General features: G+C 73.0%; 100 protein-coding genes and 1 pseudogene (2 of these 101 cut by a window edge). 48 read left to right on the forward strand and 53 right to left on the reverse strand.

Annotated features, from left to right (window positions below):
- The 3 genes in view from BMY61_RS05535 to BMY61_RS05545 are tightly spaced (at most 3 nt apart) and all read right to left on the reverse strand, a layout consistent with a single transcriptional unit that may run on beyond the window.
- Positions 1-1,045, reverse strand: partial view of a PEP/pyruvate-binding domain-containing protein gene (locus BMY61_RS05535; protein ID WP_042443741.1) — the 5' portion only. 1,691 nt of this gene lie to the left of the window's left edge; only the first 1,045 of its 2,736 coding nucleotides appear in the window; the start codon lies at positions 1,043-1,045; its stop codon lies beyond the left edge, outside the window.
- Positions 1,046-1,048: 3 nt separating this feature from the next.
- Positions 1,049-1,690: a methyltransferase family protein gene (locus tag BMY61_RS05540; RefSeq protein WP_042443744.1), complete on the reverse strand. Its 642-nt coding sequence runs from the start codon at positions 1,688-1,690 to the stop codon at positions 1,049-1,051.
- Positions 1,687-2,541, reverse strand: a complete 855-nt coding sequence (locus BMY61_RS05545) for an AfsA-related hotdog domain-containing protein (protein WP_201777530.1) — start codon at positions 2,539-2,541, stop codon at positions 1,687-1,689. Before BMY61_RS05545 ends, BMY61_RS05540 begins: the two co-directional genes overlap by 4 nt.
- Positions 2,542-2,982: 441 nt before the next feature.
- Here BMY61_RS05545 and BMY61_RS05550 point away from each other — a divergent pair, with 441 nt between their 5' ends.
- Positions 2,983-3,825: an NAD(P)H-binding protein gene (locus BMY61_RS05550; RefSeq protein WP_042443747.1), complete on the forward strand. Its 843-nt coding sequence runs from the start codon at positions 2,983-2,985 to the stop codon at positions 3,823-3,825.
- Between the two features lie 268 nt (positions 3,826-4,093).
- On the opposite strand, the gene BMY61_RS05555 is transcribed toward BMY61_RS05550, so the two are convergent.
- Entirely contained in the window at positions 4,094-5,470 is a 1,377-nt protein-coding gene (locus BMY61_RS05555; RefSeq protein WP_236655891.1) for a helix-turn-helix domain-containing protein, read from the reverse strand.
- Between the two features lie 540 nt (positions 5,471-6,010).
- Between BMY61_RS05555 and BMY61_RS05560 the strand changes: the two genes are divergently transcribed.
- Both BMY61_RS05560 and BMY61_RS05565 read left to right on the forward strand, forming a co-directional pair.
- Entirely contained in the window at positions 6,011-8,641 is a 2,631-nt protein-coding gene (locus BMY61_RS05560; RefSeq protein WP_042443749.1) for a SpoIIE family protein phosphatase, read from the forward strand.
- Positions 8,642-8,676: 35 nt separating this feature from the next.
- Positions 8,677-9,294: a GNAT family N-acetyltransferase gene (locus BMY61_RS05565; protein ID WP_236655892.1), complete on the forward strand. Its 618-nt coding sequence runs from the start codon at positions 8,677-8,679 to the stop codon at positions 9,292-9,294.
- Positions 9,295-9,391: 97 nt separating this feature from the next.
- On the opposite strand, the gene BMY61_RS05570 is transcribed toward BMY61_RS05565, so the two are convergent.
- The 9 genes from BMY61_RS05570 to BMY61_RS05610 all read right to left on the reverse strand — a co-directional run bounded on the left by BMY61_RS05570 (position 9,392) and on the right by BMY61_RS05610 (position 17,417).
- Positions 9,392-9,952 (reverse strand): hypothetical protein, encoded by a 561-nt coding sequence (locus BMY61_RS05570; RefSeq protein WP_042443751.1) that lies wholly within the window; start codon positions 9,950-9,952, stop codon positions 9,392-9,394.
- Positions 9,953-10,037: 85 nt separating this feature from the next.
- A complete protein-coding gene (locus BMY61_RS05575; RefSeq protein ID WP_042443753.1) occupies positions 10,038-10,277 on the reverse strand; it encodes a hypothetical protein in 240 nt (79 codons plus the stop codon).
- A gap of 167 nt (positions 10,278-10,444) precedes the next feature.
- Positions 10,445-10,636, reverse strand: coding sequence for a YegP family protein (locus BMY61_RS05580; protein ID WP_042443755.1), 192 nt, complete (start codon positions 10,634-10,636; stop codon positions 10,445-10,447).
- Positions 10,637-10,760: 124 nt separating this feature from the next.
- The gene (locus BMY61_RS05585) at positions 10,761-11,933 is read right to left on the reverse strand and encodes an acyl-CoA dehydrogenase family protein (RefSeq protein WP_042443757.1); all 1,173 of its coding nucleotides are present in this window, start codon (positions 11,931-11,933) and stop codon (positions 10,761-10,763) included.
- 73 nt (positions 11,934-12,006) lie between these two features.
- Positions 12,007-13,179: an acyl-CoA dehydrogenase family protein gene (locus tag BMY61_RS05590; protein WP_042443760.1), complete on the reverse strand. Its 1,173-nt coding sequence runs from the start codon at positions 13,177-13,179 to the stop codon at positions 12,007-12,009.
- A gap of 55 nt (positions 13,180-13,234) precedes the next feature.
- A complete protein-coding gene (locus BMY61_RS05595; protein ID WP_042443762.1) occupies positions 13,235-15,316 on the reverse strand; it encodes an acetate--CoA ligase family protein in 2,082 nt (693 codons plus the stop codon).
- Positions 15,317-15,319: 3 nt separating this feature from the next.
- Positions 15,320-15,511, reverse strand: coding sequence for a ferredoxin (locus tag BMY61_RS05600; RefSeq protein ID WP_042443764.1), 192 nt, complete (start codon positions 15,509-15,511; stop codon positions 15,320-15,322).
- A 53-nt stretch (positions 15,512-15,564) separates the two neighbouring features.
- The gene (locus BMY61_RS05605) at positions 15,565-16,905 is read right to left on the reverse strand and encodes an NADH-ubiquinone oxidoreductase-F iron-sulfur binding region domain-containing protein (RefSeq protein WP_063773192.1); all 1,341 of its coding nucleotides are present in this window, start codon (positions 16,903-16,905) and stop codon (positions 15,565-15,567) included.
- Positions 16,902-17,417 (reverse strand): hypothetical protein, encoded by a 516-nt coding sequence (locus tag BMY61_RS05610; RefSeq protein ID WP_042443766.1) that lies wholly within the window; start codon positions 17,415-17,417, stop codon positions 16,902-16,904. The genes BMY61_RS05605 and BMY61_RS05610 overlap by 4 nt, the downstream gene beginning before the upstream one ends.
- Before the next feature lie 286 nt (positions 17,418-17,703).
- On the opposite strand from BMY61_RS05610, the gene BMY61_RS05615 reads away from it, so the two are divergent.
- From BMY61_RS05615 to BMY61_RS05650, 8 genes are all read left to right on the forward strand, one after another.
- Positions 17,704-18,924 carry an aromatic ring-hydroxylating oxygenase subunit alpha gene (locus BMY61_RS05615; RefSeq protein ID WP_042443768.1) on the forward strand — a complete coding sequence of 407 codons (1,221 nt, stop codon included), beginning with the start codon at positions 17,704-17,706 and terminating at the stop codon, positions 18,922-18,924.
- The gene (locus tag BMY61_RS05620) at positions 18,921-19,601 is read left to right on the forward strand and encodes a TetR/AcrR family transcriptional regulator (RefSeq protein WP_042443771.1); all 681 of its coding nucleotides are present in this window, start codon (positions 18,921-18,923) and stop codon (positions 19,599-19,601) included. Before BMY61_RS05615 ends, BMY61_RS05620 begins: the two co-directional genes overlap by 4 nt.
- A gap of 227 nt (positions 19,602-19,828) precedes the next feature.
- Positions 19,829-20,956, forward strand: coding sequence for a polyamine ABC transporter substrate-binding protein (locus BMY61_RS05625; protein WP_042443773.1), 1,128 nt, complete (start codon positions 19,829-19,831; stop codon positions 20,954-20,956).
- 1 nt (position 20,957) lies between these two features.
- Entirely contained in the window at positions 20,958-21,893 is a 936-nt protein-coding gene (locus BMY61_RS05630) for an ABC transporter permease (RefSeq protein ID WP_042443775.1), read from the forward strand.
- Positions 21,890-22,741 (forward strand): ABC transporter permease, encoded by an 852-nt coding sequence (locus tag BMY61_RS05635; RefSeq protein ID WP_063773193.1) that lies wholly within the window; start codon positions 21,890-21,892, stop codon positions 22,739-22,741. Before BMY61_RS05630 ends, BMY61_RS05635 begins: the two co-directional genes overlap by 4 nt.
- Before the next feature lie 5 nt (positions 22,742-22,746).
- A complete protein-coding gene (locus BMY61_RS05640) occupies positions 22,747-23,850 on the forward strand; it encodes an ABC transporter ATP-binding protein (protein WP_042443779.1) in 1,104 nt (367 codons plus the stop codon).
- Between the two features lie 30 nt (positions 23,851-23,880).
- Positions 23,881-25,194, forward strand: coding sequence for a flavin monoamine oxidase family protein (locus BMY61_RS05645; protein ID WP_042443781.1), 1,314 nt, complete (start codon positions 23,881-23,883; stop codon positions 25,192-25,194).
- Positions 25,187-26,620 carry an aminobutyraldehyde dehydrogenase gene (locus tag BMY61_RS05650; RefSeq protein WP_082014790.1) on the forward strand — a complete coding sequence of 478 codons (1,434 nt, stop codon included), beginning with the start codon at positions 25,187-25,189 and terminating at the stop codon, positions 26,618-26,620. The genes BMY61_RS05645 and BMY61_RS05650 overlap by 8 nt, the downstream gene beginning before the upstream one ends.
- 84 nt (positions 26,621-26,704) lie before the next feature.
- Here the strand turns inward: BMY61_RS05650 and purB are convergent, their stop codons facing one another.
- Complete coding sequence (purB, locus tag BMY61_RS05655; RefSeq protein WP_042443784.1) at positions 26,705-28,135, reverse strand: adenylosuccinate lyase; 1,431 nt, start codon at positions 28,133-28,135, stop codon at positions 26,705-26,707.
- Positions 28,136-28,262: 127 nt separating this feature from the next.
- On the opposite strand from purB, the gene BMY61_RS05660 reads away from it, so the two are divergent.
- Entirely contained in the window at positions 28,263-29,798 is a 1,536-nt protein-coding gene (locus tag BMY61_RS05660; RefSeq protein ID WP_042443787.1) for a hypothetical protein, read from the forward strand.
- Positions 29,799-29,844: 46 nt separating this feature from the next.
- On the opposite strand, the gene BMY61_RS05665 is transcribed toward BMY61_RS05660, so the two are convergent.
- From BMY61_RS05665 to BMY61_RS05685, 5 genes are all read right to left on the reverse strand, one after another.
- A complete protein-coding gene (locus BMY61_RS05665) occupies positions 29,845-30,624 on the reverse strand; it encodes a TetR/AcrR family transcriptional regulator (protein WP_042443788.1) in 780 nt (259 codons plus the stop codon).
- 49 nt (positions 30,625-30,673) lie between these two features.
- The gene (locus tag BMY61_RS05670; protein WP_143094190.1) at positions 30,674-32,224 is read right to left on the reverse strand and encodes an MFS transporter; all 1,551 of its coding nucleotides are present in this window, start codon (positions 32,222-32,224) and stop codon (positions 30,674-30,676) included.
- A 114-nt stretch (positions 32,225-32,338) separates the two neighbouring features.
- A complete protein-coding gene (locus BMY61_RS05675; protein ID WP_082014792.1) occupies positions 32,339-33,427 on the reverse strand; it encodes a DUF2332 domain-containing protein in 1,089 nt (362 codons plus the stop codon).
- Positions 33,428-33,498: 71 nt separating this feature from the next.
- The gene (locus BMY61_RS05680) at positions 33,499-33,897 is read right to left on the reverse strand and encodes a DUF3037 domain-containing protein (protein ID WP_042443978.1); all 399 of its coding nucleotides are present in this window, start codon (positions 33,895-33,897) and stop codon (positions 33,499-33,501) included.
- Positions 33,894-34,643, reverse strand: coding sequence for a HipA family kinase (locus tag BMY61_RS05685; RefSeq protein ID WP_042443790.1), 750 nt, complete (start codon positions 34,641-34,643; stop codon positions 33,894-33,896). The genes BMY61_RS05680 and BMY61_RS05685 overlap by 4 nt, the downstream gene beginning before the upstream one ends.
- Positions 34,644-34,960: 317 nt before the next feature.
- On the opposite strand from BMY61_RS05685, the gene BMY61_RS05690 reads away from it, so the two are divergent.
- From BMY61_RS05690 to BMY61_RS05700, 3 genes are all read left to right on the forward strand, one after another.
- Positions 34,961-36,322 carry an NAD(P)/FAD-dependent oxidoreductase gene (locus BMY61_RS05690; protein WP_042443979.1) on the forward strand — a complete coding sequence of 454 codons (1,362 nt, stop codon included), beginning with the start codon at positions 34,961-34,963 and terminating at the stop codon, positions 36,320-36,322.
- A 176-nt stretch (positions 36,323-36,498) separates the two neighbouring features.
- A complete protein-coding gene (locus BMY61_RS05695; RefSeq protein ID WP_082014793.1) occupies positions 36,499-37,983 on the forward strand; it encodes a glycoside hydrolase family 47 protein in 1,485 nt (494 codons plus the stop codon).
- A gap of 84 nt (positions 37,984-38,067) precedes the next feature.
- On the forward strand, positions 38,068-38,463 hold the full coding sequence (locus BMY61_RS05700; RefSeq protein ID WP_042443792.1) for a VOC family protein: 396 nt from the start codon (positions 38,068-38,070) through the stop codon (positions 38,461-38,463).
- A gap of 37 nt (positions 38,464-38,500) precedes the next feature.
- On the opposite strand, the gene BMY61_RS05705 is transcribed toward BMY61_RS05700, so the two are convergent.
- Both BMY61_RS05705 and BMY61_RS05710 read right to left on the reverse strand, forming a co-directional pair.
- Positions 38,501-39,202 carry a hypothetical protein gene (locus tag BMY61_RS05705; protein WP_425314666.1) on the reverse strand — a complete coding sequence of 234 codons (702 nt, stop codon included), beginning with the start codon at positions 39,200-39,202 and terminating at the stop codon, positions 38,501-38,503.
- Between the two features lie 136 nt (positions 39,203-39,338).
- Entirely contained in the window at positions 39,339-39,815 is a 477-nt protein-coding gene (locus BMY61_RS05710) for a hypothetical protein (protein ID WP_425314667.1), read from the reverse strand.
- Between the two features lie 359 nt (positions 39,816-40,174).
- On the opposite strand from BMY61_RS05710, the gene pflB reads away from it, so the two are divergent.
- Entirely contained in the window at positions 40,175-42,445 is a 2,271-nt protein-coding gene (gene pflB / locus BMY61_RS05715; protein ID WP_042443796.1) for a formate C-acetyltransferase, read from the forward strand.
- A 23-nt stretch (positions 42,446-42,468) separates the two neighbouring features.
- Positions 42,469-43,275 carry a pyruvate formate-lyase-activating protein gene (pflA, locus tag BMY61_RS05720; protein ID WP_082014794.1) on the forward strand — a complete coding sequence of 269 codons (807 nt, stop codon included), beginning with the start codon at positions 42,469-42,471 and terminating at the stop codon, positions 43,273-43,275.
- Between the two features lie 177 nt (positions 43,276-43,452).
- Here pflA and BMY61_RS05725 read toward each other — a convergent pair whose 3' ends face one another.
- On the reverse strand, positions 43,453-43,965 hold the full coding sequence (locus tag BMY61_RS05725; RefSeq protein ID WP_042443798.1) for a tetratricopeptide repeat protein: 513 nt from the start codon (positions 43,963-43,965) through the stop codon (positions 43,453-43,455).
- Positions 43,966-44,150: 185 nt separating this feature from the next.
- On the opposite strand from BMY61_RS05725, the gene BMY61_RS43970 reads away from it, so the two are divergent.
- Together BMY61_RS43970 and BMY61_RS05735 are read left to right on the forward strand one after the other, a co-directional pair.
- The gene (locus BMY61_RS43970) at positions 44,151-45,383 is read left to right on the forward strand and encodes an SGNH/GDSL hydrolase family protein (RefSeq protein ID WP_052438412.1); all 1,233 of its coding nucleotides are present in this window, start codon (positions 44,151-44,153) and stop codon (positions 45,381-45,383) included.
- A 193-nt stretch (positions 45,384-45,576) separates the two neighbouring features.
- Positions 45,577-46,038 carry a hypothetical protein gene (locus tag BMY61_RS05735; RefSeq protein ID WP_042443800.1) on the forward strand — a complete coding sequence of 154 codons (462 nt, stop codon included), beginning with the start codon at positions 45,577-45,579 and terminating at the stop codon, positions 46,036-46,038.
- On the opposite strand, the gene BMY61_RS05740 is transcribed toward BMY61_RS05735, so the two are convergent.
- Both BMY61_RS05740 and BMY61_RS05745 read right to left on the reverse strand, forming a co-directional pair.
- Positions 46,023-47,084: a zinc-dependent alcohol dehydrogenase family protein gene (locus BMY61_RS05740; protein WP_082014795.1), complete on the reverse strand. Its 1,062-nt coding sequence runs from the start codon at positions 47,082-47,084 to the stop codon at positions 46,023-46,025. The two genes, BMY61_RS05735 and BMY61_RS05740, sit on opposite strands and share 16 nt — an antisense overlap.
- Positions 47,081-47,527 (reverse strand): hypothetical protein, encoded by a 447-nt coding sequence (locus BMY61_RS05745; protein WP_042443802.1) that lies wholly within the window; start codon positions 47,525-47,527, stop codon positions 47,081-47,083. The genes BMY61_RS05740 and BMY61_RS05745 overlap by 4 nt, the downstream gene beginning before the upstream one ends.
- 85 nt (positions 47,528-47,612) lie before the next feature.
- On the opposite strand from BMY61_RS05745, the gene BMY61_RS05750 reads away from it, so the two are divergent.
- The 5 genes from BMY61_RS05750 to BMY61_RS05770 all read left to right on the forward strand — a co-directional run bounded on the left by BMY61_RS05750 (position 47,613) and on the right by BMY61_RS05770 (position 51,125).
- Positions 47,613-48,416 carry a helix-turn-helix domain-containing protein gene (locus tag BMY61_RS05750; RefSeq protein ID WP_042443804.1) on the forward strand — a complete coding sequence of 268 codons (804 nt, stop codon included), beginning with the start codon at positions 47,613-47,615 and terminating at the stop codon, positions 48,414-48,416.
- 88 nt (positions 48,417-48,504) lie between these two features.
- Positions 48,505-49,077, forward strand: a complete 573-nt coding sequence (locus BMY61_RS05755) for a winged helix-turn-helix domain-containing protein (protein ID WP_042443806.1) — start codon at positions 48,505-48,507, stop codon at positions 49,075-49,077.
- Positions 49,074-50,030 carry an MFS transporter gene (locus tag BMY61_RS05760; protein ID WP_052438413.1) on the forward strand — a complete coding sequence of 319 codons (957 nt, stop codon included), beginning with the start codon at positions 49,074-49,076 and terminating at the stop codon, positions 50,028-50,030. The genes BMY61_RS05755 and BMY61_RS05760 overlap by 4 nt, the downstream gene beginning before the upstream one ends.
- Positions 50,030-50,329 carry a hypothetical protein gene (locus tag BMY61_RS05765; protein ID WP_052438414.1) on the forward strand — a complete coding sequence of 100 codons (300 nt, stop codon included), beginning with the start codon at positions 50,030-50,032 and terminating at the stop codon, positions 50,327-50,329. The genes BMY61_RS05760 and BMY61_RS05765 overlap by 1 nt, the downstream gene beginning before the upstream one ends.
- Before the next feature lie 91 nt (positions 50,330-50,420).
- Positions 50,421-51,125, forward strand: a complete 705-nt coding sequence (locus tag BMY61_RS05770; protein ID WP_042443808.1) for a lysophospholipid acyltransferase family protein — start codon at positions 50,421-50,423, stop codon at positions 51,123-51,125.
- Here the strand turns inward: BMY61_RS05770 and BMY61_RS05775 are convergent.
- On the reverse strand, positions 51,109-51,363 hold the full coding sequence (locus tag BMY61_RS05775) for a hypothetical protein (RefSeq protein ID WP_143094179.1): 255 nt from the start codon (positions 51,361-51,363) through the stop codon (positions 51,109-51,111). The two genes, BMY61_RS05770 and BMY61_RS05775, sit on opposite strands and share 17 nt — an antisense overlap.
- 210 nt (positions 51,364-51,573) lie before the next feature.
- Here BMY61_RS05775 and BMY61_RS05780 point away from each other — a divergent pair, with 210 nt between their 5' ends.
- The 6 genes from BMY61_RS05780 to BMY61_RS05805 are packed head-to-tail and all read left to right on the forward strand — an operon-like array spanning position 51,574 to position 57,968.
- Entirely contained in the window at positions 51,574-52,521 is a 948-nt protein-coding gene (locus BMY61_RS05780; protein ID WP_042443812.1) for an STM4015 family protein, read from the forward strand.
- A gap of 19 nt (positions 52,522-52,540) precedes the next feature.
- Positions 52,541-53,515 carry an STM4015 family protein gene (locus BMY61_RS05785; RefSeq protein ID WP_042443814.1) on the forward strand — a complete coding sequence of 325 codons (975 nt, stop codon included), beginning with the start codon at positions 52,541-52,543 and terminating at the stop codon, positions 53,513-53,515.
- A gap of 5 nt (positions 53,516-53,520) precedes the next feature.
- Complete coding sequence (locus tag BMY61_RS05790; protein ID WP_439646581.1) at positions 53,521-54,714, forward strand: STM4014 family protein; 1,194 nt, start codon at positions 53,521-53,523, stop codon at positions 54,712-54,714.
- Positions 54,715-54,773: 59 nt separating this feature from the next.
- Positions 54,774-55,607 carry an STM4013/SEN3800 family hydrolase gene (locus BMY61_RS05795; RefSeq protein WP_042443821.1) on the forward strand — a complete coding sequence of 278 codons (834 nt, stop codon included), beginning with the start codon at positions 54,774-54,776 and terminating at the stop codon, positions 55,605-55,607.
- Positions 55,608-55,660: 53 nt separating this feature from the next.
- Complete coding sequence (locus tag BMY61_RS05800) at positions 55,661-57,049, forward strand: STM4012 family radical SAM protein (RefSeq protein WP_082014813.1); 1,389 nt, start codon at positions 55,661-55,663, stop codon at positions 57,047-57,049.
- A 7-nt stretch (positions 57,050-57,056) separates the two neighbouring features.
- On the forward strand, positions 57,057-57,968 hold the full coding sequence (locus BMY61_RS05805; protein ID WP_236655893.1) for an STM4011 family radical SAM protein: 912 nt from the start codon (positions 57,057-57,059) through the stop codon (positions 57,966-57,968).
- A 55-nt stretch (positions 57,969-58,023) separates the two neighbouring features.
- Here BMY61_RS05805 and BMY61_RS05810 read toward each other — a convergent pair whose 3' ends face one another.
- The 7 genes from BMY61_RS05810 to BMY61_RS05840 all read right to left on the reverse strand — a co-directional run bounded on the left by BMY61_RS05810 (position 58,024) and on the right by BMY61_RS05840 (position 67,337).
- The gene (locus BMY61_RS05810) at positions 58,024-60,105 is read right to left on the reverse strand and encodes a dipeptide ABC transporter ATP-binding protein (RefSeq protein WP_042443824.1); all 2,082 of its coding nucleotides are present in this window, start codon (positions 60,103-60,105) and stop codon (positions 58,024-58,026) included.
- A 48-nt stretch (positions 60,106-60,153) separates the two neighbouring features.
- Positions 60,154-61,083, reverse strand: a complete 930-nt coding sequence (locus BMY61_RS05815; protein WP_042443827.1) for an ABC transporter permease — start codon at positions 61,081-61,083, stop codon at positions 60,154-60,156.
- On the reverse strand, positions 61,070-62,023 hold the full coding sequence (locus tag BMY61_RS05820) for an ABC transporter permease (RefSeq protein WP_042443830.1): 954 nt from the start codon (positions 62,021-62,023) through the stop codon (positions 61,070-61,072). Before BMY61_RS05820 ends, BMY61_RS05815 begins: the two co-directional genes overlap by 14 nt.
- Positions 62,024-62,063: 40 nt before the next feature.
- Positions 62,064-63,872, reverse strand: a complete 1,809-nt coding sequence (locus BMY61_RS05825) for a peptide ABC transporter substrate-binding protein (RefSeq protein WP_042443833.1) — start codon at positions 63,870-63,872, stop codon at positions 62,064-62,066.
- Between the two features lie 270 nt (positions 63,873-64,142).
- Positions 64,143-64,997 carry a class I SAM-dependent methyltransferase gene (locus tag BMY61_RS05830; RefSeq protein ID WP_042443834.1) on the reverse strand — a complete coding sequence of 285 codons (855 nt, stop codon included), beginning with the start codon at positions 64,995-64,997 and terminating at the stop codon, positions 64,143-64,145.
- A gap of 88 nt (positions 64,998-65,085) precedes the next feature.
- Positions 65,086-65,661 (reverse strand): helix-turn-helix domain-containing protein, encoded by a 576-nt coding sequence (locus tag BMY61_RS05835; RefSeq protein ID WP_052438438.1) that lies wholly within the window; start codon positions 65,659-65,661, stop codon positions 65,086-65,088.
- 47 nt (positions 65,662-65,708) lie between these two features.
- Positions 65,709-67,337: a sulfatase family protein gene (locus BMY61_RS05840; protein ID WP_052438415.1), complete on the reverse strand. Its 1,629-nt coding sequence runs from the start codon at positions 67,335-67,337 to the stop codon at positions 65,709-65,711.
- Between the two features lie 106 nt (positions 67,338-67,443).
- Here BMY61_RS05840 and BMY61_RS05845 point away from each other — a divergent pair, with 106 nt between their 5' ends.
- Together BMY61_RS05845 and BMY61_RS05850 are read left to right on the forward strand one after the other, a co-directional pair.
- The gene (locus BMY61_RS05845) at positions 67,444-68,238 is read left to right on the forward strand and encodes a methyltransferase (RefSeq protein ID WP_042443838.1); all 795 of its coding nucleotides are present in this window, start codon (positions 67,444-67,446) and stop codon (positions 68,236-68,238) included.
- Positions 68,239-68,333: 95 nt separating this feature from the next.
- Positions 68,334-71,882 carry a molybdopterin-dependent oxidoreductase gene (locus tag BMY61_RS05850; RefSeq protein WP_042443839.1) on the forward strand — a complete coding sequence of 1,183 codons (3,549 nt, stop codon included), beginning with the start codon at positions 68,334-68,336 and terminating at the stop codon, positions 71,880-71,882.
- Positions 71,883-71,918: 36 nt separating this feature from the next.
- Here the strand turns inward: BMY61_RS05850 and BMY61_RS05855 are convergent, their stop codons facing one another.
- Entirely contained in the window at positions 71,919-72,455 is a 537-nt protein-coding gene (locus BMY61_RS05855) for a hypothetical protein (protein ID WP_063773195.1), read from the reverse strand.
- Positions 72,456-72,704: 249 nt separating this feature from the next.
- On the opposite strand from BMY61_RS05855, the gene BMY61_RS45965 reads away from it, so the two are divergent.
- On the forward strand, positions 72,705-74,879 hold the full coding sequence (locus BMY61_RS45965; protein ID WP_063773196.1) for an NEW3 domain-containing protein: 2,175 nt from the start codon (positions 72,705-72,707) through the stop codon (positions 74,877-74,879).
- 16 nt (positions 74,880-74,895) lie between these two features.
- Here the strand turns inward: BMY61_RS45965 and BMY61_RS05865 are convergent, their stop codons facing one another.
- The gene (locus BMY61_RS05865; protein ID WP_042443840.1) at positions 74,896-75,915 is read right to left on the reverse strand and encodes a 1-aminocyclopropane-1-carboxylate deaminase/D-cysteine desulfhydrase; all 1,020 of its coding nucleotides are present in this window, start codon (positions 75,913-75,915) and stop codon (positions 74,896-74,898) included.
- Between the two features lie 140 nt (positions 75,916-76,055).
- Here BMY61_RS05865 and BMY61_RS05870 point away from each other — a divergent pair, with 140 nt between their 5' ends.
- Positions 76,056-77,891, forward strand: a complete 1,836-nt coding sequence (locus tag BMY61_RS05870; protein ID WP_042443843.1) for a glycoside hydrolase family 15 protein — start codon at positions 76,056-76,058, stop codon at positions 77,889-77,891.
- A gap of 20 nt (positions 77,892-77,911) precedes the next feature.
- On the opposite strand, the gene BMY61_RS05875 is transcribed toward BMY61_RS05870, so the two are convergent.
- Both BMY61_RS05875 and BMY61_RS05880 read right to left on the reverse strand, forming a co-directional pair.
- Positions 77,912-78,937 carry a Gfo/Idh/MocA family protein gene (locus tag BMY61_RS05875; RefSeq protein WP_201777531.1) on the reverse strand — a complete coding sequence of 342 codons (1,026 nt, stop codon included), beginning with the start codon at positions 78,935-78,937 and terminating at the stop codon, positions 77,912-77,914.
- 33 nt (positions 78,938-78,970) lie between these two features.
- Positions 78,971-80,188 (reverse strand): PucR family transcriptional regulator, encoded by a 1,218-nt coding sequence (locus BMY61_RS05880; RefSeq protein ID WP_042443848.1) that lies wholly within the window; start codon positions 80,186-80,188, stop codon positions 78,971-78,973.
- 140 nt (positions 80,189-80,328) lie between these two features.
- Between BMY61_RS05880 and BMY61_RS05885 the strand changes: the two genes are divergently transcribed.
- The 4 genes from BMY61_RS05885 (at position 80,329) to BMY61_RS05900 (ending at position 85,483) form a co-directional block, all read left to right on the forward strand.
- Positions 80,329-81,909, forward strand: coding sequence for a flavin-containing monooxygenase (locus BMY61_RS05885; protein WP_082014801.1), 1,581 nt, complete (start codon positions 80,329-80,331; stop codon positions 81,907-81,909).
- Positions 81,909-82,742: an SDR family NAD(P)-dependent oxidoreductase gene (locus BMY61_RS05890; protein WP_042443850.1), complete on the forward strand. Its 834-nt coding sequence runs from the start codon at positions 81,909-81,911 to the stop codon at positions 82,740-82,742. The genes BMY61_RS05885 and BMY61_RS05890 overlap by 1 nt, the downstream gene beginning before the upstream one ends.
- 30 nt (positions 82,743-82,772) lie before the next feature.
- On the forward strand, positions 82,773-83,840 hold the full coding sequence (locus BMY61_RS05895; protein WP_042443852.1) for an alpha/beta hydrolase: 1,068 nt from the start codon (positions 82,773-82,775) through the stop codon (positions 83,838-83,840).
- Positions 83,841-83,935: 95 nt separating this feature from the next.
- The gene (locus BMY61_RS05900) at positions 83,936-85,483 is read left to right on the forward strand and encodes a hypothetical protein (RefSeq protein ID WP_143094180.1); all 1,548 of its coding nucleotides are present in this window, start codon (positions 83,936-83,938) and stop codon (positions 85,481-85,483) included.
- Here the strand turns inward: BMY61_RS05900 and BMY61_RS05905 are convergent.
- Entirely contained in the window at positions 85,480-86,697 is a 1,218-nt protein-coding gene (locus tag BMY61_RS05905; RefSeq protein WP_052438416.1) for a helix-turn-helix domain-containing protein, read from the reverse strand. The genes BMY61_RS05900 and BMY61_RS05905 overlap by 4 nt on opposite strands.
- A gap of 105 nt (positions 86,698-86,802) precedes the next feature.
- Between BMY61_RS05905 and BMY61_RS05910 the strand changes: the two genes are divergently transcribed.
- Complete coding sequence (locus BMY61_RS05910) at positions 86,803-87,045, forward strand: hypothetical protein (protein WP_143094181.1); 243 nt, start codon at positions 86,803-86,805, stop codon at positions 87,043-87,045.
- 135 nt (positions 87,046-87,180) lie between these two features.
- On the opposite strand, the gene argG is transcribed toward BMY61_RS05910, so the two are convergent.
- Complete coding sequence (argG, locus tag BMY61_RS05915; protein WP_042443856.1) at positions 87,181-88,626, reverse strand: argininosuccinate synthase; 1,446 nt, start codon at positions 88,624-88,626, stop codon at positions 87,181-87,183.
- A 260-nt stretch (positions 88,627-88,886) separates the two neighbouring features.
- On the opposite strand from argG, the gene BMY61_RS44770 reads away from it, so the two are divergent.
- Positions 88,887-90,086, forward strand: coding sequence for a globin domain-containing protein (locus BMY61_RS44770; protein WP_236655894.1), 1,200 nt, complete (start codon positions 88,887-88,889; stop codon positions 90,084-90,086).
- Positions 90,083-91,234, forward strand: a complete 1,152-nt coding sequence (locus tag BMY61_RS44775; protein ID WP_201777532.1) for a nitric oxide synthase oxygenase — start codon at positions 90,083-90,085, stop codon at positions 91,232-91,234. The genes BMY61_RS44770 and BMY61_RS44775 overlap by 4 nt, the downstream gene beginning before the upstream one ends.
- A gap of 131 nt (positions 91,235-91,365) precedes the next feature.
- On the opposite strand, the gene BMY61_RS47050 is transcribed toward BMY61_RS44775, so the two are convergent.
- Together BMY61_RS47050 and BMY61_RS48580 are read right to left on the reverse strand one after the other, a co-directional pair.
- The gene (locus tag BMY61_RS47050; RefSeq protein ID WP_052438417.1) at positions 91,366-93,390 is read right to left on the reverse strand and encodes an MFS transporter; all 2,025 of its coding nucleotides are present in this window, start codon (positions 93,388-93,390) and stop codon (positions 91,366-91,368) included.
- Between the two features lie 97 nt (positions 93,391-93,487).
- Positions 93,488-93,913: pseudogene (locus tag BMY61_RS48580) on the reverse strand (protein kinase domain-containing protein); the annotation flags it as partial.
- Positions 93,914-94,261: 348 nt separating this feature from the next.
- On the opposite strand from BMY61_RS48580, the gene BMY61_RS05945 reads away from it, so the two are divergent.
- On the forward strand, positions 94,262-97,843 hold the full coding sequence (locus BMY61_RS05945) for a choice-of-anchor D domain-containing protein (protein WP_236655895.1): 3,582 nt from the start codon (positions 94,262-94,264) through the stop codon (positions 97,841-97,843).
- 64 nt (positions 97,844-97,907) lie between these two features.
- Here BMY61_RS05945 and BMY61_RS05950 read toward each other — a convergent pair whose 3' ends face one another.
- A complete protein-coding gene (locus tag BMY61_RS05950) occupies positions 97,908-98,543 on the reverse strand; it encodes a PepSY domain-containing protein (protein WP_042443862.1) in 636 nt (211 codons plus the stop codon).
- Positions 98,544-98,665: 122 nt separating this feature from the next.
- Between BMY61_RS05950 and BMY61_RS05955 the strand changes: the two genes are divergently transcribed.
- Together BMY61_RS05955 and BMY61_RS05960 are read left to right on the forward strand one after the other, a co-directional pair.
- Positions 98,666-99,343 (forward strand): response regulator transcription factor, encoded by a 678-nt coding sequence (locus BMY61_RS05955; RefSeq protein ID WP_042443864.1) that lies wholly within the window; start codon positions 98,666-98,668, stop codon positions 99,341-99,343.
- Positions 99,336-100,745 (forward strand): HAMP domain-containing sensor histidine kinase, encoded by a 1,410-nt coding sequence (locus BMY61_RS05960; protein ID WP_052438419.1) that lies wholly within the window; start codon positions 99,336-99,338, stop codon positions 100,743-100,745. The genes BMY61_RS05955 and BMY61_RS05960 overlap by 8 nt, the downstream gene beginning before the upstream one ends.
- Here BMY61_RS05960 and BMY61_RS05965 read toward each other — a convergent pair.
- Positions 100,727-101,422, reverse strand: coding sequence for a YoaK family protein (locus BMY61_RS05965; protein WP_042443866.1), 696 nt, complete (start codon positions 101,420-101,422; stop codon positions 100,727-100,729). The genes BMY61_RS05960 and BMY61_RS05965 overlap by 19 nt on opposite strands.
- A 64-nt stretch (positions 101,423-101,486) precedes the next feature.
- On the opposite strand from BMY61_RS05965, the gene BMY61_RS05970 reads away from it, so the two are divergent.
- Positions 101,487-101,792 (forward strand): GNAT family N-acetyltransferase, encoded by a 306-nt coding sequence (locus BMY61_RS05970; RefSeq protein WP_042443868.1) that lies wholly within the window; start codon positions 101,487-101,489, stop codon positions 101,790-101,792.
- Between the two features lie 16 nt (positions 101,793-101,808).
- Here BMY61_RS05970 and BMY61_RS05975 read toward each other — a convergent pair whose 3' ends face one another.
- Genes BMY61_RS05975 through BMY61_RS05985 form a run of 3 tightly spaced genes read right to left on the reverse strand, consistent with a single transcriptional unit; the run spans position 101,809 to position 104,055 of the window.
- Positions 101,809-102,225 (reverse strand): RidA family protein, encoded by a 417-nt coding sequence (locus tag BMY61_RS05975; RefSeq protein WP_042443870.1) that lies wholly within the window; start codon positions 102,223-102,225, stop codon positions 101,809-101,811.
- A gap of 34 nt (positions 102,226-102,259) precedes the next feature.
- Positions 102,260-103,012 carry an IclR family transcriptional regulator gene (locus BMY61_RS05980; protein ID WP_042443872.1) on the reverse strand — a complete coding sequence of 251 codons (753 nt, stop codon included), beginning with the start codon at positions 103,010-103,012 and terminating at the stop codon, positions 102,260-102,262.
- Positions 103,009-104,055 carry a sugar kinase gene (locus tag BMY61_RS05985; RefSeq protein ID WP_042443873.1) on the reverse strand — a complete coding sequence of 349 codons (1,047 nt, stop codon included), beginning with the start codon at positions 104,053-104,055 and terminating at the stop codon, positions 103,009-103,011. Before BMY61_RS05985 ends, BMY61_RS05980 begins: the two co-directional genes overlap by 4 nt.
- Positions 104,056-104,143: 88 nt before the next feature.
- Here BMY61_RS05985 and BMY61_RS05990 point away from each other — a divergent pair, with 88 nt between their 5' ends.
- From BMY61_RS05990 to BMY61_RS06000, 3 genes are all read left to right on the forward strand, one after another.
- Entirely contained in the window at positions 104,144-104,836 is a 693-nt protein-coding gene (locus BMY61_RS05990) for a bifunctional 4-hydroxy-2-oxoglutarate aldolase/2-dehydro-3-deoxy-phosphogluconate aldolase (protein ID WP_236655896.1), read from the forward strand.
- A gap of 27 nt (positions 104,837-104,863) precedes the next feature.
- Positions 104,864-106,894 carry an ArnT family glycosyltransferase gene (locus tag BMY61_RS05995; protein WP_236655897.1) on the forward strand — a complete coding sequence of 677 codons (2,031 nt, stop codon included), beginning with the start codon at positions 104,864-104,866 and terminating at the stop codon, positions 106,892-106,894.
- Positions 106,895-107,050: 156 nt separating this feature from the next.
- Complete coding sequence (locus BMY61_RS06000; protein ID WP_052438421.1) at positions 107,051-108,145, forward strand: PP2C family protein-serine/threonine phosphatase; 1,095 nt, start codon at positions 107,051-107,053, stop codon at positions 108,143-108,145.
- 6 nt (positions 108,146-108,151) lie between these two features.
- Here BMY61_RS06000 and BMY61_RS06005 read toward each other — a convergent pair whose 3' ends face one another.
- From BMY61_RS06005 to BMY61_RS06040, 8 genes are all read right to left on the reverse strand, one after another.
- On the reverse strand, positions 108,152-108,589 hold the full coding sequence (locus tag BMY61_RS06005; RefSeq protein WP_042443999.1) for a TlpA family protein disulfide reductase: 438 nt from the start codon (positions 108,587-108,589) through the stop codon (positions 108,152-108,154).
- Between the two features lie 5 nt (positions 108,590-108,594).
- Positions 108,595-109,044, reverse strand: a complete 450-nt coding sequence (locus BMY61_RS06010; protein ID WP_042443878.1) for a DUF4395 domain-containing protein — start codon at positions 109,042-109,044, stop codon at positions 108,595-108,597.
- Between the two features lie 203 nt (positions 109,045-109,247).
- A complete protein-coding gene (locus BMY61_RS06015; protein WP_042443880.1) occupies positions 109,248-110,693 on the reverse strand; it encodes a wax ester/triacylglycerol synthase domain-containing protein in 1,446 nt (481 codons plus the stop codon).
- Positions 110,694-110,782: 89 nt separating this feature from the next.
- Positions 110,783-111,676, reverse strand: coding sequence for a 4'-phosphopantetheinyl transferase family protein (locus BMY61_RS06020; RefSeq protein WP_042443881.1), 894 nt, complete (start codon positions 111,674-111,676; stop codon positions 110,783-110,785).
- Complete coding sequence (locus BMY61_RS06025; protein WP_042443883.1) at positions 111,600-112,490, reverse strand: 2-oxo acid dehydrogenase subunit E2; 891 nt, start codon at positions 112,488-112,490, stop codon at positions 111,600-111,602. The genes BMY61_RS06020 and BMY61_RS06025 overlap by 77 nt, the downstream gene beginning before the upstream one ends.
- Positions 112,487-112,726: an acyl carrier protein gene (locus tag BMY61_RS06030; RefSeq protein ID WP_042443885.1), complete on the reverse strand. Its 240-nt coding sequence runs from the start codon at positions 112,724-112,726 to the stop codon at positions 112,487-112,489. The genes BMY61_RS06025 and BMY61_RS06030 overlap by 4 nt, the downstream gene beginning before the upstream one ends.
- Before the next feature lie 49 nt (positions 112,727-112,775).
- Positions 112,776-113,798: a 3-oxoacyl-ACP synthase III family protein gene (locus tag BMY61_RS06035; RefSeq protein ID WP_236655898.1), complete on the reverse strand. Its 1,023-nt coding sequence runs from the start codon at positions 113,796-113,798 to the stop codon at positions 112,776-112,778.
- Between the two features lie 35 nt (positions 113,799-113,833).
- Positions 113,834-115,094, reverse strand: the end of a protein-coding gene (locus BMY61_RS06040; RefSeq protein WP_042443890.1) for a type I polyketide synthase. The gene runs 1,742 nt beyond the window's last position; 1,261 of the gene's 3,003 nt are visible here — the last part of the coding sequence; the start codon falls outside the window, past its right edge; it ends in the stop codon at positions 113,834-113,836.

Here is a 115,094-nt window from a genome sequence, read left to right on the forward strand (position 1 = left end):
GGAAGCTCTCGGTGAGGTTGTGGTTGGTCCAGGGCGTCTGCTCGACGGAGTCCTGCGCGCCTGAATCCTGCCCGCGGGTGCCCTCGGCGCCAGCGTCCGGGGCGCCGGCCACCACCACCGGCCTGGACTGCACCAGGTGGATCCCACCGTCCGCGGTGAGGACGCCCTCGACGTCCTGCGGGCCGCCGAAGATTTCCTCGGCCTTGGCGGCAAGGTCGCAGATCCGGTTCACCTCCGTGTCCGTGAGCACCGGCTCGTCCGCGAGTTCGGCGGGCACCGGGAGCGTGACCGGTCCGTCGCCGGGCCGAGCCGGGTCCAGTCCGACCATCACGGACTTGGAGACGGTGTCGAGCTCGATCGCACCGGTCGGGCCGTCCACGAAGAAGTGGTCGATGTCCGCCTTCTCCTGCACGATGCCTTCGCCGATGCCGTGTGCGGCGGCGATCAACCGCCGGTCGGCACCGCTGCGCGGGTCGCGGGTGAACACCACGAACGACCGCACACCCGGCACCATGCGTTGCACGCCGACGGCGACCCGGGCCGCCGTCGGATCCACGCCCCGGCGCACCCGGTAGAGCACGGCCTCGGGGTTGTACGCCGAGGCCCAGCAGTCCACGATCCGGGCGAGCACGGCGTCGCGGTCCACGTACAGGAAGCTGTCGGACAGGCCGGCGAACGGGTCGGCGGCGCCGTCCTCACCGGCGCCGTCCGCTGCCGCCGCCACGCAGGCCCGGACGGCGACGAGACCGACGCTGCCCGCCAACTCGTCGAATCCGGAGAGCACCTGCCGCTCCAACTCGGGTGGCACGCCGCCGGCGCGGATCCGGTCACGTGCCGCCGTCGCCCAGCCGACCAGTTCCTCACTGGTCGCCTCGGGCCCGGGGAAGGCGGCGGCGGTCTGCTCCGACGCCGGGAACGCCTCCGCGCTCACGCAGAAGAACCCGGGCACGGGCAGCCCGGCCTGGCTCATCACGTACTGCCGGGCGAACTTGTGTCCCACCGTGGCCGGATCGCCCGTGGCGGATCCGTTCAGAACGAGTTCCACGGTCTACCACACTCCCGGGATGAGGCGCGCCCGCCCGCTCGCGTAGTCGGGGTAGCCGTGAACGGCCCACAGAACCTGCTCCTCGACGAGGATCCGCCAGGTGACGCACGCGCACAGCGCGACGAACAGCAGCACACTCAGCGGGTTGAGGAAGAACGCGACGAATCCAGCATTGGCCAGCAGCATCCCGGTGTAGGCGGGGTGCCGCATGTACCGGTACGGGCCGGTGCTCACGATCGAGTGGTCCGAGTAGCGGACCACGTGGTGCGAGTAGAAGCGGCCCAGGGTGCGGATCGCCACCAGTCGGAGCGTGACCGCGCCGGCGACCACCGCCATCGGAGCGATCAGCCACGGCGACCACCGGTCCCACGGCAGCGGCCACAGCACCGCGGCCATGGCGGTGCCGGCACGGCTGAGCGCGTACGGCAGGAGGGTGCTGTTCTCGGCGGCCGTCTGCGAGGGATGCCGTACGGTGATCCGGGCCTCGGCCAGGATCCACAGGAGGTAGGCGAAAGCGAACACCGCCGCCATGAGGTGCGGTGACCCGCCGCCCTCGAGGAGCAGCAGTCCGATCGCGACGACGAACGCGGCGACCGTGACCGGCAGGAGGGCACGCAGCCCGAGCACGACAACACGTTGGTTCATCCGGCGCTCCTGTTCGCCCGGAGGCGTGCGTACGCCTCGGGTCGCATCACCGTGCTCGCGTAGATCAGCGAGCCGACCACCGAGCCCTTGTCGCCGACGCCGTCACCACCGGCGATCACGTCGAACCGGAACTTGGCCCGGTCGGCCGGAATGGGCGCCGTCTGCCAACGCAGCGTCAGCGGGAGCGAGCGGGGCATCCCGACCGGCAGGTCGAGGGTGACCCCGCACCACAGCATCTGAGTGTCCAGCGACCAGCCGCCCATGCGGTGCGGCAGCCAGGTGGACAACTGTCGGCCGGCTTCGACGACGGCTTCCGTCCGGTGGACGCCAGGACGTCGGCCGCTCAGCGCGTGGCCTTCGGCCGGGGACACCACGGCGGCGGTGACCTGGTCGTCGGCCACGACCGGATCGCCGATCATCACGTTCTCCGGGCGCATGCGGTGCACGAGTGACGCCTGTGCGGGCGGATGCCCGCTCCCTGCGAGGCGCTTCGGCCAGACGGGCTTGTCCGCCGACGAGAACGCGACCCAGCCGTCAGCGACGAGCGTGGACTCCTGGGCTATTCGGACGGTGCGCCGTTCGTCCTCGATCTGGCCCACGCACAGCTCCAGTTCCGGGCTGAGTTCGGCCATGGCGCGGAACGTCATCGCCGCCTTGACCCGACCCGCCGCGGGTATGTCGGCGCCGACCACGACCAAGTCCGCCATGGCACACACCAGTAGCATGCCGGGAACGTGGTCGAGCGGGTGGTCGAAGAAGAACGGATCGGTCTGGTCGACACTCAGGTCGGCCAGCCAGCCATCCCTGTCGTGCAGCGGCCGAACGGGGCCGAGTGGACTACGTTTGTCCACGTCCAGGATCCTGGACATCAGTGCCGCTTGCGTCATTGTTCTGGATACCTCGATTTCCTCGCATGTCGAGCCGACAGGGCGCGAAGCGCGTCCGGGGACGTGGAGCCGGCGGGCGTTGCGGCCCCCTGGCTTGCCGCAGTCGCAACTCCTGTGCGCACGCTGACCTGGGCTGCTCCGGTCTCCCTCGACGTGGCATTCCCGCCAGATGATTGAGTGCAAGAACCTTGATAAGGCTGCGTTTCTGATTTTCACTCAGGCCCAACTCGCGACATCCTTGAGCGAGTAGGCGCCCCGGCCCCTGCATTTCCGCCCAACCCCACGAGGTATGAGCCGGTGGCAGGTCTGCTTGTATGCGGGAGCAAGGACGTACCGTCAAGCATTCCTCGAGGAGCCATCGCTACCGTGCCCGCCGGATTCGCTCCGAGGACGGGAATATCTGCTGTGATTCTTCTGACGGGCGTCACCGGGACGGTGGGCCGCGAGGTGGCCCGGTTGCTGACGCCGACCCGACCGGTGCGGGTGCTCGCCAGGGACCCCGCGCGATTGAGCCTGCCGGGTCGCGACGTCGAGGTCGCCACGGCTGCGTACGCGGACCATGACGCGCTGCTCCGGGCTCTCGAGGGTGTCCGCACGGCGTTCCTGGTGACCAACGACCCCACCCAGCCGGACGACTCCAGATTCCTGGCGGCGGCGAAGGCGACCGGTGTGCGCCATGTGGTGAAGCTGTCCGCCTACGCCGTCGGCGAGGAGGACGCGGACGACCTGATCACCCGCTGGCAGCGGACCAACGAGGAACTGATCCGCCGGTCCGGCCTGGACTGGACGTTCCTTCGCCCGCGCGCCTTCATGTCGAACGCCCTCGCCTGGGCGCCGTCCATCCGCGCCGAGGGCGTCGTCCGGTCCCTGAACCTCTCAGCGGGGAACGCGTGTGTGAATCCGCACGACATCGCCGAGATCGCGGCGCGGGCCCTGACCGAGCCCGGCCACGCCGGCCGGATCTACCCCCTGACCGGCCCGGAGGCCGTCACTCCGGGCGAGCAGGCGGCCCACCTCGCTGCTGTCCTCCAACGCCCGATTCATGTGCAGGAACTGACTACGGCCCAGGCTGCTGCTCAGTGGTCGCGACGCTACCCGGCCCCGGTCGTGGAGGCTCTGCTGCAGAGTGCCGCACGCCAGGCCCGGGGGCTCAAGACGACGGTCGACCCGACCTACGAGCAGATCACCGGTCTGCGAGCGCGGCCGTTCCGAACCTGGGCGGCCGACCACGCCACGGCCTTCACCTGACGGATCGGAGAGCCGCGCCAGAACCGACCGGTCCGAAGACCGTGCGCCTCGGAGACGTTGTCAGTGGCGGCCCGTAGGCTGCTCGCCTCGGCTGCCCCGAGACTGCGGCCGTGGCTCCGCTCCCGTCGGAACGGAGTCACGGCCGTCCTGCCGATCCGTTGCACCGAAGCCCGGCGGCGGCATCGGAAGCCGCCGGCTCCCCTGGCACACCGCGGGCGCGGCCTCCCTTCCCCGGGGTACCCCGTCACGGGTGCGCCCGTGACAGGGCCTACGCCAGAGCCGTGCGGAGCCGGGCCGAGACGACGCCGCGGCGGGTGTCGTCGGGGGCGAGGAGCGCGAGGGCGTGGCGGTGGAGGGCGATGTCGTAGCGGGCGTGATGGCCGAAGGCCAGGGCGAGGCCCGGGTCCGGGGAGGCGAGGACCGCCTCGCGCAGGGCGACGTGGAGGTGCTCACGCCACTCCACCAGGCCCGGCGCCTCCGAGCGCGGGAGCAGAGGGCCCGCGTAGGCGGCGACGGCCGCCCCCGCGTCCCCACGTTCCAGCGCCGCGGCGACCAGCGCGGCGTCGCAGACCAGCGGGCGGGTCAGGGCGTAGCGGCGCGTCGCGATGCCGCCGCCCAGCGCGCGGCGCAGGTGGGAGACCTCTGCCTTGAACGTGGAGGGCGAGACGGGACGCTCCCCGTAGAGCGCGTCGTGCAGGCGCTCCGGGGTGAAGCCCTCCGGCTCCAGGGCCAGCAGCGTCAGGATCTCCAACTGGCGTGGTCGCAAGGGGATCTCCTGCGGCCCGCGCTCCAGCCGCGGGCCCTCCCCGAGCACGGTCAGGCGCAGCGCGTCCGAGGCCGGCGCCACGCCGCCCTCGCCGTGAGCCTGCCGTGCCCGGGGGCCGACCCGGACGCCCTCGGGCGCGGCGTCCTCCCGGAGCCGCTCCTCGATGCCGGCGGCGAGGAGGCGGACCGTGGAGAGGGCGAGCGGATGCGAGCGGTCCCAGGTGGTCGACAGGTCGAGCACCCCGAGCACCCGGCCGTCCGGGTGGTGGATCGGCGCGCAGTAGCAGACCCAGCCGTGCAGGGCGGAGAGGTAGTGCTCGGCGGAGAAGACCGTCGCGGCCTGACCCCGCAGCAGGGCCAGGGACAGGGCGTTGGTGCCCATCGCCTGCTCGTCCCAGCGGCCGCCCGGAGCGAAGTTCATCCGCTCCGCCGCCCGCCGCATGTGGGCGCCACCGCAGGTCCACAGGATGGTGCCCGTCTCGTCCGTGACCGCCGCCACGAATCCCGCGTCCTCGGTGATCCGGCGCAACTCGTCGGCCACCGCACCGACCGGGCGCCGCAGCTGCGACTCCGCCCAGCGCGAGCGGGCCGCGTCCGCGTCCGTGACAGGAGCCTCTCCGCAGGCCCGGTCCAGGCTGGCGCCGCTACGCGCCCACGACTCGACGACCTCCGCCCGCAGCGCCGCGCCACCCGGCTTGGGCCGCGAGGCTCGCGGCCGTCGCCGCGCGACGCCCCGACCGGCGTCCGTCTCGCCCCAGCTGACCCAGGCGTGCTCCAGCTCCCGCCGAAGCCGCCGCAATTGCGACGCGTCGGGCAGCCCCGTCGAACCGCCGGGCTGCGCCCCGGCGGGCTGCACACCCGCGTCCGTCGTCGTCCCCACGCCTCCATTTAGCTCGCCCCGGCCGCCCTCGACAAGAGCCCCCGCAGGAGGCGAGCGGGAGGCGCGCGGCTGAGACGGAGTCAGTATTCGCCTCCCGTCCATCTCTCGCACGCTTTCTGCCGGATCTCACTCCTTCGAGTGGTCGGACGGAGAAAGCCTTCCGGTTCGTGGGAGCGGGACTAGCGTCGGCAACGGAGTCGGGTGACGGCACGACTTCGGAGCACGAGGCAGCACACAGAACCGGCGCACGACGCAGCAGGAAGCAGCGGCAACACAGCAGGAACAGAGCAGGAACAGAGCAGGAACACAGCACGGCACGCACACGGCACGGCACGCACACGGCACGAGGGCCCGGCCCGGGTGGGACCGGGCGGGGAGGTTGCCGACATGGGGAGTTCGGCCGGCGCGGGCGCTCCGGGTGTGGCAGGGGCGGTCACCGGGGCATTGGCGGGGATCGCAGGGACGCGACCTCGACCGTGGGCCCCGTGGCACGAGGGCGACGGGGGATCGTCGCGGGCGCGCGAACGATTCTTCGAGGGCGTGCTCGGGCTCGTCGGGAGCGACGCGCCGTGGGGTGAGGCGCCAGGTGCGGTGCGGGCCGGGGTGCTCGCGTCGTGGGAACGGTGCCGCGCCCGGAGGCTGTCGGTCGACGGGACGGCCCTGCCCTACGACCCGGAGTTCGTCCAGGAGGAACGGCTGCTGGTGGCCTCGCTGCCGGTGCTGGACCGGCTGCACCGCCAACTGCTCGGCAGTCGGGTCAGCGTGCTGTTGACCGACGGGCGTGCCCGGGTGGTGGAGCGGCGGGCCGGCGAGCCCGACCTGAACCGCCACCTGGACGCGGTCCAGCTCGCCCCGGGGTTCGGGTGGGCGGACCACGAAGCAGGGACGAACGGCATCGGCACGGTCCTGGCCGAGGGCCGGGCCGCAGTGATCCTCGGCAGCGAGCACTTCTCCGAGGCTCACCGCGCCTTCGCCTGCGCGGGCGCGCCGATCCGGGACCCGTTCACCGGCACGATCCGGGGCGTCGTCGACCTGACGAGCCGACGACGCGACGCCCACCCGCTCATGGCCGCCCTCGCCCGAGAGGCGGCTCTGGCGGTCGAGCAGCGGCTGCTGGAGCAGTACTCCCTGGGCGAGCGCGCCCTGCACGACAGGGCGCTGCGTTCCCTCGGAGCAGTGGGCGCCGTCGGCGCGGGCCGGGGCGTTCACGGCCACCGCCGACGCCGCACCAGCTCCCCCGGCTGGACCGCGCCGGTCCAGCACACCTTAGGCAGCGGCGGCCAGGGTCCGGGCGACGCGGGCGGGAACAGCACCGCCGAGCGCGCACCCGAACTGTCGGGGCGGGCCCCGGTCGACCCTTTGCCGGGGCGCGCCTCTCTCGGCCCTCCGCCAGGGTCCGACCAGCACATCCCCGCATACCACCCCGTCGACCAGCACCCCTTCGCGCACGGGGATGCGGCGGGCCGAGTCGCCCTGGCCGCGCGCGACCGCCTCGCCCTGCTCTGGGAGGCCGGCGTGCGGATCGGGACCACGCTCGACGTCGCGCAGACGGCGGACGAGCTGGCCGACGTGGCGCTGCCGCACTTCGCCCAGTACGCGACCGTCGACCTGGCCGAGTGGGTGCCGGACGGCGCCGAGCCGCCCGCCGGCGATGCTCCGGCTCCGATACGCCGCAGCGCGACGCGGACACTCCGGCCGGGCGGGGCGCTGGTGCCGGTCGGCGCGCCCGTGGGCTACCAGGCCGGGTCGGCGCAGGGCCGGGCCCTGGTCGGCGGGCGCGCGGTGCTCGACGAGGAGCCCGAGCGGATGGTCCGGTCCGAACCGGGCCTGGAGCAGTACCGGATGGGCTCGGTGATCGCTGTGCCGCTGTCCGCCCGGGGCACGGTGCTCGGCGTGGCGTCGTTCTACCGCTCGCTCGACGCGGGCCCGTTCCGTGCGGACGACCTGACGCTTGCCGAGGAGCTCGGGCATCGGGCCGCCGTCTGCCTCGACAACGCGCGCCGCTACACCCGCGAGCACGCGCTCGCGCTGACCCTGCAGCGCAGCCTGTTGCCGCGGGCGCTGCCGGATCTGCCCGCGATCGAGGTGGCGCACCGGTACCTGCCGGCGCAGGAGGGCGTCGGCGGGGACTGGTTCGACGTCATCCCGCTCTCCGGCGCCCGTGTCGCGCTCGTCGTCGGGGACGTGGTCGGGCACGGCATCCACGCCGCCGCGACGATGGGCCGGCTACGCACGGCCGTGCGCAACTTCTCCGCGCTCGACCTGCCGCCCGAGGAGTTGCTCGGGCATCTCGACGCGCTCGTGGACGCGATGGACCAGGAGGAGGGCGAACTCGGCGGCATCGGCATCATCGGTGCGACCTGCCTCTACGTCATCTACGACCCCGTCACCCACCACTGCACGCTCGCCAGTGCTGGACACCCCTCTCCCGCGCTGCTGCTGCCGGACGGCTCGGTCGGCTTTCCCGAGGTACCGCCGGGGCCGCCGCTCGGACTGGGCAGCACGCCGTTCGAGGCGGTCGAGTTCGACCTGCCCGAGGGCAGCGAGATCGTCCTCTATACGGACGGCCTGATCGAGGACCGCGGCCAGGACATCGACGTGGGCCTCGCCCGCCTCGCCGAGGCGCTGGCGGCCGCGCGCCCGGGGCGCGACCGCAGGCCCGAGGCGCTGTGCCGGGCCGTCGTCTCGGCGCTGCTTCCGCAGCGGCCCCGCGACGACGTGGCGCTGCTGATCGCGCGGACGCGCGGAGTCAGCGAGGCGATGGTCGCCCGCTGGCCGGTGCCCATGGATCCGGCGGCGGTCTCGCGGCTGCGCACCCAGGTGGTCGCCCGACTCGACGTCTGGGGGTTGGGCGAGCTGGCCGGCACGGTGGAGCTGCTGGTCAGCGAGCTGGTCACGAACGCGATCCGGCATGCGTCCGGCCCGGTGGAGCTGCGGCTGCTGCGCGACCGCTCGTTGATCTGCGAGGTGGCGGACGGCAGCAGTGTCTCCCCCCGGATGCGCCGCGCACGCACGGAGGACGAGGGTGGTCGCGGGCTGTTCCTGGTGGCCCAGCTCGCCGAACGCTGGGGGACGCGCTTCACCAGCGGCGGCAAGGTGATCTGGGCGGAGCTCACGACGCGGAAGCGGTTCGCGGCGCTCGCCGCGCCACGACGCGAAGCCGCCGGGTGATCCGCTGCACCACCCGACCGGACGTAGGGTGAGGCATGGCAGAAATGATCTCCGAGCCGGGCCCTGACCAGCCGTACCGTCCCGTGACGTTCATCCGGGGCGCCCAGTCGTCGGGGCAGTTCCCGGTCGGGGGCTGGGACTGGGAGCGCCAGGTGCACGCGGAGGCGCCGGACGGTTCGGACCGCGCCGCGGTGCGCCGCGTCAACCTCGCGGCGTTCCCCACCCCGAACGAGGCCGATCTCGTCGACGCGCTGCGGCAGGACCCGGAGGCGTGGCTGCCCGAGCTCTCCGTGGTCGCCCTGGACCCGGACGGCGGGGTGGTCGGCCACGCGCTGCTGACCCGCTGTCACGTGGACGGCGTGCCGGCGCTGGCCCTCGCACCCGTCGCGGTGCTGCCGGCCTGGCAGCGGCAGGGCGCCGGCGCGGCGATGATCCGCGCGCTGCTGACGGCCGCTCACGCAGCCGGGGAACAACTGGTGCTGGTCCTCGGCCACCCGGCCTACTACCCGCGTTTCGGCTTCGTCCCCGCCTCGGGTTACGGCATCCGGCCGCCGTTCGCGGTGCCGGACGAGGCCATGATGGCCCTCGCCCTCGACCCGGGCCGCCCGGTCCCGGGCGGCTCGATCCGCTACGCCCCCGCCTTCGGGGACTAGCTGTCAGGACGAGCCTTCGAGGACCGGCCGCCAGGGATCGGCCTTCGAGGAGCGGCCTTCGAGGAGCGGACCCTGTCCCGAGGGCCCGTCCGTCCGGCTAGGAGCCGGCGGACGAGGCGTCGTCCGCCGCGCCCGAGGACTGGGTCGGGATGTGGGCGAGGGTGGTCGCGCCCGTTCCGGTCGACGGGCTGCCGGACGGACTGCCGTGGACCGGGGCCGGCGGGTCCGCCGGGTCGGTCAGGGTGTGGGTGAGGTTGCGGGTGTCGAGGAACAGCGCGCTGAACGCCGCCGCGACGGCCACGAAGGCGTCGGGGGCGTTGGCATGGCCGCTGCCGTTCACGGCGAGGGCCAGGGCGGTGAGCAGCAGCGCCGCGCAGCCGACGACGGTCTGCACGGCCCAGAAGGCGTCGGTCTCGCTCAGGCTTCCCCGGTTCTCGCCGCCGCCCTCCCCCGCGGGCGGCTTGGAGCCGCTGCCTGGGTTGATGACGGCGCCGAGGAGTCCGGCGGCGAGCGCACCGAAGACCTGGCCGACCTGGGAGAGGTCGACCTTGCCGCCCTGCCAGGCGACCACGGTCATCACGAGCATCAGGCCCAGATAGGCGACGGTCAGCGCGGCCCGGGCCAGGGTCCGCGGCTTGGGCACCAGTTCGGCGAACATGCCCCAACGATGGTGCGACCGTCCGGGCCCCACAACGCCTTGTCCGATAACGATTTGACAGAACGTCGTCCGCTTGGGCGCCGATTCAGGCCTGATTCGGCGGGGTGAGCGACTCGACGATGTCGGCGCTCTCACCCTCGAAGTCGAAGTGGTCCAGGGTGACGCCGTAGCGTCGGGCCATCTCGTAGAGGTCGTGGGGCTCGGTGACCACGGTCTCCTCGCCGATGGGGTTGTTGAGCGCGTCGTGTGCCTGGGCGACGACGTGCCGGGGGCCGATCTCGGTCTTGACCCAGACCCGAACCGATGTCCCGGATTGTCCCGTCATGATCCAATTATCCGCCCGCGCACGCGGAAGCGCCACCCCGACACGCGCAGTAGTCGTCCGAGGCGTGCCGATGCCGGGCGAGGAGTACCTCTCACCCGGCATCGGTACGGCCTCGGCACGGCGTCGACACAGCCTCGGCCTCGTGAAGGGAGGCTGAAAGGGAGGCGTCAGCCGACCGGCGCGCCGGACTCGACGAGCTTGGCGTAGGGGGCGTGCTTGCGCACCGCCTCGATGCTGCGCTCGCAGGCCTCGCGCGAGTCGAAGACCTCGCTGACCGCGATGACCTCGCCCGACGCGGCCTTGAGCGTGAACCGGAACTCCTGCGCCTTGTCGCTGTGCACTTCGAACTTGCCGGGCATGCCCGCACTCCTTCGCCTGTCGTCGTCACTGTCTGTCGCCGTTCGATCACAGATGGGCGACTACAGCGAAGCTAACGCCGATCCCCGATGTCGGCATCCGGAGCGGACCCGCCCGGCACCGAGGTCAGTCGGCCGACGGCAGCTGCAGCACCCCCGTCCCGCGCTTGACCAGCTCACCGGCGATGATGAGGCGCTGGATCTCCGAGGTGCCCTCCCAGATCCGGTCCACCCGCAGCTCGCGGTAGAGACGCTCGACGGGGTAGCTGCGGTCGTAGCCGCGACCGCCGAAGATCTGCACGCACCGGTCGATGACCCGGCCGGACGCCTCGCTGGCGGAGAGCTTCGCGATGGCGGCCTTGGCGTGCAGGGTCTTGCGGTCGGTGTCGGGCTGGTCGGCCTCCCAGGCGACCTGGTGGGTGTAGGCGCGGTGCACCGCGATGTCCGCGGCGCTGTCCGCCAGCATGCCCTGCACCAGCTGGAACGAGGCGATCGGCTGACCGAACTGCTGCCGCTCCACCGCCCAGTCCCGGGCGAGCTCCAGGCCGCGCTCGGCGGCGCCGATGGTCCGCGCGGCGATCATCAGCCGCTCCTCGGTGAACCAGGACCGAGTGATGTCGTATCCGTTGCCGAGCCCGCCGAGCACGGCGTCCTCGGGGACGAACACGTCGGTGAAGGTGAACTCGGGGTGCTCGTAGACGAAGGTGTGCATGAAGCGCGGAACCCGCGTCATCGCGATGCCGGGAGTGTCCTTGTCGACCAGGAACAGCGTCGGCGCCTTCTCCTCCCCCGCCGCGGCGAGCAGGATCAGGAAGTCGGCGTGGTCGCCGACGGTGACGAACCACTTCTCGCCGTTGATCAGCCAGCCGCCGTCCGTGCGGGTGGCGGTGGTGGCGAGGTTCTGCGGGTCGGAACCGGCGCCCGGCTCGGTGACGGCGTAGCAGTCGCGCCGCTCGCCCTTGATGACGGGGACCAGGTAGCGCTCGCGCTGCTCCGGGGTGCAGAAGCGCAGGGCGTTGGCGGGTCGCCAGACCATGTCCCACAGGGCACCGGTCAGCCGGCCCAGCTCCTCCTGGACGACGGCCTGCTCCAGGATGGTCAGCCCGGCGCCGCCCCACTCGGCGGGCATGTTGACGGCCTGCAGTCCGGCGTCGAGGACGGCCTCGCGGACGGCGTCGTGCGCCTCGCGGGGCAGGCCGTTGTTCTCCTCGCAGTCGACCTCGTACTTGGCGACGAAGTCCATCAGCTCCCGGGCCCGGGCCTTGAGCTCGGCCTGACGCGGGGTGAGACGGAAGTCCATGGTGGGTGCTCCTCAGCGGAAGAAGAAGACGAAGAAGACGAAGCTGGGCAGGGTGGGTGGAACGGGCGTTGCGTCAGTGCGTGGGCAGCTGGAGGGCACGGGTGCCGCGCTTGATCAGCTCGTTGGCGATGATGAGGCGCTGGATCTCGGAGGTGCCCTCCCAGATCCGGTCGACCCGCAGCTCCCGGTACATCCGCTCGACGGGGTAGCTGCGGTCGTAGCCGCGCCCGCCGAAGATCTGCACGCACCGGTCCACGACGCGTCCGGCCGCCTCACTGGCGGCGAGCTTGGCCGTGGATGCCTTGGCGTGCAGGGTCTTGCGGTCGGTGTCGGGCCGGTCGGCCTCCCAGGCGACCTGATGGGTGTAGGCGCGGTGCACCGCGATCTCCGCGGCGCAGTCCGCGAGCATGCCCTGCACCAGCTGGAAGGAGGCGATCGGCTGACCGAACTGCTCGCGCCGCACGGCCCAGTCCCGGGCGAGCTCCAGGGCGCGCTCGGCGGCGCCGACCGTCCGGGCGGCGATCATCAGGCGCTCGTCGGTGAACCACTCCTTCGTCAGCTCGTAGCCCTGGCCGACCTCGCCCAGGACGTCCTCGTCGGAGACGAAGACGTCGGCGAAGGTGAACTCGGGGTGCCCGTTGACGGCGGTGTGCATGAAGCGCGGGACGCGCGACATGGTGACGCCGGGTGCCTGCTTGTCGACGAAGAAGAGCGTGGCGGCGCGCTCCGGCCCGGCGTCGGCCTGAACCACGAGGAAATCGGCGATGTCGCCGCAGGTGACGAACCACTTCTCGCCGTTGAGCAGCCACCCGCCCTCGGTGCGGGTGGCGGTGGTCGTGCCGGAGGAGGGGTCGGATCCGGCACCGGGCTCGGTGACGGCGAAGGCGTCGAACTTCTCGGCCCGGACGATCGGCAGCAGGTACTTCTCACGCTGCGCTTCCGTGCCGTGGACCAGCACGTTGGCCGGGCGCCACGGGATGTCCCACAGGCAGTTGGTGACCTTGCCGAACTCCTCCTCGACGATCACCTGGTCCAGCAGGGACAGGCCCGGGCCGCCGAACTCGACGGGCATGTTGATGGCGTAGACGCCGGCGTCCATCGCGGCGCGGGTCAGCTCCCGCACCGTCTCGGCCGGCAGCGGCCCGCCGGCCTGCTCGGACTCGTCCTCGTACTGCATCAGCAGCCGGGCGTAGCCGGCGGCGCGGCGCTTGAGGTCGGCCTGTTCGGGGGTGTAGCGGAAGTCCATGGGCTCAGGTCTCCTGCAGTGGGTGGGGGTGGGGTGGTGGGTTGGCGGTGGGAACTCAGGCGGGGACGGCGCGGGAGTCCAGGGCGAGCGCGCCGCGCGGGGTCACCAGCAGCGGGTTGACCTCCAGCTCCGCGAACTCGGGACGGGCGGCCGCAGCGGCGGTGATCGCGGCGACGGCCTGCGCCGCCGCGCCCACGTCCAGGGCCGGGCGGCCGCGGACGCCGTCGAGCAGGGCGGCGCTGCGCAGGCCGCGCAGCAGGCGTTCGGCGTGCTCCGCGGTCACGGGCGCGAGGGCGAAGGCCACGTCCCCCAGCACCTCGGTGAGCACGCCGCCGAGTCCAACCATGGCCACCGGCCCGAACCGGGGATCCTGGTTGACGCCGACGATCAGTTCCACGCCGTCGCTGAGGTCCGCCATGGCCTCCACCGAGTACGACGGCGCGCCGAGCCGGGCGTGCATCGACCGGTGGGCGGCGACGAGCGCCTCCTCGTCGGCGAGTCGCAGCACGACGCCTCCGGCGTCGGACTTGTGCAGCAGGTGCAGCGCCTTGAGCACGTAGGGGCCGGAGAACTCGCGCGCGGCGGCCCGCAGTTCGTCCTCCGAGCGGATCTCTCGCGCGGGCGGAAAGGGGACACCGGCGGTCTCGAGCAGCCGGCGGGTGACGTGGTAGTCGGGATCACCGACCGGCTCGGCGGCCACCGGCGGCAGCGGCTGCAGCGCCGGGCAGGGCGCGCCGGACTCCGTGGCCGGCGCGGGCGACGGCGCCAGGGCGACGAGCGCGCGGGCCGCGTCCTCCACCGCCTCGTGGACGGGGATGCCGACGGCCCGCAGGGCCTGACAGCTGGGCGAGGAGGGGTACATCGACTGCACCACCAAAGGCTTGCCCGACGCGGGTACCGCGTCCGCGATCGCCTCGGCCGCGGCCAGCTCACCGGCGCCCAGAGCGCCTTCCGCTCCGCCCAGTCCGCCCTCCGCCGCCGCGTAGCCGCCGAAGTAGCCCGTCAGCAGCACCGCGTCGACCTCGTCGGAGTCCAACAGCGCCCGCACGGTGCGGGCGTAGGACATCGGGTCCTGCTCCCCCATGCCGGCCAGGTCGACGGGGTTGCCCACCGCGGACTGCCGCCACAGCAGGTCGGCGAGGTCAGCCTGCAGGGGCGCGGAGAGTTCGGGCACCGCCAGCCCCGCCGACTCGACGGCGTCGGCGGCGATCGAGCCGTGGCCGCCGCCGTCGGTGAAGACGGCGACGCGGCGGCCCCGGGCGCGCCGCCCGGCGTCCAGCGCGCCCAGCACGCACGCGAGTTCGCGCGGTGTGCGGGTCAGCTCGATGCCCGCGTCGCGGCAGGCGGCGATGACCACGTCGCCGGAGGTGGTCAGCGCGCCGGTGTGCGACTTGGCGCTGCGCGCGGACGCGTCGCCCCGCCCGGCGGTGAGCAGCACGACGGGCTTGCCCGCACGGGCGGCCGCCTCCGCGAAGGCGCGCCCGTCGCCGAAGTCCTCGGCGTAGACGGCGATCGCCCGGGTGCCCTCGTGCCGGGCGCAGTCCGCGACGAGGTCGACCAGGGTCACATCGGCCTGGTTGCCCAGGGAGACGAACCGGGAGAATCCCAGCCCCTGCGGCGCGAGCCGCAGTTGCAGCTCCAGGGCGAGGTTGCCGCTCTGGCTCAGCAGTGCGATGCCGCCAGGGGCGAAACGGTCGGAGGCGAGAAAGAGCTCGGTGGTGTTGTCGGCGACACCCAGGCAGTTCGGGCCGACCAGCAGCGCACCGGCGGCCCGCACACGGTCGGCGACGGCCTGCTGCCGGACCAGGCCCGCCGCGCCGAGCTCGGCGAAGCCCGCCGTGATGGCCACGATCGCGCGGGCCCCGCAGGCGAGCGCCTCGTCCACGGCGTCCTCGAAGCCCGCCTGCGGGACGCTGACGACGACCAGCTCGACCGGCTCGCCGATCGCACCGAGGCTGGTGGCGGCGGTGCGTCCGAGCACGGTCCCGCCGCGCCGGTTGACCAGGTGCAGCGGGCGACGGCCGTTCGCGCGCAGCGCCTGGACGGCAATGGCGTGGCCGTACTTGGCCGGGTCGTCGCTGGCGCCGAGGACGGCGACGGACGCCGGGTCGAAGAGGGCGGTGAGGTCACGTCTCATCGGTCATCGCTCCAGCCGCAGGGCACTGTTGGGGCAGGAGTCGACGGCCGCACGGGCGGAGGGCTCCTGATCGGCGGTCAGTTCCACGGTCAGGAGCTGCGCGTAGCCCCACTCGTCGAGTTCGATCAGGCCGGGCGCGGGCGGAAGGCACTCCCCGTAGCCCTGGCAGCGGGTGGAGTCGATGCGGAGTTTCATGGCGGTCCCTCTGGGGTGAGCGGTGGTGACGTGGGGTGGCAAGTCGGGTGGCGTCAGCCGACGCAGGCCGGCGCCGGCGAGTGGGGCAACGCCGCCGTCACTGACGTCGCTGCCGCGTTGGGGACCGGATCCCGCGCCGGAACAGGAACAGGAACCGGAACAGGAACCGGGACGCGGAGGCGGTGGCCGCCGCTCGGTGGGGTTGCGGCGCAGGTCGGGCAAGGGCTGCTGCGGTGGGCGTCGACCAGGTCGGGGAAGCCCGTGAGCAGCGAACCGGCCAGGCGGGCGGCGGCGTCGAGGAGGCCGCAGGCACCGCGGCCGGGCAGGCCCTGCGCCCAACGGCTCAGTGCGGCAAGACCGTCGGCGTCGCACCGGCCTTCCGACAGGGCGACGAGGGTGTCGCGCAGGGCCCGGGTGCCGGAGACGCACACCCCGCACTGACGGCTGCTCTCGACGGCCAGGTGGTCGACGGCATCGGCCGCGACCGACACCGGGCACTCGTCGGGGGCGAGGAACCGGATCGCCCCGCAGCCCAGACCCGTCCCTGCCCGGGCCAGGAGGTCCCGGTCCAGTGACAGCCGAAGGGCGGAGGGGGGAAGGAGCCCGCCGAACAGGCCGCCCATCAGGACGCCCGAAGGCGGCAGCACCCCGTGGTCGGCGGCGAGGCGGGCCAACGCGACGCCGTAAGGGGCCTCGGTCAGGACCGCGGCCGGGAGACCGCCCCCGGACAGGGTCAGCAGCACGGTCCCTGTGGCCGCCGCGTCGGAAGCCAGCAGCGCGAGGCGGGCCAGCGTCTCGACGTTGGAGATCAGGGTGGGCGCTCCGCCGACGCCGCGTTCGAACGGACGCGGCGGCTTGGCGGTCGGCAGCGCCGGCCCGCCGTCGATGCGGCGGACGACGGCGCTCTCCTCCCCCGCGACGTAGGCGGGCTCGGTGCGCACGACCTCGACACGCAGGGCGGGGTCGGGGTCGCACGCGCCGAGCGCGTCGCGCACGGCTGCCGCCGCGGCCGGATCGGACAGGTAGACGTAGGCCCGGTCGGCGCCGGTGATGCGGGCGGCATGGGTGAGGCCGTCGAGGACCAGGTGCGGGCGGGCCCGCAGCAGCCAGCGGTCCTTGACCGAACCCGGCTCCCCCTCCTCGCCGTTGGCGACGACGACTGCGGTCCCGGCGCCGTCGCGCACGGCGCGCAGCTTCACCACCGTCGGGAAGCCCGCGCCGCCGTGGCCGCGCAGGTCGGCCGCCTCGACGCGGGCCAGCAACTCCTCGGGCGCCATGTCGGCGCGGTAACCGCCCCGGGCTCGGTAGGCGGCGAGGCTCTCGACCTGGTCCGGGGTCGGGCCGAGCACGCACGCCGGGGTGCCGGAAGGGGTGGGGGTGTGGATCACGGTCATCGCAAACCTGCCTGTGCGTCTCGGGTGGTCGCGTCTCGGGTGGTCGCGTCTCGGGTGGTCCCGTGAGGGGTGGCCGCGTCCCGCGCGGTCGCGTCACGGCTCGGGCGATCGCTCGGCGCCGGCTGCCGGCGGGCGAGCCGTTCGACCGCACGGCCGAGCAGGGCCCGATCGGCGGCGGTCTGCTCGTACGCCGGGCCGGGGAGGCCGATCAGCATCCGGTGGTGGCCGAGGACGACCTCTCCCGCGACGAGCGCCGCCTCGATCTGGTCGCCGCCCGGTGGACCGGTTCCAGTGGCCACCGCCACCACCAGCTCGGCGACCTCGTGCAGGTAGGCGAGCCAGGTGCGCTGGGTGCCGTGCAGGATCAGGCGTTCGACGCGGCTCCTCTCCGTCTCGGACGACTCCGCGCTCGCGGCGCTGCCCCGAGCGCGGAGTCGGGCCACCGCGTACGGCAGCTCGAGCTCCGGCTCGGGGGTCAGTCCGAGCCAGGCGTTCCTGCGGGATCCGTGCATGCCTGCCTCCGTGGTGGGACGGGTGCGCTGCGGAGAGGTCCGGCGAGAGCGGTGCCGGGCCGTGGGAGGGGTGGGAAGAAGTGCCGCGCCCGGGCCGGGGCGACTCCTGGGATGGGACATCAGGAGCGCCGGTGTCGGCCTGGCGGTGACGACCAAAGTACTGACCAACCAGTTAGTCAGCAAGTATTGACACCGACCTCGTCAGGGCGCAACCTTGCCGCACCACTCGCTGAGCAGACAGTCAGTCCCTGCCCCACCCCCGCCCCGCGCGACGAGCAGGAGCGTCATGCAGTCCGAACTGACCCGCCCCACCGAACCGCCCGCCACGAACGACGCCGCACCGCCGGCGGCGGCGCTGGCCGCCCGCTACTACACCGATCCGGCCGTCGCCGAAGCCGAGCAGGAGCAGGTGTTCGCCCGCTCCTGGCAGCTGGTCGGGCACGAGTCCGATCTGCCGGGCCCGGGTGCCCGGTTCACCGCCCGGGCCGCCGGACGAGAGGTCCTGGTGGTGCGCACCGAGGACGGCGGTCTCGCCGCCCACCTGAACGTCTGCCGCCATCGCGGCACCCGGCTGGTCTCCGCCCCGGAGCCCTCCGGCAAGGCGATCCGCTGCCCGTACCACGGCTGGACCTACCGCCTCGACGGCAGTCTGGTCGGCGCGCCGGAGGCCCGGCAGATCCCGTGCCTGGACAAGCCCAAGCTGGGCCTCTTCCCCGTCGCGGTGGAGTCGTTCCTCGGCTTCGTCTTCGTCAACCTGGACGGGCGCGCCACGCCGCTGGCGGAGAGCTGCGCCGGTCTGGCCGAGGCGGTGGGCCGCTACGTCCCTGCGGATCTGGAGCCCATCGGGCGCGGCCGGATCCACGACCTGGCCGGCGCGGAGGTGCAGCACGCCAACTGGAAGGTCGCCGTCGACAACTACCTGGAGGGCTACCACGTTCCCGTGGCCCACCCGGCGCTGATGCGCCTGTTGGACTACCAGCGCTACACCAGCGGCGAACTGCACGACTCCTACGTGCTGTTCGAGTCGCCGCTGCGCGACAAGCCCTCCTCCAACCTGCTTGAGCGTCTCTACCAGCGGCTCGTCAGCCCGATGCCGGGCCTGACCGAGGCGGACCGGCGCACGTGGCGCTACGCGGTGATCTACCCGAACACGCTGCTGGACTTCTATCCTGATCACGTGATCGCCTGGACCGCCGTCCCCAGCGCACCCGATCGCGTGGCGATCCCCGGCGCCTTCTACACCAAGCCGGGTTCCGGCCTGCGCACGAAGCTCGCCCGTCGGCTGAACATCCGGATCGGGTGGATCACCAACGACGAGGACGCCGAGCTGGTGGCCCGCGTCCAGCAGGGCCTGAGCACGCCGGGGTTCCAGCCCGGCCCGCTCTCGCGCCGCGAGTCGGCGGTGGGTTGGTTCGCCGACCGCATCCGCGCCGACCTCGACCGGGCCTCCGCCGGGGACGCAGCCCCCGCCGCCGGACCCACCACCGAGCCGGAGGCGACCGCGTGAGCACGACCGCGCCCGCGGCCGGTCGCCGCGGCAGCAACGAGGAGCGCGCGGAGCAGACGCGGCGCGCGATCCTGCTCGCGGCCTGCGACACCATCGCCGAGGTCGGCTTCGAGAAGGTCCGGATGCGGATGGTGGCGGAGCGTGCCGGGGTCTCCTCGGCCCTGCTGCACTACCACTTCGAGACCCGCGAGAAGCTGTTCCTGGAGGCGCTGGCCTTCTCCTACGAGCACGCCGGTGTCGAGGGTTACGCCGCCGAGCCGCCCGACGAGCTGCCGCACACCTGGCAGCTGGGCCGGGTCGTCGACGCGTGCCTGCCGATCGACACCGAGCTGCGCCGGGACTTCCTGCTCTGGCAGGAGCTGCACCTGCGCGCGGTGCGCGACGCGGACTCACTCGGAGTCGCCCGCGACCTGTACGGCAACCTGCGGGAGTGGATCGCGGGCGTCGTCCGCGACGGTCAGGCGGCCGGCGAGTTCGGCGCGTGCGACGTGGGCCGTCTCGCGGACCTGGTGATCGCGCTGACCAACGGCTTCGGGACCAGGATCCTGCTCGGCTCGTCCCCGTCGGACGTGGCGGACGCCCGCGACCAGATCTGGTCCGTCGTCGCCCCGCAGCTCGGCCTGACCACCCCGTTCCCGCCCGGGTCGCCCAAGGTCCCGACCGACCACCGCGGCTGACCAGGGCGCGACGCGCCACCGCCCCAGCGCACATCCCCCACCACCGCACCCCTTCCGTTGCTTCCGCCGCGTGGCGCACGCCGCGCGCCGCGCGCCCCGCTGAGCGCGCCCGGTGCGTCCTCCCTGCTCACCGCCCCTGACCAGAGCCCGGGATGCCGCACACCCTCCGTCACCTCCGACCGGCCCCGCCCATACCCCGCCGGTCCACCCACCCGGAGAGGACACCGATGTCCGATCACCTCCCCCAGCTCTCCCGCAGATCCCTGCTCCGCGCCGGCGGTCTCGGCGCCCTCGGCCTGAGCCTGGCCGGCTGCGGCTTCAGCCAGCCCGCCACCGTGCCCGTGGCGCAGACCGAGAAGCCCATCGACATGAAGGTCGACGGCCCGCTCGTCTACTTCAACTGGGCCGACTACATCGACCCCTCCGTCTTCGCCGGTTTCCAGAAGGAGTACGGCGTCAAGATCATCCAGTCGAACTTCGACTCGATGCCGGGCATGGTCGCCAAGCTGGACGCGGGCAACAAGTACGACGTCATCTTCCCCTCCGCCAAGTACGCGCAGCGCCTGGCCCAGGCGGGCCGCCTGTACGCCATCGACCACAGCAAGCTGCGCAACGCCGAGCTCGTCTTCGGCAGCTACTCCTACTTCGACGACCCCTGGTACGACCCGAAGTCCGCGCACACCGTGCCGTTCACGATGTACAAGACGGGCATCGGCTGGCGCCGCGACAAGCTGGGCGCCCTCTCCGGCTCCTGGCAGGACCTGTGGGACGCGCAGTCCAGCGGCACCACCTTCCTCCTCGACGACGAGGACGAGGTGCTGGGCATGGCCGCGCTCAAGCTGGGCCTGGACCCGAACACCACCGCGCAGGGCGACCTCGACCGGATGACCTCGCTGCTCCAGACGCTCCGCCCGCACCTGCGCGGCTTCTCCAGCGACGACTACAACAACCTGCTCAACGGCACCGCCACGATGACCCAGGCCTGGAGCGGCGACATGGTCAGCGTGCTCAGCCAGGCCAAGGACGCGACGCTGTACGGCTTCGAGGTGGCCAAGGAGGGATCGCCGATCAACTCCGACTGCTTCGCGATACCCGCCAACGCCGAGCATCCCGGCACGGCGATGCTGTTCATCGACTACATGCTGCGCCCCGAGAACGCGATCAAGACCATCCAGTACCTCGGTTACCCGATGCCGGTCCACGGCACGGAGGCCACCTACGCGGCGATGGTCAAGCAGCTGCCGCAGTGCGTGATCGAACCGGGCGACCTCAAGCCGTCGCTCTACTTCCGCAATCCGAGCGGCGACGGCGCGCAGGCGCGCGACACGGCCTGGACCGACGTGAAGGCGGGCTGAGATGGCACTGCGCACCCCCGTCCGGACCGAGAGACCGGCGCCGGCCAAGAACGTCGGCGGACGCGGACGACGACCCCGTCCCTCCGCCGCAGGCGCGCGGATCTGGACCTGGCTCACCCTGCCCGGCACCGTGTGGATGTCGGTGTTCTTCATCGCCTCACTGCTGCTGGTCGCCGCCATCTCCTTCGGCACCACGGACCAGTTGGGCGATCCGCGGTTCGGTACCGACCTCGGCAACCTCAAGGCGCTGGCGGACCCGGCCTACCGGGACGTGATGGTCCGCTCCCTCGGCTACGCGCTGCTGACCTCGGTGATCTGCCTGCTGATCGCCTACCCGGTGGCCTACGCGGTCGCACTGCACGCGGGCCGCTTCAAGAACGCGCTGATCGCCGCGATCGTGGTGCCGTTCTTCGCCAACTACCTGGTGCGGATGTACGGGTGGTCGGTGCTGCTGTCCGACGACGGGCCGGTGCTGCAGCTGCTGCGCGCCGTCGGGCTCGCGGACGACCACACCAAGATCCTCAACACCGGGTTCGGCGTCATCGCCGGGCTGGTCTACGGCTTCGTCGTCTTCATGATCATCCCACTCTACGCCGCCATGGAGCGCATGGACACGGCGCTGATCGAGGCCGGGCGCGACCTGTACGGCGGGCCGCTGCGCACCTTCCTCTTCGTGACCGTCCCCGCCACCCGGCAGGGCGCGGCGGCCGGCATGGTCCTGGTCTTCCTGCCCGCGATGGGCGACTTCGTCAGCGCCCAGTTCATGGGCGGACCGAACCAGATCATGATCGGCAACCTGATCCAGGACAAGTTCTTCGAAGGCCAGGACTGGCCGCTGGGCTCCGCGCTGACGATGGCGCTGATGGCCGTGCTGCTGCTCGCGATGTTCGGCTACCTGCGGCGCACCCGCAAGGACGAGGCGGAGGCCACCCGATGAACCCCACCGCTCCCCCGCCGCGCCCCCGCAGACGTCGCGGCCAACGCCGCAGGCCGGTGTTCGCGATCGCCGTCACCGTGGTCTTCTTCGTCCTGCTCTACCTGCCGATCGCCATGGTCGTGCTCTTCTCCTTCAACGCGCAGAAGTCGCTCACGATCTTCAAGGGCTTCTCGCTGCGCTGGTACGAGGCCTTCTTCCACGACTCGGTCCTGCTCGGTTCGCTCGGGATGAGCCTGGAGGTCTCCCTCGTCGCCATGCTCGGCTCGGTCGTCCTGGGGGTGGCGCTCGCGCTCGGCCTGGTCCGCAACAAGGGACGGCTCGGCGCCTACGCGGGGCTCATCATGATGGTGCCGCTGATCACCCCGGAGATCGTCACCGGCGTCGCCTCGCTGCTGCTCTTCAAGGGCCTCGGTGTCACGCTCAACAGCGGCACGGTGATGATCGCCGAGATCACCTTCTCCATCTCCTACGTCACGGTCATCCTGCGCTCCCGGGTCGCCGCGTTGAACCCGGAGGTCGAGGAGGCCGCGATGGACCTCGGTGCGACGCGCTGGCAGGCGCTGCGCCTGGTGACGCTGCCGGCGCTGCTGCCCGCCATCCTGGCCAGCGCCGTGCTGATCTTCGCGCTCGTCTTCGACGACTTCGTGCTGGCCTACTTCACCACCGGCGTCGACCCGCAGCCCTTGGCCGTGCGCATCTACTCCGCGATCCGCTTCGGCGTCGAACCGACGATCAACGCGGTCGGGACGCTGATGCTGGCCGGCTCGATCACCCTCATCGGCCTCGCCCTGGCCATCCCGCGTCTCTTCGGCCGCCGCGGCGGCCTCGACCTCATCTCCGGGGAGTGACACCCATGACGCCGACCACTGCACCCTCCGCCGCACCCGAAGCCGTGCCCGCCGTCAGACTCGACCACGTCGGCAAGGAGTTCAACGGCTCCCACGCGGTGCACGACCTGTGCCTGGACATCGCCCCGGGCGAGTTCTTCTCGCTCCTCGGCCCCTCCGGCTGCGGCAAGACCACCACCCTGCGCATGATCGGCGGCTTCGCCGACCCGACCGAGGGCGCCGTGCTGCTCTCCGGCGAGGACGTCACCTCGCTGCCGCCGAACAAGCGCAACGTCAACACCGTCTTCCAGAGCTACGCGCTCTTCGATCACCTCAGCGTCGCCGACAACATCGCCTTCGGCCTCAAGCGCAAGGGCGTGCCGAAGGCGGAGATCCGCGAGCGGGTCGGCGCCATGGTCGACCTGGTCCAGCTGGGCGGGATGGCGGAGCGCAAGCCGCGCACACTCTCCGGCGGCCAGCGCCAGCGCGTCGCCCTGGCCCGGGCGCTGGTCAACCGCCCGGCGGTCCTGCTGCTGGACGAGCCGTTGGCGGCGCTGGACCTGAAGCTGAGGCGCCAGATGCAGGTGGAGCTGAAGCAGATCCAGCGCGAGGTCGGCATCACCTTCGTCTTCGTCACCCACGACCAGGACGAGGCGCTGACCATGTCCGACCGGGTCGCGGTGATGAACGGCGGCCGGGTCGAGCAGTGCGGCACGCCCGAGGACGTCTACGAGCGGCCCGAGAGCCGGTTCGTGGCCGCGTTCATGGGGACCTCCAACCTGGTCGGCGGTGTCTTCCGGGACGGCGCCGTGCACCTGGACGGCGGCCCGGCGCTGCCGGTGGGCCCGCGCCCCGGAATCGCCGAGGGCAGCGCGGTGGACGTGTCGATCCGGCCGGAGAAGATCTGGCTCTCCGACTTCGAGCCCGGCATGCCGGTCGTCAACGGCGTGATCCGGGAGACGGTCTACTCCGGCCCCACCACGACGTACCTGATCGAGCTCGCGCCGGGTGTCACCGTCGCGGCGCTGGAGCAGAACACCGCCCGCGCCCGGATGGAGGACCGCTGGGCGGGCGGCGAGACCGTCGAGCTGGCCTACGACCCCGAGCACGCGCTGGTGCTGAGCCACTGACCACCCAGGCGTCGAAGGAAGGGAACCGAAGTGAACCACGACGTCATCGTGCTCGGCGCCGGCCTGGCCGGGCTGAGCGCGGCGCGGGACCTCGTCCACGCCGGTGTCGACGTGCTCGTCGTCGAGGCCCGCGAGCGCGTCGGCGGGCGGGTCGAGCAGCAGCAACTGCCGGACGGGCGGCTGGTCCAGCTGGGCGGCGAGGTCGTCGGCCGGGCCCACACGGCCTACCTGGGGCTGGTCGAGGAGCTGGAGCTGACGCTCGTCCCCAGCTACGTCGCCGAACCGGGCCTGATCGCCCGGGCCACACCCGAGGGTGTCTCGGCGGGCGACCCGCCGCACTGGTTCGGCCCCGAGGACGAGGCCGAACACCGCAAGGCCACCGCCGAGTTCGTCGACCTGGCCCGGACCGTCGACCCGGACGACCCGTGGTCGCACCCGGACGTGGCGGCCCTGGACGGTCTTTCGGTGGGCGCCTGGCTGCGCTCCCGCAAGGCGTCGCCGGCGGTGGTGCGGCTGTGGGAGATCGGCGCGTTGGGGCTGGCCGACGGCTCGATCGAGCGCACCTCGCTGCTGGCCGCGCTGCGCAAGCAGGCGGCGGTGCCGAGCGCGGGCCACTACGACTACGAGGACTGGGAGGGCCTGCGGGTCGCCGAGGGATCGGCGACGGTCGCCCTGCGGATGGCCGAGGAGCTCGGCCCGCGCGTCCGACTGGGCGCACCGGTGACCGCGTTGGACGTCCGGCCGGACCGCTGCACGGTCCGCCTCCGCGGCGGCGAGACGCTCACCGCCTCGGCGGTGGTGAGCGCGCTGCCGGTCGGACCGCTGCGGGACGTCACCGTCACCGGCGTCTCCGATGCGCGCCTGGCCTCCCTGCACGCGCAACGCCACGCCCTGGCCGCCAAGTTCGTCGCCGCCTACCGGCAGCCGTTCTGGCGGGAGCGGGGGCTCAGCGGCCTGTCGGAGTGCGAGGGCGTGCTCGGCAGCACCTGGCCGCAGAGCACGGCCGTGCTCTCGGCACTCGTTCCGCCGGAGCGCCTGGGCCCGCTGCTCGGCATGCCGGCCCAGCTGCGCGAGCGCGAACTCCTGTCCGAGATAGCGGTGTTGTACGGGCCGCCCGCGCTCGACCCACTGGCGGCGTGGCTGCGCTGCTGGGGCACCGACCCGTGGACGCAGGGCTACGTGACCCAGTGGGTGCCCGGCGACGTGCAGCGGGTCGGCCCACTGCACGCCACCCACGAACCGCCGTTCTACGTCTGCGGTTCCGACCAGTGGGTCGCCGGCTACATGGAGGGCGCGGTCCGCACCGGCCGCGCCGCCGCGAAGGAGGCACTGCGCCGTGGCTGACGTCCACTCACCTCTCTTGGTGCTCAACCACATCGGCGGCCAGGACCGGCCCGCGGTGACCGGCGCGCAGAGCGAACTGGTCGACCCGTCCACCGGACGGACCCACGCCCACGCCGCCCGCTCCGGCCCTGCGGACGTCGACGCGGCCTGCGTCGCCGCGGAGGCGGCCTTCGACCGCTGGTCGCGCACCACGCCGGCCCGACGGCAACGGGCCCTGCTGCGCCTCGCGGACTCCGTGGAACGCCACCTCAAGGAGTTCACGGAGGCCGAGTGCGCCGACACCGGCAAGCCGCGCGACGCCTTCCTTGCCGACGAACTGCCCGCCGTCGTGGACACCCTGCGGTTCTTCGCGGGCGCCGCCCGGGCCCTGCCGGGCAGCGTGGCGGCGGAGTACACCGAGGACCGCACCTCGCTGCTGCGCCGTGAGCCGGTCGGGGTCTGCGCCCAGATCACCCCGTGGAACTACCCGTTGATGATGGCGGTGTGGAAGCTGGCCCCGGCACTGGCGGCCGGCAACACCGTCGTCCTCAAACCGGCCGACACCACCCCCTCCTCCACCGCGTTGCTGGCCCGGCTCGCGGCCGAGCACCTGCCGCCCGGCGTGCTCAACGTCGTCTGCGGCGACCGGGCCACGGGCGCGGCGCTGGTCGCGCACCCGACCCCCGCGATGGTCGCCGTCACCGGCAGCGTCCGCGCCGGACGGGAGATCGCGGCGGCCTGTGCCGCCGACCTGAAGCGTCTGCATCTCGAACTCGGCGGCAACGCACCGGTGCTGGTGCACGACGACGTGGACGTGGAGGCGGTCGCGGAGGCGTTGGCCGAGGTCGCCTTCTACAACACGGGCCAGGACTGCACGGCCGCCACCCGCCTGCTGGTCCACCGCGACGTCCACGACGCCTTCCTGGCCGCGTTCGCCGCGCGGGCCGCCGCGCTGCGCACGGGTGCGCCGGACGAGCCGGGCGCGGCCTTCGGCCCGCTCAACAGCGCCGCCCAACTGGCCCGCGTCCGTGGGCTGCTGGACCGGCTCCCCGGTCATGCCGAGATCGTGGCGGGCGGCGGCCCGGTGGCACGGGAGGGCTTCTTCCACGAGGCGACGGTCGTCTCCTCGGTCCGGCAGGACGACGAGATCGTGCAGGAGGAGGTGTTCGGGCCGGTCGTCACCGTCCAGTCCTTCGCGGACGAGGCGGAGGCGCTGCGGCTCGCCAACGGCGTGCGCTTCGGGCTCGCCGCGAGCGTGTGGACCCGGGACATCGAGCGGGCGATGCGCGCGACGCGCGAGCTGCGCACCGGCATCGTCTGGGTCAACACCCACGGCACGACCGTCTCCGAGATGCCGCACGGCGGTCGCGGCCAGTCCGGCTACGGCAGCGACCTGTCGATGGCCGGCCTGCTGGAGTACACACAGGCCAAGCACGTCATGGTGTGACGCCGACCCTGGGACCGCGAAGGCCGCCGACCTGTGGGGAGGTCGACGGCCTTCGCTGCGTGCTGTCTCAGCGCGGGAGCGGGATCAGAGAATCGCGCCCGGACGGTACTTGGCGGCCTCCGGGTAGCGGGCGGTGATCTGCTCCACGCGGGCGGCGACCTCGCCGACCTGCGCGGCGGCCGCGCCGGTGAAGGAGAGCTTGTCCGCCAGCAGGGCGTCCAGGCCCGCGCGGTCCAGCGGGATCCGCTCGTCCGCCGCGAGGCGGTCCAGCAGCTGGTTCTCGCGCACGCCCTGACGCATCGCCAGGGCGGAGCCGACCGCGTGCTCCTTGATCGCCTCGTGGGCGGTCTCGCGGCCGACGCCGGCGCGCACCGAGGCCATCAGCACCTTGGTGGTGCCGAGGAACGGCAGGTAGCGGTCCAGCTCGGCGGCGATGACGGCCGGGAAGGCGCCGAACTCGTCGAGCACGGTCAGGAAGGTCTCGATGAGACCGTCGAAGGCGAAGAACGCGTCCGGCAGCGCGACGCGGCGCACCACGGAGCAGGAGACGTCGCCCTCGTTCCACTGGTCACCGGAGAGCTCGGAGACCATGGAGGCGTAGCCGCGCAGGATCACGGCCAGGCCGTTGACGCGCTCGCAGGAGCGGGTGTTCATCTTGTGCGGCATCGCGGAGGAGCCGACCTGGCCCTCCTTGAAGCCCTCCGTCACCAGCTCGATGCCGGCCATCAGGCGGATCGTCTTGGCGAGCGAGCCCGGCGCGCCGGCCAGCTGGACCAGGGCGGTGAGCACGTCGTAGTCGAGCGAGCGCGGGTAGACCTGGCCGACGGAGGTGAAGCCCTGCTCGAAGCCGAGGTGACCGGCGACGCGGCGCTCCAGCTCGGAGAGCTTGGCGGCGTCGCCGCCGAGCAGGTCCAGCATGTCCTGGCTGGTGCCGACCGGGCCCTTGATCCCGCGCAGCGGGTAACGGGCGATCAGCTCCTCCAGCCGGGTGAAGGCGACGAGCAGCTCGTCGGCGGCCGTGGCGAAGCGCTTGCCCAGCGTCGTGGCCTGAGCGGCGACGTTGTGGGAGCGACCGGCCATCACGAGCTCGCCGTGCTCGGCGGCGAGCTGGGCCAGGCGCGCCAGCAGCGCGACCGTGCGGTCGCGGACGTGCTCGAGGGACTGCTTGATCTGCAGCTGCTCGACGTTCTCGGTCAGGTCGCGGGAGGTCATGCCCTTGTGGACCTGCTCATGGCCGGCGAGGGCGTTGAACTCCTCGATCCGGGCCTTGACGTCGTGGCGGGTGACCCGCTCACGCTCGGCGATGGAGCCGAGGTCGACGGTGTCGACAACCCGCTCGTAGTCGGCGACGGCGCCCTCGGGCACGTCGATCCCCAGGTCGGCCTGGGCCTTCAGCACGGCCAGCCACAGCTGCCGTTCGAGGACGACCTTGTGCTCGGGGGACCACAGCCGCGCAAGCTCGCCGGAGGCGTAGCGGGCGGCCAGGACATCGGGGATGAAGGGCTTGGCGCTCACGCTAGGGAATTCTAACGTGCAGCTCAGCGGGTGCGCGCACCCGCCCGGCCGGGGCACCCCCGCCGACTGTGCGCGGACCGCTCCCCTCTACGCTGCTCCGACACGACGGAGGGGATCAACGAAACCGATGGTCAGCAGCTTTGTCAGCAGCTTCGTGGGGCTCGTGGTGCTGCCACTGGTCGTCGCCGGACTGGTCCGGTGGGCTGCGGCCCGGCGTCGGCGCGGCCTCGCGGCCGGACGGGCGGTGCACTTCCGTGGCCGGCTCGACGGCCGCAAGGGACGGTTGCTGGTGGACCCTCGCCTGGACACTCCGGTCTTCCTGGGCCAGGACGGCAGCGCCACCGCGCTGCCGCGCGGCGGCAAGGCCGTCGACGCGACCGCGCTCCCCAACCGGACCGGCCAGCCCGCCTTCGAGAGGGTGGGCCTGCGCTACCGGACGCCCGAGGGCGCGACGGTCCGGCTGAGCCTCGGCACCCATGACGCGCGCACGGTCGGCACCTGGCTCAACGAGCCGACGGACGCCGTTCCCTCTCCGCGCCCGCGCCGCCTGCCGGTGGCTCCGCTGTGGGCGGTGCTCGCGCTGGCGTTCTCCGCGCTCGTGGTCCTGGCCGCGGTGGACGTGGCGCTGCTGGGCACGCACACGACCGCCGAGGTGGTCAGCGTCGACGGTCGCGGCGGGATCTGCGTCGTCCGCTGGGCGGGCGGCTCGGAGCAGTCGACCGTCGACTGCGACACGGCGCAGGCCAGGGCGGGGGACCACGAGGCGATCATCGCCCTGCCGTGGCCGTTCCTCGGCAAGGCCGTGGACACGGTGACCACCTCGTGGGTGGCGGTGGTCTCCGGGGGCGGCTCCGGCCTGCTCGGCCTGGCCGGAGCGGTGGTGCTCACCCCGCTGGCCTGCGCGCGACGGGTCCGCCGGGCACAGGCGGCCGGGCCGCTCTCGCCGACCCCGCAGTCGGCGACGCCCGACAACGACGAGGACGACTGGCCGTCCCTCGCCGACGGGCTGAGCTACGCAAGCCTCTCCGCCGTCGCCCGGTACGCCGACCGCCACGGACCCGGCGCGAAGTTCTCCGCGCCACGCCGACGCAGCGACCAAGCCTCCCTGGGCCCCCGCCGCTGGGCGGCTGCCGCCGTGCTCGGCACAGAGGCGTGGTTCCTCCTCGCACTGTCGGTGGGCGGGATGCTCGACGACCACTTCCACCTGGGCCACTGGCGCTTCCTCCTGCTGGGGCCCGTCGCCGTCGCGGCCCTGGCCCGGATCGGCTGGTTCACCCTCGACCGCGCCGCCACGTGCGGTCCGGTGCTGCGCGCGGTGCGCGAGGGAGGCGGGCAACCGATGCGGTACGTCCGACTCCGGCGGGAGACGGGCGTCACGGCGCTGGTGCTCTTCCCGGCCGAGGGCGGCGAGGCCGCGGCGCCACAGTACGTGCAGCTGATCTCCGCGTGCCGGGGCGGCGAGCGCCGCACGGTCGGCGGCCCGGCGCCGGTGGGCGAGGCGCTGGTGCACGACTCCGGCACGGGGCTCCTGCTCTGCGAGATCGACGGCGTCCGCTACCTGCCCCGGGGCCGCGTCCTGGAGATCGACGCGGAACCGGTCCGCGGCCGCGAGGAGCTCCTCCGTCTCGCCGGCACCCACCGCCGCCCCGTGGATCCCTCCTGACCTGAGGCGCGTAGCGCCTCAGGGGCCGTCCCCTGGGAGTGGCAACTCACCCCTGGGTCGAAGCCCTCCGGATGCGGGCCTCGATGCCGTCGAGTGCGAGGTCCAGGCCCTCGGCGAAGCTGCGGTCGCGTTTGGTGGCCTGCGTCTCTCCCACCTGGGGCGGCATGACCTTGTCCGCGTTGTCGATGTGCTGGTGGTCGATCTCGGCCGCCAGGCCGACCACCGCGGCGTGGTACTCCTCCTCGGCGAGCCCGGATTCGCGCACGCGGATCAGCATCTGCCCCTCCGACGTCGCGAAACCGTACACGAACTGGAAGAGCAGGCCCAGCGCGCCCGCGTACTGCTCCCGCGGCAGCCCCGTGCGTTCCGCCGCGGCGACCGCACTGGTGGTGAAGAACAGCGCGTTGGGCCCGAGCGGGAGCACCTCCCCCGCCACCCGGGTCGCCCACAGGTGTCGGCGGTAGAACGCGCGGTACTCCTCGCACATCACCCGCAGGTGCTCACGCCAGTCGCCGTCCTCGGCGAGCGGCGGGATCCGCATCTCGCCGAGGGCTTCGTCCAGGGCGAGCTCCAGCAGCTCGCCCTTGTTGTCGACATACCAGTAGACCGACATGGGCGTGACCCCGAGCTCCGCCGCCAGCCGTCGCATCGAGAAGCGCTGCTCGCCCTCCGCGTCCAGCAGCGCGATCGCGGCGCGGACGATGCGCTGCCGGGAGAGCCCGCTGGGCGCGTTGCCCCGCTTCCGCTCCCTCGGCGGCCGGACCCAGACGCTGACCTGCGGCGCGGCGGCCGGGTTCGGCGGCTGATCGGACTTCTGCGGGGCCATGCGGCGATCGTAGTGCCGCCCGCTCGCGGGCACGGCCCGCGCCGCCCGCTCAGCCCGCCGCGGCGGGCCGAGCCTCCGAGGGACCCGCGTCGGCGGGGCCGGTGACCTGGCCGCCCGCGGGGGCGCCCGCGGCGACCCGGCCGATCAGCCAGGCGGCGAGCAGGCCGCCGAGCAGGACGGCGACGGCGCCGATCAGCTGAGCACTGGTCAGACTGTCCGCGAAGCCGTTCGCCACCTGGTGCGCGTCCCGCGGACCGGCCGTGGCCAGTGCCTCGGGCAGCGAGCGGGCCGCGTCCTTCGGGACGCCGGTCGGCAGCGAGGCGGCGAAGCCCGCCGTCAGCACGGCGCCCAGCACGGCGACGCCGAGGGAGTTGCCGAGCTCGCTGAGCGTGCCCATCAGGCCGGAGCCGACACCGGCCTTCTCCGGCGGGATCGAGCTCATCACCGAGCCGGCCATCGCGGGCTGGGCGCAGGCGACGCCGGCGCCCATCAGCAGCAGGCCCAGCATGATGCCCGGGTAGGAACCGTGCCGTCCGAGGACGGCGATCGCGGCGAGGCCGCCCGCCATCAGGCTGAGGCCACCGGCGATGGCGACGGGCGCGGGCAGCTTGGAGGTGATCCGCATGCCGAGCCCGGTGAGGTTCAGCAGCACGATGGTCAGTGCCATCGGTGCGGTGCGCAGACCGGCCTCCAGCGGGCCGTAGCCGAGCACGAACTGCAGGTGCTGCGTCAGCAGGAACAGCGAGCCGCCCATGCCGAAGGAGACCAGCACGCCACCGGAGACCGCGCCGCGGAAGCGGGCGTTGCGGAAGAACGCCATGTCCAGCAACGGGTGCGGGGTGCGGCGCTCCCACAGGATGAACGCGGCGAGGAAGACGACGCCGATCGCGCCCGGGACGAGCGTGCGGGCGGAGGTCCAGCCGTAGCCGGGACCCTGGATGATCGCGTAGACGACGGCCACCAGGCCGACGATCGACAGCAGCGCGCCGAGCAGGTCCGGCCGCTCGCCCTGCGGGTCCTTGGACTCCGGCACGAACTTGGCGACGGCGAGCAGGCCGAGCGCGCAGACCGGCAGGTTGACGATGAAGATCGAGCCCCACCAGAAGTGCGCGAGCAACGCGCCGCCGATGATCGGCCCGAGCGCGAAGCCGAGCGAGCCGACGCCCATGCAGGCGCCGAGCGCCTTGGGCTGCTCCTCGGCGTCGAAGGTGCGGACGACCAGGGCGATGGTGGTCGCCAGCAGCAGGCTGCCGCCGACGCCCATGCCGGCCCGTGCGGCGATCAACTGGCCCGGGGTGGACGCGAGGGCCCCGCCGAGCGAGCCGACCCCGAAGAGGACGAGACCGATCATCTGCACGAGCTTGCGCCCGTACCGGTCGGCGAGCCCGCCGGCGGCGATCAGCATGCCCGCCTGCGCGAGGGAGTAGGTGCCGATGACCCACTGCGTCTGCGCGGTGGTGGCGCCGAGCTCCTTGGTGAGCGAGGGCACGGCGACGTTCAGGACGGTGTTGTCGAGGATGACGACGAGCTGCACCAGACAGATCACGGCGAGGATCAGCCAGCGGTCCGGCCTCCGCTCGGCGGGCGCGGCTTGGGTCATGGGCGCGGCGGCGCTCACGGCAGGACTCCTTCTACGGCGTATAAGGCTTCTACACTGTAGAAGGAAGGCCGACCCGCGCGCCAGGGATTTTCCGGGCCCGTCCGGCCCGCGCCGTCAGCGCGTGGGAAGGGTCTCCAGCCAGCGCAGGTGGCCCTCGACGACCGCGAGGTCGCGGCTGCTGCCGTCCGGGCCGCGCAGGCGGAGCGCGGCACCGCCCCGGGAGGGGTCGGGACGCGGATCGGGGTGGGGTGCGTCCTCGACCGAGAGCCACCACAGGGGGCCGGACTCACCGAGCCCCGCGATCGCGGCGTCGAAGGCCGCGAGCCGGTGCGCGGGAACGTGCATCCGGGTCGCGGAGTGGTAGACCACCCGCGGTTCGCCCGGCGGCAGCGAGGCGGCCAGCCCGGGCAGCACGTCGATCGCGTCGCCGCGCAGGATCGGCGGCGGATCGCCGGCCACCACGTCCAGCGCGGCCGTCAGCAGCAGCCGCTGGTCGTGGTTCTCCGGCCAGACCAGGGCCTTGAGCCACTCCCGGTCCTCCGGGGCCCGGACGTCGACGGGGCTCAGGTCCACGCCCTGCACGCTCGCCAGCGCGGGCAGCGCGTCCAGGTCCGGGAGGACGCCGTCGCCGAGGAGCTCCGCCTCCAGCTGCACGGGCGAGGCCGCGTCACCGAAGGAGCGTCCGCCGAGGCGGTAGCCGTAACGGTCGAAGCGGAGGTTGAGGCCGGCGCTCGCGCCCACCTCGACGAGGTGCACCGGCCGGTCGGACGTCGCGGCGATCTCTTCGGCCATCGCCGCCAGGCCGAAGCGCAGTCCGAGCGAGCGCTGCACCTGGTTCGTCTGCACCAGCCGGTCGGCGACGAGCGCGCGCAGCTCCGCCTCGTAGCGCGCGCAGAACGCCACCAGTGCGGGCCCGGCCTCCTCCGCGGGCAGCGCCTCCGCGTCCGGGCCGACGACGGAGGGGAAGTACGCGCCGAGCGGGTCCTGCGGACCCGTCAGCAGGAGGTGGTGGACCGCGCCGAAGAAGAGGAACGTCGGGTACTGCCCGGACCTGCCCGAGGCGGCGAGGTCGAGCAGCGCCTCCTCGTCGGCGACGGTGCGGCTGAGCGCCCGGTAGAGCGGCGAGGTGGTGAACTCCCCCGGCGCGACGAAGGCGCGCCGCACCCGCTCCCGGTGGTCGTCGCTCATGATCGTTGCAGTCATGCGGCGACCGTATCCGCGCCGCCCGCCGCAGCTCAGGGATTCCCCTGACCGGAGATCATCCTCACACCGGCTCAACGCACCAGCAGCGCCAGCAGCCGTTCCGTCTCCGCCGCCGGATCGACCGACAGGCCGCAGTGGACCGGACCGGGCTGGACGATCGTGCTGCGGGGAGCGGTCAGCCAGCGGAAGCGTCGGCCGGGCTCCTCGTCGCGGGCCTGGCCGGCCGCCTCGCCGCCGCCGCAGACATGCGCGACCGCGTCGAGCGCGGCGCGGACGCCGTCCAGGTCCACGTCCGGGTCCAGCGCGAGCAGCCGCGCCTCGTCGAGGTGGATCGCCGCGCGCAGCACGCCCGCCTGGCGGCTGTAGACCAGCACCCCGGCGTTGATCTGCTCGCCGCGCTCCACCCGCGGCACGACGCGCACCAGCGCGTACTCGTACACCAGCTTCTCGACCGCTGCGTCCCCGTTCACGGCGCCACCCACTCCCTCGGGCCGGCGGCCCGCTCCGCCAGCTGTGCGACATACGCGGCGCGCACCGCGTCCGGACCGTCGAAGCCGGGCTCGTCCTCGAGCCAGACGTCCGGGACGAGCGCGAGCACCTCGCCCAGCAACTGCTCCGTCACCTGCGGGCCGAGCTCGGCGTCCGCCGCCGCGACGTCGGGGCCGAACGACAGCAGGACGTGGTCGGAGGCGTCGAAAGTCCTGCGGGCGGACGCGGCGGCGCGCGGCCAGTTGTGATGGAAGATCAGGCTCGCGCCGTGGTCGATCAGCCACAGCTCGCCGCCGTGGACCAGCAGGTTGGGGTTGCGCCAGGAGCGGTCGACGTTGCCGATCAGCCCGTCGAACCAGACGACGCGCCCGGCGAGCGCCGGGTCGACGGGGAACGCGAGCGGGTCGAAGCCCAGCGCCCCGCTGAGGTAGGCCATCCCGAGGTTGGTGCCCCCGGACGCCTTGACCAGGTCCTGCACCTGCTGGTCCGGCTCGCCGACCGCGACACGCGGGTCGACCTCCAGTCGGGCCAGCTCCGGCACCCGGAATCCGAGCCGCCGCGCGAGCTCCCCGCTCACCACCTCGGCCACCAGCGCCTTGCGGCCCTGCGCCGCCCCGACGAACTTGGCGACCCACAACCCGCCGGCCCCCGCCTCCACCAGCCCGGGCAGGGAGCCCCCTTCCCGCAGCGGCGTCACATACCGGTCGGCCGTCACCTCTCGCAACATGCGCCCCACCCTAATTGACCACGGCTTCCGTCCATGACGACCAGCGCGGTGGACGTCCCGGCGGACCCGCGGGCCGACGGACGCGAACGACCGGGGGACCGCCGGACGCGGACCTCCGGGCCTGGGGGCCTGCGGACCCGCCCTGCCGCCGCGACACGGCGTTCCCGGACGGTCGTGCGCGGTGGCGTGGGTCGCGCGGGCGTGCGAGTGTGGCGAGGAGCAGTGACCTGCGCTGGCCCAAGGTCACCGGAGGGGCGCTGCGACCACGCCTGACAGTGACCACGACCGAGTGACCACGACCGTGAGGGATGGGCACGATGGAACGACCCCGGATCCTGGTGGTCGGCGGCGGCTTCGCCGGCGTCGAGTGCGCGCGGCGACTGGAACGCCACCTCGCGCCGAGCGAGGCGGAGATCGTGATGATCGCGCCGTTCAGCTACGAGCTGTACCTCCCGCTGCTGCCGCAGGTCGCGGCCGGCGTGCTGACCCCACAGTCCGTCGCGGTCTCCCTGCGCCGGATGCTGCGGCGGACCCGCATCGTCCCCGGCGGGGCGATCGGTATCGACCCGAAGGCCAAGATGGTGATCGCCCGCAAGATCACCGACGAGCTGGTGGCCGAGCCGTACGACTACCTGGTGCTCGCGCCGGGCAGCGTCACCCGGACGTTCGACATCCCGGGCCTCAGCGACCACGGGCGCGGGATGAAGACGCTGGCCGAGGCCGCCTACGTGCGCGACCACGTGCTCTCCCAGCTGGACCTTGCCGACGCGGCCACCACCCAGCAGGAGCGGATCTCGCGCCTGGGCTTCGTCGTGGTCGGCGGCGGCTACGCCGGCACCGAGACGGCGGCCTGCCTGCAGCGGGTGACCGCGGCCGCGGTGCGCCGGTACCCGCGCCTCAACCCGAACCTGATCAAGTGGCACCTGGTCGACATCGCCCCGAAGCTGATGCCCGAGCTCGGCGACAAGCTCGGCACGACCGCGATGGACCTGCTGCGCAGGCGCGGCATCGACATCGCGCTCGGGGTCTCCGTCGCCGAGGTCAACGACGACACGGTCAAGCTGACCGACGGCCGGATGATCCCGGCCCGCACGCTGATCTGGACCGCGGGCGTCGCGGCCAGCCCGCTGGTCGCCACGCTGGACGCGGAGACCGTGCGCGGCAGGCTCGCGGTGACGGCCGAGATGCGGGTGCCGCAGTGCGAGGGTGTCTTCGCCCTCGGCGACGCGGCCGCGGTGCCGGACCTGGCCAGCGGCGACGGCGCGGTCTGCCCGCCCACCGCCCAGCACGCGCAGCGGCAGGGCAAGGCCTGCGCCGACAACGTGATCGCGGCGCTGCGCGGCCAGGAGCTGAAGCCGTACTTCCACAAGGACCTCGGTCTGGTGGTGGACCTGGGCGGCGCGGACGCGGTCTCCAAGCCGCTCGGCATCGAACTGCACGGTCTCGCCGCCCAGGGCGTGGCGCGCGGGTACCACCTGATGGCGCTGCGCACCAACGTGGCCAAGGTCCGTGTGCTGACCAACTGGATGCTGAACGCGACCGCGGGCGACGACTACGTGCGCACCGGCTTCCAGGCCCGGCGCCCGGCACGACTGCGCGACTTCGAGTACACCGACTCGTACCTGACCAAGGAGCAGATCCGGCAGCACACGGCCGCGCTGCACGCGCGCCAGCAGTAGCGTCCCGCAGCGGATCGAGAGGTTCACGCCCTGGGCGGCGGGTTGCGACCAGCGCCGTCCAGGGCTCGACGATTCTGGCATGCACCCGCCATTAATGTCACCCGTCCGTGGGCTTTTGCCGACGACACGATGATCCTGCGGATGGGCACAGGAGCAGCGGTCCTACCTTTGCGTGCATGCTCGGTCACCCCACGTCGCCACAGCTGCCCCACCCCTCCCGCCGTCTGCTGCTCGGCTACGCCGCAGGCTCGGCGCTGCTGACGGCGACGGCGGCGGCCGTCCCCGGCGCACAGGCCGCAGCGCAGGCAGCGCCCTCCCGCAGCGCCTTCGCGTCGGCCGACACCCCCGACCGACCGCCGATGCCCGGCGACGCGCAGGCCGCGGCCGCGATCCGCGCGGAGTACCTGCACAGTTGGTACGGCTACACGGCCCACGCCTGGGGCTACGACGAGCTGCGCCCGCTCAGCGGCGGGCACAACGACTTCTTCGCCGACGGCCACAGCTTCGGCCTGTCCATGGTCGAGGCCCTGGACACGCTCTACCTGATGGGCTGCGACCGGGAGTTGGCGAGCGCACGCAGCTGGGTCGAGGACAACCTGGACCCGACCCAGGACGTGGACATCCACGTCTTCGAGGCGATCATCCGCCTGGTCGGCGGGCTGGTGGCCGGCTACCTGACGACGCGCAGCGACAGTCTGCTCGGCCGCGCCCAGGAGTTCGCCGACCGGCTGCTGCCGGCCTTCACCTCCTCCCCCACCGGGATCCCCTACACCCACGTCAACCTGCGCACCGGTCAGGTCCGGGGCCACGAGGTCGCCCTCGCCGAAGCGGGCACCAACATCATGGAGTTCGGCGCGCTCTCCGCCCTGCTCGGCGACCCCCGCTACTACGACGCCGCCATGCGGGCCTACCGCGCGGTGCTCTCCCGGCGCAGCTCGCTCGACCTGCTCGGCACCACCATCGACGCAGAGAAGGGCCGTTGGGTCGACGACCACTCCACCGCGCCCAACCCGCCGGTCGACTCCTTCTACGAGTACCTGTGGGGCGGCGGCCGCCTCCTCGGCGACGGCGAACTGACCCACTGGTACCACACGTTGACGCGCGCGGTACTCGCCCACCAGAGCGACCGTCGGGACGGCCACCCCTGGTACCACACCGTCGACGCGTCCACCGGCGCCCGAACCGGCCCCACCCACCAGTCCGAACTGGCCGCCTTCTACGCCGGCCTGCTCGGCAAGGGCGGCGACGTCCCGCGCGGCGCGGCGTACTTCGACTCCTGGACGGCGGTCCTGGACCGCTACCCGGTCCTGCCGGAGACCATCGACTACACCGACCTCTCCGTCGTCGACCAGGGCAGCCAACTCCGGCCCGAGTACGCCAACTCGGCCTTCGACCTCTGGCGCCTGACCGGCGACGCGCGCTACAAGCAGGCGATGTGGCGCTGGTTCGACCGCCTCCGCACCCACCTGCGCGTCCCGGGTGGCTACACCGTCGCCGACGAGGTCACCCCGACCTCCGTCCGCCTGGACGACCTGACCCCGGGCTACTGGTTCGCCGAGAACCTCAAGTACGCCTGGCTGGTCTTCTCCCGCACCCCCCGCTTCGACTACCGGAACGGCGTCCTGTCCACCGAGGGCAAGGTCCTGGCCGGAGCGCTCTGACCTCCGTCCTCGGCCGGGAGACCGAGGACGGATCGGTCCGACGGCCGGTACGTCGAGGTGGGGCCGCCGCCTAACGTGCGGGGTATGGAGATTCCGCAGCACCACCGGCAGGCAGTCATCCCGCACATCATGGTGGACGGCGCGGCGAAGGCCGTCGAGTTCTACGAGCAGGCGTTCGGCGCCACCGAGTTGTTCCGGCTCAACCGGCTCGACGGCACCGTCGCCCATGCCGAGGTCGCCGTCGAGGGCTCGGTGTTGATGCTCAGCGACCCCGACGAGGCGCCGTTCGGGCCGCCGGGCGGCGCGGCGTCGGTGGTGCTGCACGTGTACGTGCACGACGTGGACGCCGTCACCGCACGGGCGGCCTCCGCCGGTGCCGAGGTGATGGCAGCGGCGGAGGACAAGCCGTACGGGCTGCGGCAGTCGATGCTGCGCGACCCCTTCGGCCATGTGTGGATCCTGCTCCACCCACTCCCCTGACGGTCGGTCACCTCAGCCCCGGGTGCGCACGGCTGGATCACTTCAGGCCGAGACGGCTCTCCGCCGTGCTCCAGTCGGAGGCGATCGCCTGCTGGGCCTGGGCCAGCGTCACCTGACCGCCGCAGACGGCCGTGTGCAGGCGGGTCTCGACGGCGTCCTTGGGGTTGTTGGGGCCGGCGCCCGGGGCGTGGCCCGGGGACGGCGGCTCGACCCAGAGGTTGCGCGGGTCGTTCGGGTCGCCGCCCAGCTCCAGGCTGACGAGGTGGTCGTACTCGGCGTCGTGGAGCTGGCCGGTGTAGCCGTAGGAGGCGGCGTTCTTGCGCTTCTCCGAGTCCGTGACGGAAGCCGGCGGCCGGATCCCGCCGGTGTAGCCGCCCTTGCGGCAGATGGTCTGGCCGAGGTCGGCCTGGGTCACCGCGGGCGAGAGCGCGCCGGGGGTGCACGTGGGGTCCGGCAGCGGCTGGCCGTTGTCACTGCGGTAGTGGCAACTGCCGGGCGCGGGCTGGGCCGCGACGCTGTAGTGGGACTGCGGGCCGGGACCCTCCGCGAGCGCCGCGGCGGCGTCCCCGGCCCGCGCCGTGCCCGCGGCGGTGGCACCGCCGGAGGCGCGGTCGCCGGAGCTCGACGACGATCCGGGGGTGTGGGAGCAACCCGCGACGGCTGCGGCGAGCAGGACGGAGGCCACAGCCAGCACGGGGCGGGCCAGAACGGGGCGGGCCAGGACGGGGCGACGGCGCAAAGGAGTTCCTTGGTACGTTCAGGTGAGGGTTCGGTGCCGCGGGCCAGCCTCCCAGATCCGCCGTTCGCGTGGTCGGGATTCCGCTTCTGACGGCGCGTCGCCCGAACGGCCGCTACCCTCGGTCGCCCGCAGGTGCTCACCCACCGGTTCGCTCCGCGCCGTCCGGCCAGACGCGGACCACCTCGACGCCCGCCTCCCGGCTCAGCCGCACCAGCTCCCCCGTCCCGCCGGGCCCGGCCGGCGGTCTTCCGTCCCAGACGGCCACGACCACGTCGGCGCGGCTCAGCAGCACCTCGTTGGCCGCCTGGTAGGCCTCGTGCGAGACCTCGGAGTACTGCAGCTCGTGGACCTCGACCGCCGCGCTGACCAGGCGGTCGAAGCTCGGGGCATGGGCCGAGTCGCCCCGGCTGGCCCGGTAGTCGCGGGCCGGCAGCACGACCACGAGGTCGCCGCCCGCGTCGACCAGTTCCTCGGCGAAGATCGTGTCGGCGCCCGCCGCCAGGCAGCTCAGACCCACCAGCGGGCCTTCGGCCGCACGGGCGGTCAGCAGCTTGCGCAGCTCCGCCCGGACGAGCTCGGCGGTCCGGTCGGTCAGATCCCTGTGCCCTGTCACCGCGAGCGTCACCACAGTCTCCCCTTCGTCGCAACCGTGGCCCGGCCCTCGCGCCGACGCGGCACGTGGCGTCACCGGCCCCCGGTGACATGTTGCCCGGCCCGGCGGGCGGCGATACGGCGGTATCCGGGCAGGACGCGCTCGACGGGGCCCGTCGCGGGGCGCCCTGGTTCACCCGTTCGGAGCATCGTCGGCACGACGCGGAACGAACGCGCCCCGTGTGCCCTCTGTCCGTGTCGAGAGGACCTTCGTCCCACGAAGTGGGGACGATCGCCGCGATCACGGCGGCCCGCCCGGGAGCAGGCTGAGGACAGAGAAGTTCTGCAGCAGTGCACCCACCTTTGTCAGGGGAGCGAGCAATGACCGTCCAGTTCAGCGACTCCACGCAGACGGGAGAGGCCTGGGAGGGCTTCCGCGGCGGGCTGTGGCGCGACGCCGTCGACGTCCGCGACTTCATCCAGGCCAACTACACCCCGTATCTGGGCGACGACACGTTCCTGGCCGGTCCGACGCCGCGCACCTCCGCGGTCTGGAAGAAGATCACCGACCTGTTCCCCGAGGAGCGCCGCAAGGGCGTGCTCGACATCGACGCGCACACACCCGCGACGATCACCGCGCACGGTCCGGGCTGGATCGACAAGGAGCAGGACCTGATCGTCGGCCTGCAGACCGACGCCCCGCTCAAGCGCGCCATCATGCCGTACGGCGGCTGGCGGATGGTCGCGGGCGCACTGGAGACGTACGGCTACCCGGTCGACCCGGAGCTGGAGAAGGTCTTCACCGAGTACCGCAAGACCCACAACGCGGGCGTCTTCGACGCCTACACCCCGGAGATCCGCGCCGCCCGCAAGGCCGGCATCGTCACCGGCCTGCCGGACGCCTACGGGCGCGGCCGGATCATCGGCGACTACCGCCGCGTCGCCCTCTACGGCGTGGACCGCCTGATCGCGGTCAAGCGGGAGGAGAAGGACGAACTCAACGCGATGCCCGCCGAGGGCCGCTCCATCGAGGAGACGATCCGGCTGCGCGAGGAGCTGTCCGAGCAGATCCGCGCGCTGGGCGAGCTGAAGGCCATGGCCGCCACGTACGGCCACGACATCTCCGCCCCGGCCCGCGACGGCCGCGAGGCGATCCAGTGGCTGTACTTCGCCTACCTGGCCGCGGTCAAGGAGCAGAACGGCGCGGCGATGTCGCTCGGCCGCACCTCGACCTTCGTCGACGTCTACCTGGAGCGGGACATCGCAGCCGGACGGCTGACCGAGTCCGCGGCGCAGGAGCTGGTCGACGACTTCATCATCAAGCTGCGCATCGTCCGCTTCCTGCGTACGCCCGAGTACGACGAGCTCTTCTCCGGCGACCCGACCTGGGTGACCGAGTCGATCGCCGGCATGGGCGAGGACGGCCGCCCGCTCGTCACCCGCACCTCGTTCCGCTACCTGCAGACCCTCTACAACCTGGGCCCGGCTCCCGAGCCGAACATGACGGTCTTCTGGTCGCCGTCGCTGCCGCAGGGCTTCAAGGAGTTCTGCGCCAAGGTCTCGATCGACACCTCCTCGGTGCAGTACGAGTCGGACGAGCTGATGCGCCCGCGCTTCGGCGACGACACCGCGATCGCCTGCTGCGTCTCGGCGATGCCGGTCGGCAAGCAGATGCAGTTCTTCGGCGCTCGGGTGAACCTCGCCAAGACGCTGCTCTACGCGATCAACGGCGGCCGCGACGAGAAGTCCGGCGCGCAGGTCGGCCCGGCCACGGGCGCGGTCAGCGGCGAGGTGCTCGACTTCGACGACGTGATGCGCCGCTTCGACCAGCAGATGGAGTGGCTGGCGGACGTGTACGTGCACGCGCTCAACGTCATCCACTACATGCACGACCGCTACGCCTACGAGCGCATCGAGATGGCGCTGCACGACCGCGACGTGCGCCGCACCATGGCCTGCGGCATCGCCGGGCTGTCGGTGGCCGTGGACTCGCTCTCCGCCATCAAGCACGCGAGTGTCAGCGTCGTGCGCGACGGGACGGGCCTGGTCACCGACTACGTCGTGGACGGGGAGTACCCGGCCTACGGCAACAACGACGACCGGGCGGACGAGCTCGCGGTCTGGCTGGTCGAGGAGTTCATGAAGAAGGTGCGCAAGCACCCGACGTACCGCGACGCCGAGCACACGCAGTCGGTGCTGACGATCACGTCGAACGTCGTGTACGGCAAGAAGACCGGCAACACCCCGGACGGCCGCCGCGCGGGCGAGCCCTTCTCCCCAGGCGCCAACCCCATGAACGGCCGTGACACGCACGGCTACATCGCCTCCGCGCTGTCGGTCGCCAAGCTCCCGTACGACGAGGCCGAGGACGGCATCTCGCTCACCAACACCGTCACTCCGGACGGCCTGGGCCGCACCCGCGAGGAGCGCGTCACCAACCTGGCCGGCGTGCTGGACGGTTACACGGCGAGCAACGGGTTCCACATGAACGTCAATGTGCTCAACCGCGACACGCTGCTCGACGCCATGGAACACCCGGAGAACTACCCGCAGTTGACCATCCGCGTCAGCGGCTACGCGGTCAACTTCGTCCGCCTGACCAGGGAACAGCAGCTCGACGTGCTGAACCGCACGTTCCACGGCACGCTGTAGATCCCGCACCACTGGAGGCCCGCATGTCCGTCCACGCCGTGTCCCGCGTCCCGCGCACTCCTGTGCCGCAGACCCTGGCGGCCACCGTGACCCAGCGTCCGGTGTCCGGCTCGGTCCACTCCTGGGACCTCTCCACCGGCGTGGACGGACCGGGCACCCGGTTCGTCACCTTCCTGTCCGGCTGTCCGCTCAACTGCCTGTACTGCCACAACCCGGACACCAAGAAGATGCGCAACGGCACCCGCACCTCGGCGGACGACGTCGTCGCCGAGGCCACGAAGTACACCACCTTCATCCGCGCCTCCGGTGGCGGCGCCACGGTCAGCGGCGGCGAGCCGCTGCTGCAGCCCGTCTTCACGGGCGAGCTGCTGCACCGTTTCAAGCACGAACTCGGCCTGCACACCGCACTGGACACCTCCGGCTTCCTCGGCCCCCGCGCGACGGACGCGCTGCTGGCCGACACCGACCTGGTACTGCTGGACATCAAGTCCTGGGACCGCGACCTCTACCGCCGCCTCACCGGCCGCCCGCTCCAGCCGACCCTGGACTTCGCCCGCCGCCTGGCCGATCTCGGCCAGGACGTCTGGGTCCGCTTCGTCCTGGTCCCGGGCCTCACCGACGCCGAGGAGAACGTCGCCGGCGTGGCCGCCTTCGCCGCCTCGCTGGGCAACGTCTCCCGCGTGGACGTGCTGCCGTTCCACAAGCTCGGCGCGTCCAAGTACGAGGCCCTCGGCGAGCGCTTCGAGCTCGCCGACACCCCCTCCCCCACGCCCGAGCAGGTCGCCGCGGCGCGGGCGATCTTCGCCACCGAAGGCCTCAACGCGGTCTGACCTGGGCTCCGGCACCTGGTTCACCGGTCCAGGGCACGGCGCGGGGAGGCACCGAGTGCGGCGATCCGCCGCTGCGACACCTCGGCGGACAGGACCGCCTGGGAGCCGTCGCCCGCCGACTCGACCAGATCGGAAGGGTCCTGGGCATCGACCTCACCGCACCCACCGCACTGATCCCTACTCGGGGCGGCCGTCGGCGAGCCACTGGGCGAGGCCACGCAGCCCGACGGCCCACCGGCCGAGGTCGGTGACCTCGGGGTGCGTGGTGACGACGGTGAGCAGCTCGGCCACCGCCTCGTCCGCCCGCTGGGCGTCGTTGAGCGTCAGGGCACGGAAGACGCGCACGGAGTCGGAGTCCGGGAACTGCGCGCGGGCGCGGTCGAGCACCGCCAACGACTCGTCCAACTTGCCCAGCCACCGCAGCGTACTGGCGTACTGGCACAGGCAGCGGCGCAGCACGTCACCCTCGAGCCCGAGGACGAGCGCCCGTTCGTAGTGGCCGCGAGCGGTCTCCTCCTCGCCTGCGGTGTCGTAGGCGCCGGCCACTTCGTACACGAGGACGGGGTGGTCGGGATGTTCCGCGAGCAGGGCCTCGAAATAGGCGATCGTCGGTGCCATGTTCGCCCGGTCGCGCTGCTCGTAGCCGCGCTGAATCGCGTCAGCCAGTTCCGGCGTCAATTCGGTCGCCATTGTCGTGCTCCCGTGCAGGTACAGAGTCTCGATGATCGACTCACGGTATCCCAGCGCCCACCAGAGGTAGGAGATCGGCAGTAGTTGATCAAAAGCCGCACGGCGCCGCCCCCCTCGGGCAATCCTGGGACGGCCTCGAAGCCCACCCCGTCGGGGTGGGCGGGACAGGCCGGCAGGGGGGAATCATGCACGAGAAGCTGTGGCGGGCCTGGGTCGTGGTGCTGATGGCACTGGCCTGCACGATGGCGGGCGCCGCAGGCGTGAGCGCCGCGGCGGCCGGGAGGCCGTCCGTCAACGGGCCGGTGAGCGCCCGGGCCGGCAGTACGGTCACGGCGGCGCACTGTGAGTTGGCGTACTCGGTCCTCACGGACTGCAGCAGCCACAATCCGCAGATCACCATGGACATCTACAACTTCGGCGACACGTCGGCGTGCACGTTCAAGATCCACATGGACTGGGGGGACGGCGGCAAGGGGCAGGACTTCACCAAGCCGGGAGGCCCCAACGGCCGCGAGTTCCTGGCCGACCACGCCTACGGCAGCCGCGGGGTCTACCACCTCACGATGACCGGCAGCGTCGTGTCCGGGCCGTGTGGCTCGGGCAGCGCCTCCTACACCTTCCGGCTGCGGGGCGTCACCGGGAAGCTCCGCCTGGCGGCACTCGGCGACTCCTACTCCTCGGGCGAGGGAGCCGGAAACTACGACCGCACCACGCCCGAGGGCTGCCACCGGTCGGCGGACGCCTGGGCGCGACTGCTCCTCAAGCTCAGCCCCAGGACGCTGACCGCGCAGCAGCTCATCGCCTGCTCGGGAGCCACCTCGGCGGCGTTGGAGGGCAAGGTGCACGGGCAACCGAACCAGCTGAAGGAGCTGCAGGCCCTGCGGCCGGCGCCGGATCTGGTCACCTTGAGCATGGGCGGGAACGACGTCGGATTCTCCAAGGTGCTGACGGACTGCTTCCTGATCTACGTGTACGGCCACGGGGACTGTGACACCAACGGCACCCTGACCAAGGCCGCGGACAAGATCAAGGCCGAACAGCCGGTCCTGGCCGCCGACTACGCGGCGGTGCGCGCGGCCGACCCGACGGCCACCATCCTCGTGGTCGGCTACCCGCGCCTGTTCCCCGCCGCGCAGCAGCAGGTCGATCCGGGCTGCCACTGGCTCACCGACGACAAGCGCGCCGGACTGAACGCACTGGCCGTCCAGCTCAACGGCGTGATCCGCGCGGCCGCCGCCGAGGCCGGCGTGAACTACGTCGACGTCAGCAGGGCCCTCAACGGCCATGAGGCCTGCGCTCGCGACCCCTGGGTGGTTCCCATCCACCTCGGCCTCAACCAGGAGATGGGCCACCCGACCTACTTCGGCCAGTACGCGATCGCCCGTCTGGTCAACACCTACATCGGCCGGCGCCTCTGACTCCTCCCTTCCGTCACGCCGGCCGGTGCACGACACCACGCTGCTGCACCGGCCGGCGTTCGCCCCGGAACGGCCCGTCCGCGGCATGTCTCCACCCCGGCGGAGGATGTCCAAACCGCCGAAAGACGGGGGCAGTCGGCATGATCCGTCCGACTACGATCACAGCGGACACACAATTGAGGGGGACTCACATATGCGCATCGCGCGCTTCGCCACAGCCGCCACGGCGGCCGTCGGCCTCGCACTCACCGCCGCCGGGGCTGCGCACGCCGACACCCGGGCCCACGGATCCGTGCCGCCGGGGGCGTCGTTCTCCTGGGGCTGGAGCTACCTGCCCCAGCACAACGACCTCAAGGCCGGACAGAAGTTTCCCGTCAACGTCGGCGGCGTCACCGAGTCCTACACGGGCACCATCGTGGTCTGCCTCGACGCCACCCAGAACCTCCAGAACCTCCACGCCTGGCACCTGCTCTGCACCGCGCCGAACCACACCAAGGCCAAGGCCGCCGGCTACGGCATCCTGCCCAAGGCCGGGACCTGGCTGCTCACGCCGGAGATGTACCGGCTCGTCCTCGACGGGCGCCACCCCGCTCGGCTGGTGCCGCTGTACGGCGACGCGGCCGGAACGGCCGAGCTCGTTCACGTCGACCGCTGAGCCGGCGACCCGTCACAGGTGACGACGACCTTGCCGAACGGCGTGCCGTCGCGGAAGTACCGGTAGGCCTCCGGTGCCGCCTCGAACGGGAACTCCTGGTCGACGACCGGCCGCAGCCGGTGCGCGGCCAGGGTGCGGTTCATCGCCTCGAAGTCGGTGCGGCTGCCGACCGCGATGCGCCGGATCGACACGTAGTTCCCCGCGAAGGGGTCCACCGGGGGCTCAGTGGCCGGAAAGGCCCCGACCAGGGTGATGCGCGCGTTGTAGGCCGCGGCGGCGACGGACTTCGGCAGGGTCGGCAGGCCGACCGCGTCGACGACGTGCTCCACCCCGTTGCCGCCGGTCAACTCCCTGACCGCGGAAGCCCAGTCGGGCGTCTCGGACCGGTCGACGACCGCGTCGGCGCCGAGTCCCCGCAGCCGCTTCGCCCTCTCGGGCGAGGAGGTCACCGAGACGACGCGCGCGCCGTGCGCCCGCGCGAACTGGACGGCGAACAGCGCGACCGTGCCGCTGCCGACCGTCAGCAGCGTCTCCCCCGGCCCCGGCGGCGTCGGCTTGGTGACCGCCGCCCACGCGGCCACCCCGGCACAGGTCAGGGAGGCCGCCTCGGCGTCGGTGAGGTGCTCCGGCACGTGGACCACCGACTCCTCCGCCAGCAGCACGTACCGGGCCAGCCAGCCGTCGTGGTTGGCCCCGTACTGCTCGCGCACGTCGGCGAGCCGCTGCGGGCCGGCCACCCAGCGCCGGAAGTAGGTACCGGTGACCCGGTCCCCGACGGCCGCCAAGGTCACCCCGGGGCCCACGGCGACGACGTCTCCCACGCCGTCCGACAGCGGGACGACGCCCGGCGTGGCGGGGATCGGGTACGTGCCGTCCAGCAGCATCAGGTCACGCCGGTTCAGGGATGCGGCCCGCACCCGGACCAGGACCTGCCCGGGGCCGGGCTCGGGTCGCTCCTGCGGCTCGACCCGAAGGCCGCCCAGCCCCCGCAGGGGTTCGAGGGCGTACCGGTGGGCGAGGGCGTCCGTCGACGCGGTGGCGCTCACGCGACGAACTGGTGGTCGGTGCGGATCCGCGCGTCGGCGGCGAAGGTGAGCACGTCGAAGCCGGAACCGGCCACGCTCCCGTCGGCCCGGTCGCGCATCACCCAGGTGAAGGAGGCCGCCGCGCCCGCCTGCCGCAGCGGCTCACCGTCCAGCTCGAAGACGTACCAGCCGGGGGCGACGAACCTCTCGTAGGCGTGCCGGACCCGGGCGTCGAAGGCGTCGTGGCCGCGCACCACGAGCGGCGGCGCGGCGATGCCGTAGCGGGCGGCGCCCTCCCGGATCTCCTCAGGCGGGTTGACCAGCACCTGGACCGCGTCGGGCGACCAGACCTGCCGGATCAGGCCGGCGCGTCGATCGGGGTCGGGCTCGTTCCACTGGGCCAGGTAGCGGTCGAGCAGCTGCCTCAGTTCGACGTCGGTGGGTTCGTACGGTTCGTAGGTCATGCCGACGAGTCTGGGCAGCGGCCTGCGGTCCTGCGATTCCCTGGAAGGTATCGCGGGACCGCGCCACGACGGTGAGGATGGCTCCATGACGATCACGGCGGAACCGACCGGGTTCGCGACCGAGCTGCGCCGCTGGCGGACGCTGCGGCACCGGAGCCAGCTGGACCTGGCGATCGCCGCCGACACCACCCAGCGCCACCTCAGCTACCTGGAGCAGGGCCGCTCCCGTCCTGGCCGCGAGATGGTGATCCGGCTGGCGGAGACACTTGGCCTGACCCTGCGCGAACGCAACGCCCTGCTGCTGTCGGCCGGTTTTGCGCCCGCCTTCGAGGACTCCGGCGGCCTGGACGCCCCGCGACTGGAACCGGTCCGGACGGCGCTGCGCGGCATCCTCGACGGCCATCTGCCTTACCCGGCGGTGGTCGTGACCCGCCACGGGGTCCTGGTCGAGGCCAACGCGGCGTTCAGCCTCTTCACGGAGGACTGCGCGCCGGAGCTGCTGCGCCCGCCGGTGAACCTGCGCCGACTCGCCCTGCACCCGCGGGGCATGGCGCAGCGGGTGCTCAACCTGCCCGAGTGGGGGCGCCACGTCACCGAGTCCATGCGCAGCCGCCTCCGCGCCAGCCCCGATCCCGAGCAGGAGCGGTTGCTGGCGGAGTTGGAGAGCTACCTGCCTCGCAGCGAACCCCCCGGCCCCGACTATCTCGGCTTCGCCGTCCCGCTCCGGCTCCGCACCGAGGCAGGCGAGTTGCGCCTCATCACCACCCTCACGAGCTTCGCCACCGCCACGGACGTCACCTTGGCGGAGCTGCACCTCGAAGCCTTCCTCCCCGCCGACGAACCGACGGCCGCCCGTCTGCGCTCACGGGCCCGGACCGGCCAGGCCTGATTCCTGAAAGTGCCTTTCGCATCCTCTTCGGGCGTGGTTGACTCCGAAAGAGGCTTTCAGAGTTCGAACGGACCGGAGAGGTCGCACCATGCCCGAAGAGGCCCGGGTCTTCCTCGACGACCCCGACGCGCTGGCGGCGCTGACCCATCCGATGCGCACCAGGCTGCTCACCCACCTGATGGCCGAAGGCCCCACCACCGCCTCCCAGGCGGCGCGCGCGGTCGGTGACACGCCGTCGAACAGCAGCTACCACCTCAGGATCCTGGCCAAGTTCGGCTGGGTCCGCCCCGACACCTCGGCCGACGGCCGCGAGCGGCCCTGGCGGGCCCTGGTGACCGGGTTCACGATCGACCTGTGCGCCGACCCGGAGAGTCCGGCCGGACGCAACGCGCTCGCACTGACGGCCATGACGGTGCAGCAGAGCCAGCAGGAGGTCCGCGAGGCCCTGGCCGACTTCCGGTCGCTGGGCCCGGATTGGCAGCGTGCTTCGTCCTACGGCAGCTACACGCTGCGGGTGACGCCCGACGAACTCGCAGGACTCACCGAGCAGATCGACGCGCTCTTGCGCCCGTACCTCGCCGCGACCCGCGAGGAGCGCCCCAAGGGTTCGGCCCTCGCCGGAGTGGCTCTCCAGGCCTACCCCAGGAAGGACGGCTCGTGAACACGCTGCGCACCAACCGCGACTTCCGCCTCGTCTGGACGGCCGGCCTGATCTCGGACACCGGCGACTGGATGCTGCTGGTGGCACTGCCGGTCCTGGTGTACCAGGCGACGGGCTCCACGCTGGGGACCGCCTTCGCCTTCCTTGTCGAGTTGCTCCCCGTGCTTCTGGTGACACCGATCGCCGGCCGCCTCGCCGACCGCGGGGACCGGCGGATCCTGCTGGTCGCCGTCTCGCTGCTCCAGGCGGCGTTCCTGCTCCCGCTGCTCGGCGGGTCGCGTCTGCCGATCCTCTACGCCGTGATCGCCGTGCAGGCAGTCCTGGCCTCCGTCTTCGACGCGACCAAGAACGCGCTGCTCCCGACTCTGGTCCCGCCGTGGCAGTTGGTCTCCGCCAACGTCTTGATCGGGCTCAACCAGAACCTCGGCCGCCTCGTCGGCGCGGCCCTGGGCGGCATCGCACTGGTCGGCGGCGGAGTCTGGATCGTCACCCTGGGCGACACCGCGAGCTTCCTCCTCTCCGCCGTGCTCATCGCCCGCGCGCGAGCGGGCGCAGCGCCCCCGCCGTCCGGCTCACGGGAAGCCCGGACGGCGGGCTCGGCAGCCGGCAGCCCCTTCTCGCGCCGACCGATCCGCGCGAGCCTCGCCGTCCTCGCGCTGACGGCCGTCGCGCAGGGCCTGTTCGTCGTGCTGTTCGTCGTCTTCGTCGCGCGCACGCTGCACGGCAGCGCAGCAGAGAACGGCCTGCTACGCGGCGTCCAGGCGATCGGCGCCCTCGCCGGCGGCCTGGCACTCGCGAGAGCCGGCAGCGTCCGGCCCGGCAGGCTGACCGGCGCGGCGTGCCTGGCGCTGGGAGCACTCTCGTTGACGGCCTGGAACCTCCCGCACCTCACACCTGGGAGCCGGTCTACATCGCGCTCTTCGTCACGGTCGGCCTGCCCGGGCTCGGTGTGATGTCCGGACTGACGTCCGCGCTCCAGCTGTCGACCGTGGACGGCGAGCGCGGCCGCGTGTTCGCGATGTCCGGGGCGGTCAACTCGACAGGACAGGCCGCCGGGATGCTCGCCGCCGGCCTGCTGGGCGACCGTCTCCCCCTCGCCTGGCTGCTCGACGCGCACGGCCTGTTGATCGTTCTCGGCGGAGTGGTCGCACTGCTGTGGATGTCGGCTCGGACACCCTCGGCGATCACCGCCGCGGCCGGAGCGGACCCCGGCTCCACGCACACGTCGCCCGAGCCGGACCACGCCGTGTAGCGCTGCAGCGGAGGCCTGCGCGGCCGCCAGGGCATCGGGTTGAGTACGGCGACTCAGGCGCAACGTTCTGACCGCACGCGACAATCGCCGCATGCTCAGTGACGTCGCCCGTCGGGTCGTGCCCGTGCTGGGGCGGTTCCGTGTCGCTCCCGGGCGGTTGCCCCAGGGGCCCTGCATCGTGGCGGCCAACCACAGCTCGCTGATCGACCCGGGCGTGGTGCTGGCCGCGCTCCGACGGCTGGGTGAGCCGAGGCCGGTGGTGCTGGCGACGGCCGGGCTCTGGCGGATCCCGGTGCTGGGCAGGAAGCTTCGGGCCGAGGGGCACATCCCCGTGCAGCGCGGCACCGCGCAGGCCGCGGCGGCGCTGGAGGCGGCCGAACGGGAGCTGCGACGGGGCCGGGTCGTGGTGATCTACCCCGAAGGGCGCCTGCCCCGCCGGCCGGACTCCCGCGACGACGCACCGCAGGAGTTCCGCACCGGACTGGCCCGGCTGGCGCTCGCCACCGGCGCGCCCGTGGTACCGCTGGGCCAGGCCGGCTCACGGCGCATCACCTCGGGAAGCACCCTCAAGCAGATCGCCGGGGTGGTCACCGCACCCGTGCGCCGGCCCAGGATCCAGGTCACCCTCGGTCCGCCCGTCCGGCTCACGGGCTCGGTCGCCCAGGCCACGGCCCAGGCTCACATGGCCGTGACCGAGGCCTGGCACGCGGCGATGGACGCACTCGGCGCCGCGCAGCACACCGGGTCCGCAGCGCGACCGCAGGCTCCGGGCGCGTCGGTCAGACGGCGACCTTGACGGCGCCCCCGCTCGGGCTCGCGGTGTCCCACTGGTACTGGTCGCCGACCCCGGCAGCGACATCGGTGTTGCCGTTCGCGGGCTGCACGGAGGGAGCCTGGATCAGCGGTCCGGCCGCGACGGCGGAGTAGGTACGGCCCGGGTCGAGCGAGTCCGCGCGGGCATGGGCCGCCGGGCCGAGGAGCGCGGCCCCGGCGATGGCGGCAGCGGCGACGGCCTTCACGGCCCCGCCTGTCACCCCTCCTGGCATGGTTGTCCCCCGTTCGTCTGTCAGCCCTCGGCGGGCGGACGGTTCAGGGTCCAGCGAAGCACCGGAATCGGGCGGTCAGCACCACCGAACGGCGGGAACCTGTCCCGCTGCCCCGGGTCCGGTGTTGTCAGTCGTACCTGATAGGAAGAGGCCGCTGTCCCCGTCCGGCTGTCCCGTCCCCGCACTGGAGTGCCACCGATGTCCGCACGCCATCTGACCGAGTTCCACGGCCTCCCGGTCTTCGACTTCCCTTCCGCCAGCGCCGCCGAGACGCTCCCGGAGCCCGGCGGTGTCGCCTGGCGGCTGCGGTACGACTGGGACGACGAGTCCGAGCAGTTCGAGCAGATCTGGCAGCGGTTCCTCGGCGCCGTGCGCACCGAGGACGTGCGGGCTCTCGTGGTCGGGGCCTGGGAGGAGGAGATGTTCGAGGACACCCTGGGCCCGGTCCTGCAGCGGGTCGTCGACGCGCGTGACCGCTTCCCGGCGCTGCGCGCCTTCTTCCTCGCCGACGTGGAGTCCGAGGAGAACGAGATCTCCTGGATCCAGCAGGTCGACCTGGCCCCGCTGCTGACCGCGTATCCGCAGTTGGCGGAGCTGGGCGCGCGCGGTGGCCACCGCGTCTTCACGCCCGTCGACCACGGGGCCCTGCGCAGTCTGCGCCTGGAGTCCGGCGGCCTGGCCCGTGAGGTGGTGCGGGGCATCACCGGGAGCAAGCTGCCCGCGCTCGAGAGCCTGGAGCTCTGGTTGGGCGTGGAGGAGTACGGCGGCGACACGACCGTCGCCGACCTGGCCCCACTGCTCGACGGCGGGGCCTTCCCGGCGCTGCGTCATCTCGGCCTGCAGGACAGCGAGCTCCAGGACGAGATCGCGGCCGCGGTCGCCACCGCGCCGGTCGTCCCGTCGCTGACCTCGCTCAGTCTCTCCATGGGCGTCCTGACCGACGCGGGTGCCGAGTCCCTCCTCGGCGGTCAGTCGCTCACCCACCTCGACCGGCTCGACCTGCACCACCACTTCCTGTCCGACGCGATGATGCAGCGGCTGCGCGACACCCTCGAACCGGCCGGCGTCGAGCTCGACCTGAGCGACCGGAGCACGCCGAGTGAGTGGGGCGGCGAGCAGCACCGCTACGTCGCCGTCTCCGAGTGACGCAGGGAGGAGCCGCATCATGAGCGTCGAGAACCACCTCACCACCTTCCACGGCCTGCCCGTCGTCGACTACGCCGCCCTGATGACGAAGGGCGAGCCGCTCCCCGCACCCGACGCCGTCGCCTGGCGCCTGGCCGTCGACCCCGGCGACTGGTACAATCCCCGGCCCGGCGGGTTCGACGGCTACGACGCCGTCTGGCAGGACTTCCTGGCCCGTGTCGACGTGCACCGGGTCCGCGCGCTGGTGCTGGGCTGCTGGGACCGGTCCGCGTACGAGGGCATCGAGGACCTTCGGGACCTGCTCGTCGACCGCGCGGGGTCGTTCCCCGCGCTGCGAGCCGTCTTCCTCGGCGACCTGGTCCGCGAGGAGAGCGACATCGCCTACCTGCACCAGTGCGACCCGGTCCCGCTGCTCGACGCCTTCCCGCTGTTGGAGGAGTTCGGCGCACGCGGCGGCCACCAGGGCTGCGGGCCGTTGCGCCACGCCGCGCTGCGCACGCTCCGCTTCGAATCCGGCGGCCTCCCGGCCGAGGTGGTCCGGGCCGTCGCCGAGGCCGAGCTGCCGGCGCTGGAGAGCCTGACGCTCTGGCTCGGCGTCGAGGACTACGGCGGCACGAACGACGTCTCCCTCCTCGCCCCGCTGCTGGAAGGCCGGCGCCTGCCCGCCCTGCGGCACCTCGGCCTCGCGGACAGCGAGGTGCAGGACGCGATCGCGGCCGCCGTCGCCACCGCACCGGTCGTCGCCCGGCTCACCTCACTCGACCTCTCCATGGGCGTCCTGACCGAGGCCGGGGCCCGGGCCCTGCTCGAGGGTCAGTCGCTGACACACCTCGAACACCTCGACCTGCACCACCACTTCCTCAGTCAGGAGACGTCCGACGCGCTGCGCGCCGCGCTGGAGCCGGCGGGCGTCGTGCTGGACACGAGCGACCCACAGATCCCTGAGCAGTACGGCGAGGGTGACCCCTGGTTCTACGTCGCCGTCTCGGAGTGACGACGGTGTCCGCCCACTCCCCCGTGCGCTACGCGGTCGTCGGCGTGCCCGGCAACCGCCGTGTCGCGATGTTCGCCGAGGCCGTGCGCGCGGCGGGTCTCGGCGAGCCGGTCGTCGTCCCGTGGCAGGTGGTGGTGGAGGCGGCCGCCCGCCCCGAGGTCTCCTCGGACGTGTCCGGCGGGCCGTTGGCGCTGCCGCCCGGGTGCCTGATCCGGGTGGACTCGCCCGGCGAGGACGCCGCCGTCGACCGGCTGCTGCGCGGTCACGCGCTCGGGGCCGGCTGGGCGCCGACGCGGGTCGAGGGTAGTGCGGCCTGGTACGCGGGCTTCCGTCGCGCCCTGCACACGCTGGCCACCGCCGCGGCCGAGACGCCCGGCTGCCGTCTCCTCGCCGATCCGGACGAGATCGGCGTCATGTTCGACAAGCGGCTCACCCATGAGCGGCTCAGCGCCGCCCGGGTCCCGGTCCCGCCGGTGCTCGTCCAGGGCCCGGGCGGCCTCTCCGGTTGGGAGGAGCTACGGGAGCTGATGCACGAACAGCGCCTGCCGCGGGTCTTCGTCAAGCCGGCCCACGGCTCCTCCGCCTCCGGCGTCGTCGCCCTGGAGCTCGGCCCCGGAGGCCGGGCCACCGCCACCACCTCCGCGGAGCTGGCGGTGGCGCAGGACGGCAGCTCACAGCTGCACAACTCCCTCCGGGTCCGCCGCTACCGGTCCGAGCCGGAGCTCCGGGCGCTCTTCACCGCGCTCGCCGCCGAACCCCTGCACGTCGAACGCTGGGTGCCCAAGGCGACGCAGGGTGGGCGCGCGGCCGACGTGCGGGCCGTGGTGACGGCGGGTCGGGCCACGCACCTGGTCGTGCGCACCAGCGGCCACCCGATGACCAACCTGCACCTGGGGGGCCGCCGAGGCGACCTGTCCGGGCTCAGGGCGGCGGTCGGCGCCGGCTGGGGGTTGCTGCTGGAGACGGCGGAACGCGCGGCGGCCTGTTTTCCCGGCAGCCCGTCCGTCGGGGTGGATCTGCTGCCCGGCATCGGCTGGCAACGCTTCCGGGTCGGCGAGGTCAACGCCTTCGGCGATCTGCTGCCCGGCCTCACCGGCTTGCCCGGCAGCGGCGCCGAGGGCCGCGACACCTACGCGGCCTTCGTCGCCGCCACCGCAACACGCCCGTCCACGCACCGAGAGCTCCTGACATGCCCCTGAACGAACCGCACCCGAGCGCTCCCAGGGGCGGTGGTGTTCCCCGCTCCCCCGATCTCGACATGAACGAGATCGTCGGCAGCCACGACATCCTCCTCGTCACCCTCGACACCCTGCGCTTCGACGTGGCCCAGGAGCTGGCCACGGCGGGCCGGCTGCCGAAGCTCGCCGCCGCCGTGCTGCCGGGCGGGCGCTGGGAGCGCCGGCACAGTCCCGGTAGCTTCACCTACGCGGCCCACCAGGCCATCTTCGCCGGGTTCCTGCCCACTCCGGCCGAGCCGGACGGCCCGCGTGAACGCCTCTTCGCCGCTCGCTTCGCGGGCAGCGAGACGACGGCCCCGGCCACCTACGTCTACGACACCCCCGACCTCGTCTCCGGCCTGGCCACCGCCGGCTACCGCACGGTCTGCATCGGGGGGGTGGGGTTCTTCAACAAGCAGGCAGCGCTGGGTTCGGTGCTGCCCGGCATGTTCCAGGAGAGCCACTGGTCGCCCGAGCTCGGGGTCGCCTCACCCACCTCCTTCGAGTCCCAGGTCGACCTGGCCGAGCGGATCTCCGCCGGCCAGCGGCCCGACCAGCCGCTCTTCCTCTTCGTCAACGTCTCGGCGCTGCACCAGCCCAACTGGTTCCACCTCCCCGGTGCGACTCGCGAGCACGGCGACAGCCGTGCCTCGCACGCCGCCGCGCTGGAGTACGTGGACGCTCATGTCGGTCGGCTGTTCGCGGCGATGCGGCGTCGGCGCCCGTGCCTGGCGATCGTCTGCTCCGACCACGGCACCGCCTACGGCGACGACGCGTACCACGGTCACCGGCTCGGCCACGAGGTCGTGTGGACCGTCCCGTACGCGCACGCCGTGCTGCCTGCCTCCCCCTTCGCCGCCGAGGAGACACCGTGACCGTCACCGATCTGCCGTTCCCCGCGACATCCCGTCCGGCGTCACCCGCGAGCCTGCCCGCACGCCTGCCCGCACGCCTGCCCGCCGGCGAATCCCCCTACCAGAGCTACGTCTACGCCTACCCGCACAAGACGGCGTACCGCCCGCTGGCACCACGCCCCCGGCTCGCGGCCCTGTGGGCCGAGGAGCCGAAGCACGCCCTCTCGCTCTACGCGCACATCCCCTTCTGCGAGGTGCGCTGCGGCTTCTGCAACCTCTTCACCAGGATCGGCGCGCCGGACGGCCTCAGCACCGCGTACCTCGACGCGCTCGACCGACAGGCGGCCCGCACCGCCGAGGCCCTCGCCGCCGGGACGGGCGGCGAGCCGCGGTTCGCGCAGGCCGCTTTCGGCGGCGGCACGCCCACCTTCCTGACGGCGGACGAGCTCGCCCGTCTCTGCGACATCATGGAACACCGCCTGGGCGCCGACCTCCGGGCCGTCCCTCTCTCCGTCGAGGCCTCCCCGAGCACCGCGACGGCCGACCGGCTCGCGGTGCTCGCGGAGCGTGGTGCCACCCGGCTCAGTCTCGGCGTGCAGAGCTTCGTGGCCGCCGAGGCCCGCGCGGCGGTGCGCCCCCAGCACAACGCGGACGTGGAGGCGGCGATCGCCCGGGTCCGGGCCGCGGGCATCCCGGTGCTCAACCTGGACCTCATCTACGGCATCGACGGGCAGACGCCCGCCAGTTGGCGTCAGTCGCTGGACGCCGCCCTCGCCTTCGAGCCCGAGGAGCTGTACCTGTACCCGCTCTACGTCCGCCCGCTGACGGGCCTCGGCCGCCGGACCGAGGGCGACGCGTCGTCGGCGGTCGACGCCGACCGGGCCTGGGACGCCCAGCGGCTGGCGCTCTACCGGCAGGGCCGGGACCACCTGCTGGCCTCCGGATACGAGCAGGTGTCCATGCGGATGTTCCGCCGCTCCGCGTCCCCGCAGGCGGGTGGCACCGAGTACTGCTGCCAGACCGACGGCATGGTCGGGCTCGGCTGCGGTGCCCGCTCGTACACGCGCGCGCTGCACTACTCCTTCGACTACGCCGTCTCCACCGCTGAGGTCCGCGGCATCGTCGACGACTACGTCGCCCGCCCCGCCGAGGATTTCGCCTTCGCCGAGGTGGGCTTCGCGATGACGCCGGACGAGGCCCGGCGCCGGCACCTGGTGCAGTCCCTGCTCCAGGCCGAGGGCCTGGACACCGGCGACTACCGGGCCCGCTTCGGCAGCGACCCGGCCGCCGACTTCTCCCCCGAGCTGACCCGGCTGCACGAGCGGGGCTGGCTGGACGCGGACGCCGCGCCCTCGAGCCGGATCCGCCTGACCGCCGAGGGTCTGGCCCACTCCGACGCGATCGGCCCGGCGTTCTTCTCCGGCCCGGTGCGGGCCGCGATGGCCGCCTACGAGGCGAGGTGACCAGGTGGTGACCGCCCCGCTCCTGCCGCCCGCGCACCAGGGGCCCCCGGGTACGCCGGAGTCGCTGACGATCCTGTACCGGGGCCCGCTCGCCTCCTGCGACTACGACTGCCCCTACTGCCCGTTCGCCAAGCATCGCGACAGCCGGGCCGAGCTGACCGCGGACCGCGAAGCCCTGGCACGCTTCGCGGGCTGGGTACGCGAGGAGAGCGGCCGCACCCGGCTCTCGCTGCTCTTCACGCCCTGGGGCGAAGGACTGGTCCGATCCTGGTACCGGCGCACCCTGGCCGAGCTGAGTCGGCTCCCGCACGTGCACCGCGTGGCGATCCAGACGAACCTGAGCGCACGCACCGACTGGGTCGACCAGGCGTGCCCGCGGACGTTGGCCCTCTGGACCACCTACCACCCCGGCCAGGTGAGCCACGACCGGTTCCTGGCCAAGTGCCGTGAGCTGGACGGCCGGGGCATCCGCTACAGCGTCGGCGTGGTCGGCGATCCGGCCCACCTCGACGCGGCTCGGCGGATGCGCGCCGCGCTGCCCGCCCACGTCTACCTCTGGGTCAACGCCCAGGAGGGCCGCCGGTACAGCGAGGCCGAGGCCGCGCCGTGGGCGGAGCTCGACCCGCTCTTCCCGTTCAGCCGCGATCCGCACCCGAGCGCCGGGCGGTCCTGCCGCACGGGCGAGTCGGTCGTCTCCGTCGACGGCGAGGGCACGGTACGGCGCTGCCATTTCGTGAAGCAGCCCCTCGGCAACCTCTACGACGACTCGTTCCGCGCCGCCCTGCGTCCCCGTCCGTGCCCGCTGGGCGTCTGCGACTGCCACATCGGCTACGTGCACCTGGAGTCGCTGCCGCTCTACGACGTGTTCGCCGGCGGCGTGCTGGAGCGGATCCCGGCCGCCTGGCCGCGTCCCGCGTAGGCCGCCTCGGGCCGGCCGGCCAGGCCGGTCCAGGCCGTCCAGCCCGCCAGGCCCGTCAGGCCGGGTCGCCGGTCAGGGCAGGTGAGGCGTCCGGGAGCGGGGTCTGCAGCGGGAAGTGGCAGGCGGCCGTGTGACCGGTGGCAAAGAGGCGAGGGGTGGGTTCCTCCAGGGCGCAGAGATCCTGGGCGAGGGGGCAGCGGGTGCGGAAGCGGCAGCCGGAGGGTGGGGCCAGCGGGCTGGGCAGCTCGCCCCTGACGCCCGCGCCGTGCTTGGCGCGCTCCACGTCCGGGTCCGGGACCGGGACGGCCTTGAGCAGGCCGGCCGTGTAGGGGTGGGCGGCGCGGAGGTGGATGTCGTCGGCGCTGCCGACCTCCACCATGCGGCCCAGGTACATGACGCCGATCCGGTCGGCGAGGTAGCGGACCACCGCGAGGTCGTGGGAGATGACGACGTAGGACAGACCGTGCGAGACCTGGAGGCCCCGCATCAGGTTGAGCACCTGGGCGCGGACGGAGACGTCCAGGGCCGAGACCGGTTCGTCCGCGACGATCAGCTTCGGGGTGAGGGCCAGGGCCCGGGCGAGGCCCACGCGTTGGCGCTGGCCGCCGGAGAACTCGTGCGGGTAGAGGTCCGCGGCGTGCGCGGGCAGGCCGACCTCGGCGAGGAGTTCGGCGACGCGCTCGCGCTGCTCGCTCGTGGTCCCGAGGCCCTGGATCTGCAGCGGTTCCCGCAGGATGCTGCCGACGCGCATGCGGGGGTCGAGGGAGGAGAACGGGTCCTGGAACATCATCTGCAGGTCGCGGCGGCGTTGCCTCAGCTCGCGGCCGCGCAGTCGGCCGAGGTCGGTCCCGTCCAGGGTGACGGTGCCGGAGTCGGGCCGGTCCAGGCCGACAAGGAGGCGGCCGAGGGTCGTCTTGCCGCAGCCGGACTCGCCGACGATGCCGAGCGTCTCGCCGTGCCCGATGGTGAGCGAGACGCCGGAGAGGGCGTGCACGACGCGTCGCTCCCGGCCGGGCAGCCAACTGCCGCGGACCGGGAACTCGCGCACCAGGTCACGGGCTTCCAGCACCGGGCGTTCGGCGACGGCCGCGGAGGCCACGGCGGCGGCCTGGGCGGGGAGGACCACCTCCACGTCCATCGGCGTGTCCACCGGTTCGGCCGGGCGGGGGCCGTCCGTCGGGTGCCAGCAGGCGTACCGGTGCGTGGCCGGGCCGGTGAGCTCCGGTTCCGCGGTGCGGCACCGGTCGGTGGCGTACTGGCAGCGCGCGGCGAAGCGGCAGCCGCTCGGCGGGTCCGTGAGGTCCGGCGGCAGGCCGGGGATGGTGGGGAGTTGGCCCGTCGGCCCCCGGTCGAGCCGCGGCACGGAGGCGAGCAGGCTCTGTGTGTAGGGGTGGCGCATCGCGCGGAACAGCGGGCCGGTCCCGGCGCTCTCGGCGATGCGGCCGGCGTACATGACGTTGACGCGGTCGGTGTGTCCGGCGGTGACGCCCATGTCGTGGGTGATCAGGATCATCGCCATCCGCAGCCGGGCCCGCAGGTCCGCCAGGAGGTCGAGGATCTGCGCCTGGATGGTGACGTCGAGGGCCGTGGTGGGCTCGTCGGCGATCAGCACCTTGGGCTCGTTGACGAGTGCCATGGCGATCAGCACACGCTGGCGCAGGCCGCCGGACAGCTGGTGCGGGTAGTCACCCAGGCGCTCGCGCGGGTGGGGCAGGCCGACGAGCCCGAGCACCTCCGCGGCCCGGTCGGCCGCCTCGGCGCGGGTGCCGCCGCGGTGCAGGAGTACGGACTCGGCGACCTGGTGACCGATGGTCTTGGTGGGGTCCAGAGCGCTCATCGGGTCCTGGAAGACCATGGCGATCTCGTTGCCGCGCACCCGGCGCAGATCGCTCTCGGGCAGCCCGACCAGCTCGCGGCCGCCCAGCCGCACCGAGGAGTCGCCGACGATCGAGCCGCCGCGCGGCAGCAGTCCCATGACGGACAGTCCGGTCATGGACTTGCCGCAGCCGGACTCACCGACCAGGCCGAGGGTCTCGCCCTCCTCCAGGGTGAACGAGACACCGTCGACGGCGCGGACGACCCCGCGGCGGGTCCGGATGTGGGTGGTCAGGTTGCTGACCTCAAGGAGCGGTGGCATGCGTGGTGTCCTCAGGTGCAGACGCGGCGGACGGGGCGGACGGGGTGGTCACGGTTGGTCGAGTCGGACGTCCAGGGCGTCGTGGACGGCGTCGCCGACCAGGTTGAACGCCACGACGGTGACGATCAGCAGCCCCGCGGCCGGATAGACCTGCCACCAGTAGCCGTCGTAGAGGGAGTTGAGGCCGGCGGAGAGCATGGTGCCCCAGTCGGCGTGCGGCGGCGGGAGGCCGAGCCCGAGGAAGCTCAACGCGGAGAGGGTGAGGATCGAGTCGGCCACGGTGAACGTGCCGCTGACGATGACCACGCCCGCGGCGTTCGGCACCAGGTGGCGCAGCACGATGCGCCGTCCGGTGCCACCCATCATCCGCGCCGCCTGCACGAACTCCCGGGTGCGCAGCGTGAGCACCTCGCCCCGCACCAGGCGGGCCGCCCCGAGCCAGGAGAGCAGCGACAGCAGCAGGATGATCCCCCAGAGCGTGGGGGTGAACATGCTGACCATCATCAGCAGCAGGACGATGGTGGGCACGGCCAGGAAGACGTCGATGACGCGCATCATCAACGCGTCGACGAAGCCGCCGAGATAACCGGCGACGGCACCGTAGAGGGTGCCGATGACGGTCGTGGTGACGGCCACGGCCAGGCCGAGTTCGAGCGAGGAGCGTCCACCGGTCATCAGCCGCCCGAGCACGTCGTAGCCCGAGGCGTCGGTGCCGAGCGGATTCGCGGCGCCCGGCGGCAGGTCGGCCAGGTCCAGTCGGACGGTGACCTGGTCGGTCCGGTAGAGCAGTGGTCCGAGGAAGCAGAACGCGGCGACCACCGCGATCAGGACCAGCCCGACCAGGGCCCGCCGATTGTGCAGGAAGGCGGGCATGGAGAAGCGACGCCGCCCCGGGGCGGCAAGCTCGGGCGCGGGCGTTGCCGGGGAGTCGGACGGCGAGTCGGGCGGGGAGTCGAGTGGCGAATCAAGCGTCGACATAGCGGATCCGGGGGTCGAGGAGGCTGTAGGCGATGTCGGCGAACAGGCTGCCCAGGACGGTCGCCACACCGACCACCAGCGTCGACCCGAGCATGATCGGGTAGTCCTTGCTGGTGGCGGCCTGGTAGAAGAGCAGCCCCATGCCCGGGTAGTTGAACACGGACTCGGCGATGACGGCGCCGGCCACGATGCTCGGCGCGGACAGCCCGAGGATGGTGATGACGGGCAGCATCGAGTTGCGCAGCACGTGCCGGCGCAGGACCAGCCGCTCCGGCAGGCCCTTGGACCGGGCGACCTGGACGTAGTCCTGGGCCAGCGTGGTGAGGGCGGAGGCACGCATGTAGCGGCTGAAGCCCGCCAGGCTGACCAGGGTCAGCGTGACCACGGGCAGCACCAGCCCCTGCGGGTCGGCGAGGATGCCGCCGACGGACTCCGCCTGCGGGGCCTCCGAGGGCAGCAGGTGGAACTGCACCGAGAAGACCGCGATCAGGACCAGCGCGAAGAAGAAGTCCGGCATCGAGTACAGCACGAAGGAGACGACGGTGAAGACGTGGTCGGCGATCCGGCCGCGGCGCACCGCCTGGTAGATCCCCATCGGCAGCGCGATCGCGAGCGCGAGCAGGGTGGAGAGCCCGAGCAGCAGTCCGTCGCGCGGCAGTCGCTGCGCGATCAGCGTGGAGACGGGCTGCTGCATGGAGTAGGAGGTGCCGAAGTTCCCCCGGGCCGCCTGCTCCACGAAGGTCAGGAACTGCGTGGAGAGCGGCTTGTCCAGGCCGTAGGCGGCGTTGAACATGGCGATCCGCTCGGCGGTGGCCCGGGTCCCGAGGGTGGCCCGGGCGGCGCTGCCCGGCACCATGTGGATCATGAAGAAGGTCAGCACCATGACGCCGAGCACCACCACGACGGCCTGACCGATCCGGCGGACGAGATACGCGGTCACCGCGCCCCCACCAGGGGGGCGCGGTCCGACGCGGGTGACGTCACGAGGTGTACGCCCAGTCCTCGTAGTCCTGACCGGCGGAGAAGGGGTTGAGCGGGACGACGCCCTGCAGCTTGGTCCGGTAGACCAGCAGGCCGTTGCGCAACGGGAGCCACAGCCACGGCAGTTGCTGGGCCGCGTAGTCCTCGTACTGGGTGAACGCCTGCTGCGAGGAGCCGTACTCGGTGGCCTTGATCAGCTGGTCCATCGTCGGGTCGGAGTAGCCACCCGCGTTGTTGGCGCCGTTGGTGTCGAAGAAGCCGGTGCCGTTGGGGTAGAGCGAGTACGGCTGGTAGCCGAACTCCGACAGCTGCCAGCCGCAGGTGGACGCGGGGTGCGACGCCGCCGTGCAGGTGCCGATCTGGCTGATCAGGGTGTTGAACGGCTCCGACTTGAGGTTCAGGGTGATGCCGGCCTGCGCCTCGGAGGACTTGATGGCGGCGTTCTGCACGTCCGTGGTGGCCCGGCCCGACGAGTAGAGCAGCTCGAAGGTGAGCGCCTGGCCGGCCGTGATGCCGGCGCCGCACTGGGTGGGCCCGGAGCCGGGGTTGCTGCAGGTCGTCACTCCGTTGGGCACGACCTTCCAGCCGTGCGCCTGGAGCAGGGCGACGGCCTTGCCCGGGTTGTACGGGTACGGGCCGCCGGACTTCTCCAGCGGCGAGGCCCACGCCGCGGCCGCCTTGACCGGCACGGGACCGTTGCCGGGGTCCGCGTAGCCGTTGTAGACCTTGGCGACGATCTGGTTCCGGTCGATCAGGTACTCCATCGCCTGCCGGACGTACAACTGCTGCAGCAGCGGGCCGACCTGGGCGTTGTACAGGTTCGGCTGGATCTCGGCGACGCCGGGGATGGGAACGCTGGCGATCGAGTAGCCGCTCGACTCCAGCGCCTGGGCCTGCTTGATGTCGTTCTGCGGCAGCGAGGCGACATCGAGCGAGCTGCCCGAGCGCAGCGCGTTGATCTCGGGGGTGTCCGAGGTGAAGGGCGAGAAGACGACCTTGTCGAGCATCGGCTTGGTGGTGCCCGAGTAGCTCTTGTTCGGGATGTACCTGTAGTAGCCGTTGCTCCGGAACTCCGAGAGCTTCCAGGGCCCGTCGACGACCTGCCAGAGCGGGTTGGTGGCGAACTCGGCTATCTTCGCCCCCTCCTGCTGCAGGTAGGCGTAGACGGCCTTGGCGCCCGCGGTCGTGGTGTCGTTGTCGCCGACGGCCCCGCTCGCGGAGGTCTTGTCCCAGGCGTGCTGGGGCAGCAGCGGAATGGTGCTGAGGACGTCGTCGGTGTAGAAGTCCGGGTTGTAGGCCTGAGTGAGGTCGAGGACCACGGTGTGGGCGTCCGGGGTGGTGACGTTCGCGACGTCCTCGGGGAAGAGCCCGACGAGGTGGGCGTTCCAGTTCGACGCGTTCGCCTTCAGCAGGTTGTAGACGAAGGTGAAGTCCCGACTGGTGACCGGCTGCCCGTCGGACCAGTTCCAGTTCTTCAGCGTGATGGTGATCCGCTTGTCGCCGTTGCTGTAGTCCAGCGAACTGAACAGGCTCTTCTGCTTGTTGACGACGGATGCGCCGCCGTCGCCCGCGTAGACGAGGGTCGGCCACAGCGGTTGGGTGAGGTTGGCGTTCCAGCCGTTCTGGTTGGTCGCCGGAGGGAGCGGGAAGACGAAGTCGGGCGTCGCGGCCAACTCCGCGATGGTGACCGTCCCGCCCTGCTTCACCGGCCCCTTGGCCGCAGTGGCGCTCTCGCCGTTGTTGATGGCCCCGCTGCCGCCGCTGCCCGAGCAGCCGGCGGCTGCGAGCGCCAGGGCGGTCACGGCCACAGCGGCTCTGAACCGGTGGCCCCTCCGTGTGCGCGTCCCCATGTCCCCCGCTCCCTTCGTCCGTCGTCCGGCGCGACCGTCGGCCGCGCCAATTCGGGCATAGCGGCATGCTCATGACATACCAGGCCGTGCACATGTCATGCACTGGCGCGACTTCTACCCCACGGGTCTCGCGTTCATGCCGCTGCCACCACACGCGGTGCGGTCATGATCGCGGACTATTTCTATCCGCGGCCGACGGGCCCTCACAATGCTTGGAATATTGCAGGATTACGAAATGTCGCGGCGGGCGGTCCAGACGGTGCGCTCGGTGCGGAGAGCGAGATCGGAGCGGCCTCGCAGGGCGTGAGGGGAGTCGGCGTCGAGGAGGCGGTCGAGCGCGGCGAGGTCGGCGGCCGGGAGGGTGTCGGCAACGGCACCACGTAGGCGCTGGAATCCGGCCAGGGCGTAGCGCCCGATGGAGGCGGAGCGGGCGGAGTCGACCGTGACGGCGAGCGTGCGCGTGTCCTCGACGGTGAAGCCGGCCGCCGTCAGCATGGGGCCCCAGTCGGCGCCGCGGTGGGGGACGTGCGCGGCATGGCGACGGTCGGCGGCGGCGTGGCAGCGCTCCTCCAGGCCGGGTGCCTCCTCGGGTGCGTCGACCGGCAGGAAGCGGGGGAAGCCCGCCAACTCGACGACGGCGAAGAGGCCGCCGGGCGCGAGCAGGTCGCGGACACGGCGCAGGGCGCGGTCCGGGTCGGCCAGGTGGTGCAGCGAGGCGGACGCCCAGACCAGGTCGGGGCCGCCGGCCACCGGGTCGGCGAGCTCGGGCCAGTCGGCGTCCAGGTCCGCCTCGACGGTGGTGATCCGGTCGGCGACGCCGCGCTCGCGCGCCTTCTCCCGCAGCCGGTGCAGGTGACCGGCGGAGGCGTCGACGGCCGTCACCCGCGCGTCCGGGAAGCGGTCCAGGAGAGCAAACGTGCCGGCCCCGGTGCCGCAGCCGAGATCAACCACTCGGCGCGGTCCGGCGATGGCGACGGGCAGCTCGGAGACGATCGAGGCGAGGTGGTCGGCGAGCACCACGGCGTCCAGATCGAGGATCTCGGCGTGGTCGGATTCCTGGGGGGAGGTGTGTACGTGGTTCATGCGCCCACCGTGGCATGGGCTTGCGCCAGAGGCACCATCCCTTGCCAGAAACGCAAGACGATGGTCGAGGGCGCTGCGCTCCGCGCAATCAGGCGCCCGAGCCCTCACCGCCCTGGTGGCCGCGACGCGCGTCGCGGTCGAAGATGCCGAGGATCTCGCACGGGCCGCCCTCGGCGCCGATGGCGTGCGGAAGCATGGTGGGGAACTCGGCCGCCTGGTTGGTCTCCACGCGGAAACGCCGGTTGCCGAGCAGCAGGACCGCGGTGCCGGAGAGGACGACGAGCCACTCGCGGCCGGGGTGGGCGCGCATCCGCGCGAGGCTGTCCGGCGGCGGATCGGTCATCCGCTGCCGCACCACGCTGAGCCCCGGATCGGCCCTCACGGTCCAGCGCATCAGCTCATGGGCTGCGTCGATCACCGGACTGGAGACGACGTCGTCCGCGGCGGTCTCCACGAGTTGGTCGAGCGTGGTGTCCAGCGCGCGGGCCAGGGTGACGAGTTGGTCCAGGGCAAGGCGGCGCTGACCGTTCTCGATCCGGCTCAGCGTGGACTGGCTGAGCCGCGACCGGGTGGCGAGCTCCTCCAGCGACAGGCCCCGGGCCACCCGTAGGGCCCGGATCCGCTGCCGGACCAGGGTGTCCAGCTCGCCTTCGTCGTGCGTCATGGCGCCCATTCTTCCCCGGCGGCAGCGTTCCCGCCGGGGCCGGTCGCTCAGCCACCGCTGTCGGCGGAGCCTGCGAGCGCCTCGGGGCGGTCGGTGTCGCCGTGCCAGGTGGGCCAGCCCAGCAGGCGGGGGCGTTCGGTGACCCAGGCGCGGGTGTCGGCGCCGATCTCGGCGTCGATGAGGCTCTCCAGACGGGCGCGGTAGCGCTCGACCAGCTCGCGTGCGTCGGGGTCGGCGGCCAGGTTCCGCACCTCGCCCGGGTCCTGCTCGCGGTCGTAGAGGACGACGTCGTTGTCGGCGAGCAGGGCCTCGGTGCTCGCCGGGCGGTTGGGCCGCAGCGGGGAGAAGTAGCGGCCGAAGGTGTAGCGCTCGTCGGAGTACCCGCGCAGGAAGCCGCGCTTGTCCCAGTCGGGTCGCAGGTCGCCCGAGGCGATCCGCTCGGGCGCCTCGGGGTCGGCGAACTCGAACCAGAACGAGGCGTCCAGGGTCGTGATGGACTCCACGGCGGTCAGCACCCCCTCGCGCACGGAGCCGCCGTGCAGCACCGGCATCAGCGAGTGGCCCTTGAGCCCGGGGTGCCGCTCGGCCGTCTCGGCCGCGTCCACGCCGGCGACCTCCAGCAGCGTCGGCGCGAGGTCCACCGCGGACGCCAGCGCACCGGTGCGTCCACCGCCGCGGAGGTCCGGGTGGGCGAGCACGAACGGCACGTGGAAGTTCTCGTCGTAGACGAGGTTGCCCTTCTGGCGCAGCCCGTGGGAACCGGCCATCTCGCCGTGGTCGGAGGTGAGGACGACCACGGTGCGGTCCGCCTGGCCCGAGGCCTCCAACGCGTCGAGGACGAACTCGACGCTCCGGTCCACGTCGCGGATCGCGTTCAGGTAGAAGTTCAGGCCGTCGTACCAGTGCTGGTCGTCCGCGACCGGGCCGAACACGGTGTCGAGCATCCGCGCGTACTCCGTGACGGCCGGAGCGGCGCCCGAGAGGTCGTCGTGCAGGCTCGCCGGCAGGTCGAAGTCCCAGCGGCGCTGGTAGACGGGAATGTTCGCCGCCGCGCGGGCCACCACCGCGTGGGCGAGCCCGAACGGAAGCTGCACCTGGGACCGGCCGCCGTAGTCGAAGCTCATGATGTCGTGCGGGTTCACGAAGTTGACAGCCATGAACCACGGCTGGTCCTCGGAGACGACCGGCGCACGGTTGCGCAGCCAGCCGACCGCCTGCCCGGCGATCACCGGGTCGATCTTCAGCCCGGCCCAGGCGCCGCCGTCGATGTCGCCCCAGTCGTTGAACTCGCTGAACCCGTAGGGCTCCAGGGCGTCCGTCGTCGGGCCGGGGTGCTCCGGCGTGATGTACGCGTTCGAGAGGTGCCACTTGCCCTGGTACGTGGTGTAGTAGCCGGCCGAGCGCAGCATCGTCCCGAGGGTGCCCAACTGCGGGTCGAGCGGGCGGATGTACGGCATGTTGTCGTTGTCGTAGATCTCGGTGAGCGGCAGGTGCTGCCCGGTGTAGATCACCGAACGGGCGGAGCTGCACATCGCCGACGCGGCGTAGTAGCGCTCGAAGGTGGTGCCTCGGGTGGCGATCCGTTCCCGCGCGGGCAGGGAGTAGCCCTCCGGTCGGGGGAGCGAGACGCGCTCCTCGTCGGTGACGATCAGGAGGATGTTGGGGCGACCGCTCATGACCTGCCCTTCGCTGGTGGTTCCCAGCCTTGTGGATCTCAGCAAAGCCCGCCGGGCGGGCGGCTGCGACAGGTGCTCCTCCATGTGGGGCACTACTCTCGACCGAGTGGGCGACGACACCTGGGCAAGCCTGGCCGACCTGTTCGCCGACGAGGCCTACGCCTCGGTCAAGGGGCAGATCCGCACCTACGTCATGCACCAGCAACTGCTGGAGCACCTCCCGCCGCCGCCGGCGGCCCTCCTCGACGTGGGCGGCGGGGCCGGCCACCAGTCGTTCCCGCTCGCTCTGGCGGGCTACCGGGTGACGCTGCTCGACTCCTCCGCCGCGATGCTCGACAAGGCGCGCCTCCGCCTCGGCCGGCTCCCCGAGGAGGCACGGCAGCGGGTCACCCTGCTGGAGGCCGACGGCGAGCACGCCGCCGAGGCGGTGGCGGGGCGCCGCTACGACGCCGTGCTCTGTCACGGCGTGCTGGGTTACCTGGCGGATCCGGCGCCGCTGGTCGAGCAGCTGTGCCGCTGCGCCGCGCCCGGTGGACTCGTCTCGGTCATGTCCGGCAACGCGCACGCCTCGGCCGTCCGCCCCGCGCTCGAGCGGCGTTGGGAGGACGCGCTGGCCTCGTTCGACGCGCGCCACGAGATCGGTGTGCTGGGCGTGCCGACGCGCGGCGACACCGTGGAGGAGCTGGGCGCGCTGCTGCGGGCGGGCGGCGTGGAGCCGGTCCGGTGGTACGGGGTGTGGCTGTTCGCCGACTGGTTGGAGTTCGGCGGGACGGCTCTGGACCCGACCGACGCCGCGCAGGTGGAGGCGATGGCCCGGGTGGAGCTGGAGGCGGCCCGCCGCGATCCCTACCGGCAGCTCAGCCGCGCCTTCCACCTGCTGGGACGCCGCCGCGCGGACTGACCGGGGCCAAAGTCCCACGGCGCGGTGACCGAGGCCGGGTCGTCGGTCGGCCGGAAGCGTCGTGGAATGGAGGCAGGCGCCGCGAGGAGGATGTGATGGTCGAGGAGAAGCACGGGTTCTGCACGCTGTGCAAGTCGCGGTGCGGCGCGGTCTTCACCGTCGAGGACGGCCGGATCTCCGGCGTCCGCCCCGACCCGGACCACCCCACGGGCGCCGCGATGTGTCCGAAGGGCCGCGCCGCGGCGGAGATCGCGCACAGCAGCCGCCGCCTCACCACGCCGCTGCGCCGCACCCGGCCCAAGACGGACCCGGATCCGGGCTGGGAGCCGATCTCGTGGGACGAGGCGATGACGGAGATCTCCGCCCGGCTCGCCGCCGTCGCGGCGCAGGACGGGCCGGAGGCGGTCGCCTTCGCGGTCGCCACCCCGAGCGGCACCATGGTCAGCGACGCGACCGAGTGGATCGAGCGGTTCGTCCGCCGGTTCGGCAGCCCGAACACCGTCTACAGCGCCGAGCTGTGCAACTGGCACAAGGACTTCGCCCACGCCTTCACCTTCGGCTGCGCGCTGCCGCCGCCCGACTACGAGGGTGCCGACCTCGCCCTGCTCTGGGGCTTCAACCCCGCCAAGACCTGGCTGGCCCAGTCGGCCGCGCTCTCCGCCGCGCAGGCGCACGGCACCCGGCTGGCGGTGGTCGACCCGCGCCGCTCGACCAGCGCGCTGCACGCCGACCACTGGCTGCGGGTCCGCCCCGGCACCGACGCCGCGCTGGCACTGGGCCTGGCCCACCTGCTGATCGAGAGCGGCGGCTACGACGAGGCCTTCGTCCGCGCCTGGACCAACGGCCCGCTGCTCGTCCGTTCGGACGACGGGCGCTTCCTGCGCGCGACGGACCTGGACCCGACGGACCGGGGCGCAGCAGACCCGGGCAGAGCGGACCCGGGCGCAGCGGACCCGGGCGCAGCGGTCCCGGGCGCGGCTGACGTCGGCGCCACGGATCCGGGCGCGACGGGCCTGCCCGAAACGGACCTGTCCGAAGCGGAGCCTGGCGACGGTGACGACGCGACGCGCTTCGTCGTGTGGGACGAGACCACCGGCCGCCCGGAGGTGTACGACACCCGCGCGGCGGCCGTCGCGCCCGAGCACTTCGCGCTGCGCGGGGTGCGACAGGTGCGCACCCGCGACGGGCACACCGTCCCCTGTGTGCCGGCCTTCGAGCGGTACGCCCAGGCCTGCGCCCGCTGGCCGCTCGACCGGGTCGCCGCGACGACGTGGATCCCGGAGGCGGAGATCCGGGCGCTGGCGGAGGAACTGGCCCGGGCCCGGCGGGTGACGTACTACGGCTGGACCGGCGTGGGCCAGAGCGCCAACGCCAGTCAGACCGAGCGTGCCCTCGCCACCCTCTACGCCCTGACCGGCTCGTTCGACGCCGTCGGCGGCAACCGGCTCGCTCCCCCGCCGCCCTACCGCCCGGCCACGTCCTTCTCGGACTTCGCGCCCGAGCAGCGCGCCAAGGCCCTGGGACTGGGCAAGCACCCGCTCGGGCCGCCCTCGTTCGGCTACGTCAACGCCGGGGACCTGTGCCGGGCGATCACGGAGCACCAGCCCTACCGGGTCCGTGCGTTGGTCGGGTTCGGCGCCAACCTGGTGGTCGCCCAGCCCGACTCGGACCGGGTCGCGGCGGCACTGCGCTCGCTGGACTTCCAGGTGCACCTGGACCTGTTCCCGAACCCCACCAGCGCGAGCGCCGACATCGTGCTGCCGGTCAACAGCGCCTACGAGCACGAGGCGCTGCGCTTCGGCTTCGAGATCAGCCACCGGGCCCAGGAGCAGGTGCAGTTGCGGCCCCGGATCGTCGAACCGCTGGCGGGGACGCGCTCGGACACGGAGTTCGTCTTCGACCTCGCCTGCCGGCTGGGCCTCGGTGGGGAGTTCTTCGACGGCGACATCGAGGCCGCCTGGGACTGGCAGTTGGCCCCGCTCGGGCTGACCGCGGCCGAGCTGCGCGGGCACCCCGGCGGTGTCCGGATCCCGCGCGCGGAGGGCGAACACCGCTACGCGGCCGTGCAGGACGGCACGGTCACCGGCTTCGCCACCCCGACGCGTCGCGTCGAGCTCTACAGCGAGCGACTGTTGGAGCACGGCTACCCGGCCGTGCCGGAGCACCGGTCCACGCCCGGGGGTGACGACCCGGCGTTCCCGCTCGTACTCACCTGCGCCAAGCACGGCACCTACATGCACAGCCAGCACCGGGGCGTCGCCGGCCTGCGCCGCCGGTCCGCCGATCCCCAGCTCGACCTGCACCCGGACACGGCCGCCGCACGCGGCATCCGCGAGGGCCAGTGGGTGGAGCTCAGCACCCGCCTGGGCAGCATCCGGCAGCGGGCGCGCTTCGACGCCGACCTGCATCCGGGCGTCGTCGTCGCCGAGTACGGCTGGTGGGAGGCGGCGCCGGACCTCGGCCTGCCCGGCGGCGACCCGCTCGGTCCGCGCGGCGGCAACATGAACCGGCTCGTCGACCACAGCGTGAGCGACCCGCTCAGCGGGTCGGTGCCGCTGCGCTCGGCGGCCTGCGAGGTCCGGCCGGCCGCGGACGACGCCTCCTGGAGCGGCACCCGCCCGTTCACGATCACCGCGCTTGGCTCGGAGGGGCGCGGTGTGCGGACGGTCCGCCTGGAGCCGGCCGACGGCGGCCCGCTGCCGGACCACCGCCCCGGCCAGCACGTCACCGTCCGCACCACGCCGGACGCGGACCCCGCCGAGGCGCGCAGCTACTCGCTCACCGGCGCGGCGCATGAACCAGGCAGAAGGGGATACGAACTGGCGGTGCGTCATCTGCCGGACGGCGTCTTCTCGTCCTGGCTGCACGAGACGGCGCGGGTCGGCGACACGCTCCAACTGACCTGTCCGACGGGCACGTTCTGCCTGCCGACGGGTATCGACCACCCGGTCGTGCTGCTGGCCGGCGGCATCGGCATCACGCCGTTCCTGGGTCTGCTGAACACGCTTGCCTCGGAGCCGGACGACGCACCGGAGGTCCTGCTGCACCTGGGCGTCGCCGACTCCGGCGACCATCTCTTCCGCGAGCGGCTGCGCGAGCGGCTGCGCGAGCTCCAGCGGCGCCTGCCGCGGCTGCGCGTCGTCAGGCACTTCTCCGCGCCCCGACCGGGTGACCGGCCCGGACGCGACTTCGACGTGAACGGCCGGATCACCGCCGACGACATCGACCCCGAGCTGATCGCCCGCCGTGCCCGCTTCTACCTGTGCGGCCCGGAGGCGATGATCGGCGACCTGACGGACGGCCTGGTGGCGCGCGGCGTGCCGCGCTTCGAGATCTTCAGCGAGCGGTTCAGCCCCGCGCGACGCCACGTCACCATCCCCGACGACGCGCGCTTCACCGTGCGGTTCGCCCGCTCGGGCGTCGAACGCGTCTGGACGCCCGCGGACGGCACGCTGCTCGAGCTCGGCGAGCGGGCGGGCGTGCCGCTGCGCAGCGGGTGCCGGGTCGGGCAGTGCGAGAGCTGCGCGTGCGCGCTGATGGAGGGGGAGGTCACGCCACTGGTGACCCTGTCGGAGGAGTTGCCGGACGGCGAGACGCTGACCTGCCAGTCGGTCCCGGCGAGCGACGTCGTCCTGGACGCCTGAGGACCGCGCGCCGCCAGCGCCCGCGCTTCGTGGCGGTCAGCCCGCTGCCCCCGACGCGTCGGCCCGCCCGTCGCCGTCAGGCCGGAGGTCGCCGTCGGGCCGGAGGTCGCCGTCGGCGCGGGCGTCGCAGACGCGGACGGAGACGACCCGGCGGATGTAGCGGGTGCCGCAGCGGTCCTGCGGAACGACGAGCTGTGGCCCCTCGCCGCCCAGCGGCGCGCCGTCGAGGGCCACGGCCAGCAGCACGGGGGCGGCGGCGAACTCGGGGTCGATCTCGGCCCAGGTGAGCAGCGCCAGATGGCCGTCGGCGCCGCGCACCCGGATCAGGTAGCGGGCGCGCTCCTTCCGTCTGGCCGGGTCGAAGCCGGGCCGCGCGGCGGCCAGCACGTCGTGCAGGAGCGGACCGGTGAAGGTGTGGCGGTGCGGGCCCGTCCGACCGCAGGTGTAGAGCGCCTCGGTGGTGTGCTGCGGCCAACCGCGCAGCGCCTCGGCACTCAGCCTTCCGACACGCTCCAGATCTCCCGCCAGCTCGATCCCGTCGCGCATCCGCAGGTCCTGATCCGTCGCCGTCATCGCCGCTCCCCTCGCCGGACGGTCGGGTGGCCGTCGCAGGGAGTGGTTCCCACCTGCGAACCGGACCACACGCGTGGCCTTGCATCTGCCAAGGTGACAGGCCATCAGTCCTTGCAGGTGCGGACTTAGTTCAATCCTGCTTATTTGAGCCGCAGTCTTGTCAGAAGTGCGCAGCATCCCCTAGAACGGTGTCGGCTGATCACACGTCAGCCACCATGCCCTGACCCCGAACACCCGTGAGGTCGAAGCGTGCCCACTCCCCTCCCGTCCTGGCTCCGTGCCACCGTCGCCGGCGCGGCCGCGCTGGCCGCCACCACCACCGGGCTGCTGCTCGCACCGCCCGCCGGCGCGGCCACCGGCGCGGCGACCGGCGCCACGACGCCGTATCCGAACTACGCCCCGACCCCGCCCATGGGCTGGAACGACTGGTCGTACTACCAGTGCGGGATCGACGAGCAGACCATCCTCGGCAACGCACACGCCCTGGTCACCACGGGATTGGCGAAGAAGGGGTACGACACGGTCACCATCGACGACTGCTGGATGGCCCAGCAGCGCGACGCCAGTGGCCGGTTGGTGGCCAACCCCAAGCTCTTCCCGGACGGCATGGGCTATGTCGGGCAGCAACTGCACAAGCTCGGGCTGAAGTTCGGCATCTACGAGGACGCCGGCACCAGCACCTGCGGCGGCTACCCGGGTTCGCTCGGCCACTGGCAGCAGGACGCGGACCTCTTCGCCTCCTGGGGCGTGGACTACGTCAAGCTCGACGGCTGCAACGTCCCCAGCAAGGCCGGGGAGAGCGACGAGCAGAGCTACCGCGACACGTACACCGCGATGAGCCAGGCGCTGCGCAACACCCACCGCCGGATCGTCTACTCGATCTCCGCCCCCGCCTACTTCCAGGGCGAGTCGAACTGGGACTCGGTGATCCGCTGGTCCTCGCAACTCGGCAACCTGTGGCGCGAGGGCGCCGACATCGCACTCGGCCAGGACACCGGCGCCGACAAGTGGGCGTCGATCGACTACAACTACGGCTACAACGTGGGGCTCGCCGGACTCCAGCGGCCGGGCCGCTGGAACGACCCCGACTTCCTGCTCGCCGGGGACTCCGGGCTGACCCGCGACGAGATCCAGAGCCAGGTCTCGCTCTGGTCGATGATGGCGGCGCCGCTGATCTCCAGCACCGACCTCACCCACCTCTCCCCGGCCGCGCTGGCCGTGCTCGGCAACCGCGACGTCATCGCCGTCGACCAGGACCGCCTCGGCGTCCAGGGCCGGATCGTCCAACACGGCGCCGGCTACGACGTGCTGAGCAAGCCGTTGGCGGGCGGCGACCGCGCGGTCGCGCTGTTCAACTCCTCCGACCGCGCGCAGACCGTGACCACCACCGCCACCCGGGCGGGCCTGCACGCCGCCGCCGGATACCGGCTCGAGGACCTGGTGAGCAAGCAGGTCACCGAGACCACCGGCGTGATCGCCGCGGACGTGCCGCCGCACGCGACGGTGCTGCTGCGCGTCCACCCGGGCGCCGGCCGCGGCCTGGCTCCGTCCACCGCACTCACCTGGCACGACGTCAGCACGGCCAAGAGCCCGGGCACGTACCGCGTCACCCTGGCGGACCACGGCGCCACCGCGCTCAGCGCCCCGCAGCTGCACCTCACCGCGCCCCACGGCTGGACGGTCAGCCCCACCACGATCACGCTGCCGCGGATACCGGCAGGCGGCGCGGCCTCGGCCACAGTGCATGTCCACGGCCCCCAGGCGGCCCCCGGCACGACGGTCACCGCGATCCACGCGACCGCGAGCTACCGGGCCGGCTCGGCCAGGGTCGACACGGTCGCCGGCGAGCAGACGATCGTCGAGGTCGTCCCCTTCCCCTCGCTGGCCGCCGCGTTCGACAACGTCGGCGCCACCTCGGAGAGCGACACCACGCCCGGCAACTTCGACGGCGGCGGCGACAGCTACTCCACCCAGGCGCTCGCCAAGGCCGGGGCCACGCCCGGCGCCACGATCAGCGCCAACGGCCTGACCTTCAGCTGGCCCTCGGCGGCGCCCGGCACGCCGGACAACGTCTCCGCCTCCGGCCAGGCGATCACCCTCGGCGGCAAGGGCAGCGCCCTGGGCTTCCTCGGCGCGGAGGCCGGGTTCGTCTCCGGCACGGTCACCGTCACCTACACCGACGGCACCACCAGCACCGGCCAACTCGGCTTCCCCAACTGGTGCTGCGCGCCGACCGACGCCTACGGCGCGAAGACCGCGTTCACCACGGACCACCGGAACACCCCGACCGGTCCGGCCAACTTCGGCATCAGCTACGGGGTGTTCACCAACACCGTGCCGCTGACACCCGGCAAGACCGTCGCCACGGTGACCCTGCCGAACGCCCCGGCGATCCACGTCTTCGCGCTCACCGTCCAACCCTGAGGCCCGAGACGGGGGTTCACCACTCCCGGGGCCCGTGGGTCTGCAGGAAGACGATCGGGCCGTCGCCCAGCGATCCGGCGGCATCGAGATCCTGGAGCGCGGCCAGCGCCTTGGCGGTGTAGGTGCGCTCCAGGGTCAGCCCCGCGTCGGACGCCGCCCGGGCCAGGGCGGCGTCCGCGCGGGCGGTCGGGTGCGCGTAGCCGTCGCCCAGCCAGGCCGTCTCGGTGCGGATCGTCTCCGCCGGGAGCGGAAGGGCCACGCCCGTGAGGTCGGCGCCACGGGAGCGCAGCAGGTCCGCGCTCCTGCGGGCCAGGCCCAGCAGTGTCCGGGTGTCCAGCGGGAGCGTGTCGTTGACGACGACGCCGAGGACCCGCGTGCGCAGCCCCGCCAGACGCAGGCCCAGCGCGAGTCCGGCCGTGGTGCCGCCGGAGCCGACGGCGGTGACCACCCAGGCGGGCTCCGGCAGCTCCCCCGCCGCGACCTGCTCGCCCAGCTCCAACGCGATCTCGGCGGCGCCCAGCACGCCGAGCGGCGAGGAGCCGCCCGCCGGCAGGTAGGCGGGCGGGCGCAGGCCGCGGGTGTGGCGGGCGAAGAGCCAGGGCGCGGCCAGGATCAGCCGGGTCTTGGAGTGCAGGAAGTGCAGCGTCGCGCCGGAGGCGCGCAGCCGGTCGAGCTGCCCGCGCACGTGGTCGTCGACGGGGTGGTCGATCAGGCCGAGCGCCACGTCGATGCCCTGCTCGCGGGCGTAGCAGGCCGCCGCGAGGCCCCAGTTGGTACCGAGCCCGCCGACGGTGAGCAGGGTGCGGGTGCCGCGCCGCCGCGCGTCCGGCAGCAGCCACTCCAGTTTGCGGACCTTGTTGCCGCCCCAGCCGCCCTCGCCGTAGCCGCTCTCGTCCTTGACCCACAGCGGGCCGCGCGTGCCCAGCCCGTCGAGTGCCTGCACGGGCGTCGGGGCCTCACCCAGCCGGAGGAAGGGCAGCGTCCCGACCAGCTCGGGGAACCTCCGGTGCAGCAGCGGGGGCGTCGGTGCCGTCATGCGCACACGGTAGGGCACGCTCGCCCCGGAGGGAGCACCTGCGCGTGCGCGGACCGGCATGCCCTGATATGTCTCGGAGGGTTGCCCATCGGCCACCAATCGGCCGCAGCTCAGCCGGAGCACCTCAGGAGGACCCCGCGATGCGCCGTTACCCGCCGATCGCCGACCACGGACTCATCGGCGACCTGCAGACCTCCGCGCTGGTCTCGGCCGAGGGCTCGATCGACTTCTTCTGCGCCCCGCGCTTCGACTCCCCCACCCTGTTCGCCTCGTTGCTCGACCACGACAAGGGCGGGCACTTCGCCATCACCCCGGACGTCGACGACCCGGCGGAGGTGACGGTGCGGCAGCTCTACCTCCCCGACACCGCGATCGTCGTCACCCGGTTCCTCACCGTCGACGGTATCGGCGAGCTGATCGACTTCATGCCCCTGCACGACCCCGCCACCGCGCACGACCGGCGGCGCATCGTCCGGGGCGTCCGGGCCGTGCGCGGCACCGTCCGGTTCCGGCTCGAGTGCCGCCCGCGCTTCGACTACGGCCGGGCCGAGCACGAGACCGTCGCCCTCGCCGACGGCGTCAGCTTCCGCTCCGCGGCGGGAACAGCCCACCTCCAGGCGATCGGTCCGGTCTTCCTCGACGTCGACAGCCGCGACGCGGTCTCCCGGTTCACCCTCCACCAGGGCGACCTGGCCGGTGTCGTGCTGACGACCGGCGCTCCCGGCGACCCCGCGCCACCCGCCCTGGTCGAGGCGCCGCTGCGGCGGGAGTTCACCGACACGATCGCCTTCTGGCAGGACTGGACCGGCCGCTGCCGGTACAAGGGCCGGTGGCAACAGGTCGTGAACCGCTCCGCAATCACGCTGAAGCTGCTCAGCTACGCCCCCAGTGGCGCTTTCCTGGCAGCGGCGACGGCGGGCCTGCCCGAGCAGGTCGGCGGCGAGCGCAACTGGGACTACCGCTTCACCTGGGTCCGCGACGCCTCGCTCTCGGTCGGCGCGTTGATCGCGCTGGGCTACGACGAGGAGGCCGACGCCTTCCGCCGCTGGCTGGGTGGCCGACTGGCGGCCGGCGCGAGCGCCTCCGGCGAGCCGCTGCAGATCATGTACCGCATCGACGGCGACCCCCACCTGGTCGAGGAGACCCTCGACCATTTCGAGGGCTACCGCGGCTCCGCCCCGGTCCGCATCGGCAACGGCGCCGCGGACCAGCTCCAGCTGGACATCTACGGCGAGGCCGTCTACGGCCTCGCCCACGCCGCGCACATCTCCGAGCTCGCCGGCTACGACGGCTGGCTGCGCGTCGCCGGGCTGCTGGACTGGCTCTGCGACCACTGGGACCGCCCCGACGAGGGCATCTGGGAGACCCGCGGCGGCCGCCGCGACTTCACCTACAGCCGCCTGATGTGCTGGGTCGCCTTCGACCGCGGCATCCGCGCCGCACAACGCCTGGCCCGCCCCGCCGACCTGGCGCGGTGGACGGGCGTCCGCGACGACATCCTGCGGCAGGTGATGGAGAAGGGCTGGAACGAGAAGCGGCAGGCCTTCGTCCAGTCCTACGACAGCGACGTCCTGGACGCCTCCCTGCTGTGGATGCCCCTGACCGGCTTCATCAGCCCGCGCGACCGGCGCTGGCTGGCCACGCTCGACGCGATGGGCGAGGAGCTGGTCTCCGACAGCCTCGTCTACCGCTACAACCCGGAGGCCTCCCCCGACGGCCTGCGCGGCAGCGAGGGCACCTTCTCGCTCTGCAGCTTCCTCTACGTCAGCGCCCTGGCCCGCGCGGGCCGCGTCGACGAGGCCCGCTACGCCTTCGCGAAGATGCTCACCTACGCCAACCACGTCGGCCTCTTCGCCGAGGAGATCGGCCCGACGGGCGAGCAACTCGGCAACTTCCCGCAGGCCTTCACCCACCTCGCCCTGATCGAGGCCGCCTTGGCGCTGGACGAGGAACTGGACCGCAAGGATCGGACCTAGGCCCGGCCGCGGCCTGCGGCTCAGCCCTCCCCTCGGAGCGGGAGGCCGGCGGCGCGGTAGATCGCGTCGAGGACGGCCATGGTCGCCACCGCGTCCCGGGCCGGGGTGAGGTTGGGGCCGCCGTCGAGGGCGGCGGCGGTGAAGGCGGCCAGCTGGGCGGCGTAGCTGGAGGGGTGACGCGGCAGCCGCTCGCGGCGGACGAGGGCGCCGCCCGCGGTGCGGGGACGGCGCAGGGTGAGGCGGTGGAAGAGTTGCGGTGCCACGAAGTTGGTGACGCACAGCTCGGCCTCGTCGCCGATCGCGCGGGCCCGGATCGCGAGCAGGCGCCCCGACCACATCGAGGCGCGGACGCGCCCGGTCGCGCCGCCGGGGAAGGCGAGTTCCGCGCTCATCGCCCGGTCGACCCGCGGGTCGCGGCGCAGGGTCTGCAACCGCGCGGACGTGACCTGCGGCTCCTCCCCCGCGAGCAGGCGGGCGACGTGGACGGCGTAGCAGCCGGCGTCCATCGTGGCGCCGCCGGCGAGGCCGTAGTCGTAGCGGATGTCACCGAAGCGCGGCAGCGGGAAGGCGAGTTCGGCCTCGACGCGGCGCAGGCGGCCCAGCTCGCCGCTCGCCACGACGGTCTTCATCCGCTCGGCGAGGGCGTGGTGGCGATAGTGGAACGCCTCCATCACCACCAGCCCGCTGCGCGCGTACGCCGCGTCCGCGGCGTCGGCGACGCGCTCGGCCTCGGCGCGGTTGGCGGTGAACGGCTTCTCGCACAGCACGTGCTTGCCCGCGTCCAGCGCGGCCAGCGTCCAGTGGGCGTGCAGGCCGTTGGGCAGCGGCACGTAGACGGCGTCCAGCTCGGGATCGGCGAGCAGGTCGGCGTAGCTGTCGTGCACCCTCCCGATACCGTGCCGCCGCGCGAACGCCTCCGCCCGCGCCCGGTCCCGCGCCGCAACGGCGGCGACCCGCACCCGCGGCGTCCGCCGCGCCGGCTTGATCAGCGCCGTGGGCGCAATGGCGGCCGCTCCGAGCAGCCCGATCCGCAGTTCCTCTGCCACGGGAACCACTCTGCCAGGCCCTCCGGGTGGGGCCTACACCCCGCCGCGCCAGCGCAGCACGGCCAGGGCCGCGGAGACCTCCGGCACGGCGTCCGCGAGTGGGCGTGGCAGGAGGTCGTCGGCGCGGGCGAGGCGGCGGAGGAGGGTGTTGCGGTGGACGTAGAGGCGGTCCGCCGCCTGGGAGGCGTTGCACTGGCAGGCGATGAACGTCCGGACCGCCTCGACGAGTTCGCGGTCCGCGTTCGCCAGCGCGCCGAGGACGCGGTGGACGAAGCGGTCGGCCGCCTCGGGGTCGGCGGTGAGCAGGGCGACGAGCTCGACCTCGTCGTGGGTGGCGAGCTGGTGGGGGGAGTCGAGGCGAGCAAGCATCCGCTGGACGGTGAGGGCGTCGAGATGGCCGCGGCGGAAGCCGTCGACGCCGTCGCCCGTGGAGCCGACGGCGACGCGCACGCCGGCGATCGCGGCGACGCCGGGTCGCAGGCGCTCGGGGTCGGGGCGGCCGTGGGCCCAGACCCAGCGGGTGGCGACGCCGGCCTGGACGGTCAGCGGGCGCGGGTCGCCCGTCGCGGCGGCGACCAGCTCCGCGGCGCGGTCCAGCGCGCCGAGCGCGGTCTCGGGGGCGTCGCTCCAGACGACCGCGGCGGTGTGCTCGCCGCCGAGGCGGTAGCCGAGCCGCTGTTCGGCGCGGGCGGCCGCGATGGGGGCGCCGTCGAGCAGCAGGGTGACCGTCTCCAGGCGCTCGGCGTTGCTGCCCCGGGTCAGCTCCTCGCGCTCCCGGGCGATCTGCACGGCGGTGGCGGCGATGGTGTCCTCGACGAACGCCGAGATCGAGCGGCTGGAGATGTCGAGCAGCTCGCGCAGCTCGTCCCGGTCGGCGGCGAGGCTGAAACAGATGTCGGTCCACAGCCGCAGCGCGGCCATCTGCCCGGAGCGGTAGGAGTCCAGCACGGAGTGGTCCAGGCCGCGCCGCACCAGGTCGCGGGCGATCAGCACCTGCGGCTCGGAGACGTTGGCCGGCACCCGCTCCCCCGGCGCCTGGACGTTGGCCGCCGCCCAGAACAGCAGGTTCGAGCGGTTGGCACGGCGGGTCGCGGCGGCCAGCACCGGGTCGTCGGCGATGTCCCTGCGGTGGGAGCCGAAGAGCGTCGCCTCGTCGATCTGCTCCAGCCAGCCCTCGGGCGCGCGCACGGCGCGCTCCGCGCCCAGACGGATCAGCTCCCGCACCCGGGGCGACGGTGGTTCCCACAACATGCCGTCACCCTACCCGGCGACTGGTGCACTGTGTCGCAGCGCGGAACCAGGGCAGTGCATCCTGCCTATAGGCCCGGACCCGGTCGCACAGCGACGATGTGCTCACCCACCCTGGAGCCCTGAGCACGGGAGCCGCCCCCATGGCCACGCAGGACCTACCCGACCGTACGACCACGGCCTTCGACGTCCTCGTCGTGGGCGCCGGCATCTCCGGCATCGGTGCCGGCTACTACCTGCAGCGCGAGCACCCGGGCCGCAGCTTCGCGATCCTGGAGGCCCGTGAGGCCTCCGGCGGCACCTGGGACCTGTTCCGCTACCCCGGCATCCGCTCCGACTCCGACCTGCACACCTTCGGCTACGAGTTCAAGCCGTGGCGGGACGAGGACGCCATCGCGGGCGCGGACAAGATCCTCGCCTACCTGCGCGAGACCGCCGCCGAGCACGGCATCGACCACCGGATCCGCTACCGCACCCGTGTGGTGGCCGCCTCGTGGAGCTCCGCCGACGCCCGCTGGAGCGTCGAGACGGAGGACACCGCGACCGGCGAGCGCACCACCCTCACCTGCAACTGGCTCTTCGCCGCCGCCGGCTACTACCGCTACGACGAGGGCTTCACGCCGCACTTCGAGGGACGCGAGCGTTACCGCGGCACCCTCGTGCACCCGCAGCACTGGCCCGAGGACCTCGACGTGACCGGCAAGCGGGTGCTGGTCGTCGGCAGCGGCGCCACCGCCGTCACCCTGGTGCCGGCGCTCGCGGGCACCGCCGCGCACGTCACCATGCTGCAGCGCACCCCGACGTACATCCTGCCGCTGCCCGCGCAGGACAAGGTCGCCAACACCCTGCGCCGGGTGCTGGGCGAGGAGCGCGCCTACCGACTGACGCGGCGCAAGAACATCGCGCAGGCCCAGGCCGTGTGGCGGCTGTGCCAGAAGTACCCGAAGGCCGCCCGCCGGGTGATCCGGCGGACCAACAGCAGGCTGCTGCCGCCGGACTATCCCGTCGACGAGCACTTCAACCCGCCGTACAACCCGTGGGACCAGCGGCTGTGCGTGGTCCCGGACGGGGACCTGTTCCGCGCGATCCGGCACGGCGACGCCTCGGTGGTGACCGACCGCATCGCCACCTTCACCGAGAACGGCGTGCTGCTCGCGTCGGGGCGGGAGCTGGAGGCGGACGTCGTCGTCACGGCGACGGGTCTCAACGTGCAGGCGATGGGCGGCATCGCGCTCGGCGTCGACGGCCGGGAGGTGAGCCTGGCCGACACCGTGGCCTACAAGGGCATGATGCTCTCCGGTGTGCCGAACTTCGCCTACACCATCGGCTACACCAACTCCTCCTGGACCTTGAAGGTCGGGCTGCTCTGCGAGCACTTCTGCCGCCTGCTCGCCCACATGGACGGCCAGGGCTTCGACACCGCCGTGCCCGTCGTCGCCGACCCGGCCATGCCGACGCGGCCGCTGCTCGACTTCGGCGCCGGGTACATCCAGCGCGCCATCGACCGGCTGCCCCGCCAGGGCGACCGCGCACCATGGCTGACCTCGATGAACTACGCCGCCGACGTGAAACTGCTGCGCCACCTGCCGGTGACCGACCCCGAGCTGCGCTTCTCGACGAGCACGGCAGCGGGCGCGGCAGGGAGCACGGGAACGGGAGCCGGCGCGGGAGAATCGAACGACGCCATGGGCACCGCACCCGCCACCCGAGAGGTCACCGCCTGATGGACCGCTTCGACTTCACCCGCGGCACCGCCGTCGTCACCGGCGCGGCCGGCGGCATCGGTGAGCAGCTCGCCCTCGCCCTCGCCCGCCGGGGCAGCGCGCTGGCGCTGGTGGACCGCGACGCCGAGCGACTGGAGCAGGTCGCGCGCCAGGCGGGCAAGCTCTCCGGCCGGCCGGTGACGACGTACCTCGCCGACCTCTCCGACGACGCCGCGACCCACGCGCTCGGCGAGCGGCTGGTGGTCGCGCACCCCGACGCGACGCTGCTGGTCAACAACGCCGGCGTGGCGCTGGGCGGCACCTTCGAGCAGGTGAGCGAGGAGGAGTTCGACTGGGTGATGGCGGTCAACTACCGCGCCGTGGTGACGCTGACCCGGGCCCTGCTGCCGGTGCTGCGGGCGAACCCCGGCTCGCACCTGGTCAACCTCTCCAGCCTGTTCGGCCTGATCGCCCCGCCAGGCCAGGTCGCCTACGCCACCAGCAAGTTCGCCGTCCGCGGCTTCACCGAGGCGCTGCGGGCGGAGCTGGCCGGCAGCGTGGGGGTGACGGTCGTGCACCCGGGCGGCATCCGTACCGGGATCGCCACCTCCAGCCGGATCGCCGCGAGCGTCCCGGCGGCCGAGCACGAGGCCGGGCGGAAGGCCTTCAACAAGCTGCTGACCTACCCTCCGGAGCGGGCGGCGGCCGAGATCGTCAGCGCCGTCGAGCGACGCCGCGGGCGGCTGCTGATCGCGGTGAGCGCGCGCGTCCCCGACGTGCTCGCCCGGCTCTTCCCGGCACACTACTCGTCGGTACTGGCGCTTGTTCTCAAGCGCGTCGGTCCGCGAAAGTGAACCGAAGATCACATCCCCGGAGGGAGCTTCATGCACGAGCCCGACTGGCAGCCCGACATCCTCGGCGACGGCTACGCCCGGCACGACCTCGACCTGGGCGCGGACCCGGACGGAGAGGGCACGGTCCAGGCGGTGCTGGTACGACGTGAGCCGCGCCCGCAGGAGGCCGTGAACGGCGCCCTGCTGTACGTGCACGGGTTCTCGGACTACTTCTTCCAGACCGAGCTGGCCGACTTCGCCGCCGCCCGCGGCCTCGCCTTCTACGCCCTCGACCTGCGCAAGTGCGGCCGTGGCCGGCGCCCCGCGCAGACCGCGCACTACGTCTCCGACCTCGCCCTCTACGACGTCGAGCTGGAGCGCGCGCTGACGATCGTCACCGAGGCCCACCCCGACCTGCCCGTGCTGCTGGCCGCGCACTCGACCGGCGGCCTGGTGCTGCCGCTCTGGCTGGACCGCCGCCGCGCGGCCGGGCGCGTCGCGCCGGTCGCGGGCGTGATCCTGAACAGCCCCTGGTTCGACCTCCAGGGCACCTCGGTCCAGCGCGGGCCGCTGACCCAGGCGCTGCGGGTGCTGGCCAAGGTGGCGCCGTTCCGCGCGCTGCCGCTGCCGCCCAGTCCGTACGGCGAGACCCTGCACGTCGGCGCGCGCGGCGAGTGGGAGTTCGACGTCGACATGAAGCCGCTGGCCGGCTTCCCGGTCACGCCCGGCTGGCTGAACGCCGTGCGACGCGGCCACGCTCGGCTGCACCGGGGCCTGGACATCGGCGTGCCCTCGCTGGTGCTGCGCTCGGACAGGACGCACTTCTCCTCCAGGTGGTCGGAGCTGTGCGACAGCGCGGACACCGTGCTGGACGTCGCCCAGATCGCCCGCTGGTCGGGCTGCCTCGGCAGCGAGACGACCGTCGTCCCGGTCCCCGGCGCCCGCCACGACGTCTTCCTGTCCACGCCGGACGTGCGCGAGCAGGCCTACGCGACCGTCGCCGACTGGCTCGCACGCCAGGGCTTCCCCCTCACCGGGACCGCGACCACAGCCACGCCCGAGCCGACCGCCGCGACCGAGCCGACCGCCGCGACCGAGCAGGCCCCGGCAACGACCTGATCCACCCGCACCACCGTGACCACGGTGCCGGAGGCGACCGCCCCGCCTCCGGCACCGTTCACGTTTCGTTCAGGGAACCCCCAGGAGCATCGGCCATGCTGCCGCCGTACAGTGCTCGGGGGATCCAGCAAGGAGGCCCACCCATCGTTGCGACCTCGACGCGGGCGGCAGGCTCGGCCCGGTCGGCACCGCTGAGCGCGCTGCGCTCCCGGCTGCCGGGCGGCGACTCCGTCCTCTGGCTCGCCCTGGTGGCCGCCCTCTACGCCGCCTCGCAGTTGCTGCTCGTCCCTCCGTCGATGGGCCTGGGCTGGGACGAGACGGTCTACGTGAGCCAGGTCTCCGCGCACGTGCCCGCGGAGTTCTTCAGCGCGCCACGCTCGCGCGGGATCACCCTGCTGGTCGCGCCCGTGGCCCTGCTCGGCCACTCGACGGCGGCGCTGCGCGTCTACCTCTCCCTGCTCTCCGCGCTCGGGCTGTTCCTGGCGTTGCTCGCCTGGCGGCGGGTGCGCGACACCCGGGTGCTCGCGCTGGCCGGAGCGCTGTTCGCGAGCCTGTGGATCACCGAGTACTACGGCCCGCAGGCCATGCCGAACCTGTGGATCGCCCTGTCCGGCCTGGCGGCCGTCGGTTGCTTCCTCGACGCCTGGCGCCGCCCCGGCGCGCGTCTGTCGCAGGCGGGCCTGGCCGTCTCGGTGGCCCTCGCCGCGCTGATGCGCCCGACCGACGCCGTCTTCCTCGCCCTGCCACTCCTCGCCGTCGCCCTGCTGCGACGGCGGCTCGCCCTGCTCGTGGCCGTCGGCGGCGGGCTGTTGGCCGGCAGCGCCGAGTGGATCGTCGAGGCGTACGTCCGGTTCGGCGGCGTCGGCGAGCGGCTGCACCTGTCCAGCCTCAACGAGGGCGGACTCGGCCTGCACTGGGCCGTCGGCGACGTGCTGCGCTCCGTCAACGGCCCGATTCTCTGCCGGCCCTGCGACGTGTCCTGGAACCACAAGCCGCTGGCGCTCGCCGCCTGGTGGCTGCTGCTGCCGCTGCTGGTCGTCGGCGGCGTGCTGGTCGAGCGGCGGGCGGGCCGTTTCGGCACCGCCCTGCTGCCCGCGCTGTGCGGGCTGTCCGTGGCCGTCCCCTACCTGTTCCTGATCGACTACTCCGCGCCGCGTTTCCTGCTGCCCGCCTACGCGCTGCTGCTCGTGCCGGCGGCAGGCCTGCTCGCCTGGCTGGTCACCTCCGGGCCGCCGCGTCGGCGCCGGCTGCTGCTGCTCGTGGTGGGCGTCGGCCTGGCCACCCACCTCGTGGGGCAGTACCGGCAGCTCAACCAGGAGGTGGCGTACACGGTCGCCTCCCGGGCCGACCAGCCCTATGCGGTCCCCCAGCTCGCGCGGCTCGGCCTGACCGGCGACTGCCTGCTCACCGGCGAGGACGCCGAACCGCTCGGCTGGTACACCGGCTGCCGGGCCGTGGAGACCAGCGGCAACGACACCAACATCACCACCGCCGAGCTGCTGCGCGAGGCGACCCGGCAGCCGACCGCCCTGCTGCTCTACCCGGGCGACGAGGTCCCCGGGTACGCCCGCACCTGGACGGTCCACACCGTCGTCGGCCGCGACGGCCGTCCGAACTACCTCGTCCACCTGCCGCCGCGCTAACGCAGCACGGCGAGGTCCACGCCCCACTGGGCCGTGGTGGTGCCCGTCGCCGCGCAGCGGCCGTCGGTGGGGGCGATCTGGTAGGCCGTGATGAGGTGGTAGGAGGAGAGCTTCAGATCCGCGAGCTTCGTCCAGCCGGTGACGAGGGTCGGGGCGGGACCCGTGTTGCTGCCGACCGCGGCCACCATCAGCTCCCCCGCGCGGCACTCGACCGGGTCGGCCCCCGTCGAGAAGGCCGCGCTGCCGACCTCGCCGTGGGCGTGGCCGTGGGCAGTCACCGCGCTGACGCCCCGGAACTCCTCGACGTCGATGTGGTACTTGCTCGCGTGCGGGTAGGTCACGTGGATCGCGTCGGCGTCGGTCAGCGGTCGGACGCCGAAGGCGACGAAGATCATGGTGCGGTGCCGGGCGGTGTCGGTGTCGTCGACGGCCACGCTGTAGCTGTCGCCGAGGGTGTCGGTGACCCTGACCGGGCCGGGGCAGGTGCTGGTGAGCATCAGGGACACGACGAGGGCGTCCCCGGCGGTCACCTGACGGACGACGGGCAGCGACACACCCGGGACGGTGAGGATCTGCGCGTCGGAGGCCGGTCGGCCCACCCAGCTCGGAGTCGTGGCGGCGGAGGCGGACTCCGCGTAGGCCGCCGGCACGACCTTCGGCGGCTGCACCGCCGCCGCGCCCGCCGCGAGGTCCGCGTCCGAGGTCGGGCAGACGACAGGTGTGGCGCCGTCGCCCAGCGCTGTGGTGACGCCCACCGCCACGCCCGCGCCGACGACCGCGCCGACCAGTGCCCCGACCAGGAACGTCCGCACCCGGCCGGCCCGCCCGACGGAGAGCTCGTGCGTCTGAGCGGGCGCAGGCGGCTCGGGCGCCGAAGAGCCGGGCAGCGGGTGCGCGAGAGGTTCGGCGCGCTCGCCCTCGCACTCCGGCTCGGGGCGGGCCACCTCCGCCGCGTCCAGCCAGCGCTGCCGCCAGAAGGCGAGATCGCCACCGCAGGCCTGGACGAAGGCGGCGACGGTCGGCCAGGTCGGCAGGCGCGCACCGGACAGCGCGTCGTGCAGGGTGGCGTGCGAGACCTTGCCCGAGGACTTCGCCATCGCCCGGAAGGCCGGCTGCCCGGCTTCGAGGCGCAGCAGTCGCAGCCCCTCGACGAACTCCTCGATGGCGGCCCGGCGTGTACGAATTCCCTCGTCGGCCCCGTTGTCCGGTGTCATCGACCGCCCCCGCTGTCGTCTTTTGTCGTATGGCCTTGTCAGGCCCTACCGGACACCCGGCAGACGTGGATCATAGAGCGCAGAAGCCGATGCACAGGAGAGGTCTTGATTTCCGGTATGGCCGCCATGGGTCCCGATCACGGGCAGCTCGTCCCGATCCGTCTGATCGGCGGACCCTCGGACGGCCGGACGATCCTGCACGTGCATCCGCCGGGCACGCCGCTGCCGGACGTGATCCACTACGGGCCGGGCGCGGACGCCGGCGCCTATCGGCACCACCCGGACCACCCCGCGGGCCACCCGGAACCCGCCTACGTGTGGGAGCCCGGGGCGGACACCGCCCCCTGAGCCATCTCGCGGCGAGACCGAAGGGCCGGCCGACCACCGGGGAGTCGGCGGGCCCGAACCGGCCCGGTCTCGCGAGGCGGCGGCACGCACCTCATCCCCGTGCGTGCCGCCGTCACTCCTCCGCCCGACGCGCGGTCAGTCCGTGCCGAGCTCCATGGCCGCGCGGTCCAGCAGCGCGTCGTCGTCGACGCCCGCGCCGCGCGAGGCGATCGCCTGGGCGCCGCCCTCGGAGAGGCCGCCGATCAGGCCGGTCGCGGCGGCCTGGGCCGCGCCGACGGCCGGGTTGCCCGGGCCGATCAGACCGAGGCCCGCGTACTGCTCCAGCTTGGCACGCGAGTCGGCGATGTCGAGGTTGCGCATGGTCAGCTGGCCGATCCGGTCCACCGGACCGAAGGCCGAGTCCTCGGTGCGCTCCATGGAGAGCTTGTCCGGGTGGTAGCTGAAGGCCGGTCCGCGGGTGTCGAGGATCGAGTAGTCCTCGCCGCGCCGCAGACGCAGCGTCACCTCGCCGGTGATCGCGGAGCCGACCCAGCGCTGCAGCGACTCACGCACCATCAGGGCCTGCGGGTCCAGCCAGCGGCCCTCGTACATCAGGCGGCCCAGGCGGCGGCCCTCGTTGTGGTACTGGGCGACCGTGTCCTCGTTGTGGATCGCGTTGACGAGGCGCTCGTAGGCGGCGAAGAGCAGCGCCATGCCGGGCGCCTCGTAGATGCCGCGGCTCTTGGCCTCGATGATGCGGTTCTCGATCTGGTCGGACATGCCGAGGCCGTGCCGGCCACCGATCGCGTTCGCCTCCATCACGAGGTCGACCGCGGTCGGGAAGGTCTTGCCGTTGATGCTGACCGGGCGGCCCTGCTCGAAGCCGATCGTCACGTCCTCGGTGGCGATCTCCACGGCCGGGTCCCAGAACCGAACGCCCATGATCGGCTCGACGATCTCGACGCTGGTGTCCAGGTGCTCCAGGGTCTTGGCCTCGTGGGTGGCGCCCCAGATGTTGGCGTCGGTGGAGTAGGCCTTCTCGGTGCTGTCGCGGTAGGGCAGGCCGTGGGCGACCAGCCACTCGGACATCTCCTTGCGGCCGCCCAGCTCGGTGACGAAGTCGGCGTCGAGCCAGGGCTTGTAGATGCGCAGGTGCGGGTTGGCCAGCAGGCCGTAGCGGTAGAACCGCTCGATGTCGTTGCCCTTGTAGGTCGAGCCGTCGCCCCAGATCTGGACGTCGTCCTCGAGCATCGCGCGGACCAGCAGGGTGCCGGTGACGGCGCGGCCCAGCGGGGTGGTGTTGAAGTAGGCGCGGCCGCCGGAGCGGATGTGGAACGCACCGCAGGCGAGCGCGGCCAGCCCCTCCTCGACCAGCGCGGCCCGGCAGTCGACCAGGCGGGCGACCTCGGCCCCGTAGCTCTTCGCACGACCGGGCACGGAGGCGATGTCGGGCTCGTCGTACTGGCCGATGTCGGCGGTGTAGGTGCAGGGGACGGCGCCCTTGTCACGCATCCAGGCGACCGCGACAGAGGTGTCGAGGCCACCGGAGAAGGCGATGCCGACACGCTCGCCGGCCGGAAGGGAGGTGAGGACCTTGGACATGCGAATATTATGCAGCACAACGCATGGTCATGCAAAGCCTTCCCGAACCGCGCCCCCGCACCCCCGACCAACTCCTCGGGATCTCCACACAAAGGGCATACAAAGGGCATCGGGCCCCCAAATCGCCGGGCTAGGGTGAACGGACTCCTGACGTCCGCATGTCCGGCGCTTCCCAGGTCGCGCCTTGGCATGCCCATGACCCATGCCCGCATGCCTGCCTGCATGCCGGCATGCCCGAGCCGCGAAGGAACCGACCGTTCGTGAACGACGCACAGCCCGCGCCGGCCGGACCCCTGCGCGCGGACGAGATCGCCCTGCTCCGCGCCAGCGTGGAGCTGGTCGGCCCGCTGGCCGACGACATGACCGTCTACTTCTACGCGATCCTGTTCCAGCGCCACCCCGAGACGAGGGAGCTCTTTCCGGCCAACCTCGACGTCCAGCGGGACCGGCTGCTGCGCGGCCTGCTGCGGATCGTCGACCTCGTCGACGATCCCGAGAACCTGGTCCGCTTCTGCGGCCGACTCGGCCGCGACCACCGCAAGTTCGGCGCCCTGAACGACCACTTCCCGGCCGTCGGCGCCGCCCTGCTCGACTCGCTCGCCCGCTACGCCGGGGACGCCTGGTCACCGCGACTGGCCGACATCTGGGCCCGCGCCTACGGCGTCGTCTCCCAGGTGATGATCCAGGCCGCCGAGGAGGACGCCGCCGTCCGGCCCGCCGTGTGGCAGGCCCGGGTCATCGACCACCGTATGCGCGCGCCCGGCATCGCGGAGATCACGCTGCTGCCGGACTCCCCCTACCCCTTCGTCGCCGGACAGTACGCGAGCGTCGAGACGCCCTGGCAGCCGCGCCTGTGGCGTCACTACTCCCTCTCCCACGCGCCGCGCCAGGACGGCACCTTGACCTTCCACGTGCGGGCCACCCGCGACGGACGGGTCAGCTCTGCCCTGGTGCACCAGGCACGCCCCGGCGACATGCTGCGGCTCGGCGCCGCGCAGGGCGAGATGGTGCTGGACCCGCGGATGGAACGCGACGTGCTGTGCGTGGCCGGCGGCACCGGCCTGGCCCCCATCCAGGCGCTGGTCGAGCAGGCCGTGCGCAACGGCGGACGCCGCTTCGTCGACGTGTTCGTCGGCGCCCGCACCGCGGACGAGCTCTACGGCTTCGAGGACCTGCTGCGGCTCGCCCAGCGCAACCACTGGCTCTCCGTCCGGGCGGCCGTCTCCGACGAGAACATCCCCGGGCTGAACGGCTCCCTGCCCCAGGTGCTGCGCCAGTTCGGCCCGTTCTACCGGCACGAGGCCTACGTCTCCGGCCCGGTCGAGATGGTCAGCAGCGCGGTCCGGGTGCTGCTGAACCAGGGTGTGCCGCAGGCGCGGATCCACCACGACCCGTTCGACGTCCCCGTGCTGGAGGCGGCCCTGCTGCCCCGGCAACTGCGCCGGGAGGCCCACGCGTGACCACGACCGCTTCCTCCGCCTCCTCCGCCCGGAACCGGGCGGCGCTGCTCTGGGCGGCCGAGTCCTTCGTGCGGCAGTTCGCGCGCGAGGACCCCTCCTGCGGCGACCCGGAGGCGCGGGTCCACGAGATCGCGGCGTCCATCGCCACGTTCGGCACCTACGAGCACACCCCCGAGGAACTCGCCTACGGCGCACGGGTCGCCTGGCGCAACTCCGCCCGCTGCATCGGACGGCTCTACTGGCAGAGCCTGTCGGTCCGCGACCTGCGGCACGTCACCCACCCCGACGACATCGCCCGCGCGTGCTTCGACCACCTGCGGCTGGCCACCAACGGCGGCCGGATCCGCCCGATGATCAGCGTCTTCGCCCCCGACCGACCGGAGCGGCCCGCCGCCCGGCTGCTCGGTGAACAGCTGGTGCGCTACGCGGACGACCCGCGCAGCGCCCAGCGGGTGGAGCTGCTGCGGCAGCTGGGCTGGAAGGGCGGCCGCGAGCGGTTCGAGGTGCTGCCGCTGATGGTCCAGACCGCGCCGGAGCGGGCACCGGACTTCTACGAGCTGCCCGAGGACGCCGTGCTGGAGGTGCCGCTGACGCACCCCCAGCACCCCGGCTTCGCCGCGCTCGGGCTGCGCTGGTACGCCGTGCCCGCCGTGTCCGACATGACCCTGGAGATCGGCGGCCTCAGCTACCCGGCCGCCCCCTTCAACGGCTGGTACCTGGGCACCGAGATCGGCTCCCGCAACCTCGGCGACGCCGACCGCTACGACCTGCTCCCCACCGTGGCCGGGTTGTTCGGCTGGGAGACCGGCGACGACCGCACCCTGTGGCGTGACCGCGCCCTGGTGGAGCTGAACCTCGCGGTCCTGCACTCCTTCGAACGCGCGGGCGTGACCATGGCCGACCACCACACCGAGTCCCGCCGGTTCCTGACCCACATCGACCGCGAGGAGCGTCGCGGCCGGCGGGTCCCGGCGGACTGGAGCTGGATCGTGCCGCCCCTGTCCGGCTCGGCGACGGCGGTCTTCCACCGCTACTACACCCCGCCGGACCCGTTCGCCACGCCCTCCTTCCGTCACCGCCCCACCCCGTGGGCCGCGGCCCAGGCCGACTCCTGCCCGTTCATCACCGGAGGCGGCCCAGCGGGCTGAGCCGCCTCGCGGGCGCGCTGCACCTGCCGGCCGACAAGCTGAAGAACGTGCCACTGCCGGGCCACGACCACCTGATCACCGACCGCAACTCCCACCGGCCGGAGTGGTGGCCGGTCTCCGTCACCAGGCGGTCACGGTGCCCAGCCGGGCGTCCCGTCCTGCGGGGCGCCCGCCGGGGCAGCGGGCCGCGCGGTGATCGTCAGACCGGCCACCAGGCCGCCTAGGGCGAGCAGGCCGGCCGCCACCCACAGGGCCGTGGCGTAACGGTTGTCGAACGCCAGCAGCGGAACCGAGAACGCAGCCCCGCCGATGGCTGCCCCCACCTGCAGCGCCGCGCCGACGGTCGAGGACGCGGCACCGGCGCGGGTGGAGGCGAGCCCGGACGTGGCGACGGCGAACAACGGCAGCAGCGCCCAGCCCGTGCCGAGGCCGACGACGAACAGGCCGGGCAGGATCACCGACAGACCGCCACCGTTCCAGGCGAAGGTCAGCAGCACGAGCCCGAGCCCGGCCGGTACCAGCCCCTGGACGAGCAGGGCACGAGGGGCGACGCGGTCCGACAGGCGACCGGAGACGAGCGCGCCGACGAACACCGCGACGACGAACGACAGGAACACCAGTCCCACCACGAACGGCGAGAAGCCCTCCCGTAGCTGCAGCAGGACGCCCACGGACGAGAACACCGCGAAGGGTGCGGCGCCGACGGACACCAGGGCGATGCCGGCGCCGAAACGGTTCGCGTCCGTGCCTGCCTGCGGCATTTGGGCGTCCGCCCGCGCGGACCGACGCCACAGGAAGGCGGCGAACAGGGGCAGGCCGGCCAGCACGACCAGCGCCAGCACCAGGCCCGCGCCAAGGTACAAGGCCCGGCTCAACGCGAAGGCGATGACGAGCATCCCACCGGTGCCGAACGCGACCGCGGCCGGATCCACCCTGGCACCTCGGCCGGGCGCCTCGTCACCCAGCAGCGTGAGCGCCCCGACCAGAGCCAGCACGGCGAGGGGCACGACGGCGAACTCGCTCACACGCCAGCTCAGGAACGCCTCGGCCGAGCCACCGACGAGAAAGCCGAGCGCGGTCCCGCTGCCGGCGATGGCGGCATAGATCCCCAGCGCCGTGCGACGCTCCCTGCGGTCGGGGAAGTTCGTGACGACCAGGGCGAGCGCCGCCGCCGTCACCAACGCGCCGCCCATCCCCTCCAGCGCCCGCGCCACGAACATCATCACGTCGGTCGGGGCCAGGCCCTCGATCGCGGAGCCCAGTGCGAGGACGACGAGTCCGACGGCCAGGACCGGCCGACGGCCTGTGACGTCGGAGACCTGACCGCCGAGCACGACCAGCGCGGCGAACGCCAGCGCGCTGGTGGTGGCCAGCCAGGACAACTGGCCGAACCCCATGTGCAAGGTCCTCGCGATCTCCGGCACCGAGACGTTGAAGGACCCCACCTGCAGGCCGACCAACAGCTGCGCCAGCACCAGCGCCACCAGACCGGCCCAACGGCCGGGGTGCGGGACCCCGGGACCGCGCGCGGGGGCCGGCGCCGGAAGGGGACCCCAGCCGCCGGGGCCCGGGCCTCCGGGCGGTCCGAAGCCGCGCTGGGCGCCACCGACCGGGGTCGTCGGGGTGTAGCCCGGATGGGGCGGGTACGCGGGGTAACCCTGGGGCGGCGTCCCGGCCGCGTAGCCGGGCGGCGGTGTCCCCGGCGCGTACCCGGGCGGCGGTGTCCCCGGCGCGTAGCCGGGCGGCGGTGTCCCCGGCGCGTAGCCGGGGGGCGTGGGCATGCCCGCGGGCATCGGGGTCGGCGCCGGGGCTTGGGCCGGGATGGGCGGCGCCGCCGGCGTCTGCTGCGACGCCGGCGGCGCGAAGTCGAGCAACTCGGCTGCATGACGGCCAAGTTGCGCGAGCACCGGACTGGGCAGCCACTCCGTGGCCCCGTCCGTCTGCGTCTGCTCCGCCACCTGCTGCGGCGTGGGCCGTTCGGCGGGCGTCTTGTGCAGGCAGGCCCGCACCAGGTCGACGAGGCTCTCCGGGATGCCGTCGAGGTCCGGCTCGTCCTCCGCGACCCGGAAGAGGTGGGCGTGCAGGCCCGAGTCGCCCGCGCCGAACAGGAGCCGCCCGGTGGCGGCGTAGACCAGGACCGCGCCGAGGCAGAACACGTCGCTGGCCGGGGTGAGTTCGAGGCCGCGGACCTGCTCGGGGGGACATGAAGCCGGGCGAGCCGATCAGCATGCCCGTGCGGGTCAGCAGGCTCTCCGCCGTCAGGCTGTCCATGGCGCGGGCGATGCCGAAGTCGATGACCCGCGGCCCGTCGACCGTCACCAGCACGTTGGACGGCTTGAGGTCACGGTGGATCAGGCCCGCGCCGTGGACGGCCTGCAGGGCGAGACCGAGCCGGTTGCCGAGGACACGGACGGAGTGCTCCGGCAGCGGGCCGAAGTCCTTGCCGACCACGCTGTGCAGGTCGGGGCCCGGGATGTACTGGGTCGCGACCCAGGGCACGGCGGCCTCCGGATCACCGCCGAGCACGGCCGCCGTCCAACTCCCGCCCACCTGTTGGGCCGCGGCCACCTCGCGGGCGAAGCGCCGCCGGAACTCGGGGTTGCCTGCGTACTCGGCCTGGACGACCTTGACGGCCACCGTCCGGCCCTGTTCGGAACGGCCCAGGTACACCAGGCCCATGCCGCCCGCGCCCAGACGGGCGATGAGTCGGTAGGGGCCGATGAAGGGCGGGTCTCCGGCGATCAGCTGGTCCACCCGAGCAACATATCGAACCCGCACCCCGCTCCGGTCCAGAAATCTGAGGCCGGGTCAGCCCGGAACACGGCCGGGTGCCACCTGAAAGTCCCTTGCCCGCTTTTGGCAAGGACCCGTCACGCCTTGCGGCGGGCTCACCACCGGCGACAGCTGCTTGCTGCTTTCTTGCGCAAGTTCGTGACTTTTTCTCAATTCATGTTCTCTATATTGCGCGTGGACTTCGCGGAAGTTACGGTTCCAGCCGCCTGGTCCCCACCCATGAAGGAGCCACCGTTGTCCGCAAGATCCCTACGGCAACTGAGACGAGCCGTCGCCCTCGCCGGCGGCGCGCTGCTCGTGACGGCCGGGGTACTCCCCCTTGCCGCGCAGGCGGCCTACGCCGCGACCCCGATCGCGACCGGTGGCAGTGGCGCGAGCCTGCCCTACACGGAGGTGCAGGCGGAGAACTCCGCCACCAACGGCACCGTCATCGGCCCGAGTTACACCCAGGGCCAGCTCGCTGACGAGGCGTCGGGCCGCAAGGCCGTCACCCTGTCCGGCAACGGCAGCGGACAGTACGTCACCTTCACCACGCCGGTGGCGACCAACTCGATCGACTTCCGCTACTCGATCCCCGACACATCCGACGGATCGGTCTACACCGCGCCGCTCTCGCTCTACGTCAACGGCACCAAGCAGAGCGACTTCACGCTCACCAACGCCTACAGCTGGTTCTACGGCAGCTACCCCTTCACGAACACTCCGGGCAGCGGCAACCCGCACCACTTCTTCGACGAGACCCACCGCCTGTTCACCACCACCTATCCGGCGGGCACCACCTTCAAGCTGCAGGTGGACTCGGGCGACAGCGCCGCCTCCTACACCATCGACTTCGCCGACTTCGAGAACGTCGGCGCCGCCCTGCCGCAGCCCTCCGGCTCGGTCTCGGTCACCAGCGAGGGTGCCGACCCGACCGGCGCGGCCGACTCCACCAGCGCGTTCAACGCGGCCATCAGCGCGGCCGGTTCGGGCGGCACGGTGTGGATCCCGCCGGGCACCTACAACATCCCGGGGCACATCGCCGTCAACAACGTGACGGTCGCCGGCGCGGGCATGTGGTACTCCACCGTCACCGGTGCCGCGCCGGGCTTCTACGGCAACTCCGCGCCCAACCCCAGCACGGGCGTGCACCTGCAGAACTTCGCGATCTTCGGCAACGTCCAGGACCGCAACGACAGCGCGCAGGTGAACGGCATCGGCGGCGCGATGTCCAGCTCGACCGTCTCGAACGTGTGGATCGAGCACGACAAGGTCGGGGCCTGGATGGACGGGCCGATGGACTCGCTCACCTTCTCCGGCATGCGGATCCGCGACACCACCGCCGACGGCATCAACTTCCACGGCGGGGTCACCAACTCGAAGGTGACCAACAGCGACATCCGCAACACCGGTGACGACGGCATCGCCACCTGGGCCGACTCCGGCATCGGCGCGGACGCCAACGACACCATCTCGAACAACACCGTGCAGCTGCAGATGCTGGCCAACGGCATCGCCATCTACGGCGGCCACGACAACACCGTCACCGGCAACCTGGTCCAGGACACCGGCATCACCCAGGGTGGCGGCATCCACGTCGGCCAGCGGTTCACCTCCACGCCGGTCGGCACCACGACGATCTCGAACAACACCCTGATCCGGGACGGCAGTCTGGACCCGAACTGGCAGTTCGGCGTGGGCGCGCTCTGGTTCGACGGCAGCCAGGGTGCGATCACCGGCCCGATCAACGTCTCCAACACCCTGATCCAGCAGAGCCCGTACGAGGCGATCCAGTGGGTCGAGGGCACGATCAGCGGCGTCAACCTCAACACCGTGACCATCGAGGGCACCGGCACCTTCGCGCTGCAGGAGCAGACCGGCGGCGCCGCGTCCTTCACCAACGTCACCGCGACGGGCGTCAACGGCCCGGCGCCGGTCTACAACTGCGAGGGCGGCAACTTCGTCGTCACCGACAACGGGGGCAACTCCGGGATCAGCGGCACCCCGTACTGCAGCGGCTGGCCGGCTCCGGTCTACCCGCCCTACCCGGCCACCGGCGTCACCGCCTCGCCGAGCGCGCTGAACTTCGGCTCCGTAGCGACCGGCGCGACGAGCGCGGCGCAGACCGTCACCGTCAACAACCCGACCTCGTCCGCCGCCTCGGTCTCCTCCATCGCCACCACCGGTGACTTCGCGCAGACCAACACCTGCGGCGGCTCCATCGCGGCGAACGGCTCCTGCACGGTCAGCGTCACCTTCTCGCCGACCGCGTCGGGCAGCCGGAGCGGCAGTCTGACGGTCAACGCCGGCGGGGTCACCAACACCGTGAGCCTCTCCGGCACCGGCACCGCCCCCGGCCCGGTGCTCGGGGCGAACCCCGCGAGCCTGACCTTCGCCCGCACCGTCGTCGGCGCGAGCGCGGCCACGCAGACCGTCACCCTCACCAACTCCGGGACCAGCTCCGCCACGGTCTCGAACATCGCGGCGAGCGGTGACTTCAGCCAGACGAACAACTGCTCCTCGATCGCGGCCGGCGCCTCCTGCACCGTCACCGTCGGCTTCACCCCGACGGCGGCCGGTACCCGCACCGGGACGCTCACCGTCACCAGCAACGCCAACAACAGCCCCACCAGCATCGGCCTGACCGGCACCGCGATCGACAGCACCACGAACATCGCCGCCGGCCAGCCCGCATCGGCCAGCTCCAGCAACGGCTCCTACGTCCCGGCCAACCTGACCGACACCGACCCGTCGACCTACTGGGAGAGCGCCAACGGCTCCTTCCCGCAGTGGGCGCAGGTCGACCTCGGCCAGAGCTACAGCATCGGCAAGGTGGTGCTGCGCCTGCCGCCGTCCACCGCGTGGAATGCCCGCACCGAGACGCTGTCGGTGCTCGGCTCGACCGACGGCACCAACTTCACCACCGTCGTCGGCTCGGCGGGCTACAACTTCGACCCGACCGCCAACAACAACACCGTCACCATCCCGTTCAGCGCCACCACCGCCCGCTACGTGCGGGTCAACATCACCGCCAACACCGGTTGGTCGGCGGGCCAGCTCTCCGACTTCGCGGTCTACCCGAGCGCGGGCGGCTCCTCGTCCGCGACGCTCACGGCGGTGCCGACCTCGCTCAGCTTCGCCGGGCAGGCCGTGGGCTCGACCAGCGGCGCGCAGTCGGTGACCGTCACCAACACCGGCACGGCCACCGCGTCGATCTCCTCGGTCACGGCCACCGGGGACTTCGCGCAGACCAACACCTGCGGCAGCTCGCTGGCCGCGAACGCCTCCTGCACGGTCAGCGTCACCTTCAGCCCGACCGCCGCGGGCACCCGCAGCGGCAGCGTCAGCGTCAACGGCAACGCGTCCAACAGCCCGCTGACGATCGCCCTCACCGGCACCGGCACGAGCACCACGCCGACGAACCTGGCGCTGAACAAGGCGACGAGCGAGTCCAGCAACACCCAGAGCTACGTCTCGGCCAACGTCACCGACGGCAACCAGGCCAGCTACTGGGAGAGCGCCAACGGCAGCTTCCCGCAGTGGGTCCAGGTCGACCTCGGCTCGGCGCAGAGCGTCGGCCGGGTGGTCCTGCAGCTGCCCGCCAGCACCTCGTGGGGCGCCCGCAACCAGACGCTCTCGCTGCTGGGCTCGAGCGACGGCACCAACTTCACCACCGTCGTGGGATCGGCGACCTACACGTTCGACCCGAACGTGAACAGCAACACGGTCACCATCACCTTCCCGGCGACCACCCAGCGGTACTGGCGGGTCAACATCACCGCCAACACCGGCTGGGCGGCGGGCCAGCTGTCGGAGTTCCAGATCTTCAACAGCTGACGGCCCGATCCACGAGTGACCGTGCCGCCGCGGGGTGCCTCCCGCGGCGGCACGGTGTCGCTTGTCAGCCCTGCACGGTGTTGGACGTGACCGTTCCCGACGCGCCGTCGAGGGTGACCAGGTGGTGCACGCCGTCCGGGCCGACCACGACCGCCTGCCAGGCGCTGCCGCCGCCCTGCTCCGGCACGGAGCTCAGCGACTCGACCTTGCCGCCGGTGACGGCGGCCTCCGCCTTGGCGACGGCCTGGTCGGCGGAGAGCGAGGGCAGCGGGGCCGGGGCGAGCGAGGCGCCGTCGGTGCCGGGCGTGGGCAGCTGCACGGCGCCGCCCGCGGCGAACCCGCCGGGCACCGCGATGACCTGGCCGTTCTTCACGACCACGGCGCCGGGGCCACCGGGAACGCCCTGGGCCTGCACCATGATCCGCTTGAGGCCCGGCAGCCCGTCCGGCCCGACCGCGACGGCGACACGCTCGCCGAAGCCGTCGTGGTGGTGGACGACCGCCGCGGTCGCCGCGACCGCGCCGCCGACCACGACCACCGCGGCCACGCCGCCCACGACCCAGCGCGACCGGCGTCCGGTGACGACCCGGCGCACCGGTCCGCGCCGGCGGGGCGCGGGCTCCGGCGCGGGCAGGGTCGCCATGTCCTCGTTCTCCTCGGGTTCGTCGGGCTCCCGGCCCGGCGTGAGCGAATCGCTCATCACGGCTCCTTCGTCAAAGTCGTTGTTCAGGGGCCGAGAATCCCGCAGCGACGCTGAAGCCCCGCTGAAGATCTTGAAGACCTCTTCAGCTTCCCGCCGACCGGGCCTGTCACCCTGGTCGCGTGCGCGTACTGATAGTGGAGGACGAACGGCGGCTCGCCGCCGCGCTGCAGCGCGGCCTGGAGGCGGAGGGCTTCGCCGTCGACATCGCCCACGACGGCGTCACCGGGCTGCGGCAGGCCACCCGCAGCCCCTACGACGTGGTCATGCTCGACATCATGCTGCCGGGTCTGAACGGCTACCGGGTCTGCTCGATGCTGCGGGCCGAGGGCTTCCAGGCGGGCATCCTGATGCTCACCGCCAAGGACGGCGAGTGGGACGAGGCCGAGGCGCTGGACACCGGCGCCGACGACTTCCTCTCCAAGCCCTTCTCCTACGTCGTGCTGGTCGCCCGGCTGCGCGCGCTGGCGCGACGCGTGGGCGGACGGCAGCCGCGGCAGGTCAGCCTCGGCGACCTGGCCGTGGACCTCGGCGCCCGCACCTGCACCCGGGGCGGGACTCCGGTGCGACTGACCGCACGTGAGTTCGCGGTGCTGGAGCATCTGGCGCTGCGGGCCGGGGACGTGGTCTCCAAGCGCGACATCCTCGAAGCGGTCTGGGACGAGCACTACGACGGCGACCTGAACGTCGTCGAGGTGCACGTCAGCGCGCTGCGCCGGAAGATCGACGCCCCCTGGGGGCGGGCCGCGGTGCAGACCGTGCGCGGCGTCGGCTACCGGCTGGCGGTGGACGGTGGCTGACGCTCCCGCCCGGCGCCCCCGCGGCCGCCTCCGCCGCGGCCTGTCCGCGCTGCGCACGCGGGTCACCCCCGGTTCCGTGCGGGCCCGCGCCACGCTCGCCGCGTGCACGGTGGTGGCCGTCGCGCTGACGGTCGCCTCGCTGGCCATGCTGAGCCTGCTCCGCGCGGACCTGCGCGGCAACGCCGAGGCGAGCGCGCGGGTGCAGGCCGGGACGGTCGTCAAACTCGCCATGGGCGGACGGCTCGGCAAGGTCGTGCCGCTCGGCTACGACACCGACTTCGTGCAGGTGGTGAACGGCAAGGGTGTGGTCGTGGCGGCGAGCCAGAACATCGCCGGCCGCCCGGCGCTGCCGCTCGTCCCGAATCCGGTCGTGGAGGTGCCGGGTCTCAAGCCGTTCGGCATCGAGGCCCGGCAGCAGATCACCAGCGTGGTCACGGAGACGCCCGAGGGCCCGGTGATCATCCGCACCGGCGTCTCGCTGATGGCGGCCGACGACGCCGTCCACACCACCGCGCTCACCCTCGTCGTCGGCTGCCCGCTGCTGCTGCTCACCGTGGCCCTGGTGACCTGGAGGGTCACCGGCCGCGCGCTGCGGCCGGTGGAGGCCATCCGCAGCGAGGTCGCCGCGATCGGCGAGCAGGAGCTGCACCGACGGGTGCCGGTTCCGCGCGGGGAGGACGAGATCACCCGCCTGGCCCGGACCATGAACGGCATGCTCGACCGGCTCGACCTGGCCGGGCGCCGCCAGCGCCAGTTCATCGCCGACGCCTCGCACGAGCTGCGCAGCCCGATCGCGGTGCTGCGCACCCAACTGGAGGTCGCCCTCGGCCATCCCGATCCGCAGGTCCGCGTCGAGCTGGTCGAGGGGGCGCTGCAGGACGCCGAGCGGCTCCAGGATCTGGCCGCCGACCTGCTCTTCCTGGCCCGTCTGGATGCGGGACCGGCAGCCCGTCCGGACGATCCGGTCGAGCTGGCGGAGCTGGTGCGCGCGGCGGCCCGGGGCCGTGACGTCACCCTCGACCTGGACCGGGAGGCGCTGGTCCCCGGCCACCGGCTGTGGCTGACCCGCCTGGTGACGAACCTGCTGGACAACGCCGAACGGCATGCCCGGACCGAGGTCCTGGTCGGTCTGCGCGTCGACCGGACCACCGGCTGGGCGGTGCTGGAGGTGCACAACGACGGCGAACCCCTGGCCCCGGCGGACCGGGAGCGGATCTTCGAACGCTTCACCCGCCTCGACGACGCCCGCAGCCGCGACGCCGGCGGCGCGGGCCTGGGTCTGCCCATCGCGCGCGACATCGCCCAGCACCACGGCGGCACGCTCACCGTCGTCGACGCGCCGACGGGCGCGACCTTCCGGGTCCGTCTGCCGGTTCTGACCGCTCAGGCGGGTTCGCGGTAGAGGAGAGCGACGAGCGCCACGAGTGCGGTGCCGGCCAGCAGCGCCCAGCGGGCTTGGTCGTGCAGCACCAGCGCCGCGCCCGGGGCGGCGCCTGCGATCATCGCGACGACCGTCAGCACCCGTCGGCGCAGCCGGGGGTTGGCGCCGCCCGCGAGGGAGGAGTCCGCGGCGATCCCGGTCAGGGTCATGGTCAGCACCGTCGTGGAGATGTCCAGGACGCCGAGCTTGCGGACGGTGCCGTTGCGCATCCCCATGGCCAGGGCGAGCAGGGCGATCAGCACCAGCTGCGTCCCGTGCCCCAGCCCGGCGGTGAACGCCAGGACGGTGGCCACGGCGGTCAGCGTCGCCTCCAGCAGCAGCGCGGTGCGGAACCACCGGGCACGTGGCCGCTCCCGGTGCCGCTGGGCCAGGCGTCCGGCCCAGGCGGAGCCGACGAGGAACGCGCCCAACGAGGTGAGCGACCCGGCCGCGGAGAAGCCGGGCGCACCCGCGATCGCGAAGCCGACGACCACCACGTTGCCGGTCATGTTGGCGGTGAAGACGTGCCCGAGCCCGAGATAGCTGACCGCGTCCACGACCCCGCTGACGGCGGTCAGCACGAACAGCGCGAGCGTCAGCGGGTAGCCGTCGCCGATCTGGGCGCCGGTCGGGACGGGACGACTCTGCGCGGTGGCCATCCCCCGAGCATCTCAGGTTGACGTATCAACTATAGTGATCGCAACGCCAGCGAGTGGAGGACCGATGGACCAGCGCGTAGTGGACAGCCCGGACAAGTCGCGGTTCGAGATCTACGACGGTGAGCTGCTCGCCGGCTTCGCCGAGTACCACCTTTTCCGCGACGAGATCGCGTTCATCCACACCGAGATCGACCCGGCCTTCGGCGGTCGCGGCCTCGGCGGCGTCCTCGCCCGCGGCGCCCTGGACGCGGCGCGCGACGCCGGGCTGAGCGTCCTGCCCTACTGCCCGTTCATCCGCGCCTGGATCACCAAGCACCCGGACTACGTGGAGCTGGTCCCCGAGGCCCAGCGCGCCCGCTTCGGGTTCTGATCCGGTCCTCGGACCGTCAGACCACGGCCTGGGCGTCGATCTCCACGAGCATCGACTCCTGCGGCAGCTCGACGAAGACCGTGGTGCGGCACGGCTTCACGCCGTCGGCGCCGATGTTCTCGGCGATGAACTCCGCGTAGGCCTCGTTCATCTCGGCGAAGTGCGCGCGGGTGGTGAGGTAGACCCGGAACATCACCACGTCGGCGATGGTCGCGCCGCCGGCCTCGACGATCGCCTTGACGTTCGCCAGGGTCCGCCGGGTCTGCGCCTTCACGTCGCCCGGGTAGAGGTACGCTCCGGTCGCCGGGTCCTGCGGGCCCTGGCCGGAGACCTGCAGGATCGGGCCCTTGCGGACGCCCTGGGAGAAGAGCCAGGCCGGTGCGGGCGCGCCGTCGGTGCGGATCTCGGTCTTCTGGTCGGTCACGTCGCTCATGGTCGGTCGGGCGCCTTTCGTCGGTGGTCGGGGTTCAACGGTGAGGGGAGCGGAAGCCGGCGTCCTCACTGATCGCGCGGGCGGTGGCCAGCAGCTGCGGCAGCAGCTCCAGGACCTGCTCGTAGGGCAGCACCACGTCCGGCACGGAGAGCGAGACGGCGGCGGCCACCCGCCCGGAGGCGTCGCGGACGGGCGCCGCGACGCAGTTGATGAAGGTCTCGTGCTCGGCCCGGTCCTGCGCCCAGCCCTGCTCGGCCACCGTCTCCAGCTCCGCGAGCAGGGACCGGGCGTCCGTCAGGGTGCGCGGCGTGGAGGGCGTGTAGGTGATCGACCGGGCCACCCGGCGGCGTTCGGCGAGCGACAGGTCGGCGAGCAGGACCTTGGCCACCGCGGTGTTGTGCAGGCCGGCCCGCAGGCCGATCCTCGAGTACATGCGCACGGCGTGCCGGGAGTCGTACTTGTCGATGTAGACCACCTCGCCCGCCTCCATCGCGGCCAGATGGACCGTCTGCCCGGTCGCGGCGTTGAGCTCGGCCAGGTGCGGCGCGGCGAGCCGCCGGATCGGGCGCTGTTCCAGTGCGAGCGAGGAGAGCGCGAACAGACCCGCGCCCAGGTGGTAGCGGAAGGCCTGGTCGCGGTGGACGAAGCGCTCCTCCTCCAGGCTCTGCAGCAGCCGCAGCGCGGTCGTCTTGTGGACGCCCAGCACCTCGGCCAGCTGGTCCAACGAGCGCTCACCCGCGCCCAGCTCGGCCAGCAGGCGCAGCGCGCGGGACACGGTCTGGCTCACGGTCCGACCTCCTCCCTCGGCGGCCCGGCGGCAACGGTCGCGCCGGAGGCCGTGACCACGGTATCGGCCCAGGTCGCGTCGGACGCGGCAAGGAGGACGTCGACGGTCTCCGGTCGCGGCGGGCGGCCCTGGTCCCCCGGAGAGGTGAGCGCACAGGCGGCGGCGAGATGGCCGAGCCGCAACCGGCCGCGTTCGTCCAGCCCGCGCAGCAGCCCGGCCAGATAGCCGCCGGCGAAGGCGTCGCCCGCGCCCGTCGGCTCCACGACCTCGACGCGCAGGGCCGGTTGCCGGGTGAGGCCGCCCTTTCGGTCGACGGCGAGGGCCTGGTACGCGCCGTCCTTGACGACGAGGGTGCGCGGGCGCGGCAGCAGCCGCCGCAGGGCGAGCGGGTCACCGGTGCCGAGCACGGCCTCGGCCTCGTCGGCGCCGAGCAGCACCACGTCGGCGGAGTCGAGCAGTTCGCGCAGCACGGCGGGGTCGCGGTCGCGCCAGAGCGCGGGCCGCCAGTTGAGGTCGAAGGAGATCGTCCGCCCGGACCGCGGGGCGGCCAGCAGCGCACGGAGCAGGGCCAGGCAGCCGTCGGCGAGCGCCGCGGTGATCCCGCTCAGGTGCAGCAGCCGGGCTCCGGCGAGCAGGCGCGCGGCGGCGGGCTCGGCGAGCAGGTCCGGCGAGAGCGCGGAGGCGGCCGAGCCGGCCCGGTAGTAGTGCAGGCGGCTGCGGTCCGCGCCGAGGTCGTCCGGGTGCGCGCTGCCGCCGACCTCCTTGACGTACAGGCCGGTGGGCCGGTGCGGGTCGACGGCCACGCCGGAGACGTCGACGCCGCGTGCCGCGAGCTCGTCGAGCAGTCGGCGGCCGAAGCCGTCGGCGCCGACGCGGCTGATCCAGGCGCTGCGCACGCCGAGGTCGGCGAGAACGCACGCGGTGTTGGACTCGGCGCCGCCGACGGCGCTGCGGAAGCCGGGCACCGCGTCGAGCGGCCCGGGGGCGTCCGGCAGCAGCACCGCCATCGACTCCCCCAGGCACACCGCCTCCGCGCTCCGCATCGCCCGCACCCCCTCGTTGACCCGTGATGGCGGCGATGCTAGAACTCTCGGCGCATTATCCGCAACAGAGGTTGCACATGTTGCAATCTTGATCTTCGAAGGGAACCCGCGCCCGATGAGCCTGCTCGCCCAGCTCGCCGACTCCCCCGTCATCGCCGTGGTCCGCGCCCCCGCGATCGCCGACGCGGCGCGCCTGTGCGTGGCCCTGGCAGCCGGGGGCATCACCTGCACGGAGCTGACCTTCACCACACCCGGGATGACGACCCACCTCCGGCGCGCGGCCGAGGCCGGGCACCGGGTCGGGGCGGGCACCGTCCTCACCGCCGACCAGGCCCACGCCGCGATCGACGCCGGGGCCTCCTTCCTGGTCACCCCCGGCCTGCGCCCGGAGGTCGCGGCCGTGGCCACGCGCCGGGCCGTGCCCGTCGTCCTGGGCGCGCTCACCCCCACGGAGGTCGCGCAGGCGGTGGACCTGGGCGCCGACGCCGTCAAGATCTTCCCGGCGAAGGCCTTCGGCCCCGGCTACCTGGGGGACCTGCACGGGCCGTTCCCCGGCGTCCCCCTGATCGCCTCGGGCGGCGTCCACCAGGGCAACGCCGCCCAGTTCCTCGCCCACGGAGCCGCCGCCGTCTGCGCCGGCACCGACGTCGTCCCGCCCGCTGCGGTCGCGGACGGCGACTTCGCCGCCCTGACCGAGCGGGCGACCGCCTTCAGCGCGGCGCTGCGAGGGGCAGCCGTCGACGCCGGGGAGCCAGGCGCGTACAGTGACGCGCGCTCGTAGAGATCATGACGTCGTTGGGGGACGGCCGTGGCCGAATCAGTGCGTGGTGGGGGTGCCGGCAAACCGGCCACGGACACGAGCCCGGCCCGCCTCCCGCCATGGCGACGGGCCGACGACCAACCCGCCTATGCCACCACCGCGTTGCTGTTGATCTGTGTGCTCGCCGCAGTTCTCTACGCACGGGGGATCACGCAGAGCCAGTACCGCGACTACTACGCCGACGCGGCCCGCAGCATGAGCGGGAGTTGGAAGGCGTTCTTCTTCGGCTCCTTCGATCCGGGCAACTCGATCACCATCGACAAGCTGCCGGGATTCCTGTGGCCGCAGGCGCTCGCAGCGCGGCTCTTCGGCTTCCACCCCTGGGTGCTGACGCTGCCACAGGTACTGGAGGGCATCGCCTGCGTGCTGGTCCTCCACCGGGCCGTCCGCCGGTGGACGGGCGTGAACGCGGCACTGATCGCCGCGGCCGTGTTCCTGGCGACACCCGCCACAGCCGGCCTGTTCCGCACGCAGGTGGAGGACCCCCTGCTGACCCTCTGTCTGCTGCTCGCCGCCGACGCCACCCAGCGGGCGGCGCTCAGCGGGCGGCTGCGCTCGCTCGTCCTCGCGGGCGTCTGGGTGGGCGTGGGATTCCAGGCCAAGATGTTGGAGGCCTGGGCCGTGCTGCCCGCGCTCGGGCTGGTCTACCTGGTCTCGGCTCCCGCCCCGGTCCGCAGGCGGCTCGCCCATCTCGGGATCGCCGCGGCGGTGGCCGTGGTGGCGTCCGCGTCCTGGGTCCTCGCGGTCAGCGCCACTCCGGCCGACGACCGGCCGTACGTCGACGGCACCACGAACAACTCCGCGGTCAGCATGGCTGTGGGCTACAACTTCCTGAGCCGCTTCTCCTCCGTCGGGCTGAGCGCGGCCGGCTCCGGCAGCGTCGTCTCGGGTCCGGACGGATCGGAGGCCCCCTCCGAGCAGGCGGACGCGTCCGGGAGCGGTCGCCTGGGGGCACCGCTGCCAGGGGACTTCGGGTCGGACGAGAGCGGCTGGGGCAAACTGCTCGGCTCCTCGCTTGCCTCGCAGACGGGCTGGCTCTACCCCTTCGCGGCCGTCGCGCTCGGCTGCGGACTGTGGTGGCGCCGGGGCAAGCCGCGCACCGACGGGCTGCGCGCCGGTCTGCTGCTCTGGGGCACCTGGCTGGCCACGTACTTCCTGGCCTTCAGCGCCGGCAGCGTAGGCGGACACATCTACTACCTGGGCGTCATCGCGGTGCCGCTCGCCGCGCTGACCGGCGCCGGAACCGTCCTGATGTGGCGGGAGCACCGCACTGGCGGCAGACGTGCCTGGGCCCTCCCGCTCGCGATCGCGACGACCGCGGCGTGGAGCGTCCACCTCTCGATGCAGTACCCCTCCCCCCTGTCATGGCTCGGCCCTGCCACGCTCGTGCTCGGCATCGCCGGGTGCCTGCTGCTGGCCCTGGCCCTGGCCGGAACACGCACCACGACGAAGACCAGGATCGCCGTGGCCGGGCTGACGGCCGGGCTGTGTGCCGTCGTGGTCACACCGGGGGCCTGGGCCACCCAGGTCTTCAACCCCTGGAACACCTACCCGCTGCTCGGCTCGGTCGGGCCGACGTCCGACTTCGGACAGCCGGGTGGCTTCGTGCCGACCGACGACGCCCTCACCCCGTCCCAGCAGCGACTGCTGGCGTACACCACGGCGCATCGGGGGACGGCACGCTACCTCTTCGCCAGCACCAACGAGACCAATGCGTCCCCGTTCATCCTGGACGCCGGAGCCGAGGTCCTGCCGCTGGGCGGATTCACCGGTCGCGTCCCCTACCCGACCCTGCCCGGGTTCCAGCAACTGGTGGACTCCGGGCAGTTGCAGTACGTGCTCGTCAACAGCGAACGCGGCATGGGGGGCTTCGGCGGCGCCGAGTCCGGCAGTGCGACGACCACCACCTCGGAGATCACCGTCTGGGTCCTGGCGCACTGCGCCACCGTTTCGGCCGGTGACTACGGCGCGGACCTGTACTTCTACGGCGACCTCTACCGGTGCGGCCCCGGGCGGTAGCGGCGGTTCCTGCCCGGGGCGTCGCGAGCATCACACCCCTGAACGGGACCTTCGTCCTGTGCTCAGCACGCGGGTCCCGGTGACGATGGCAGCAGGCCACGTCGACGGAACCGCGACGGGCCTGCCACCCGGGCACCTCACGGAAGCAGGTCTTCGATGTCGACGTTCTCCCCCTCGTTGCAGGCACCGCCGGGCCGCGTGCGCGGACGACGGCGGCTGCACTGGGCGCCGCTGCTGCTGCTCGCCGTCGACCTGGTGCTGGAGACGGCCGTGTCGCACGTCGTGGCCGCCGGCTTCCTGCTCACCGTGCTGCCCGTGGTCACCGCTTTCACCCTCGGGCCGCTCGTCGTGGGCGGCGCCACGGTCCTCGCCCTGGGCCTGGAGCTCGGGCTGGCGGAGCGGGTCGGGCACCTCACCGAACAGCACCACGTCTGGGTCTACATCGCCACCGCCCTCGCCGGGGTGCTGGGCGCGGCGCTGGCCGAACAGCGGCGGCGGCAGTCGCGGGACCTGGTCCGGGTGCGGACCGTCGCGGAGACCCTGCAGCGCGCCGTCCTGCGGCCGGTCCCCGCGCAGGCGGGCGGGCTGCGGGCGGCCGGCTTCTACCACCCCGCCGAGGCGGACGCCGGGGTCGGCGGCGACCTGTACGAGGTCTGCCGGACCCGGTTCGGCACCCGGGTGCTGCTCGGCGACGTCCGCGGCAAGGGCCTGGACGCGGTCCGGACCGTCGCCGACGTACTCGGTGCGTTCCGCGCCGCCGCCCACGAGACACCGGACCTGACCGCCCTCGCCGCGCAGCTCGACCGCCAGGTCGCCCGGCACGCGGCCGAGACCGGGGACGACGAACTGTTCGTCACCGCGGTGCTGGTCGAGCACGACCCCGACTCGGGCCGGTTCTCGATCGTCAACCGCGGCCACCTCGACCCGCTGCTGCTCTCCGCCTCCGGTGTCACGACGCTGACCTGCGCGGAGGCACTCCCGCTCGGCCTCGGCGCGCTCGCACCGAGCACCGTCGAGCCGACCACCCTCCGACTCGACCCCGGCGAGACCCTGCTGCTCTGCACCGACGGCGTCACCGAGGCCCGCGACGACGCCGGCACCTTCTACCCGCTCGCGGCCCGGCTGGACGGGCTGGACGCCACCGATCCGGGCGCGGTCATCGCGCACCTGCGCAGCGACGTGCCCGCCTACGCGCGCCGGCTGGACGACGACGTGACGGCACTGGCGCTCAGTCCGGCCGCCTCGGGCTGAACCACCTCAAGCAGCGGTCGGGACCGTCGCGAGCTCCAGAGCCGAGGCCACCTCGGCCCGCGTCGGCGGGCCCGAGGCGCGACGCAGGACCCGACCGTCGCGGTCGAGCACGAGCACGGTCGGCGTGCGCATCACCTCCGCGCGGCGGACCAGGTCGAGGCGCTCCTCGGCGTCGATCTCGACGTGCCGCACGCCCGGCGTGCCGTCGGCCACCTCGGTGAGCAGGCGCCGGGTTCCCGGGCACGTCGCGCAGAAGGACGTCGAGAACTGCACCAGGGTCGCCCGGTCGCCGAGCGACTGACCGAGGTCGCGCGCGGTCAGCCGCAGTGGCCCGTCGGCGCGGAGCGCCCGGAGCCGGCCGTCGCGGCTGCGGCGGACGAGCCCGAAGGCGGTCGCGGCGAGCAGGACGACTGCCGCGACGACCAGCCCGGTGGGATCGGCCACGCCGCTCACCCCTGTCCCAGACGGGCCCGGCCGCGCACGGCGAGCAGGTAGACCTCGCAGCCCAGGCAGTAGCCGAACGCCGCGTTCAGGAACGCCGCGGCGAGCGCGAACGCGGTGGCGGCGATGCCGAGCCAGGTCGCGCCGGTGAGGTAGCCGAGGGCGCCGACCGCGGCGAAGGTGAAGCCGACCGCCTGGGCGAAGCGCGGCGGGCGCTCGTCCTCCATTTCCACGGGCGGGCCGAGCCGCGGTCGCACGAAGCGCCGGAAGAGCCAGCCGTAGGGCGAGAAGCGCAGGCCGAACCCGGCCGCGACGGCGAAGACGGCGGCCTGCGCCACGAGCAGCACACCGCTGCCGGTCGCGAGGACGACGAGAAGGACGAGGGTGGTCAGCACGGCGGCGAAGCGAGGTCCGCGCGGATCGACGCGAACAGGCGCCCCGGCAAGGGGGACGGACATGACGGGACTCCGGAGGGGGACGAACGGAACCTGGGTCGGGTGTCGGGCGCGCGCGTCAGCGACACGCGGCGGACCACACACGACCGAAGTCGATGTGGGCCCTGATCACCAGGAACGTCGTCACGGGGAGCATCTCTCCATTCCAGCAGCCGCCCGAGAGCCGGTCAAACAGCGGTCACCTGGCGGACGCCCGCCCTCCGCGGTCAGGCCGCGACGGGCGGCGCGGCAGCGTGGGCGAGCAGCTCGTCCAGTTCGGTCCGCAGGGAACGCTCGAGCCCCCGTGGGTCGCGCAGCTCGTCGGCGAGGCCGTGGACACCGATGTTGACCTGGCCGCGGAAGCGGCTCACGGCGAGGGCCAGGGCGTGGCCCCGGGCCAGCGGGGCGAGCGGGTGCACCGCGCGGAGCGGGGCGCCGACGAGGGTGAACGGAAGCCCGGGGATCGGCACGTCACTGACGAGCGCGTCGAAGAGGAGGGGCGCGGTGGGAGCCAGGAGCGGACCTGCGAGGCGGTGGACACCCGGCGGTACCAGGTCCGACAGCAGGGGCAGCGCGCCGGCGCCCTGCTGCGCGCCGCGGTCCTTGTGCTCGTTCAGCACCTGCCGCATCCGCAGCAGTCGCGTCACCGGATCGGGTTCGTCGACCGGCAGGGTGACCAGGTAGCCGGAGAGCTGGTTGCCGAGCGCGGCGTCCCCGGCCCTGGGTCGCTGCCCGACGGGTACCAGCACCTGGGTGCGGCGGCGGGCCGGGTCGACGCCGAGCTCCAGGTACCAGCGCCGCAGCGCGCCGCTGATCAGCCCCAGGCTGACGTCGTGCAACGTCCCTCCGAACCAGCGGCGCAGCGTCTGCAGTTCCACGGTCGGCAGGGCCGCCAGGGCGACGACGCGCGTGCCCGGCCCGGCCGCCGAGGTCGTGTGGAGGGGGTGGTCCAGGGGGCCGCGTGCGGTGCCGAGGAGGCGGGGGCGCAGCCTGTCGCCGAAGCGCAGACCGACACCCGCGGCGACGTCCGCGAGCACGTCGGCGGAGCGCGCGGTGCGCCGGGCCACCTCCTCCATCCGGGTCCAGGGCGCGGGAACCCGCCACTCGCCGTAGGCGGGTACCGGCGGTTCAGCGGTACCGGAGGAGTCGACGTCGGAAGGGTCGACGTCGGCGGTGGCGGCGCGGCGGACGGAGGAGCGTTGGAGCCGGTCCAGGAGCCGGACGCCCAGCTCCACGGCGCGCAGACCGTCCGCGGCGGCGTGGTGCAGCTTGAGCAGCAGGTGGAAGCCGGACTCGGGGTGACCGTCGGTCAGCAGGTGGATCTCCCAGGGGGCGCGGTCCCGGCGCAACGGCGCGGCCATCAGCTCGGCCGTCACCCGCTCCAGGGCGCCGCGGCCGACCAGGCCGTGGACCCGGACGTGCCGCAGCGCGTCGAAGGCGCGGTCCTCGACCCACCGGGGTGACTCCAGCGGGTTGCGCGGGACGTGCACCCGCTGCCGCAGTCGGGGCGCCCGGGCGGCGCGTCCGGCGAGCAACACGGCCAGGGCGGCCGGGTCGGCGCCACCGCCGGGGCCGAACTGCAGCAGTGCCCCCAGGTGCATCGGCGCCTCTGGGGATTCCAGGCTCCAGAAGGCCGTGTCCAGCGCGCTGAGCTTTCTGGTGGGGGTCGTCACGGTGGCCGCCTCTTCGGAGTGGGGTCGCGCTGGCGGGGCCCACAGTGGCGAACGGCGCTTGTACGGCGGCAAAGGGGAACCGCAGGGTGTCACCAGGCGTCGTCGGCGCCCGATCCCTGTTCCTCCTCGCCCAGCACCAGGGCCACGGCGTCGACGATGGTCGTCTCCAGCATGGTGTGCACGGCGGTGTCCTCGGTGCGGCCGAATCCCGCGTCGTAGACGGCGACCGAGAGGGTGTGGTCCGCGCCGGCCGGGAAGGTCGCGAAGCTCCAGCCGTCCTCCCCCGTCGGCCCGTGCGGAAGCTGTCCCCCCGGGCCGCCCGGGTCCTGCCCCTCCACGCCGTAGACCGACACGGGATCCCGGTCCAGTCGGAAGCCGAAGTCGGTGAAGCGCAGCTGCATGCCGAGCCCGAGCGCCTTGGTGTAGGCCTCCTTGAGCGTCCACAGGCGCACGAGCTCGGGGTCACGCCGGGCCGGGGGCAGGGCGTCGACCCAGGCCAGTTCCGCGGGGGTGCACCAGTGGCGGGCCAACCCCGCCTCGTAGAACTCGCGCCGCGCGTCCTCGACGTCGACGCCGACGAACCCGCGCGTGGTCAGGCCCACCAGCAGCAGGCCGTCGGTGTGGCTGAGGCTGATGTCCAGGGCGTCGTTGCCGCGCAGGTAGGGGCGACCGGTGGTCCGGTAGCCGAGCTCCACCGAGTCGGGGGGCACCTGCAGGGCCTCCCCCGCCGCGTACTTGAGCAGGATGCGGGAGGCGGCGAAGCGGTTGCGCACGTCCGGCCTGGCCAGATCCAGGTACCTGTTCCAGTCCCGGCCGAGGAGACGGCGGAGCCGAGGACCGGCCGCCTCCTGGGGCCGCCAGTCCTCGGACCGGGCGTAGACCAGCGCGGTGCCGCGCAGGGCCAGGTCAGCGCTGAGCTGCTGCCATGGCCCCTGCGGTCCGCTGATCCGGATCGGCCGGCCGATCGGCTCGGGCACCCTCATGGGGCTGCCGGGCCTCGGAACCGCCGTGTTCATCGAAGTCCTCCACGTTCTGCTTGAGCGCGCCCAGCACCTCCGCGGCGAGCGCGCCGTCGATCACCCGGTGGTCGAAGGCCAGGCCGAGCCGGAGCACCGGCGCGACGACGACCCGTCCCTCGCGGACCACGGGACGCTCCAGGACCCGGCCCAGGTTGACGGTGACGGCGGTGCCGCCGACGGAGTGGAACCCGTCCACCACGCCGTTGCCGAGCGAGCTGACCGACACCGTGCCGAAGACCTGCTCGCGCCGGCGCGGGTCCCGCAGCGCCCGCCCGAAGGCCAGCCGGCCGAGCGGTGCGGGCGCGCGGCCGAGCGCGCGGACCCCGGCGAACTCCGGAAGGCCGTCGAGATCCGTCGCCCGGTAGCGCTCGAGACGTTCCTGGATCTCGTCCAGGCCTGCCTGCTCCAGGCGCGGGAGCAGCGCCGACAGCACCCGTCGCTCGCCGTCGAGCCGCCGGTCCAGGGCGAGCTTGGCGGTGACGCCGCCGAACACGGTGATCCGCGGGGCGCGCAGGCGGCCGGGCCAGCCCGGCGCCATGACGGCGTTGGCCCGCGGGTACACGGCCAGGGTGCGGCCGAGCGCATGCAGCACGTAGCTCACGTACGCGTAGCGGCGCCCCTCCGCCCGGGCGGCCGCGCGGTGCGCGAGCACGCGCGTCATGTCCGCCTCGGTGTCGAGGAAGACGGCCCGCTGCCGGTCGGCCTGCTCCAGGAAGTAGAGCGTGTGCCGCCGGCCGCGGACCTTCTCCGTCCGCGGGACGGCTTCTTCGGCCGTCACGCCGCGGTCGCTATCGCGCGGATCTCGTCCAGGGTGCGGGCCTGCAGCACCTGGCCGACCGGCACGCGGCGGCCGGTGGCCCGCTCCAGCGAGGAGACGAGCTTGAGCAGGTGCAACGAGTCCCAGCCGGCCAGGGCGTCGAAGTCCCGGTGCACGGAGGCCTCGTCGAGGTCGAGGCCGGTGGCCTCGCGCAGCAGGGCGAGGTAGTCCTCGGGGGTGGTGAGCGGGGTCGTCACGGCTGGCTCCAACGGGTCGTCACGGGCGGGTCGGGAAGGGGCGTGGTGGTCACAGCTTCTCCAGCGCGAAGCCGGCCTTGATCCACTTGCTGGACTCCACCGCGACGGCCAGCGCCCGCTGACCGCTCGTCATCTGCCGCAGCAGCTTCTCGGTCTGCAGGAACGGCAGCGCGTTGCCGTTGTTGCCGGTGTCGGCGACGCAGGAGATCTCCGTCGCGCCCGGCACGTCCAGCTCGGCGACGATCCGGGAGGTCATCACCCCGGACAGCTGCGGCGGCAGCAGGTAGTCCAACTCGTTCACCTCCCAGCCGAGTTCGCCGAGCAGCTCCCAGAGGATCTCGGCGGCCATCACCGGCACGCCCTCCTCGATGGCCTTGTAGTCCTCGTGGACGGCCTGCTTGTCGCTGTGGCGGTCGGCGACGCCGAACCACTCGATCACCTGGCCGGGCTTGCGCCCCAGCCCGGTGAGCCGGTTGAGCACCCGGCGCACCGCGACCGCCTCGCCCACGGGCTCCGGGCCGAGCACCGCCGCGCCCGCTCCGTCGCCGAACAGGACGTAGTTGACCAGTTCGCTCGGCGCCGCCTCGCCGAGGTCCTCGCGCAGCTCCAGGTGCTTGCTGCACACGTCGCCGCCGAGCACCAGCCCCGTCCCGCCGGTCTGGGCGACCAGGGTGCGGGCCAGGTCCAGCGCCTGCACCGCACCGGCGCAGCCGGACTGCAGCTGGTAGGTGGGCACCTGGTCCAGGCCCAGCTGATCGGCGACGTGGTTGACCGTCGCCGGCATCAGGGTGTCCGGGGTGGCGGTGCCCATCACCACGAAGTCGATCTGCGCGGGGCCGTAGCCGGCCGCGTCCAACGCCCGCTGCCCGGCGGAGGCGGCGAGGTCGGCGAGGCTCCAGCGGACCTCGCCGGTGGCGAAGTCCCGGGCGAAGTAACGGGTCTTCGTGCCGATGAAGACCTCGATCCACTCCTCGCTGACCCCGAGCGCCTTGGCCAGCTGGGCGTTGTCCACCGGGTCGCCGGGCAGGGCGGTCCCCAGGGAGACCAGGAAAGCGTCCTGAGTCTGCGTCACCTTCTCCACCTTCTTGTCGGGTCTTGTCGAGAGAGTCAGGCCAGGGAGGCGGCGTCGGCGGCGACGTCGCTGCGGGCCTCGTAGAAGGCGATCAGCTCGCCCAAGGAGCCGAGCACCGGGATCAGTTCGGGCACCGACACCTCGCCCGTCTCCGGCAGGGCCTTCTCCAGGTCCTTCTTCAGCTCCATCAGCGTCACGGAGTCGAAGCCCAGGTCCTCGTAGAGGCGCGAGCGCAGGGACAGCTCGTCGAGGCTGTAGCCGCCGACGGCCGCCACCGCCGCCGCGACCTTCTCGGCCACCCGGCCGCGGAACGCGGCCCGGCCGGCCGGTGCCAGCCGCACCACGTGGTCGTCGTCCACCTGCCCGCCCGAGCCGTCCGCGGCCTCGGCGGTGGTCACGGTCAGGCCCGAACGGCCGTTCCGCGTAGGGGGCTTGACCCAGAAGCGGTGCGCGTCGGAGAAGGCGTAGGGCGCCAGACGCGTCAGCGTCCGCTGCTCCTCGCCGTACAGCGCGTCCCAGTGCGGGTCGAGGCCGTCCTGATAGAGCTGGGCCAGCAGGGCGCCCAGGTCGGGGCGGCCGGACTCCCGGGTGGGCAGCGGGTGCAGGGTGCGCAGACCCGCCGGCGGGCGCAGCCGCCGCACCAGGCCGCCGAGCACCGGCTGCGGGCCGATCTCCACCACGTGGGTGGGCCCGGCCGCGAGCAGCGCCTCGGCCGCGTCGGCGAAGCGGACGGCGGCGGAGACGTGCTCCGTCCAGTAGTCGGCGTCGAGCGGCTCGCCGGGACGCAGCAGCCGTCCACGGACGGTGGAGTAGAAGGGCAGCCGGGGCACGCCCGCGATGCCGCGTGCCACCTCGGCGAACTCGGCCAGCATCGGCTGCATCAGCGGCGAGTGGAAGGCGTGCGAGACGGTCAGCCGTCGCATGTCCAGGTCCGCCTCGCCCAGCTCCAGGGCGACCCGGTCCAGCACCTCCAGATCCCCGGACAGGACCGTCTGGCGCGGGCCGTTCACGGCGGCGACGCCGATCAGCGGCTCGTCGTGGATCAGCGGCAGGATCTCGGCCTCCGGCGCGAAGACGGAGAGCATCCCACCGCCGTCCGGCAGCGCCTCCATGAGTCGACCGCGGGCCGCGATCAGGCGGGCCGCCTCGTCCAGTGTCAGCGCGTCGGCCACCACGGCGGCGGCGTACTCGCCGACGCTGTGGCCGAGCAGCAGCGCGGGTTCGACGCCGAACTCCTCCATGGTCCGCGCCAGCGCGTAGCCGACGGCGAACAGGGCGGGCTGCGCCGAGCCGGTG

This window comes from Streptacidiphilus jiangxiensis (assembly GCF_900109465.1).
Taxonomy (GTDB): Bacteria; Actinomycetota; Actinomycetes; order Streptomycetales; family Streptomycetaceae; genus Streptacidiphilus; species Streptacidiphilus jiangxiensis.

Bases quoted from the DNA above. Each gene is read 5' to 3' on its own strand.
- pflB (WP_042443796.1), top strand. From the start codon at position 40,175: ATGACCGTCCAGTTCAGCGACTCCACGCAGACGGGAGAGGCCTGGGAG.
- BMY61_RS05745 (WP_042443802.1), bottom strand. From the start codon at position 47,527: ATGACCTACGAACCGTACGAACCCACCGACGTCGAACTGAGGCAGCTG.
- BMY61_RS05890 (WP_042443850.1), top strand. From the start codon at position 81,909: ATGGACCGCTTCGACTTCACCCGCGGCACCGCCGTCGTCACCGGCGCG.
- BMY61_RS05635 (WP_063773193.1), top strand. From the start codon at position 21,890: ATGAACCCCACCGCTCCCCCGCCGCGCCCCCGCAGACGTCGCGGCCAA.
- BMY61_RS05830 (WP_042443834.1), bottom strand. From the start codon at position 64,997: ATGAACCACGTACACACCTCCCCCCAGGAATCCGACCACGCCGAGATC.
- BMY61_RS05690 (WP_042443979.1), top strand. From the start codon at position 34,961: ATGGAACGACCCCGGATCCTGGTGGTCGGCGGCGGCTTCGCCGGCGTC.
- BMY61_RS05870 (WP_042443843.1), top strand. From the start codon at position 76,056: ATGCGCCGTTACCCGCCGATCGCCGACCACGGACTCATCGGCGACCTG.
- BMY61_RS05580 (WP_042443755.1), bottom strand. From the start codon at position 10,636: ATGCCCGGCAAGTTCGAAGTGCACAGCGACAAGGCGCAGGAGTTCCGG.
- BMY61_RS05665 (WP_042443788.1), bottom strand. From the start codon at position 30,624: ATGGCCCCGCAGAAGTCCGATCAGCCGCCGAACCCGGCCGCCGCGCCG.
- BMY61_RS05795 (WP_042443821.1), top strand. From the start codon at position 54,774: ATGAACGAGATCGTCGGCAGCCACGACATCCTCCTCGTCACCCTCGAC.
- BMY61_RS05640 (WP_042443779.1), top strand. From the start codon at position 22,747: ATGACGCCGACCACTGCACCCTCCGCCGCACCCGAAGCCGTGCCCGCC.
- BMY61_RS06010 (WP_042443878.1), bottom strand. From the start codon at position 109,044: ATGTCCGTCCCCCTTGCCGGGGCGCCTGTTCGCGTCGATCCGCGCGGA.
- BMY61_RS05880 (WP_042443848.1), bottom strand. From the start codon at position 80,188: ATGTTGTGGGAACCACCGTCGCCCCGGGTGCGGGAGCTGATCCGTCTG.
- BMY61_RS05585 (WP_042443757.1), bottom strand. From the start codon at position 11,933: ATGGACTTCCGTCTCACCCCGCGTCAGGCCGAGCTCAAGGCCCGGGCC.
- BMY61_RS05785 (WP_042443814.1), top strand. From the start codon at position 52,541: ATGAGCGTCGAGAACCACCTCACCACCTTCCACGGCCTGCCCGTCGTC.
- BMY61_RS05675 (WP_082014792.1), bottom strand. From the start codon at position 33,427: ATGACTGCAACGATCATGAGCGACGACCACCGGGAGCGGGTGCGGCGC.
- BMY61_RS05725 (WP_042443798.1), bottom strand. From the start codon at position 43,965: ATGGCGACCGAATTGACGCCGGAACTGGCTGACGCGATTCAGCGCGGC.
- BMY61_RS05975 (WP_042443870.1), bottom strand. From the start codon at position 102,225: ATGAGCGACGTGACCGACCAGAAGACCGAGATCCGCACCGACGGCGCG.
- BMY61_RS05835 (WP_052438438.1), bottom strand. From the start codon at position 65,661: ATGACGCACGACGAAGGCGAGCTGGACACCCTGGTCCGGCAGCGGATC.
- BMY61_RS05755 (WP_042443806.1), top strand. From the start codon at position 48,505: ATGCCCGAAGAGGCCCGGGTCTTCCTCGACGACCCCGACGCGCTGGCG.
- BMY61_RS05625 (WP_042443773.1), top strand. From the start codon at position 19,829: ATGTCCGATCACCTCCCCCAGCTCTCCCGCAGATCCCTGCTCCGCGCC.
- BMY61_RS05605 (WP_063773192.1), bottom strand. From the start codon at position 16,905: ATGACCGTGATCCACACCCCCACCCCTTCCGGCACCCCGGCGTGCGTG.
- BMY61_RS05765 (WP_052438414.1), top strand. From the start codon at position 50,030: ATGTCCGGACTGACGTCCGCGCTCCAGCTGTCGACCGTGGACGGCGAG.
- BMY61_RS05970 (WP_042443868.1), top strand. From the start codon at position 101,487: ATGGACCAGCGCGTAGTGGACAGCCCGGACAAGTCGCGGTTCGAGATC.
- BMY61_RS06000 (WP_052438421.1), top strand. From the start codon at position 107,051: ATGTCGACGTTCTCCCCCTCGTTGCAGGCACCGCCGGGCCGCGTGCGC.
- BMY61_RS05670 (WP_143094190.1), bottom strand. From the start codon at position 32,224: ATGACCCAAGCCGCGCCCGCCGAGCGGAGGCCGGACCGCTGGCTGATC.
- BMY61_RS05905 (WP_052438416.1), bottom strand. From the start codon at position 86,697: ATGACACCGGACAACGGGGCCGACGAGGGAATTCGTACACGCCGGGCC.
- BMY61_RS05895 (WP_042443852.1), top strand. From the start codon at position 82,773: ATGCACGAGCCCGACTGGCAGCCCGACATCCTCGGCGACGGCTACGCC.
- BMY61_RS05750 (WP_042443804.1), top strand. From the start codon at position 47,613: ATGACGATCACGGCGGAACCGACCGGGTTCGCGACCGAGCTGCGCCGC.
- BMY61_RS05575 (WP_042443753.1), bottom strand. From the start codon at position 10,277: ATGACGGGACAATCCGGGACATCGGTTCGGGTCTGGGTCAAGACCGAG.
- BMY61_RS05855 (WP_063773195.1), bottom strand. From the start codon at position 72,455: ATGACGGCGACGGATCAGGACCTGCGGATGCGCGACGGGATCGAGCTG.
- BMY61_RS05865 (WP_042443840.1), bottom strand. From the start codon at position 75,915: ATGACGGCACCGACGCCCCCGCTGCTGCACCGGAGGTTCCCCGAGCTG.
- BMY61_RS05610 (WP_042443766.1), bottom strand. From the start codon at position 17,417: ATGCACGGATCCCGCAGGAACGCCTGGCTCGGACTGACCCCCGAGCCG.
- argG (WP_042443856.1), bottom strand. From the start codon at position 88,626: ATGTCCAAGGTCCTCACCTCCCTTCCGGCCGGCGAGCGTGTCGGCATC.
- BMY61_RS05660 (WP_042443787.1), top strand. From the start codon at position 28,263: ATGGTCAGCAGCTTTGTCAGCAGCTTCGTGGGGCTCGTGGTGCTGCCA.
- BMY61_RS43970 (WP_052438412.1), top strand. From the start codon at position 44,151: ATGCACGAGAAGCTGTGGCGGGCCTGGGTCGTGGTGCTGATGGCACTG.
- BMY61_RS05735 (WP_042443800.1), top strand. From the start codon at position 45,577: ATGCGCATCGCGCGCTTCGCCACAGCCGCCACGGCGGCCGTCGGCCTC.
- BMY61_RS05630 (WP_042443775.1), top strand. From the start codon at position 20,958: ATGGCACTGCGCACCCCCGTCCGGACCGAGAGACCGGCGCCGGCCAAG.
- BMY61_RS05985 (WP_042443873.1), bottom strand. From the start codon at position 104,055: ATGCGGAGCGCGGAGGCGGTGTGCCTGGGGGAGTCGATGGCGGTGCTG.
- BMY61_RS05695 (WP_082014793.1), top strand. From the start codon at position 36,499: ATGCTCGGTCACCCCACGTCGCCACAGCTGCCCCACCCCTCCCGCCGT.
- BMY61_RS05685 (WP_042443790.1), bottom strand. From the start codon at position 34,643: ATGTTGCGAGAGGTGACGGCCGACCGGTATGTGACGCCGCTGCGGGAA.
- pflA (WP_082014794.1), top strand. From the start codon at position 42,469: ATGTCCGTCCACGCCGTGTCCCGCGTCCCGCGCACTCCTGTGCCGCAG.
- BMY61_RS05950 (WP_042443862.1), bottom strand. From the start codon at position 98,543: ATGAGCGATTCGCTCACGCCGGGCCGGGAGCCCGACGAACCCGAGGAG.
- BMY61_RS06020 (WP_042443881.1), bottom strand. From the start codon at position 111,676: ATGAGGGTGCCCGAGCCGATCGGCCGGCCGATCCGGATCAGCGGACCG.
- BMY61_RS05590 (WP_042443760.1), bottom strand. From the start codon at position 13,179: ATGGACTTCCGCTACACCCCCGAACAGGCCGACCTCAAGCGCCGCGCC.
- BMY61_RS05565 (WP_236655892.1), top strand. From the start codon at position 8,677: ATGGCAGAAATGATCTCCGAGCCGGGCCCTGACCAGCCGTACCGTCCC.
- BMY61_RS05965 (WP_042443866.1), bottom strand. From the start codon at position 101,422: ATGGCCACCGCGCAGAGTCGTCCCGTCCCGACCGGCGCCCAGATCGGC.
- BMY61_RS05780 (WP_042443812.1), top strand. From the start codon at position 51,574: ATGTCCGCACGCCATCTGACCGAGTTCCACGGCCTCCCGGTCTTCGAC.
- BMY61_RS05810 (WP_042443824.1), bottom strand. From the start codon at position 60,105: ATGCCACCGCTCCTTGAGGTCAGCAACCTGACCACCCACATCCGGACC.
- BMY61_RS05840 (WP_052438415.1), bottom strand. From the start codon at position 67,337: ATGAGCGGTCGCCCCAACATCCTCCTGATCGTCACCGACGAGGAGCGC.
- BMY61_RS05570 (WP_042443751.1), bottom strand. From the start codon at position 9,952: ATGTTCGCCGAACTGGTGCCCAAGCCGCGGACCCTGGCCCGGGCCGCG.
- BMY61_RS05615 (WP_042443768.1), top strand. From the start codon at position 17,704: ATGCAGTCCGAACTGACCCGCCCCACCGAACCGCCCGCCACGAACGAC.
- BMY61_RS05850 (WP_042443839.1), top strand. From the start codon at position 68,334: ATGGTCGAGGAGAAGCACGGGTTCTGCACGCTGTGCAAGTCGCGGTGC.
- BMY61_RS05900 (WP_143094180.1), top strand. From the start codon at position 83,936: ATGCTGCCGCCGTACAGTGCTCGGGGGATCCAGCAAGGAGGCCCACCC.
- BMY61_RS05815 (WP_042443827.1), bottom strand. From the start codon at position 61,083: ATGTCGACGCTTGATTCGCCACTCGACTCCCCGCCCGACTCGCCGTCC.
- BMY61_RS05770 (WP_042443808.1), top strand. From the start codon at position 50,421: ATGCTCAGTGACGTCGCCCGTCGGGTCGTGCCCGTGCTGGGGCGGTTC.
- BMY61_RS05885 (WP_082014801.1), top strand. From the start codon at position 80,329: ATGGCCACGCAGGACCTACCCGACCGTACGACCACGGCCTTCGACGTC.
- BMY61_RS05595 (WP_042443762.1), bottom strand. From the start codon at position 15,316: ATGAGACGTGACCTCACCGCCCTCTTCGACCCGGCGTCCGTCGCCGTC.
- BMY61_RS05700 (WP_042443792.1), top strand. From the start codon at position 38,068: ATGGAGATTCCGCAGCACCACCGGCAGGCAGTCATCCCGCACATCATG.
- BMY61_RS05600 (WP_042443764.1), bottom strand. From the start codon at position 15,511: ATGAAACTCCGCATCGACTCCACCCGCTGCCAGGGCTACGGGGAGTGC.
- BMY61_RS05540 (WP_042443744.1), bottom strand. From the start codon at position 1,690: ATGAACCAACGTGTTGTCGTGCTCGGGCTGCGTGCCCTCCTGCCGGTC.